The following is an 81,132-nucleotide window of genomic DNA, read 5'->3' on the forward strand; positions in this document are numbered from 1 at the left end:
GAATCCAACGGACCGGCTGGCGGAACGATGTGTCTGAGGCCCGGAGGGCCGGCAGAGTGTCTGCCGGTGGTGTCAGCCACCCGGGATGGATTCCTTGCAATGCTCAAGGCCCAGCGGGCCGACACAATAACCCGTGCTTCGATCGCTCCGGTGACCGCCAAGAGAATGATTGTGCCGGCCCTTCAGGCCTTGGTGGTCGATTACACTGGATCCCGGTGGTTGACACCACCGGCAAGCACTGTGCCAGCCCTCCGGGCTTCATCGTGTCTGTCCATTGAAGAACGCGGTGACAGAGAAGTGAAATCTCCCGCGGCCCATTCAATCGAGTACATTGGCCATCAGCGGCGATGGCTCAGGCCGTCGTCGTGCCGACTGCGCGAACCAGGTGGTGCACCGCAGTCGGCGAGTCGAGTTTGTTTTTGAGTTGCGGTCGATCGCGCCGACGCGGTGACCACAGGCCGTTACCCGATGATACAATACTCGAATGGATACCGTGTACATCGAAACGACCGTCGTTGGTAGCATCGCTGGTCGGATGCACCCAAATCCGCTGATCGCAGCGCGGCAGACAACGTCGCGTGTTTGGTGGTCGGACGCACGAACCAAATATCGGCTATTCGTGTCTCAACTCGTGATTGACGAATGTCTCGCTGGCGATCCCGATGCTGCAACAGAACGTGTTGATGAATTGACTGCGATTCCTCGGCTGCAAATCACGGACGCTGCAAGTAATTTGGCCGAGGCGTTGATGGATGGGAAAGCCATCCCAGAATCAGAACCGCGTGACGCGCTTCACATTGGAATTGCTGCCGTGCACGGGATACAATATTTGGTGACCTGGAACTTCAAGCACATTGCAAACGCGACGCTTCGCGACCGCATCAACAGTGTTTGCCGTGATTCCGGCCATGAGCCTCCTGTAATTTGCACTCCCGAAGAGATAGCGGGGATGAGCGATGACGCCCTTGACACCGACTGAAGACATACGTGCCGCTCGGCATAGACTCGCCGCAAAATTTGACAACGATCTTGATCGTATTGTTGCTGATCTCCGCTGCCAAGAAGCTGAATCAAGCGCGGAGTTTGTAACACTTGCCAGCCGTCAACCCAAACGTAGGGCGAACCATGCCGTGCACCGGAGCGGCGGTGGTGACGTTGTTGACAATGGTGGCTCTACTCCCGCCGCCAGGTGACGGCGGCCGTTCGCCGATAGAATTATTCACTGTTTGCCGATGGACGATCAAGCAGCACTACGTGACCGCCTTAGCGAATGCATCCCTGACGAACTGTATGAACTCTGGCGCAAGGGGCCATTACGACTCGCCAGCCGAGACGACCTTCCTATCGTCGAACTGACTGGACGACAATTGTCACTTCACTGGGGTTCAACCAGGATTGTCGCTGATGCCGCCGACTGTCACTTCCGGGTCGGGCGAAGTGCGCCCACCGGATTTCATCACAGCTCTGTTTCCTGTGATTCGCTCCTGATGTCTTCGTTCGATTGGTGCGCGGTCGACTCGGCTGAGGAACACAAACCGACGCCTGAAACGGTGACAGTATCTTGTTGCCGGATCCAACAAGACCGACGGATCGCATTTCGCTGGTCGGCCGACGTGTCTTAGGCCCGGAGGGTCGGTAGAGTGTCTGCCGGTGGTGTCAGCCACCGGGGATGGATTCGTAGCAAGGCTCAAGGCCCAGCGGTCCGACACAATCATCGGTTACCACCGCTTCCAGGGAGACCAGAGAACGCATCATTGGTGTCTCGTGGTCGACCACCGTGATGTTCTTGGGCAATTGACTTCCGGGGGGCACTCCCAAAGTCGCGATCAGATTGCCCCACGGAGGACGAGCTGCCAGGGATCTGTGGCGTCGCACGCTGCCATCGGTGGGTGTCGATTTTGAACCGCAGAGTCGTCGAGGACACAGACTGAGGCAATGGAGTGCCTCATCCTCTGCGCCTCTGTGTTTCCGTCCCCCCTGTTTCCGTCCCCCCTGTCTCCGTCCCCCCTGTCTCCGTCCACGGCGCGTTGATCTAAAGCCCCCTTTGCAGTGTGCCCCATTCAGTGCTTTGGTTGCGGCTTTGACGTCTCGAAACAACGTGAGTATTACTGCTTTTGATCACGCCCCGGGGTGTGCTGCGCGACCCGGGCTGTGTGGGGGCACCGCTCTGCGGTGTAGTGACAAACCGTCGTGGACAGGAGGGTTTTCAATTCAGGCGCAGTGGAAAACCGACGGTTGCGATATAGTTTGGCGATTCGAAATTGATCCCGTCGCCGAACCCTTTCACCGCCATGCGAATTCGTCCGCTTTCCTTTCATCGGGGCAACCTGACCGCCGTTGCCTATTTGTCCCTTTTCCTGTGCGCTGTGAGCTGTTTGTACGTCTCGGGCTGCTCACAGAGTGATCCCGACGCGGCGTCAAGCCCTCCGGCCGGGGGTGACGGGACGGAGAATGGCGGTCCGGTTGGCGGGACCGGTGAACATGTGCCCGTCGGCGGCGAAGGCACCGTCGGCGCCGACTCCGCTGCTGCCCAAACGACACCGCCGCCGGCCATGGCAGAACGTGAGGATTTGGCCGGCCCGCGGATCGCGACCGCCACCGAACGTCCAGGCCCCAGCTCAAACGCCCCCAAGGCCACTCCGCCCGGTTTCGAATTGGCCGATTCGAACACCATCCCCGCGGGGGGCCCCGAGATGATCGCAGCCGATGGCGCAACCGCTGTCGCAGCCGAACGTGAACTGCGCGGGGATTTGACGGCGGACGAGTTGATGACGTTTCTGGAAGAGTCCGACCGGGACATGGAATTGCTGGCCCGCCAACGCAATCAATTGCAAGCCCCCGATCAAGCCAGCGAGATGATGCAGCAGTTGGTCAAAGGCAAGCTGCAGGCCGCCATTCGGCTCCAGGAGCATCCCGATGCCAGCGATGAGCAGCGCATCGCGGGTCTGCGCGGTCATCTGCAGGCCCTGTCGCATCTGTCGGCGATGGGCGACATCCAGTCGGCCAAGGCGCTCGAAGCGTTGGCCCAACAGAACCTGTCTTCGCCTGTAACGACGATCGCCAGTGATAGCCGGATCGTGTTGATCGGATTCGCCATCGACGGTTTGCGGGCCGGTCGCGAATCGGCGGCCCAAGAAATCGTTTCGCTGATCCAAGGAATGACGGCCAGTGCCACCCCGGATATCCCGGCCGTGCTGATGATGGCCGAAGCCAGACAGGTGTTGGCCGATTACGGAATGGTGGACCAATCGGCCAAAGTGCGGGAAAAGATTTTGGAACTGTACGGCAACTCGCCCGACAAGATGATCGCACAAGTCGCCGCCGACGCCGCCGGGACGGCCAAATATGATTCGGCCACACGGTTGGTCGGTGAGATTTTGGAAAACGAGAACGTGGCGCTTGAGCGTTGGACCGAGGTCGTGACGACGTTGGCCAGTGACGCCCCCGACATGAACACCGTCGAGTTTTTGGGCACGTCGGCGCTGCAATTTGAAGCCGCCGGGCGTGACGCGTTTGTCCAGGAAACGTTTCGCATCCTGAGCGATCAATTCGCGGACGCCGACTCGGCGACCGCCGGCGAAATCGCGACCGCCAAAGCCGCGATGGAAGCCCGCCGCGACGTCATCGGGACCTCGCTGGACGCGCTGGCACACCTGCCCACCCTGGACGGAAACAGCATTGCGTCGACCGAGACCAAGGGCAAGGTTGTGCTGATGCCGTTTTGGGCCGTGTCGATCCCGCCTTCGCTGCAAATCATTCCGATGCTCAAAGAGATCCAATCCCGGCACCGAGACAAAATCGCGATCGTGGGGATGAACCTGGATGGCGAACAAGCACCGTTGGGAGAGTTCCTGGCGAAGAATGATCTGGGATTCCCCAGTTACCGCAGCGTTTCGTCGGCCACGTCGGACCAGGGCAACCCGATCGCGTCCAAGTTCGGTTTGGTGTCGTTACCGTTCGTCGCGATCTTCAACCAACAGGGGCGGGTCGAAGCGTTGGATTTCACCGGGATGCAACTCGAATCGGTCGTTGAATCGTTGATCGACACGGAAAGCGAATAGTCCAACGCAGCTGGTTTTCGCGTCGTCCACTACCCGTTACCGGACCTTAGGACGAGACGGAACACCGTGCTGCGTTCCAAACCGGAACACGTGGCGCGTTCCGCTACGGCACGAACCTTCAAATCTTGACCAGGCATAGCGCAAAGCACTGCGATGACGATCAACTTGAAACACAACCCCGCGACCGATCCCGCTCTGCTGTTGCGTTTTCGCGATCGGCAGTACGCGCCGGACATGCTTGCCGTAGCGATCGGCAAACTGAATCTGTTCACGTGGATCCACTCGCGGGGCGATGCCGAGACGGAGGCGATCGCCAACCACTTCTCGCTCGCATCGCGTCCCTTGGATGTGTTGCTGACGCTGTGTCGGGCCAGCGGGCTGATCGAAAGCGCCGGCGATCGACACAGTCTGACGGACCTGGGACGCGAACATCTGGTCGACACCTCGCCCTGGTTTCTCGGTCCCTACTACGCACCGATCGTCGATTCGCCGATTGCCCAGGGCTGCTTGCAAGTCTTACAGCACGATCGTCCGGCCAATTGGCAGGCCGACGAAGACGGCAGCGACTGGCACGCGTCGATGATGGACGAGGAGTTTGCCAAAGGCTTTACCGCGTTGATGAACTGTCGTGGCATCGCCATGGGGCAGGTGCTCGCCGACAAAGTGGGCAGCTTCGTCGCCGATTGCAACCATGTGTTGGATGTCGGCGGCGGATCGGCGATCTACTCGTCCACGCTTGTCGCCAAACACGATCACTTGCGGGCGACCGTGCTGGAACAATCACCGGTCGATCGGTTGGCACGCCAGGAGGTGCTGCGACACGGGCTGCAAGATCGGATCACGGTCGCCCAAGGCAACATGTTCACCGATCCTTGGCCGTCCGGAGCGGATTGCGTGTTGCTGTCCAACGTGCTGCACGATTGGGACTTTCCCGAGATCCGGACGCTGATTCAAAAGACGTGCCAGGCGTTGCCGTCCGGCGGTCGTGTGATCATCCACGAAGCGTTTTTAAACGACGACAAAACGGGCCCGTTGGCGGTCGCCGAGTACTCGGTGCTGTTGGTCAACATCACCCAAGGCAAGTGCTATTCGCCGGCCGAATACGGCGCGATCCTGTCGGATCACGGATTCGAGGTCGGTCCCTATCAAGACACGATCGCCGACCGCGGTTTCCTCACCGCGATCAAACGTTAGTGCATGCTTGTGGCGCGGTTTTCGGTGGGACCGGACAGTCGCCGTCCTCGCCGAGGTTGGCGCAGGCAAAGCTTCGCTTGGGTGGCCGCCGATTTCGGAGAACACGGCGACACTTGACGAGCCGGAAGCCTAACCCACGCCCAGTGTGATTGCTTTTCGGATCGCTTTGGACGTCGCCTGGCAGGCGGCGTCGTTGTCCATCTTGTTGAGTGCTTGGTTGAACGGTTCGGCGCGGACCGGGCCGTCGTAGCCGACATCAATCAGTGCCTGCAGGAAGGACTTCACGTCGATCACGCCTGTCGCCGCGGGGAGTTCGCGGCGGTTGTCGATCTGCTGGTCGACCGGGACGTCCTTGGGGGCGTCGTTCAAATCGCACCCGACGATTTGGTTCGCACTTAGGGAGCGGATGTCGTCGGCCGTTTCGCCGGCTGTGTACCAGTGCCAGGAATCGAGCACGAAGCCCATGTTGTCGACGCCGATGGCCGAATGCAGTTCGGCCGTCTCGCGCATCGTGTGAATGAACGGGAATCGTTTCGAATTGCGCAGGGTCGCCGTACCGACGTATTCCAGCCCCAAGCGGAGGTCATGGTCCTTCAAGATTTTGGCGCATTGCCGCAGCCGATCGGCATGTTGCTTGAAGTTGGCCACGTAAGTCAGTTCGTCGTGACAGGGCCGGATCCAGGTTCCCATTCGGTCCACACCGGCCCGGCGCAATGCGGCCGCTTGAGAGGGTAGCGCGGCCAGCCCCTGTTTGAAAGTCTCGGTGTCCTTGCGAAAATCGACGGGCAGGCCCGAGGAGCCCCAGACAAGGCCTTTCTCCTTCAGGCTCGCGACCAACGCCTGGCTTTGGGCATCGGACAGTTTGGCCAATTCCTGAGGCGATGCGGCGACCGACTCGAACCCGTGGCTGGCCGCCAATTCGATCGCTTCATTCTGATTCGCCTTGACACCGATGCTGCCCCAGCGGAGATCGATGGTGAATTTGCGTTTCGCTTCGGACGAAGCAAACGCGGCCGGACAGGCCGCCAACGAGAAAAGTCCGGCCGAAGCCGCCATGACGTCACGTCGAGAAAGTTTCATAAAGGTTCCGCGTGTGGGGGGCGTGCAAAAGCGATCGGCACCCAGTTTAACATCGATCGACCGGATGCGCGGGACGGGTACCGAATCGGTCGAGGGGGGCGAGTGCTTCGTCAGCCTTTTTTAGGTTGACGCTACGTTTCTGAACTAAGGTTTTTCCAATTGGCATTGTCTGCGATACTTCCCTGGAAGTCGCATTCGGGAGACTTTCAGACCGGTCTCATTCGGGCACTCCCAAATTGCGATGATGATCGTTGAATTCGTCCATTACAAATTTACCCGCTTCCTGTCGTGAACGCCCCCGCCCCACTCCATGGAGATGCGCCCATCCGGCCGGATGAAGAGTGGGCCAATGCGCTCACGCACGGCGTGGCGGCATTGTCATCGCTGGTGCTGGGCGGTTGGCTGGTGCTCGATGCATTGCCCGATCATCCGGGGTTGGCGTTGGCATGTGTGGCGTACATCGCATCGGTGTTTGCGACGTTTTCGTTTTCGGCGCTCTCGCACACAATTCTGCAACAACCGTTATTGGACACCTTGCGGGCGTGGGACCAGGCGATGATCTATGCGATGATTTCCGGCACGTACACGCCGATCATTTATCGCCATGCCCCGGACACGGTCCGAGTGCCGTTGTTGACCGCGATCTGGGTCGCCGCGTTTGCCGGGATCGCGGGCAAGCTGTTGCTGAGACATCGCGTCAACAACATCGCGACGGTCAGCTATCTGCTGCTGGGTTGGTTACCGGCGATTCCCTTGTATTCCAACGTCCCCTCTGGTCTGGGCTGGGGGATGTTACTCGGCGGCGTGCTGTACACCTTGGGCGTGATCGTGCTGCTGAACGATTCCAAGCTCAAGTACTTGCACGTCGTCTGGCACCTGTTTGTCATTTCGGCCGCCTTGTGTCACTTCATGGCGATCTGGTGGTATGTCGTGGGGTAGTGGAGCGCGGCCCGGGGTGTACTTCGCGACCCGGCGCTGTGTTGTGGCACCGCTGGGCGGTGTAGCACCGGAGCATCTCCCGACGACGCGACTCGAATTCGTCTGGGACGATGAATTCGCATTCGTTTTGCGGATCAAATGGTGGCGAAGTAACGGCATCGGTGTCATCGGCAATCGAGCATTCACATCTCGGAGCTTTCCGAATCAGTGCGTGATGCGGCCGGTTTTCGCGCATCGCGGACGACGGCGACGGCGAGTGTGATGGCGGTCGGTGGGATCACGAAGGTGAGCATGACGAATTCATACGTTCGATTGAACTGCGGCACGGTCGCCGCGGTGACCAAATACGCCGTGTAGGCGCCGTAGTAGGCCAGAAACAGAACGCCTTCCCAGCGCGCGATCAGGTGACCGGTGAAGAAGATCGGTAGGCAGGCGAAAGCGACGGCGACCATCACGGGGATGTCCAGCTGCAACGCGGTGTCCGTGACGGTGACCCCTTGGGCGGAAACCAGGCCCGAGAGGCCCAGCACGCCCATGATGTTGAATAGGTTGCTGCCGACCACGTTTCCCACTGCAATGTCACGTTCCCCGCGAATCGCCGCGAGGATCGACGTCGCGACTTCCGGAAGCGAAGTCCCGGCGGCGACAATCGTCAGCCCGATCACCAGCTCGGACATCCCCAATTGCCGGGCCAACACGATCGCCGCATCGACAAACCAACGTGCCCCGAGCACCAACAACGCCAGCCCGACGACCAAGAGGAGCAGGTTGAGCACCATCCCGCCGATCGAAATGGTTGACGTCGCTCCGTATTCGCTTTCATATTCCGCGTTGACCGCAGCTTGCTCTTTTCGACTCTTCCACACCGCCAACGTTAAATACCCGACTAGCCCGGTCACCAACAACGCTCCGTCGATGCGACCGAGACGCCCGTCCCAGGCAAAGCCCCAAACCAGGGCCGATAATCCGATCATCAGCGGGACATCAAAACGGATCAGTTGCTGAGAAACACGCAGCGGAATGATCAGTGCCGAGATTCCGAGAATCAACAACACGTTGAAGATGTTGCTGCCCACGACGTTGCCCATCGCCACGTCGGGTTGTCCACGCCAAGTCGATTGAACACTGACGACCAACTCCGGCGCGCTTGTTCCGATCGCGACCACCGTCAACCCGACCACCAATGGCGAAATCCCCGCCGCGACCGCCAACTTGGATGCACTCCGCACCAACAACTCCGCCCCAATCGTCAGGACGACCAACCCCAGAACGAGTGTGAGAATGACCAACCGCACGCCCTTTGCTTCGAACCGATCGGAAAACGAATCGACACTGATTTACAGAGAACAGAATCGGATCGTTCCTGCAAGCGGAAAGTGGCACGTGGGCGTGTCGATGTCGGGCCAGCGATCGACCACGTCATGAGCTGTCGGTTTGTGCACGCGGCCCCGCTTCGGGGAAAATGGCGTTAACTTAGCGGTACTCGGTTTTGATCGGCCCAACGTCGGCCCCGGATATCGTGCTTGGAAGGAGTGAATTGTGAAACGCTGCTGTCGATTCGGATCTCTGTTGGTCTTGGTGTGGTGCTCGTTCTACGGCGGGCACGTCGCGGCGCAGTCTCGCGACAAGTCGCCCCATCGCGATGCGGAAAGCCGAGACGGGATGGTCGTCGCCGTCTCGCCCGATGCGGCGGCGGTCGGAGCGAAGGTTCTTGGCCGGGGCGGCACGGCGGTCGATTCGGCGATCGCCACCGCGTTTGCGCTGGCGGTCACCCATCCGGCGGCCGGCAATATCGGTGGCGGCGGGTTCATGCTGGTTCACCCCGGTGACGGCAGCCCCGCGGTGGTGATCGATTATCGCGAAAAAGCCCCCTTGGCGGCCACGCGGACGATGTTCGTCGACAACAACGACGCGCGGACCCACCCGTATGTCGGCGTCCCCGGAACGGTCCGCGGATTGAAGCTGGCCCACGAGTTGTACGGTTCACTTGCTTGGAGCGACTTGGTCGAACCGGCCGTGGCACTCGCTCGGGACGGGTTCATCCTGCATGAAGGCTTGGCCGGCGACCTGAACCGTCAACTTTCCCGCTCCTCCAACGACGAATTTCGACGTGTCTACGGCAAGCCCGATGGCACGACATGGGTCGCGGGCGACCGCATCGTGCTCTCGGATTTGGCCGCGACACTCGGGCGGATTGCCGACAACGGACCTGCCGGATTCTATGCCGGTCGGACTGCCGAATTGATCACCGCCGAGATGCAAGCCGGCGGCGGTTTGATTTCGGCCGAGGACCTGCTTCGCTACCGCGCGCGAATCCGAGCACCGATTCGAAGTCACTTTCGTGGCTATGAAGTCCTCGGGCCCCCTCCGCCCAGCAGTGGCGGGATCACGCTGGCCCAGATGCTCGGCATCGCCGAACAGTTTGACCTTCGTCGCTGGGGGCGATGGTCGGTCCAGACCAACCACGTGATGATCGAAGCGATGCGCCGCGCGTATGCCAACCGTGCGATGTACCTGGGTGATCCCGACTTTGTCACCATCCCCAAACATTTAGCCAGCAGTGATTTTGCGAAGTACATGGCCGGCACCATCGACCTGGACCAGGCCACGCCCAGTGCACTGCTGGGACCGCCGATCACCGAACCGGCGGAAAGTCCCCAAACGACGCACTTTTCGGTGATCGACCGCAACGGGATGGCCGTCTCCAACACCTACACCCTGGAAGCCAGCTATGGCAGCGGCATCGTCGTCCGCGGCGCTGGATTTTTATTGAACAACGAAATGGGTGATTTCAACCGTCGACCGGGCGTGACCAACTCACAAGGATCGATCGGGACGGAGGCCAATGAAGTTCGTCCCGAAAAACGCATGCTCAGCTCGATGACGCCGACGATTGTGCTGAAAGACGATCAGCCGTACTTGATCACAGGCAGCCCCGGTGGGCGCACGATCATCAACACGGTGTTCTGCGTCACGCTGAACGTTCTTCAGTTCGACATGACCGCCCGCCAAGCCGTGGACGCTCCTCGCACCGACCACGAGTGGTTTCCCGATCGCGTTCGCTTTATGGGGGCCGACGATCCCGAGCACACCGAGATGGTCAAACAACTTCAACGGCTCGGTCACACCGTCGTCGACACCAACAGCCAAGGCGACGCCAACACGATCCTGGTCTCCGAAGGTGTGTTTATCGGAGCGGCCGACTCCCGGTTCGGGGCCGCCGTCGCAGCGACGGAAAGTGACCGGTAGGGATCAATCGTTCTGATCCGACCGATCGGGCAATCGGTGATCGGGCAATCGGTGATCGGCGGGGTGTACGACGTCCTTTCCAGGTCGTCGTGTAGAGCCCCACGGGCGACAGCCCGGAAGGGCCATCGGACAAAGAAAACCGGCCGACTTGAGCGGGGAAGTCCCTTGACGTGACGCTTGGTCACTGCCAGGGAATTTGCGCGTTAGACCAGACAGGCAACGGTGGTCATCGTCGCCGCCGGTGCGGGAACGGCCGGCTCGATGCTCTGCATCGGCATCGGCATGATGACTTCCGCCGCCGGGACCAGTCGCACGGCTTCGCATCGCGACAGATAGAACTGACGCGGTTCTTCGCGGCACAGGCACAGCGCCAGGAAACGGTCGTCGCCGACAAAACGAATCGGGCTGACGATCCGGCGGGTGCGGTTGCCTTTGGAATCCGAATAGACCATTTCGACGACGAAGGTTTCCGAGTCCAGCATGGCGCGGCGTAGTACGTTTTTCATGGCGTGTCCCCCTGAAGGATGGTAATCACTTCGGACGCGGCAATTTGGGTCGGCCGATTCGTCCGTTGCGGGCAGGTTTCTGCTTGCCTGGAGAAGTATCAGGGGGCCACGGACACATTCGGTCACGCCAACAGCGCCGCAATCGGATCGCCGTTGCCGCCGATCTTAAACGGCCGTCCGTTGGGGGCAAATTGCTCCTTTTCCAGCGGCAATCCGGCCGCCGCGGCGATGGTTTTGTTGAAATCACTGACCGACACATGGTCCTTGTCGACCGAGAACCCTCGTTTGTCGCTCGCCCCGTACACTTGGCCGCCCTTGATGCCGGCGCCCATCAACAGCGAGCAGAACGCGCCGGGGTGGTGGTCCCTTCCCCCGTTGGCATTGATCGACGGTTTGCGGCCGAATTCGGTCGTCAGCACGACCAGGGTTTCATCCAGCAATCCGGTGCGGTGCAGATCCTTGAGCAAGATCCCCAGTGCGGTATCCAGATGCCCGGCCCGGTCATTGAGCCGCGTGTAGATGTCTTGGTGCATGTCCCAGCCCCCGTAGGAGACTTCGACAAAGCGGGCGCCGCCTTGAACCAAACGCCGCGCCAACAAGCAACCCTGGCCCAGCGTGTTGTTGCCATAGGCATCGCGAACGGCTTGGGGTTCTTGCTTGATATCGAACACCTTCAATTGGTCACTGCCCATCAAATTGCGGGCTTCATGGTACAGCTGGTTGTAGGCTTCGATCTTGGTGTTGCCGCGGTGGGAGGTTTGGAACTTGGTGTCGAAGCGTTCGGCCAGCATCAGCCGGCGGGCGAACAATTCGTCCGGCAGGTACTTGGGCAGTTTGATGTTCTGGATGCCGGCGCTGGGGCTGGCGACGGGAACCGGTGACAGCGACGGTTCCAGGAATCCCGAACCGGGATGCCGATTGGCCGACCCGATCACGTAGTTGCCCGGCAGCTCACGATTCAGTCGACCCTGTTCGGCCAACATCCAGCCTCCCATCGCGGGGTGTTGGATACTATTGATTTTTTTGTAGGACGTCCGCATCAAGTACTGGCCTTTTTCGTGAGCGCCGGTCTCGGTGCTCAGCGATCGGACGACGGCGATTGCACCGGCCAGATAGGCGAGTTTCGGAAAACGGTCGCCAAAGGAGATGCCGGGAACGCGGGTTTGGATGGGTTTGGTTTCGCCCGCTTCGGGCACACCCGTCTTGGGGTCAAAGGTGTCCAGGTGCGTCATCGCACCTTCCATGAACAGATAGATGATGTGCTTGGCTTTGCCCGCCGGTGTGCCGGCCGCCCGGGCTTCACCGAGGGACGCCATCGCACCGGAACCGACGGCACCGGCAAACGAGACTCCCAAGCATTGATTGGCGACGCTGCGCATGAAGTCGCGGCGACACGGGTGGGTTACTTCTGGTGCAGGCATGATCGAGAGTAGGCCGAAACGGATAGGATTCAGGTGAAGGTCGACGTCGCGTCGAGCGATGGATGTGGGATCGGCTTCCAGCCTGTCGATTCCGGGATGACAGGCTGGAAGCCGATCCCACAGTCTCCGGACGGGTTATTGAACGAACAGGAATTCACGGGTGTTGAGCAACGCCCAGATGATGTTTCCATAGCCGACGTTGTCGTTGGGCGTGCGCGAGAGTTCTTTGGCGACAAACAGTCGATCTTTGGTAGCCGGGCGTCGTGCCAACACGCTCATGAAGATGGCGTCGATGCGGTCGCGGGTGTCGCGGATCGCCAGGACGTCGTCGACGATCGCGGATCCGCGTTCAAGCATGACGTGGGTGATCGGGCCGTTGAACATGGCCAGAATCTGCGGCACCGTGGCTTCCTTGGCCGCACCGTCGATCGTTTCTCGATCGCTTTGGCCGAATTGACGCAAGAAGTGATCGGCGCGTTGGGGCGACGGCAACTCACTGGCGCGGCACAGGATGTTTCCTTGATAAGCGTGCTTGTTCAGCTCGCGTTTGTAGGCGGAAAGAAAATACGTCTTGGCGAACCGTTCCGACTGGGCCTTGGCTTGTTGGAACGTCAAGTTGGAAAAGTCGACGTCGACATACGGTTTCAGCTCTTCGGCCCCCGGACGCTGAAATGGCATCGGATTGCGCACGGCCAACGTCAGCATCGAATCCCAAACCTGTTCGGCCGTCATCCGGCGAATTGTCGGACCGGGAAAGTAAAAGGCCTGGCCGCTGGTGACGTCATAGTCCGACGCGGCTCGTTGGTAGGTTCGCGAGTACAGAATGATGCGAACCAAATCCTTGAGGTCGAATCCCGAACGCACCAGTTCCTTGCCCAGGTACTCCATCGCCGGTTCGTTGACGCAGGGATGCTCATCGCGAAAATCGTCGATCGGTTCGACGAAGCCGACGCCCATGAACCGTTGCCACAGCCGATTGACGATCATGTTTTGGAATTGCTGGTTGTCCGGGCTGGTCACCCAAGCGGCGAATTGGTGTCGTGGCGAGGCGTTCTTGGCCTTGGAAGGGATTTCCCCCCACAGCACGGCCGGCTCCACGACCGACTTGGGTTTGGCGTCCAGGTAGGCGTAGTCGTGTGGCAATCGCAGCGTCGCTTTGACCTCGGACACGCTGTACGTGTTAGCGCGAATCATGCGTTGGAACGCACCGGGGACGCGCCCCTTGTCGTAGTGCTTGCGGGCTTCGCTGATCATCGCGTTGGCGGGATTCGTTTTTTCATAGCCCGGGTCGCCGCGTTTGATTCGCGTTCGAGTCCCGGCGGTCAACGCCGCCAATTCGTAAAACTGGTACTGGGTCCATTGATCGAAGGGGTGGTCGTGGCATTGGGCACAGCCGATTTGGGTGCCCAAGAAGACGCGAACCGTGTTGTCGATGTACGGCAACGGCATCCCGTCGTCACGCAACTGATAGCCGACCGCGGGGTTCTCCCACACCTTGCCGTCGGCGGTCAGCATTTCATAAACCCACTGGTCGTACGGCTTGTTGGTGCGGATCGCATCTTTGACATACGCCAAGAACGGTTCGGCGATGATGTTCGGCTGGGGGCGTTCGCGCAGCCGCAGCGTGTCGGCCCAGAAGTTGTACGTGTGACTGACGTAGTCGGGACTGCTGAGCAGCGTGTCGATCAATTCGATGCGTTTGTCCGGGTCGCTGGAATCCAGAAAGGCTTGGGCTTCGGCCAGCGTCGGAATTCGTCCGGCGACGTCCAAATAGATCCGTCGCAGAAACACTTCGTCTTCGACCGGCGGGTTCGGCGACAACCCCTGTTCGGTCAGCTTGTCTTCGATCAGCGAGTCGAGCTGGGAGGCGGCGAGTTCCAATTCCGTCCGACGCTCGCGCGAGGCCGGTTCGACGTCCATCAGATGCGACGGACGGGTGCGAACACTCTCGGGTAGCCGGATTTTTGGCGGTGCGGGTTTCTTCTTTGCCGGCGGCTTTTTCTGGGCCGTCGCGACGGCCGGGGACAGGGCCAACAGGGCGGGGGCCAGCAGAGCCCCAACCAGAACGGCCAGGGGGAGCGTACGGCCAAAAAGCGTGGAAAACAGGGCGGCAGGGGACATCGAGACTCGCGATCGCATGAAAAACAACACCTGGTATTCTGCCACAGCTTGGTTTTCCGTCTCCCCGAATTGTCAGGGCGGGACGGAATACGAAAGGTGTCGAGAAGGGGGATCCGTCAGCCGTTGAACGCGCCGACTGAGGTTTTGTACCCCAATTTTAACTTGCGATCTGGCAAATGCGGCATGCAATGTGCGGGATGTGCGACGTGCGGGATGTGCGGTCCAGAAACGCATCTTTCGACCGCTCCCCCCGCTGTGCTACAACCGATGTCATGTTGGGTGAAATCAAAGTTGGCCGATGTAGCCGCCAGTGCTACCGCGAAAAGCGACCGCTGAAAGAAGGCGAGTGGTACTACAGCGTCGTGCTTACCAATGACGACGACGAATACGAGCGCCGTGATTACAGTGCCGACGGGTGGGAAGGCCCACCGGAGGGGACACTGGGGCATTGGAAATGCCGGATGCCGGTCGCCGGCGAGAAGAAGTTGGTGCTGGCGCCGCGGGCCGTGCTGATCGGGCTGTTGCGGCAGATGGAGGACATGCCCGAGCAGGCGAAAACACGTTACCTGCTGGCGCTGATCCTGCTGCGTCGACGATTTGTCCGCGTCATCGCCAGCCCACACGCTGCGGCGAAGAATCCCAACCAAGCGGACGCGGCGACGTCCGGCCCCCCGATGATGCACTTGGAAGTCGTCGACGACGGATCGACGATCGACGTGGCCGAGTGCCAAATCGCCAAGAGCGAAGCGGAATCGTTGAGCGAGGCGCTGAGCGAGTTGCTATATTGCGAAGCGAGTGAAATTCAACAGGAATGATCGATGGTACGGTTTGACGCAAGGATGCGCGCCCTGACCTGGCTACTCGTGCTCGGGGTCGGTTTTGTTTCCGGCGGAGCGACGTGCGCGCGACGCGACACGACTTTCCAAATGCCTCCCCCACCACCCGTACTGCCCCAAAACCCGACGTTGGAGCAGGTCGCCGCGGCGGTCAATCGCACGTCCTCGATCGGGGAACTGTCCACCAACACCGCATCGGTCGATGTGCTGACCATGCCCGCGCTGGCCGAGTTGTCGGCGACGATCAATTTGCGCAAAGAGCGTGATTTTCGGCTCAAGGCCAGTTTGCCCGTCGTGATGGTATCGGGGTTGGACATGGGCAGCAACAATTCGCTGTTTTGGTTCGAAGTCCCCGAGGGGTTGAGCCGCACGTTGTACTTTGCCCGGCATGACCAATATCGCCGGCAACTCGACCGCGCGGTGCTGCCGGTCGACCCGACCTGGGTCAGCGACGCGCTCGGTCTGGTCCAAATCGACCCCAATCAAGTGGTCGCCGGTCCGGTCATGCGGCCCGACGGAAAGTTGGAAATCCGATCGGCTTTGCCGTTGCCCGCCGGAACCTTTCAGCGTGTTTGTTACATCGATGCCGCCGCGGGGCATGTCACCGACCAACTGTTGTACGCGCCCACCGGCGGCCCGCCGATCGCCGAAAGCCACGCTTCGAACCACCAATTCTACGTCGATCACAATTGTTCGCTGCCGCATACCGTCCAGCTGTCGCTGCGGCCGCGCGCGGGAGAACCGTTGGAGATGGTGATTGACGTGGGCGTTTACGCGGTCAACCAGATTCTAAGCGGTGATCCCAATCTGTTTGTGATGCCGCAAGGGGCCAGTCAGTCGATCGATTTGACCACGTTATCACCGGCCGGCGGCGGCATGGTCGCGCCGACCAGTTACCAGCTTCCCGCCAGCTATCAATCCGACTCGGTCGGTCCGATGCCCTACCGCGGCTTGGTCCGGTAGGAACCTGTTTGATGCTGCCCTATACTCTAGTTGGCGGCAATTGTGAGAGCCGCTTCCGCCGGGTATCACAGCAAACCATTCGAGACATCTGCATGTCGACACTCCATGTGCCGAACGACCGCGACATCGTGTTGGTCGATGACGACGAGCTCGAAATCAAATTGTTCGCCCGCTTCATGACGCTCTCCCTGCTGAACAATGCGTTGCAATCGTTCACCACGGGCGAGGAATTCCTGAGCTTCATGAACGAAGTCGACCAGGAGAAACGCCCCGTTCCGGCGATTGCGATGATCGACGTTCGGATGCCGGTGATGAACGGATTTGAAGTGGTTCAAGCCGTTCGCGCGAACCCGTCGTTCTCGGAAATCCCGATGGTCGTGATGTTTTCAAATTCCGATGCGCCGGTCGATGAGCAGAAGGCGCGTGACGCCGGAGCCGATGCCTACATCGTCAAACCGCAGGGATTTCAAGGTTACCTGCAGATCCTGAACATGCTGGCGACCGGTCAAGAAATCGAAGGTGATTCCCCGGTGACGTACTTCAAGTGATCTCGGTCCCATTGGGATCCGAAAGGGTGAATTTGATGTGTGTGAAATCGTCCCCTGATTCCGCGTAGATCACTCCGGAGTGCTTGTCCACGATCCGTTTGCACAGGCTGAGTCCGACGCCTGTTCCGGAGTGGGCTGATCCGCCTATTGTGCGGTACATTTTGAACACCTCGTCGAGCTGGTCCTGCGGGATGGAGGAACCGGTGTTTTTCACCCCGAAAATCCACGTGTCCCCGGGCTCATCGGCGGTGAAGTGCAGTGTGAAATCGTCACCGCTTGCGTGGGCCAGTGCATTGGACACCAAGTTGCGATAAAGCAACTCCAGGTACGATTGGTAACCCAACAGATCACGGGGGTGGACGTCCTTTTGCACGACCACCTGACGGGCAAAAAGGGTGGTTTCAAACTCTTGAAGCAGTGTGTCGATGATTCGATCAAAGTCGATCGGCTGGCGCTCGCCTTGCTCCTCGGAAACCCGCGTCAGCGTTCGAAAGTCTTGGACCATCGCCAACATTTGATCCGAGCAGCGTGATGCATCGGCAATCAATAAATGCAACTCGTCATCCTCAATTTCCCGCAAGTGGTGCGCGACGAGCCCCATCAAATTGGACTGCATCCGCGCCGGTTCACGTAAATCGTGTGCCGCCAGGTGCGTGAAGTGTTCCAGGTCGCTGTTGGTGATTTGCAGACGCCGGTTGGCGCCCACCAGTTCCGATTCTTTGTCCTTGATCGTGACGGCCATCTCCTCAAAGGCCGTGGCCAAAACGCCGATTTCGTCGGTCCTGTCCTTGGGCAATTCAATGACCGGACCGCCTTCTTTGATTCGGTTTGCCGCCTGAGTGATCGCGTAAAGCGGACGGGTCAATACCGAACTGGCCAGGTAGCCGGTGAACATCGCCAACAGGATCAAGGTAAATGTCACGGCCACGGCCCATCGCACGATGTCGTTTTGCGATTCGTGCAGATTCACGTTGGTCGCGATGACACCAATCCCGATCACATTTTCGTGGCGCGAGGAAAACATGTCCGACTTGCCGAACACAATTTGTCGTTTCCCGTCGGCGATCTCGCGCAACGAGGGTGACAGCGGTCCGGCCAAAAACGCGGCAAGCGATGGGTGGTCGGTGGCGATCGTACGCCCGTGCGGCAATTCGAATCCGAACGTGCGTTCCGGGTCATTGTGATAGAGATAGTAACCTTCTTGGTTCGTGGCGATGTACTGAAAACTCTCCGAATCCGGCAGCAACAGCGGACGAAAGAGCATGTCGAAGCGGACGTTCAGGACGACAATGCCGCACTGTTGACCGCGATCATCGTAAACGCCGGCGACAAAACGGACGGTCGGCTGGTAAGGAACTTGGATCTGACCGTTTTCTCGGTTCAGGTTGATTTTGGAAACGTAAACCTCGTGATTCTGCAGCTGCCGGGACGCGATGAAGTAGTCTCGGCCGGATTTTTGTTGCAGTCGATCATCGGGGATGACCGTTGTCTCGCCATCGAGTTGCTCGACACGCACCATTTCTTGACCGTTCTCGTCCAGCCGGATCAGCCGGACTTGGCTGTAGAATGGTTTTGACGATGCGATTTCGGTGAAAACTCGTTGCAGCTCCGTTTTGGCGAAGACAAAATCGTCCGTATCACGTTCACGCTCGGCCTGTGCGACGGTCCGCACGATAGGCAACTGCGCCAATAGCCGCACGTTGTGTTTGATGTTGTCGACTTCCTGTTCCAAACTGCGGATGTCCGAAACAAGGATTTGACGCAGAGAGTCGAATTGCTGCATCTGGGCGATCTGCACATAGCCGATGTAGACGGTCGATCCGATCAGGGCTGCGGTCACTAGGATCAAGGTCACTGACAGCCAGCGCAACTGGATCGCAATTCTCATGGGGCCTCTCGGGTGCGGTCGTCGTGAAGGTTGATGGTTATTATGTCGTGCTGCGGAGTGATCCGCATGCGCTGGTGTCCAACATGCACTTCTGCAGACGGAAAGATGATCGATCGAAACGGGCAATTGGGATTAACACAACTTACCTTGGTTGCGGCAATCAGTTTACTCGTTGCCAAACCGGACGGTTTCGCTCAAACGCCCGGGCGCGTCCAAGACCTCCGGACGCCGGCGGTGACCGCCGGAGAACCTGCGGCGGGCAAACGCGTCCGGCAGGTTCTGCCTGCCTACCAGGGATCCAATGTCTATCACCTGCTTTACCTTCCGACCGATTGGCAACCCGATCAAAAGTATCCGGTGATCGTCGAATACGCGGGCAACCAATACCAAACCAGCCCCGGCACGGTCGAGGGCAGCAACTTGGGATACGGCCTGTCCGGGGGCAAGGGGGCGATCTGGGTTTGCATGCCCTACGTCAATACCCAGCAGCAGCGAAATCAGCAGCGTTGGTGGGGCGATATCGATGCGACCGTGGCGTATTGCAAACAGACCGTAAGGACGGTTTGTCAGCGTTACGGCGGTGACCCCGAAAACCTGTTCATCGCCGGTTTTTCCCGTGGGGCGATCGCCTGCAATTTCATCGGACTCTACGACGATGAAATCGCGGCGCTTTGGCGCGGATTCATCTGCCACAGCCACTACGACGGGGTGAAACAATGGCCCTATGCCGGCAGTGACCGCCGGTCGGCCGCGAATCGATTGAGGCGACTTGGGGATCGGCCGCAATTCATCAGTCACGAAAAATCCGTCGCCGCAACGCGCGACTATTTGGCTGAAGTCATGCCGGATGGAAACTTCACCTTTCAAACCCTGGCGGGCTGGGACCATACCGACACTTGGGTTCTGTACGACATTCCCCAGCGGACCACACTGAGAGAATGGTTCAACGCCACGTGTCAGGAAACTCGCTGATCTGGATCCCCCAGACGATCGGCAGCACCCAATAAACAAACGCGGTCAGCAACAGGATCGAAATCACGTTTAACCAAATTCCTGCGCGCACCATATCCGGAATCCTCAAGTGCCCCGATCCGAACACCACGGCATTGGGCGGCGTCGCGACCGGCAGCATGAACGCGCAAGACGCCGCCACCGTCGCGCCGACCATCAACAGGAACGGGTGCACGTTCATCGCAACGGCCATGGAGGCCAGGATCGGCAACAGCATCGAGGTCGTGGCCAGATTCGACGTGATCTCGGTCAGGAAGTTGACCGCCGCGACCAGGATCAACACCAGCAGCAACATCGACACCGACTCCAGCAGCGTGGTTTGGGAACCGATCCAAACCGCCAACCCGCTGGACGTGAACCCCTCGGCGAGCGCCATCCCGCCGCCAAATAACAGCACGATCCCCCACGGCAGGTTTTTTGTGTCTTCCCAAACCAACAGCGGCAACCGTTTCCCGTCCTGGTTGAAATTGCCACTGGGGATCAAAAACAGGCATAGCCCACCGGTCATGGCGATGATTGTGTCGTCCAGTCGCGGGAACAATCCCAGTTGCTGCTGCAGAAACGATCGGCTGATCCATGCGGCTGCGGTCAACGAGAACACGCCGAGCAGCAGTTTTTCTTCCAGTGAAAACGCCTTTAACGCCTGGAGTTGTTTTTGAATCTCCTGACGCCCGCCGGGAAAACTCTTCTGTCGAAACTGAAACGCGAATCGCGTCAGGTAAACCCAACACAGGGCCAGCAAAATCAGCGAGATCGGCAGTCCAAACTTGAACCACTGCAGGAAGCTGATTTCCACACCGTAGACTTCTTGAACGACCCCGGCCAGCACCAGGTTGGGCGGCGTGCCGATCAGGGTGGCGATGCCGCCGATCGATGCGCTGTAGGCGATCGCCAGCATCAACGCCTTGCCAAACGTCTCATTCTCGCCGGCTTCGGTTTGCGGATTGTCGCGCAACTGGGTCACGATGGCCATCCCGATCGGCAGCATCATGACCGCGGTCGCGGTGTTGGAAATCCACATCGACAACCCCGCGGTGGCGACCATGAACCCGAGAATGATTCGGGTGATGTTGGTGCCGATCAGGTTGATGATGTTCAGCGCGATCCGCCGGTGCAGTCCCCATTTTTCGATCGCAATCGCGATCAAAAACCCCCCGATGTACAGAAAGATGTAGCGGTGGCCGTACTGGGATGTGGTCGCTTGCAAGTCGACGGCGCCGGTCAACGAAAACAGCACGATCGGCAACAGCGCCGTCGCGGCAATCGGGATCGCTTCGGTCACCCACCAGACGGCGATCCAAGCCGTCGACGCCAACACCGCGTTGGCCTCCGGGCTCAAACCGGGCGGATGAACGAACATCAAGATCAGGGCAAACAGGATCGGCCCGGCGATCCGTCCGACAAACTTGGCAGAGAAGGTCATGGTGTGCGTGGTCATTCAACGGGCGTCGTCCGTGGAAGAGGGGGGGGAGAAGATTTTGGAGGTAGGAAGATTTTGGAGGGAAGTGTCTGCGGAAAGGAAACGGAGTCAGAGTCGCCGGTCGGCACGCAATTTTCTTACCTCCTAAATCTTCCTACCCACACTTCAACGCTTACTGTTCCCGTCTCGATCAAGGGGACCGTTTTGACGATCGGCTGACCAATCTAGCAGATCTCATTCGCAGCGAGAGACGGCGGCGCGATCGTTCCCCCCTGCCAGGCGAACACGCGAAAACCGCCGCAGCCGATTGCCGCATTGGTGATCTTGACCGACTCGGATTCTCCATGATCGAGTATCCTATGGATTGACCGATCGGTCCGTTCCCTTCCCTCCTGCGACTTTCCCCACCTTTGATCCGCCGATGAATCCTTCCTGCTCCGCTCTGTGGCGCGCGTTCTTGTTCGTGTCTGTTTCCGTCTTGCTGCCGAGATTCCTGTCGGCCCAATCAGAGACGTCTCGATTCCAAAAAATCGTTCTCAGTGAATCGTTTCACAGCGAAGGGGCCGACGTGGCGGACATCGATGGTGACGGGCACAACGACATCGTTTCCGGGCCGTATTGGTACCAAGGGCCGGACTTCCGCACGCGACACACTTACGCCGAGGTCAAAAACTACTCGATCAAGGCCTACTCCGATCACTTCTTTTCCTTCGCACGCGACTTCAACGGCGATGGGCACATCGATGTGTTCTGCGTCCCGATGCCCGGCACGGCGGGCGTGTGGTACGAAAATCCCGGAACCGCGGATCGATCATCGACCTGGAACCGCCACACCGCGCTGTCGAGTGTCGACAACGAGTCGCCGACGTTTTCGGACATTGACGGAGACGGTGTGGAGGAACTGGTTTGCATCCACAAAGGATGCTACGGCTATGCCCGGCCCGATGCCACTGATCCAACCGCGCCGTGGTCATTCACCCCCATCAGCGACGACCGTGGCTACGGGCGATTCACGCACGGGTTGGGCGTCGGCGACGTGGACGGCGACGGGCGTGCCGATCTGCTAGAAAAAGACGGCTGGTGGAAACAGCCTGAAACGAGCGGCGAAACGTTTAAGTTTCACCCGGTGAAATTCGCCGCTTCGGGTGGATCCCAAATGTTCGCCTATGACTTTGACGGCGACGGCGACAACGACGTGCTATCGGTCAAAAATGCGCACGGGTATGGATTGAGCTGGTTCGAGCGACGCGGCAGCGGTGAGGAGTATCTGTTCGTCGAACGTCTGATCCTGGGCAGCAAGCCGTCGGACAATCCCTACGGACTGGCGATCTCCCAAATGCACGCGGTCGCACTGGCCGACATCGACGGCGATGGCATCAAAGACATCGTGACGGGAAAACGATTCTGGGCCCACGGCGGGAATGATCCGGGCGCGTCCGAGTTGCCGGTGTTGTACTGGCTGCGTACCGTCCGCTCCGAATACGGCGTCAATTTTCAGCCGCATCTGATCGACCAGCGTGTCGGCGTAGGAACTCAGTTGACCACCGCGGACGTCGACCGCAACGGACACGTCGATGTCATTGTCGGAAACAAGCTGGGGACCTATGTGTTGCTCAACAGCGGAAACGCTGAACCGGCCCCCGAACCGTCGTCCGACGCGGCACATCCCGTCGGCAGCGACGAATTTAAAACCGCCGTCAGGACCACCGAACCGCTGACGCCTGAACAGGAGCGTGAGTCGTTTGTTCTGCCGGCAGGGTTCAAAGTACAGCTCGTCGCCGCCGAACCCGAAATTGCCAAGCCGATGAACTTGGCCTTTGACGCCAAGGGGCGGTTGTGGGTCAGCAGCAGCGTCGAGTACCCGTTCCCCGCTGCCGAAGGCGAAGGACGCGATACGATCAAGATCCTCGAAGACACCGACGACGACGGTCGCGCCGATAAAATCACCACGTTCGCCGACGGGCTGAACATCCCGATCGGATTGTATCCCTATCGTGACGGCGTGATCTGTTACAGCATCCCCAACATCTGGTTCTTGCGTGACACCGACGGCGACGATCGATGCGACACACGCGAGATCCTGTACGGGCCCTTCGACTACTCACGCGACACCCACGGCATGTGCAACGGATTCACCCGTGGGTACGACGGCTGGCTGTACGCCTGCCATGGGTTCAACAATCAATCCTCGGTCACCGGCGGCGACGGTCACACGGTCACGATGCACTCGGGCAACACGTTCCGGATTCGCACCGACGGATCGCGGATCGAACATTTCACCGACGGCCAAGTCAATCCGTTCGGCATGGCGATCGATCCCGACGGAGACTTGTTTACCGCCGACTGTCACACCAAACCGGTCACCTTGCTGATGCGGGGTGGCGTGTATCAGGGGTTCGGTAAGCCTCACGATGGCTTGGGGTTTGTCCCCAATGTAATGGAACACTTGCACGGCAGCACGGCCATCGGCGGGATTGCTCTGTACCACGACAACGCGTTCCCGCCGGTCTATCACGGCAACTCCTTCGGTGGCAACGTGATGACCAGCCGGATCAATCGCAATTCGATTCAACGCAACGGATCGACGGTTTCGGCACGCGAAGAATCCGATTTCTTGATTTCCGGCGATCCCTGGTTTCGACCGGTCGATTTGCAGGTCGGTCCCGATGGCGCCTTGTACGTCGCCGACTTTTACAACCGCATCATCGGGCACTACGAAGTCGGGCTCGATCACCCCGGTCGCGATCGTCACCGCGGACGGATCTGGCGGATCGTCTTTGACGACCCGGCGGACGTGCGTCGGGACATGCCCGAGGTGACATCGAATCGAAGCTCGTTTGATGCGAACGATGACCAGATCTCTCGGGCGATCGGCCAGTTGGATTCAGCCAACCTGACCCGACGTGCCCTCGCGGCAGATCGGCTGGCCGATCAGTTCGGTGCCGCCGCGGTCGAACCGATTCGCGGGGCGTTTGCCGAAAGCCCCAGCGCCGACGCGAAAGTTCAGATGCTGTGGGTTCTGCACCGGTTGGGCGCGATCACCGATTCTGAGATCCAGGCCGCGGCGCAGGACGAATCTGCCAGGGTCCGCGTTCACGCGATGCAATTGATCGGAGCCAGAGACGGTGCCGATGAAGTGTTATCGGCGTTGTTGCTCGCGGGATTGCAGGATCCCGATGCGATGGTGCGGCGCTGTGCGGCGATCGCCGCGGCGACATCTCCTTCGATGCCGCTGACCGTCCAGTTGATGAAAACACTTCATCAAACTCCGGCGTCGGATGTCCACCTGATCCACGCGATCCGCATGTCACTGCGCGACCACCTTCGCGACGCCGATCGTTTTCGCGTCTTCACCGATTCCCTTACTACGCAAGACATGCGGGCTGTGATCGACCTCTGCTTGGGCATCCGGACCGCATTTGCCGGCGAGTTTCTGGCTGCCCACGTGTCACAGCTTCAGGATTTACAGCCGGAACAACTGTCGACCTATCTGGCTTTCGCCGCTCGCTATGCTTCACCGCAGCACTTGGATTCGATCGCCCGGATGGCCGAAGACCGTTTCGAAGACAACGTCGCATTTCAAGAAGACTTGCTGCGTTCGATCCGCAACGGACTCGGCCAACGCGGCATCGAAAACCCCACGGTAGTAACCGACTGGGCGACGCGTCTGGCACGTCGCTACCTTGGTCTGCGTGAGGGTGATGCGTTGTTGCCCGAGAGTCCGCGGCAAATCGGTTGGACCTACTTGCCGTACCCCGGCACGCCGGACCACGGTAATCCCTGGGTGTTGTCGACCAACCGCAATTCAGCTGACGGTCAACCGGCGTCCAGACTGCACAGCAGTTTCCCGCTCGGCGAGTCCCGGACCGGAATTTATCGCAGCGATTCATTCCCGTTGCCCGAGCAGCTGACGTTTTTTGTGGCCGGACACGACGGCTTTCCCGACAAACCGCTCCAGAATTTGAACGTGGTGCGTGTTCGCGACGCGGTGTCCCAAGCGGTGCTGCAGACCTGGAGCCCGCCGCGGAATGACACCGCACAAAAAGTGACTTGGCGATCCGGTGACGCGGCCGGTCGCGACGTGTTTGTCGAACTGGTCGACGGGGATACCGCCGGGGCGTTCGCGTGGATGGCGGTGGGACGTTTTTCGATCGAAGGATTGAATCCCAGCAACCAGGCGAGCGAATTTAGCAAGGCCGCTCGATTGATCGGCGACTTCGAACTGAACGGGCTCGCCGGCGTGGCGACGCAGGTGCTTCGTGACGGTGACATCGGCCGTCAACTTGCCGCCGACTTTGCGACGGCCATTGCGGCATTGAACTCCAGCTCGCATTCCTCGGCGCTCGCCCAGTCCATCGCCGTCGTTGGCGTTGATCCGGCATTGCGCGGCGAACTGACCGACCTGTTGTTGAACCCCGACAACGACCAGATCGTCCCCGTGATGGGCAAGGTCACCAAGCTGGCCACGGCGGCCGAACAGTTGCGGATCGCGGGAAAACTTTCGTCGGATCAATCCGGTGTGCAAACGCTGTTGGCACTCGTCGAAGCCGGCCAAGCGTCGCCGCGATTGTTGGTCGATCCGGCCATCAGCGGCAAACTGGACAGTTTGGCGACCGAGGAGCAGTCGCATCGGATCTCAAAACTGACCGGAGATCTGCCGAGCGAGGACCAAGCGTTGGTCGCGGCAATGAACGCGCGGAAAGCGGCCTATGTGCGTGACGGAGGCGACGCCGGCGCCGGGGCCGCGTTGTTTACCAAGCAGTGTGCCGTCTGCCATCAAATCGCCGGCAAGGGAGTGGCCGTCGGTCCGAACCTGGACGGGGTGGGCAATCGCGGACTGGAGCGGTTGATCGAAGACGTGCTGACCCCGAACCGCAACATCGACGCCGCGTTCCGTGCCAGCGTCGTGTTGACCGATGACGGTCAGGTGTACAGTGGTTTGATCAAGCGGACCGATGGCGAACAATTGGTGATCGTCGATCAGACGGGCAAAGAAATCAACGTCCCCGTTGACGAGATCGTGCGTCAAAAAATCGTGGGCAATTCCCCCATGCCGGCAAACTTTCATGAGACGCTGAGCGAGGAACAAACCAAAGACTTGTTGGCGTACCTGTTGTCGTTGGTGCACTAATGATTCGCAACGCGATGTTCCATCGGGTACGATGAACGATTGACGGACTCTTTCACAGGGACTTGGGAATCAGGGGAGCACGGTGATGATCAATCGGCCAGCAACAACAAGTGGTCGTCGGCGTTTCATGGGCGTTTGCGGAGGTGTCACGGCCGCCGTTGCCTTGGGGGAACTGGAGTTCATCAACCGATTGCCGCGGGTCAGTGCGGCCGAGGCGACGCTGGATCAACAGTCCGTCCGCTTCAGTGACGACATCGAGCCGCTGGTGCGATTGTTGGAAGACACCCCACGCAACCGCGTGGTGGAAGTGTTTGCCGACAAGGTGCGCAGCGGCACGTCCTATCGAGAAGTCCTGACCGCGCTGTTGTTGGCCGGCGTCCGCAACGTCCAGCCGCGGCCGAGTGTGGGATTCAAATTCCATGCGGTGTTGGTGGTCAATTCGGCGCATTTGGCCAGCCTTGCTTCACCGGACCAGGATCGTTGGCTGCCGATCTTTTGGGCGCTGGATTACTTTAAATCTTCTCAGGCCCGTGACGTCCGCGAGGGCAACTGGACGATGGCGGCGGTCGACGAAGCCTCCGTGCCCGCACCCCACTTGGCCCGCCAAGCGTTCATCGATGCGATGGACCGCTGGGATGTCGATGCTGCCGACGTCGCGATCGCGGGATTGGCCCGGTCGGCCGGTGTGAACGAGGTGTTTGAGCTGATGGCCCATTACGGATGTCGAGATTTCCGCAGCATCGGACACAAGGCGATCTTTGTGGCGAACAGCTTTCGAACCTTGCAATGCATCGGCTGGCGCTACTCCGAGCCGGTGCTGCGTTCGTTGACCTACGCACTGTTGAACCACAACGGCGAACCCAACCCTGCCGACAGCGACTTGACCCCCGATGCGGCTTGCCGAGTGACCGAGGAATTGATCGATGGATTCGACGACCGTTGGAACAGCGGCAACATGGATCCGGCAACGTCCTTGGCGCACCTGGATACACTCCGTGAAGCGTCACCACAGCAGGCCGTGCGTGAGACGGCCAAATTGATTCAATCTGGGATTCACCCCCAATCGATCGCCGATGCGTTATTCCTATCGGCCGGTGAAATGCTGATGCAACAACCGGGCATCATCTCGTTGCATTCCTCCACGACCACCAACGCGATGCAGTACGCCTATCGGACCGCCCGCGATCCCAAGACCCGGTTGCGTCTGTTGTTGCAAAACGCGGCCTTCATTCCCCACTTCCGGTCCTCCATGCAGTCGCGCGGCAAGGTGGCAAACAAACGGATTAACGAGTTGCAACAAATGGACGCCACCGCCACGACGATGGCGCCGACCAAAATCTTTGAAACCGCCGGTCAAGACCGATCCGGGGCGTCACAAGCCGCGATGCAATTCCTCTCCGGCGGCGGCCAGGCCGAGCAGATGATCCAGACCGCCCGCCAATTGGTATTTCTAAAAGGCAACGACTCGCACGACTACAAGTTCAGCTCGGCGGTGCTGGAAGATTTTTATGCCGTCTCACCGGATTTCCGCAACAGCTACCTGGCCGCATCAACCTACCTGTTGCCCGCAAGCGGAGACCGCGACAACGGACTGGTCGATCGAATTCGCTCGGCGATCGGGTAGCGGGCGAGTTTCAGGTTTCAAAGTTGCCTGAAATCTTCGCCTCCCCCCATTTTTCTGCCCCTAATTTTTCTGTCCCCTATTCTCACCCTACTGCCTACTGCCTACTGCCTACTGCCTACTGCGGCTCGCGTGATGGTTCGCGGTTGAGCAGTCGATTGACTTGTTCGGAGAACACTTGTAGATCGAGCGGTTTGACGAGCACACAGTCGGGGCCGTCGTCGGTTTGGTCACTGCGTTGGGCGTCGATGCTTCCGGTGATGACGATGACGGGGGTGTTCGGTGCGATGGTTTTGACTTCTTGGGTCAGTCGCAGCCCGTTCATGCCGGGCATGTTCATGTCGGTCAAAACCAGGTCAAATTTTTCTTGGCGGACCATTTCCAAGCCAGCCGTCGCGCTTTCGGCGGATTCGATTTGATAGCCCAAGGTTTGCATCAAAACCGTCAGCGACTTCAGTCCGAGGACATCGTCGTCGATGTACAGTAATTTGACCGCACCGTGTCGGTTCATCAATTCAGCCGAATTCGCCACCCCAACCTCCTGTATCGGATCGGTCCGTTCCAATTCGGTGAATCAACCGGACCACATACTAGTGCTGTCGATTCAACCCCACGCATTGAAAAGAGGGTCGCACCGATTGACCGATCATAACGGTTTCTTCGCACACGAGTGACAGATTTTAGGGTTTGGGAGAGGTGGCGTCGAGTTGCGGTATCGCTGTGAATCGATCCCCCGCGGCCGGCAATCGCTACCGATCGGCGTCCTTGTTCGTCCTTCTCGATTCCGAGTACGATGGATGCCGCAGGCCGGCCGACGCTTCGCCACCGGCAACTTTTTCGTCCCCCGTACTGTACGCGGTTGACCCGGTGCGATCATCGAATCAAGCAGGACAACGATGAGTGGAACTGAATCGTCCAACGGGTACTTCGTTTCCGATTTGCATCTTTTTTCCAGTCGTTCGACGGGGGATATGATTCTGCCGGAGTTGCGACAAAAAGCGCGTCAAACGCACACGGTGGTGCTGGGCGGTGACATTTTCGATTTCAAGTGGAGCACGCACGAGAGCGACGAGAAATCGGTGGAAAAGGCGATCGAGTGGATCGAGGATTTAGTGGAGCAAAATGAAAACTGCGAGTACCACTACATTTTGGGCAACCACGATTCGCGGCCGGAGTTTGTCGAACAGTTAGCTGCGTTGGCGTCGCGTCATCCCAGTTTCACCTGGCATCGCTACTTTGCCCGACTGGACAATTGTTTGTTTTTGCACGGCGATGTCGCCGACGGACCGCTCGATCACGCGCGGCTGGATTCACGGCGGCAGAAATTCGAGCGGAAGAAGAAAAAGACGGGGTTGTGGCACGTCGCCTATGACATGGCGATTCATGCTCGACTCCATCGTTTGGTGGTGTTGTCGATCCGCGAAATGGTGGTGCTGCGACGAGTCAAAGAGTACGTCGAAAGCATCGGACACGGTCTCTCCGAGGGCGTGACAGATGTTTACTTCGGACACACGCACGTCGAACTCGATGGCATCCAGTATCAAGGGCTGTGCTTTCACAACGGCGGCGCGGCCATCCGCGGCATGAAGTTTCGGATCGTGGAAACGACTCTCCGCGCGCCGGCCAGCTTCCGCGCATGAAATCACAACTCTTTCAGGCGTCCGAACAAAAGGTTCGCCAATGAACGCTTCGATCAGGTATAGAATAAAGGGGCATCCGATTCGCTGAAATCATTCCGCTGTCCCGTGAGCGTCCGATGGCTGCTGGCAATGCGATTGACTGTGACACGCGGTTTCACCCCAATCACGAACTCGCCGCCCAGGTGCTTGATTCGTTGACGGCCGAGGTGGCGGTGGTCAACACGACCGGGGCGATTCTGGCCACGAATCAGGCGTGGGAGGACTTCGCGGTCCAGAACGGAGGCTGCCCCTCGCTGACCGGCGTGGGCGCCAATTATTTTGACGTCTGTCGCTCAGCCCGCGGCGATGAACTGTACTATGCCGAACAAGCGTACCAGGGCATCAGCGACGTGCTCGCGGGCAAACGCCATGTGTTCACTTTGGAATACCCGTGCCACTGCGCGACCGAAAAGCGTTGGTTCCTGCTGCACGTCTCGCCCCTGAAAGGAGACGCGTCCAAAGCCGTGACCGCCCACGTGTCGATCACGGATCGAAAGATTATTGAACATCAATTGGTTGAAACCACGAGACTGGCGGCGATCGGCGATGCGATGCAAGGATTGAGCCACAAGGGGCGAAATTCGCTACAACAAGCCCAAGGCTTTATCGATTTGCTGCGCTATTGGATCGCTGATGACGCCGACGCGCGCAAGTTGCTCGATCGAATCGAGCTGGCGCAGCAACGGCTAGTTTGTCTGTACGAAGAAGTGTTGCACTATGCCGAACCGATGCACCTGAATTGCTCGGTCGGTCGCTTGGACGACGTCGTCGAGGAGGCCTGGGCGTCGGTGCTGCCCGTCGACGATCAATTGACGCTGCAACACCCCACGCAAGGAATGGACCTGTCGTGTGAAATGGACCGCGACGCGATCTGGCAGGTGATGAAGATCTTGTTTGACAATGCCGCCGAAACCGGATCCAAAACGACTCGGATCGATGTGTCCTATCAAACGGGAGTGCTGAATCATCGTCCCGCGATCACCATGGTCGTCAGCGACAACGGACCAGGAATCGCTGCGGCAGATCACGAACGTGTCTTCGAGCCCTTCTTTACGACCAAGACGATCGGCACCGGACTGGGGTTGGCCCGGGCACGGCGGATCGTCGAACTGCACGGCGGCCAAATGCAATTGGGGGCATCGGTGCTGGGCGGTGCATCGTTCTACCTGACCCTGCCACGTCAACCGATCGCGCGCTAGGGGCGGCTGTTTCGATTCGCTCACCACGCCGATGGTCAGAAATGTCGGTTTCGGGTCGCTGGTGCGCGGGCGTCGGCGGCGTGTAAACTAACTGCCGCGCAAACGTAGCTACCTTCGCCAGAAGGTGGATCCTCGGCGCCTACCATGCTGGAATCGTGCATTGCCACTTCGAAGTGGCGTTGTCCAGTTGCGCGCCGCGTTTGACGCATCATGATCCCCTCCCACCTCCCTTCCCCGATTGGCATCACGTTTATGAACTCTGGATTTCGACGCTGCGGTTTTCTCTTCGCTCTTCTTTTCGTCTCGGTTTCGGTTTGCCCAGCGGCGGAACCGACGACGATGCCGCTTTGGCCCGACCTGCCGCCCGGAACGACGCTCCGCGGTGAAGGCGATCTTCCTGAATTGATTGTCACACGTGTCGAATCCAAATCGCCGACCGCGGCGGTCGTGATTTTGCCGGGCGGCGGATATGGCGGCCACGCGATGGATCACGAAGGCCACCAATTTGCGGCTTGGTTCGAATCGCTGGGCGTGACCTCGGCGATTTGCACCTATCGTTTGCGGGGCAAAGGCAACGATGGGAAAGGCTACGGGCATCCGGCCCCGATGGTGGACGCCCAGCGCGCGATTCAAACGCTGCGCGCCCGAGCCGAACAATGGAACATCGATCCCGATCGGATCGGCGTGATCGGGTTCTCCGCCGGAGGCCACTTGTGCTCCACCGTCTCGACGCACTTTGTCGACGGCGACCCGGCGTCGGAGGATCCGATCGCACGCGTTTCCTCACGACCGGATTTCAGCATCCTGTGCTACCCCGTGATCGCATTCGGCCAGCCCCACACGCACAAGGGCAGCCAACGAAACCTGATCGGTGCGGACCCCGACGAGGCGCTGCTGCAATCGCTGTCCAATGAAAAGCAGGTCAGCGACAAGACACCGCCGGCGTTTCTGTTCCACACCGGCGCCGACACCGCCGTGCCCGTGCAAAACAGCATCGATTACTACCTGGCATGTGTGCGGCACGGCGTCGCCGCGGAGCTGCACGTGTTCCCCAAAGGACGGCATGGCCTGGGGCTCGCCCAAAGCCTGCCGGGCGCCAAGCAGTGGCCCGACCTGTGTGCCGATTGGCTGCGACGCCTGGGCGTTGTGACAACGCCGTAACCGTCGCGGTCTGTTGATTTCGTCAGCCTACACACAACATCATTCTGCCCCGAATCATTCTGCCAACCCTCTCCCGGCTCCGATGCCCGTGACAGGACACCGTCGTTGGCTGGAGGGGCAGGAAAATTTTGGAGGTAGGAAAATAAGCACCATCGAATGGATGGGATGCTTCAGAATTGTCTTGCCCCCGAAATCTTCTTACCCGAATTGCCCAAAAATGGAGTCGGCTTGCACAAGCCCACGGATCGCAGTTGTGCCGTCCCGCGCCTACGCCGACGCGGCGGTGGCAAACCCGAGTTCGGCCAGGTGATGTGCCGTGCGTTCCACGGCAAAACGGATTTGCTGTTCGGAATGTTCGCTGGTCAGAAAGAATCTCAGTCTGGCGGCGGATTCGTCCACGGCCGGATACAGGATCGGTTGGACGTTGATCCCGTCGCCCTTGAGTCGATTGGACAATCTCAAGGCGACCATCGAATTGCCGGTGATCACGGGGACCACGGGGGTGCCAGCGCTGGCACCGGTGTCCAATCCGGCGTCTTTGCAAAGCTGTAAGAACAGTTCGCTGCGTTGCCGAAGCCGCTCGACACGCTCGGGTTCTTTTTCCAGGGTTTCGATCGCCGCCAGTGCCGCGGCGACTTGGGCCGGCGGCATGCCGACACTGAAAACGAATCCCGGTGCGGTGTAACGCAGCAATTCCACCAGTGCATTGGAACCGGCGATGTAGCCGCCGCAGGAGGCCGCCGATTTGGAAAGCGTTCCCATCCAAATATCGACGTCGCGGGCATCGATGCCATAGTGCTCGGCCATGCCGCGGCCGTGTTTTCCCATGGTGCCGAAACTATGGGCTTCATCGACCATCAACATCGCACGGTGTCGCTTTTTGACGGCGATGAATTCGGGGACGTTGCAAAAGTCGCCGTCCATGCTGTAGACGCCTTCGACGATGATCAGCACCCGACGATAATTCGAACGGATTTCCGTCAGGGTTCGATCCAGGGCGGCGTAGTCGTTGTGCGGGAACGGTCTGCGGCGTGCGCCCGAGAGCAACGCACCTTGAACGATGCTGTTGTGGGCCAGCGCATCGTGCAAGATCAAGTCGCCTTCGCCGACCAAGTGGCCGATGGTGGTTTCGTTGGTTGCGTGACCGCCGACCATCAGAATCGAGTTGTCGACACCGATGAATTCGGCGAGTTTTCGTTCCAGTTGACCGTGGATCGGTTTTTCACCGGAGACCAGTCGGCTGGCCGAGACGCTGGTGCCGTAACGCTGGACCGCATCGGCGGCGGCCTTGGAAACGTCCGGATGGCCGCTCATCCCCAGGTAGTTGTAACTGGCAAAACTGATCAGTTCCTTTCCGTTGACGACGGTGGTGTCGGCGACGATGCTTTCGTGGACCGTGAAATAGGGATTGGGAACCCCGGTCATCTGCATCTGTTCCATCGTCGCTTTCAGCCGTCGGTACTCGGCGAACTGTTCGACCTGATCCTCCGGTTCCACGGCCGGCTCTTCGGCGACCGGTCGGGTGTCGGCGACCGTGCTGGCATCGGCGCTGACCGTGACGGTTTGATGGGCGGCGTCGGCGGTTCCGGTCAGCATCGCTTCGGCACGTGCGTCGGCCCCGGGCGGCAGATAGCGTTGGATGGCCAAGGCGGTTTGGCCGATCGTTTCGATTTCGTCGAGCACCTGTTCGGGGAACCGTCCGCCGAAGGTCCGTTCCAGGTTGCGGGCGATCTCCAGCCGTTCCAAGCTGTCCAGCCCCAGATCCAGGACGATGTTGGTGTCCAATCGCAGCGACGTGGCGCGCTCGCCGGCCACGGTTCGCACGTGGTACTGAACCGCGGCAACGACCAGCGGGTTGACGTCGGCCTCGTCGACGGATTCGCCGCGCCCGCTTGCCGCGGCGGCCTGCATCATCGGCATTGCATCGCCCACAGCGGTGGTTCCGGCGACTTCTTCCCAGCGGACCCATTTGGCGATCAACTTCAATTCGTTGTCGCGAACGGCGTGCAGGCAGGCGTGGCGTTGGATCTTTCCGCTGCTGGTTTTCGGGACGCTGCTGTTGCGAACCAGATAGACCGCATCGGGGGGCAGATCGTGTTCATCGGTGACGGCGCGTCGAATGGCTTGGATTTGGGCGTCCCAATCGACATCGCGGACGCGGGCCGCTTCGGCAACGACCGTCAATTGCTCGCGACCGTCGTGTTCCATCGCAAACGCCGCGACCGCACCGGCCTGGACGATCGAACTGGCGCGTTCGACCGTTTCTTCGACGTCCTGCGGATAGCGGTTGACCCCGCGGACGATGATCATGTCCTTCAAGCGGCCGGAAACATATAGTTGGCCTTCAAACAGAAACCCCAGGTCACCGGTCCGCAAGAACGGCCCGCGACCGTCCTCGGTCATCGCCTTGAACGTCCGCTCGGTCGCCTCCTTGCGTTGATAATAGCCCGCACCGACCGAGGGGCTGTCGACCCAGATCTCGCCGATCTGGTCGTCGGCCAAGACCCTGCGGGTTTCCGGATCGACGATCAACACCGTTTCGTTGGGAAGCACCGCGCCACAACCGACCAACTTGCGGGCCGCGGGATCGTCGTCCTCACGCGGGACGACGTGTTTCTTGTCCAGTTCAAAGCGGTCAAACGATTGCAGCACCGGACGCGTTTCGCTGGGGCCGCCGGTAACGATCAATGTTGTTTCGGCCATCCCGTAGCAGGGCAGACTGGCCGAGCCGCGAAATCCGTACGGTTCAAACTTTTGACGAAACGCTTCGAGCGTGTTGGCGCGAATCGGTTCGGCACCGTTAAACGCGATCGCCACGGTGCTCAGGTCCAGCCCTTCCATCTCGGATTCGGCGATCTTGTCGACACACAATTGATACGAAAAATTGGGGCCGCCGGTCACGGTCACGCCATACTTGGTGATCGCGCGCAACCATCGCACCGGACGCTGCAAGAACGTCATCGGGCTCATCAACACGTTCGTGCAGCCGACGAACAAGGGCATCAAGATCCCACCGACCAGCCCCATGTCGTGGTAGGTCGGCAACCAGGACAGTCCGATGGTTTGTGGACTCGGTTCGAACGCGTGCCAGATCAATTCGGCGTTGGCGACCAGATTCCGCTGAGTCAACATCACGCCCTTGGGCGATCCGGTCGACCCCGAGGTGTATTGCAGCACGCCCAGCGTGTCACCGTCGATCACCGGCTCGCGATAACGGTCGATGTCGCGGCAATTGGGACAATCGGTGCCCAACACCTGAACGCCGACCAAATCCTCATGCCACGTTTGACCGGTCAGTCGTTCGGCAACCGCCCGCGTGGTGAGGGCCCACTTGGCGTCGGCGTCGACGACGATCGAACGGATCCGCGACGCCTTTCGATTCGAACGCGGCGGGAACGCCGGGACCGCGATCGCTCCGGCGGCATGACAGGCAAAGAATCCGACGATGAAGTCCAGTCCGGGCGGATACAACAGCAAGACGCGATCCCCGGGCCGAATCCGACATTTGCCTTGCAGGTATCCCGCCAGCGCACGGACTTCCCGCCACAGCTCGTCATAGGTAAGCGATGTGTCGTGCGTCTCGACGTCTGTAAAGCGGAACGCCGCCGAATCGCCGCGATGCTCGGCCCAATGCCGCAGGATCGCAACGTAATGATCTCGGGGGGGAGCGACGTCGCCAAAAAATTGCTTAAAATCCACGAACCCAACCAACGCGTAATGACGTTTTGTCCTGCGGCCTCGGGTCTCCGTCCCGTTTCGCCGCCCCGGCAGCCGACTGGGCTGCCCGGTGGCGATCCCGATCCTTCGGGACGATCGATGAAACGATCGGTTGACCGTCGGCCTCCATCGGACTCCGGACCCCCGGTCGACCAGAATCAATGGGCAACACGCGGGATGCGGATGGCGGATGGATCCGAAAATGACAGTGAAACCGGTCCTAACACTCGCGCTACAGGATACCTTGTCCCCGCCACCCTTTACGACGCCCCAAATCCACTAAATCTGGTGTCCCAGGGCCGCTTTGCCACGTTCGCCGGCAAATATCGGGGGGCAAGCCCCATCAAACCGCCGTTTCAGCCCAGTCGGATGCGTGAAGTGGTGCATTCGCTCTGCCATCCGCAACGATTTCAGTGAGCCCGAGCGATGCAAAACCCTTTCCGACCACCGCGTTGGACGATCGGCACCCCTGCCGATGCCCCCCCAAGCAGCAGTGCTGGCCCCAACAGGACCGCGTTTTTTGCGTGGTACTTTGCCGCGTTCATCGTCGCGGAGGTGATGTGGCGATTGTCAGGATACGTTCGCGCCATCGACCTATTGGAATTGCCGTTGGCGTCGTTCCATTTTCCGCTTGCCGGATTCGTCGATCCACACGACTCAATGGTCCGAAGCGAAGGAACGTTTTTCTGCGCGATTGTCTTTTGGACCGCCGTCATTCCGGTCGCCTTTCGAATCGCGCCGCGGAAGGTCGGTCCGCTGCTGACCGCGCTGGCGATCATCGCCTTCTGTGCGGTTGCAGCAACCGTTTACACGTTCCTCTATCATTGGCTGGGACTGGGGCAGATTGCCGGTGTCGATTTCACAACTTGAACCACAACCTCTTCGCGATATGAAACCCTTTTTAATACTCGGCGTGTTCTTTGTTGCTTTCCCCGGTGCGGTGCGCGCCCAAGGGCAAACCGATGGACTGGACCAAAAAATGGGACAAGCCTGGGAGGTCGTCTGGGGACGCTTCTTTCATCCGGATTCGCAAACGTTCATGGACTACTTGAGCAGTTACGAACCCGGCAAGGAGTTGGCACACTTGCCGACCGCCGAGGAGGTCGGCCGGCAGTATCCCAATCCCTGCGGGTACAGCACCGGGATGGAAGACGGCATGATCCTGGGCGGTGCGATGCTGAGTACGCTTTGTGACCGATTTGCGGTCACCGGTGAAACGCAATTGCGAACCGATGCCGCGCGGGTGTTCGCCGGAATGCGACGCTGTGCGACCGTCCATGGGGTGCCAGGATTTATCGCCCGAAATGTCTGTGTCGAAGACGGCCAAAGCGTCTACATCAATTCCTCTCGAGACCAATACACGCACTTCGTCCACGGACTTTGGAAATACTATCGCAGTCCCCTGCCTGACGAAGCGACGAAAACGGAGATCGCCGGCATCCTGGCCGATGTCGCCGATCGGATGATCGAGTTCGTGACGCCGGAAAACAATTATGACTTTTGTCGCGCCGATGGCACACGTTGCCCGCTGGGGATCTGCCGGATGTGGAACGTCCAGGCACACGAAGCGGCGCGGTTGCCGATGATCTATGCGGCGGCCTGGGAAACGACCGGCCAGGATCGCTATCGACAACGGTGGCGCAAGTATGTCGCCCAGGCCGTCGCGCAGTCGGCGTCGCCTTCCAAACACAGCCCCGCCTATGCCTTGCTGCAGATGCAGTGTTCGCTGGAAGTGCTGTATGAACTGGAGACCGACGAAGAACTGAAAGACAAACTGTTGCAAACCATGCGGCACGTCAGTTCGCTCGCGGCACCTCGGCTGGAACACGTCTTGAAAGCCCTCGCCGGTAAGAGCGACGAACAATTGCAAATGCTGGGGCCCGACTGGCGAAAGGTCAACGATTGGATCAACCAGGCCGGCTACAAGAACCCCCAGTGGGGGCCGTATCGCGAGATCTGGCATCTGGTTCGTGAGGCAGGGGAATCGGCGTTGATCCCGATGATGGCCCAGGGGGCTGTGGTCGATGAGCGTCAAATGGCCCAACTGAACGACATCGCCTCACGAATCGATTACCGACGCAATTCCAGCTGCGGCATCGTGTATCACCTGGCCGCCTATTGGAAAGCACGCCGCTTGGTCCAACCTTAGCGGCTAAGGGCCCGGAATTGATAGGACCAATAGGACGGATGGGACCTATGAGTCCTAGATGTCCTATGGGGCCCATTGCACGATCGTTCCTCCACCGGAGGAGGGGCAAAACGATGGGGGCTGGCGGCCAGAGCGAAAGACGAAAACCTGACGCCTCCCGGTCCCGCGGCCGGCTGTGGGATTCGAGAACACGGTAGGCCGGTACAATGCATCGGTCGCCGCCGCTAAATTGCACCCCGTGCCCGCCTGCGCTGACAAATCCCTTTGCGGACGCCACATTTGGGTGTGATTCGGTGTTTTGCCGATTGACTCGTGTCCGATCATGGGCGGATTGATGGAACTTTGGACAATTCTTCGCGACATCGTGGTGCTGTTGGGAGCCTCGCTGTTGGTCGGCGGCGTGTTCTCGCGGTTCGGGCAAAGTCCGATCGTCGGCTATCTGTTTGCCGGCATGATTCTGGGCGGCCCGGGGAGCATCCACGCGGTCGGATCGGAACATGAGATCGAGGCGATTGCGGAGTTGGGCGTCGCATTGCTGCTGTTCAGCTTGGGGCTGGAGTTCTCGGTCCAGCGGTTGAAAAAGTTGGGCGCCAAGCCGCTGCTGGGCGGTGCGTTGCAAGTCGTCTTTACGATCATTTTGGCTTTCGCGGGTGCCAGTCTGTTCGGGTTGGGCGTCAAGGAATCCGTGGCCTTTGGCGCGATGGTCGCGCTCAGCAGTACCGCGGTGGTGTTGCGAATCTTGGCCGAACGCGGCGAAGTGGAAATGCCGCATGGTCGCAACAGTTTGGGGGTGCTGTTGACCCAGGACATCGCGGTGGTGCCGTTGGCGTTGTTGATGACCATTCTGGGTGGCGAAGGCAGTGCCGGCGAGATGCTTTGGAATGTCGGTCGGTTGCTGTTGATGGCGAGCGGTCTGATCCTGGGCTTGTTGCTGTTGACCAAGATCGCGGTGTTGACGTTGGGCACGTTGACATTGCATCGCAACCGCGAGTTGACGGTGATCTTTGCCGTGGTCACGGGCCTGGGCGCGGCCTGGGCCTCGCATGCGGTCGGGATCTCGCCGGCAATGGGGGCGTTCTTGGCGGGCATGCTGCTGGGCAGCTCGGCGTTCGCGACCCAGATCCGCGCCGACATCTCGCCCTTGCAAGTCGTCTTGCTGACCTTGTTCTTTGGCGCCGCGGGGATGGTGGCCGACCCGATTTGGATCATCAAACACGGCCACATCGTGGGGATCGTCGTCGCCGCGTTGATCGCCGGAAAGCTGTTGGTGATCTGGGTGATCTTTGCCATGCTCGGACAAACCACTCGGGTGTCGGTCGCGACCGGGTTGTGTTTGGCCCAGGTCGGCGAGTTCGCCTTTGTGCTCGGAAGCATCGGACGAACCAGCGGAGTGGTCAGTGAGAACACCTACGCATTGGTCGTCTCGGCGGCCATCGTGTCGTTTTTCCTGAGCGCCTTCCTGGTGCCCGCCGCACCGCGGCTGGGAAACTGGGTGGCCGCCCTGTCGGGAACGCAAGCAACGACGATCGACGACACCGACCCGCTCTCGCCGCCACCGGATGTCGCCATCATCGGATTCGGACCGGCCGGCCAGATCGCCGCGCGTCCCCTGGTCGACAAAGGACTACGCGTGACCATCATCGAACTCAATCAAGTCGGCGTCCGCAAAGCCAAACAGCTGGGCTTTCATGCGGAGATCGGGGACGCCACCCAGAGCGACGTGCTGGAGCATGCGCGGCTGAATGAATGCAAGGCGATCGTGATCACTGTGCCGCATCACCAGTCGGCGATGACCATTTTAAAGCATGTTCGTCGCAACGCCCCATACGTTCACACGATCGTCCGTTCCCGCTATGAACTCCACACCGACGATTTTGTTTCTGCCGGAGCCCATGTGGTGACCGGCGACGAACAACAAGTCGGTGAAAGCCTGGCCGACCATCTCAACGAGTGGCTGGACACGCAGGATTCCAACTACGAACAATCCAGCGGTGGTTCATTGTCTGCCTGATTGCAGTTGTCGATCGAACTGCACGCGAACACGTCGGCTGCCCGCCGGGATCGCTCCCGCAGCCTCGATCCGCTCGCGCAGCCGTGCGGCCAGTTGCTGTCGCTGCGCCGCATAGGCCGGATCGTCGGCCAGGTTGTGCATTTCCTCGGGGTCCTTGGACACATCGTACAACTCCACGCCCTCGCTGCCCTCGGTTCCCCAGCTGGTGTAGCGAAACCCCGGCGTCCGCAGGCTGTATCCCCGATCGTACTGGGTGAACGCGGAATCGCGCACGCTTGCGGAGGGATCTTTCAATGCGGGCACCAGACTGACGCCGGAAACCGACTGGGGAATCGGCAATCCGGCCAGCTGCGACAGCGTCGGGTAAAAGTCGACCATTTCCGCCATCGTCGCGGCGACTGAGCCGGCAGAAACTCCCGGGCCGGCGATCACCAACGGAACGTGGGTTGCGTTTTCGAACAGCGTTGTTTTCTGATAGTGACCATGCTCGCCCATGTGATAACCGTGGTCGGACGTGAACAGCACGATGGTGTTGTCGTCCAGTCCCGTTTGGCGAAGTGCGTCCAGGATGACGCCCAGTTGTGCGTCGGCAAACGAGATCGATGCGTAGTAGGCTTGGATGGCTCGCTTGGCCAATTCGGGATCCAAGTTGACCTGTTCTTTTTTACGAGTCAGCGATTTTGCCGCGGGTGGGGGGATCGTGTCCAGGTACCCCGTCGGCACGCTCGGCACCTTGATCCGATCGAGCGGATACAGATCGAAATACTTCTTCGGCGCGACGTAGGGAGTGTGGGGGCGATAGAGTCCGACGGCCAGAAAGAAGTTTTCGCCGGACTGCGAAAAACGCTTCAGTTGTTTGACGGTTTCCGCGGCGGCGATGCCATCGGTTTGTTCGGCGTCGGTTCCGTCGGCGGCCAGCCAACTGAGAGTCCCGCCGTATTGTCCGGCACGCAGCGTGAGCACCTGGTCTTGATCGATCACGTCGCGGCCGCGCGGGTTGAAGGTTTGATTCCAAGAATAGGGATCGTCGTGGCCGCCGGTTCCGATGTGCAGCGGGACGTTGTAGTGATAAATCTTTCCGATCCGCGAGGCGAAGTAGCCGGCGTCGCGAAAGTGTTGTGACAACGTGTTCACCTTCGGCGCCCGCTCGCGCAGATGGATGGCGTTGCGATGGATCAGCGTTTGATCCGGGTACCAGCCCGTCATGAACGAGGCTCGACTGGGCCCGCACAACGGATACTGGCAATGGGCGTTGGCAAAGCGGACGCCGCGCCCGGCCAACGCATCGATGTGGGGCGTTTTGACTTGTTCGTGACCGTAACATCCGATGTCACAATTCAAGTCATCGCAGATCAGGAACAAGACATTGGGACGCTCGGCCGCGGTGCAGGTTGCAGAAAACGCGATGCCGTATGTCAAGCAGGTGAGCGCCGTGATCAAGGCGACGGGGATCAGAACGCTGGGGAATCGTAATCGACGCATGGTGGGGTGGACTTAACGGGGAGGAAAGCTCGATGGGCGGGAAGCGAGGTGGCGAGTTCGCAAACCAATTATTGCAGAAGTCGTGCTATGATGCGGGCATCACTCCAACCTACAAAACCCTCCCTTACGGAGGTCGTGCGGTTTTTAACCTTTGAATCAACAGGCGTTTACGACTTCACACGCCCTCTGGGAGGGTCGCAGAGGGGTATACGACGACGCGGGGAGGGTTGATCCACGATTTAATGCGACCGGTGGACGAATGCTTGTCTGGCGATTCACCTTTCGACCTCCCCTCGCTGCGCTCGACCCTCCTGCCAGGAGGGTTGATTTGAAAAACCGCACGACCTCTAAAGCGAGGAGAGGGTTTGAAGGAGTTGGATGCGCTTCCCAAACCTCACTCAACAAGGAAAACACTCATGTGGAAACCTTCGCTCGTGATCCTGTGCGTGCTCGCGTCGCCGGCGTTTGCCGATCCGGTTCCGGAATTCGCTTGGAAAGCGGTGGAAGTCGACCAGATCCAGATCGGCTATGGCATTCAATTGGCCGACGTCGACGGTGATGGCAAAACCGACATCGTGCTGGCCGACAAGAGCACGATCCAGTGGTATCAAAACCCGAGTTGGACCAAACATGTGATCGCCCGTGACCTGACGCAGCGCGACAACGTCTGTGTGACGGCGCGCGACATTGACGGCGACGGCACGTGCGAGATCGCGGTCGGCGGCCAATGGAACTATCGCGAAAGTGTCAAAGACGGAGCGGTTTTCTACCTCGATCCGCCGGCGGACCGTACCAAACCGTGGCGGGCGATCCGGCTGTACAACGAACCGAGCACGCACCGCATGCACTGGGTCCGTGTGGGCCAGGACGACTATCAATTGGTGGTCAAACCCTTGCGTGGCAAAGGCAGCGTGGACGGCGACGGACCGGGGTTGAAGGTGCTGGCGTATTCCAAGCCCGACGATCCCGAACAACCCTGGCCCTACGACGTCGTCTGCGATTTTCTGCACCTTTCACACAACTTTCACCCGGTCAATTGGGACGAGGATGTGGAAGAGGAATTGATCATCGCGGCCAAAGAAGGCGTTTGGCACTTCGACCGGCAACGCGACGGTTGGAAATCGACTCAGTTGACCCAGCCCTTTGCCGGCGAGATCCGCGACGGCCGACTGCCCGGCGGTAAACGCTTCATCGCCACGGTCGAACCCAAACACGGCCAACGCTGTGCCGCCTATCGCGAGGGAGATCAAAAAGGCGAACTCTGGACGCCACTGCCCGTGCTGAGCGACGCCCTGAAGGACGGACATGCGCTGGCCGTCGCCGACTTTCTGGGCGTCGGATCCGATCAGATCATCGTCGGCTGGCGCGCGATGAACGAACCGGGCGTTCCAGGGATCACCATGTTTACGCCGATGGACGATGAGGGCACCGAGTGGCGGGAAACACGGATCTCCGGAGAACGGGTCGCGGTGGAGGATCTAAAAGCCGGTGATTTGAACGGCGACGGCAAAGTCGATCTGGTCGCCGCCGCCCGTCAGACCAAGAACCTGGTGATCTTTTTTAACGATACGGAATGAAGTTGTGACGAATCCGACCTTTCCGCGTGCTCCGAAGTAGCTACGCTCGCCAGAGCGTGGACAACATTCCGGAAACCACCTTCTGGCGAAGGTAGCTACGACGGACTGAGAATTCCCGACACTGGGTTTGCGAAGTCACGCCGCCCGACCGCCTGGGTGGACCGTTTGCCGTAAAGGGTTTGGAAACTTCCCAGGAAACGGATATGCTTGCCACACATCCTTCCGCCGACAGAATCGAAACATCGGTCGGAGGAAGCCTACTCTAAAATCACGGCGGCAATCCGCGGCACGCCTGTGTCCGCTCGATGCCGCGAAATTGGCCTCGCAGACGGATGACCGCAGTGGTGAAGTATCGTATCGGGATTGATGTTGGCGGAACGACCACGACGATCGCTATCGGAAACGACGCGCGCGAAGTCGTCCAGGTTTCCGAGCAGTTTGAATCACGGACGGCCGATGGTCCCCAAAGCACCGCCCAGGCCATTCTGGACCAAATCGAAACACATCTCGGCGCCCTGCGCGGATCGACCGACCAGATCGTCGATGTGGGGTTGGCGACGCCCGGGCCGGCGACGCTGGACGGTGTGCTGCTGAACACGCCAAACCTGCCGGCGGCGCTGTGGGACAATTTCCCCTTTCGCGCCACCCTGGAAGAAAAAATTCGCTCCTGGTCGCCGCGGGCCTCGGTCCATTACATCGGCGATGGCCAAGCGGCTGCGTACGGCGAGTATTCGATTCGCAGCGGCGCGGTCACTTGGGATCGCGTCGGACCGATGGCGTCCGGCCCCAAGCAGCTTTCGTCGCTGTTCATGCTGATCGTCGGCACCGGACTCGGTGGCGGACAAGTCCAAGACGGCCGCGTGGTGCGTGGAAAAGAGGGGCGTGCCGGACATGCCGGACACCTGCTGCTGCCCCCGTATGCGTTTCGCTACGAACATGACCAACAACTGCGCGTGGGCAACGCGATGTGCACCGCCGAGTCGGCGATCTCGTTGACCGGACTGACGCACCAATTGGAATATCGGTTGACGTTGCCGCAATGGAGTGACCATCCGTTGAACGCGACCGAAGGTTCCACCCGCGACAAAGCCAAGACGCTGCGTGGGCTGGCGGCCAAAGGCGACCCGTTGGCACTGGAGCTGTTTGATGACCAAGCCCGCGCGCTGGGGATCACGCTGTTGGACCTCAACTACATCGGCGACTTCGATCTGCTGATCATCGGCGGCGGCGTCTGCGACCTGTCCGCCGATGTGAAAGCGCGTTACAAGCGGATCGTTGAAGAGGCGTATCGCGAGCACGCACTCGACGGATTCCGGAATCTCGATTGCCTTGAATTTTCAAGCTGCGGTGACGAGTCCCCCGTGATCGGTGCGCTCGCGTTCGCTTACACGTCGGCGCTGTGATGTCGCTGAATAACGCATCGTTTTCCTCAACTTCCGGCCCCGCAGGCTAACGCCAGACGGCTGATCTCCGTTGACATCAGCCGGTTCGCGCGAGCGTCCGGGCACCTCCACTGAGCTTGGCGATTACTCAAGTTTGTCTTCCGGGACGATCTTCTTGTTTTCCCAGTAGAACCCGTCGGCGCGCTTTTCAAGGATGCGTGCCGCGCTGTTGGGGGCCAACGGGGCTTCTTCCTTCGGCAGATAAGCACTCAGGCGGTCGATCACTTTGCGATACTGCGCCGATTGCTGATCGCTGATGTCGTCTTGAGCCAATAGGTTCGTGTGTTCGAACGGGTCGGCCACGGTATCGTACAACTCTTCGGCACCGTCGGCGTAGACCACGTAGCGCCAGCGGGTGTCGCAAACGGAGTGGTTGCCGGCGTTGTGCGTGCAGATCGCGGGACGTTCGCGAGGTTGCTCGGGATCGACCAGTTGTGGCACCAAGCTGAGCCCCTGTTGGCCTTCCGGGATCGGCAATCCGGTCAATTGCGAAAGCGTCGCGTACAGGTCCAACAGTTCGGCGGGCTGATTGCACTTGGCCGCTGCCGGGACCTTAAACTCCGTCAGCCCCTCGGGGACGGAGATGATCAGCGGAACACGGGTGCTGTGCCGCCATAGGCTGTTCTTGCCGGAGATCGCCTTTTCGCCCATGTGATAGCCGTGGTCGCTCCACAGGACAACGATCGTGTTGTCGGCCAAACCCGATGCGTCCAACTGGTCCAAGATGCGCCCGACTTGGCTGTCGACGAAACTGACCGACGCCAAATAGGACCGCGTCAGGTTCTTCAGTTGGTTGTTCTCTCGCAACCAGCTCGTTCGTGGTTCGGGCAGGTACCAGTGGATGTACCAGGACGATTCCGAGGTGTCGTCACGATCGCCTTCCAAGATCGGTGGCATGATCAGTGTTTCTTCCGGGTACATGTCGTACCACTTTTGCGTCACGTAACAGGGCACGTGGGGCAAGAAGAAACCGGCGGCCAGGAAGAAAGGTTGGTCGGGGCTTTTGGACAGCTCTGCGAGTTGATCGACCGCCCAGCTGGCGACCTCCCAATCGCCCTTGTCTTGATCCTTGTGCGGGAATGTTCCCCAGTCCATCAGCGGGTTGTTACCGCCGGGGGTCGGCCCGATCAACTTTTGCTTTGGCCGGGCGCCCACCCGCGCCGGAGGCCCCCACACGTCGGCTTCCTGGGCCGGTTTGTGGCGACGCCCGTTGGCACCGTGGTGGATCTTGCCCCCGATCAGGCTTTTGTATCCATGGGCGCTAAAGTGTTGAGGCATTGTGACCAGGTCGGACAGTGCGTCCACGTTACGAATCCATGGCTGCAATCCATAGACTCCGGTCGTGGTCGGGCGGCGCGCGGTCATGATCGCCGTCCGGCTAGGGTTGCACAGCGGCGCCTGACAGTGAGCGTTGGTGAACGTCATGCCGCGAGAAGCCAGACGAGCCATCGCGGGCGTTTTAACTTGGGGATGACCGCCGAGCGGTTCGACCCAATCGTTCAAGTCGTCGATGGCGATCATCAACACGTTGGGACGCTTGGAGGCAGTGTCGTCGCCGACGGCGGTGGCTGAAAAGAAAACGCCGATGCCGATCAAAGCGATGCAGGCCAACGGCAATGACTTAGCAAATTGCGATCGAGAAAAATTCACGGTGGATCGGGAGGGGCTGGTTGGGGGAAGCGTACTGGATGGGAACAGGGGACGACGAAACGTTCCCGGTGGCTCATATTGTACAAGCTGGACGAAGGCACTGGTTTCCTGGCGTCTGTTTTCTAAATCATCTGCCCACCCGTTTGACTCACCACTGTAGGGGATGCCCCGGCCTTGGATACTCCACTGATCGAAATCGACGACGTGTCTGTCTTTCGAGAACAAACGCAAATTCTGCGAGAGGTTTCGGTGCGGATCCCCCGCAAACGTCACACCGCAGTTCTGGGGCCGAACGGGTCGGGCAAGAGTTCGTTGCTGAAATTGTTGACGCGTGACTTCTACCCTTCGGTGGAAAAACGCGGTCACCAGGGCACGGTCAAAATCTTAGGGGAATCCGAGTGGGAGGTCAGCAAGCTGCGTCGCCAGATGGGGATCGTGACACCGGCATTGGACTACGAATTCAGCTTCGGTCGAACCGGTCGCATGGCCGTGTCCGAGGCGGTCGCCAGTGGATTCACGGCCACACGTTTGAAAGAATTCGGCCCCAGCGTGGATCAGGCCATGGCCGATGCCATCGATCATGCCATCGAAACGGTGCAAATGTCCGATATGAGGCAACGGACGCTCGACACACTGTCCACCGGTGAACGGCGGCGTGTGATGATCGCACGTGCCATCGTGCACCAGCCCAAGATCTTTGTGCTCGACGAGCCGACCAACGGATTGGACATGACCGCCCGGGCCATGTTTTTAAAGATCCTGGAATCGATCACGCGGCAGGACGCCATGACGATGGTCTTGGTCACTCATCACCTGGACGAGATCCCGCCGGCGATGAATCACGTCGTCCTGCTGGACAGTGGTCGGATCGCGTTCGACGGGCCGAAGTCAGAGGGATTGACAGCGACAAGAATCTCGTCGTTGTTTCGTGCCCGCGCCGAGGTGGAGAGGCGAGCCGACGGCTGGTACCGCGCGGAGGTGGCAAGGGGGTAGCCGCGCAGGTGTCCAGGCTTTAGCTGTCCAGCCGCGTTTCAAGGCTCGGAACGTGAAATGTATTTCTGATTCATAGCGATGTGCTCCCTCTCCCAAATGGCTCCCCTCTCCCCAAAACAGATCGCGCAAATAATAGTGATGAAAGAGTGATATTGACCGCGATCTGTTTTGGGGAGAGGGGCTGGGGGTGAGGGGAGCCAGAATCATCAATACCGTCATGCGAAGAGACGAGCCTACCAACCTTTGTCTGGCAACATTGCCTTGCTCGCACGAGTATTGGTCAGCGTAAAATTTCACGTCCCCCGCCTTGAAACGCATTGCCGATGTGGCTCCCGCCACACCGAGTCGCACAACGGGAGGCGGAGCCTCCAGAAATCCCCGTTCCCAGGTGGAGCCCGGGAACGAGGCGAACGCGGCGAACCGCTGGCGGCACTACAGCGACTTGATCTTCAAATTGCGCCAGCGGACCTCATAGGTTTCTTTCTTCTTGCCGATGCCGTGGACTTGCAACCCGATCATGCCTTTGGGGTGCGTCTTGTAGATCTCTTCGTCGGTCAAATCGGCAATCATCTCGCCGTTGATCCAGACCTTGATGTTCGGACCTTTGGCGACGACGCGGTATTGATTCCACTGGCCGTTTTTGAAGTGGTCGTGTTGGTTGACCGACTTATCTTTCGACTGGGGTTCGGGCGACAACCATCCGCGTCCGGTCGCTTCGCCGTAAATGTAACCGGCTTGTCCCGGTCCCGATTCGATTTCGACTTGGGGACCATACAGACGTCCGCCGTGGGAGTTTTCGGCATCGACGTTTTTCAGCAGCGATCGGATTTGGACCCCGGAGTTCAGTCCGTCGTCGACTTTGACTTCGAACATCAATTCGAAATCACCGAACTGTTGGTCGCTGGTCAAGAACGTGTTGGGGCTGCCGGCGGCCGTTTTTCCGGCGATCACGCCGCCGTCTTCGACCTTGTAGGTCGCGAATCCGCTTTTGACGGACCAGCCGTCCAGCGTTTGACCATCGAACAGGGGTGTCCAGCCGTCAGCGGCACCGGAAACACTGATCGAAAGGACCGAGAAAGAAAGAACAGTCAGCAACGTTGCGAAAGATCTGCGGAGCATGGAGGGGTCTCAAAAAAGGTGGGTAAATGGGGAGCGACAGATTATAGATCAATTGGTCGCGGCGGGGTCAAAACTTTCGGGTCAATGAGATGCGTTTTCGTGCGACGTCGACCTCCAACACCTTGACCTTGACGACGTCGCCGACCGAGACGATGGCGTTGGGATCGGAAACAAATTGATCGGAAAGCTGGGAGATGTGAATCAAGCCGTCCTGGTGCACGCCCAAGTCGACGAACGCGCCGAAATGGGTCACATTGGTGACCACGCCTTCGAGCACCATGTTGGGTTTCACGTCACCGATTTCGTTGATGGCGTCATCGAACTTCACCGCCCGAAACTCGCTGCGTGGATCCCGCCCCGGTTTGGCAAGCTCCGCCAGGATGTCCTGGACCGTGACGACGCCGAAGGTTTGATCGGCAAAGTCCTCGGGGCGGACTTTCTGGCAGAGTTGTGGATTCCCGATGATCGCCGACACATCGGATTTCAGGTGCTTGGCGATCCGCCGGACCAACGGATAGCTTTCCGGGTGCACGGCGGATTGGTCCAACGGTTGGTCACCGCCGCGGATCCGTAAGAACCCCGCCGCCTGCTGGAATGCTTTTTTCCCCAATTTGGGAACCGCGGTCAGCTCACTTCGGTTGGCGAATCGCCCGTGGTTGTCGCGGTAATCCACGATCCGCTCGGCCAATTTGGGGCCGATCCCGGCGACATGCGACAACAGCGAGACGCTGGCCATGTTCAAATCGACGCCGACTTGATTGACACAGGATTCGACCGTGCGGTCCAGGCACTTGCGGAGCTGGGTTTGATTGACGTCATGCTGGTACTGGCCGACGCCGATGGATTTCGGATCGGTTTTCACAAGCTCCGCCAGCGGGTCCTGCAACCGTCGGGCGATGCTGATCGCGCCGCGGACGGTGATGTCCAAATCCGGAAATTCTTTGATGGCCACGTCGCTGGCGGAATAAATCGATGCGCCCGATTCGCTGACGGTCGCCTTGGTGATGTTCAACTTGTGATCGCGGATCAAGGCGGAAACGAAGGCGTCGGTTTCGCGCGACGCCGTCCCGTTGCCGATCGCGATCAGTTCGACATTGTGCTTTCGGATCAACGCCAGCAAGGTGTCCGCGGCCGCCTTGGTGTCGCTTTTGGGCGGGGTGGGATAAACCGTCGCGTGCTGCAGAAACTTCCCCGTGCCGTCGACCACCGCGACCTTGCATCCGGTTCGGAATCCGGGGTCGATTCCGATCGTGACCCGCGGTCCGGCCGGCGGTGCCATCAACAATTCGTGCAGGTTTTTGCCGAACACTTCGATCGCCTCCGCGTCGGCGCGTTCTTTCAGTTCCGCCAACACGGACGATTCGGTCGCCGGCATCAACAGCCGTTGGTAGCAGTCTTCGACACAACCTTCCAGTTCGCCAGCGAATTCAAAGTCTCGGTTGTGCAACAGTTTGCGTTTCAGATCCCGCAACTCACGATCCCCTTCGATCTCCACTCCCAGACGCAGCACGCCTTCGGCCGACCCCCGCAACATCGCCAACAACCGGTGTCCGGGAATCCGCTTGACCGATTCTTGCCGCTCAAAGTACTGGTCGAACTTCTCCGCACCTTCGACGTTCTTCTTGCCGCGTTTGACGACCGAGATGACCTTGCCGAACTTGGTGGCTTGGTCGGCCAGCCAGGTGCGTGTCTGGGGATCTTCCGACCACTGTTCGGCGACGATGTCCAATGCTCCGGCGAGTGCGGATTGGCCGTCGGGGACTTCTTTATCGGCGTCAATGAACGCGGCCAGGACGTCCTGTTTGGATCGCCCGAGTTTGCGTTGGCTGGTGATCAAATCCGCCAGCGGTTGCAGTCCGCGCTGGCGGGCGATCGTGGCCCGGGTGCGACGTTTTGGTTTGTAGGGCAAGTAGATCGCTTCGAGGGTTCGCAGGTCCGCACACTGTTGGATCTCCTTGCGCAGTGCATCGGTCAGCTGGCCTTGTTCGCCGATGGTTTTCAACACCGTTTCTTTGCGTGCGGCCAAGGCGGCGGCGCGTTCCAAGGCGTCTTCGATCGCCCGCAACTGGGTTTCATCAAGTGTTCCGGTCGCTTCTTTTCGGTAACGTGCGATGAAGGGGATGGTGTTCCCCTCTTCCAACAATTCGACCGCCTTGCGGACCTTTCCCAGCGGCAGCCCCAGATCCTCGGCGATTTGTTTCAACGTCGGTTCGTCCATCGCGGTTCGACCTCGTCCGTGTTCGTGTTTGGCGGTTTTCGAAGCGTTTTTGACCGGCGGAAAGTTATAGCGAATCTTCTGTCGATGGAAGAGTAGCGGGGCAGCAGTGGGATCGCAGCACTCGTCTTCCGTCTCAGCTTCGTTTTCGGCCGGGCTGGACAGTCGCCGTCCTCTCCGAGGTCGGCGTGGAGCGAAGCTTCGCTTTCGGTGCGCCGAGTTCGGAGAACACGGCGACTATCCGAACGCATCGACAAGTGCAAAAATCAAGCTGTGGCGAAATACTCGTTTTTTACCTCATCAATTGCCAAACCCGAACAAATACAATCATGAAGCTGGTCTCTTGGAACGTGAATGGAATCCGTGCGGCGATGGACAAAGGGTTTCGCCAGTTCGTCCTAGACCAGCAGCCCGACATCCTGTGTTTGCAGGAAACCAAAGCCGAGCCGCAACAGGTGGATTTGGCGTGGGCCGACGATCTGGGCTACCACCAGACCTGGAATTGCGCCACCAAGAAGGGCTACAGCGGCACCACGATCTGGAGCAAGGTTGCGCCCAAGAAGACCACCCTTGGGATCGGCAGCGAGGAGCATGACCAAGAGGGCCGGGTGGTGACGGCGACGTATCAGGATTTTCACGTCGTCAATGTCTACACCCCCAATTCCCAACGCGGACTGGTGCGGCTGGAATACCGTCAACGCTGGGACGCCGACTTTTTGGCTTACATCAAAAAGCTCAATCGACGCAAACCGGTCATCTTTTGCGGCGATGTGAATTGCGCCCACCAAGAGATCGATCTGGCCAACCCCAAATCCAACCGCAAGAACGCCGGATTCACCGACGAAGAACGCTCCGGGCTGGACAACATCGCCAAGGCCGGGTTCATCGATTCGTTTCGCCAGTTCGATCAGGGGCCGGGCAACTACACCTGGTGGACGTACCGGATGAACGCCCGCGAGAAGAATATTGGTTGGCGTTTGGATTATTTTTGGGTGTCGAAACGGTTTTGGAATCGTGTGGCCGGTGCCAAAATCTATCACGATGTGTATGGATCGGATCACTGCCCGGTCGAATTGAGGCTGGTGGAGTGACGCAGGCGCGCTCACCCGATCGTCGCAGGGGTGATCCCGGTTAGACTGAACGTCGCTTGCCGCGCGAAACGCCGGAATCTGCTGGGGAAACGTAGCTACCTTCGCCAGAAGGTGGGGCTGCTGTGCTTTCGACGCGGTAAGCTGACCACGCTCTGGCGAGCGTAGCTACGGCGCGTTGGGCTTTCCACGCTCTGGCGAGCGTAGCTACGGCGCGTTGGGCTTTCCACGCTCTGGCGAGCGTAGCTACGACGAACGAATCCTTTAGCTTCGAGACGATCCAAACCATGAGTCGACTGTTTTGTTTTATCATCGCCACCCTTGGCGTGTTTCCCATGATCGCCACCGCGGCGGAACCCGCGATGGACGACCAGGTCCGTTGGTGGAAAGGCAACCTGCACACCCACTCGCTGTGGAGCGACGGCGACGAGTTTCCGGAAATGATCGCGGACTGGTATCGCCAGCGGGGGTACCAGTTTCTCGCCCTGACCGACCACAACGTGCTCAGCGAAGGCATGCGTTGGATGAGTGTCACCAAGATCGTTGCCCGCAGCGATGACGGTGTCGTCGACCGCTATCGCGATCGGTTCGGCGAACACTGGGTCGAATCGCGAAAAAATCCAGACAGCGGCGATCAAGAGATTCGCTTGAAACCGTTGGATGAGTTCCGACACCTGCTGGAAGAACGCGGGCGATTCATCATGATCCCCGCCGAAGAGATCAGTGATCGGTCGGAAGGAAAACCGGTGCACATCAACGCCACCAATTTGGCCGAAGTGATCGCGCCGGCCGGTGGTGCGACGGTCCGCGAAGCGATGCAGAACAACCTGCGGATCATTCTGGAACACGAAAAGGCACACGGCCGTGAAGTGCTGCCGCACATCAATCACCCCAATTTCGGCTGGGCGATGACCGCCGAAGACTTGGCCGCGGTGGCGTCAGAACGGTTCTTTGAAGTCTACAACGGCCACCCGGGCGTCAATCATCTTGGTGACAAAGATCACCCCGGCATCGAACAGATGTGGGACCAGATCAACGCGATCCGCTGTGGCGCCGCCGGCATCGCGCCGATCATGGGGCTGGCCACCGATGACTCGCACGAATATCACGGCAAACCGGGGTCACGTCCGGGCCGCGGTTGGGTGATGGTTCGCAGCCGTTTCTTGACGCCCGAACACCTGATCCAAGCGATGAAACGTGGCGACTTTTATGCGTCCAGTGGCGTGTCGCTGGCCGATGTCAGCTTTGATGAATCGACACGAACCTTGTCGGTTGAGATTCAAGCGGAAATCGGGGCACGCTATCGCACCGATTTCATTGCCACGCTGAAGGACGATTCCGCCGAAGACGGCGCCGCGGACCTGCACAAGATCGGCGTCGTGGTTGATTCCCAAGAGGGGGCGAGTGCGAAGTACCAGATGACCGGCAACGAATTGTATGTGCGTGCGGTGGTCACCAGCGACCGGCCGCACGTCGATCCGTCGTTCCCCGATCAACTGCAACAGGCGTGGACTCAGCCGGTCGGCTGGAAGTAGTGATCAGCGTTTCTTCTTTTTCGGCGGACGCTTCCGTTTACTCGGCGGCGTCGTCGGGGGCTCGGGCGTTTTCTGGTTGACCTGCTCGAGAAGTTTCTCGGTTAGGGTTTTCTTTCCATCGCCGTTTTTCTTGGTGGCGACGGCATCGATCACATCGCCGTCGCCGTCCAGGTCGAAATGCTTGCCCTTGGGCAACGTTTTCTTGACCAGCAGACGCTCGCCGATGCCCCACAAGCTGCTGGCGATGAAGTAGATGCACAGACCGGCGGGGACGCGGAAGAAGAACAGCCCCATGAACAAGGTCATGATCGTCATGACCTTTTGCGTCATCGCGGTCTGTTCGTCCGTTGCCGGCGGCATGAACAGTTTTTGCTGGGTGATGAACAACACGACGACGAAGATCGGCAGGATGTTCAAGTAAGGCCCCAACCATCCGGTGCCACGACCGGCGATGAAGTCCGGCATCCAGTCGCCCCAGTACATGAATTGGTCCGGGGCGGCCAAGTTGGACGCCCAGCCGTTGGGCGACCAGAGCGGTTTTTGCCGCAGGTCGATGTCGACCGACAGGGCACGGTACAGCCCCATGAAAATCGGCAGCTGCAAGAACATCGGCAAGCAACCGGCCAACGGATTGAAACCGACGCGTTTTTGAAGTGCTTGCTGGGCCTTCAAGCGGCCTTCCATGTCGTCCTTGTACTTCTCGGCGATCTTCTTCATCTCCGGCGCCAGCTCTTGCATCCGCTGGGCGTTGACGGCCGCGTTTCGGCTGAGCGGGAACATGCAACCGCGGACGATCACGGTCAGCAGGACGATCGCGACGGCATAGTTGCCGACGATGCTTTGCAGGATGTGCAGCAGCCCCGAAAGCAGGCTGGAAAAGAACGAGAACCAGCCGTAATAGACGAAGTCACCGATCCCGTGTTGATTCAACAATTCAGGTTCTTTCGGGCCGGCAAACATTTGAATCGATTGGCCGAACCCCTTGCCCGGCGGCACCTCGATCGTCTTGCCGTTCAGGAAAAACGAAACGTTGACCGCCCTTTCCTTGTGTTTTTCGATGTCGGACGCGTCGGCGACGATCGTGGCACTGGCGCGGTCATAGGAGCCCACCGTGGCCTGTTCGGACGGCGGCATGAACGCGACGGCAAAGTATTGGGCATCGACGCCGATGTATTTCAAATCGCGAGCCGCTTCGCTGCTGTCGGATGCGAAGATGGCATAGTTGGGGTCTTCGGGGGTCTTGCGTGCTTCTTTCAGCAGCGTCATCCCGCTGATCAATTCATGCCCATCGGCCGTCGTGCGATAGACCGCGTCACGGGCGGCCGCACCACTAAAGTTGGGGCTGATCTTGTTGCTGTACCACCAGCCTTCGGGCGTGATCCCGTTGGGGCCTTCCAATCGCAGCGCCAGGTTTTGAGCCGCTTCGCCCAGATTGATCACTTCGACGTCCATGTCGACGACGTAGCTGCCCGGCCGGATCGTGAAGGAGCGCGTCATCCGCACCGGTTCTCCGCCGACCTCTTCCAAAGCCTTGGAACCGATCGTGGTTTCAAACCGGATCGTCTCGCTGCCGTCATCGCCGGTCTGTTGGCTGGCGGTCCACATCAGCGACTCGGGGGCGGCCATCGATTGCAACGATCGCTGGCCGATCGGGATCGCCTTGCGGCCGACTTGGGCCAGCGTGACCAGACAGGACAGCCGCGACAGGTTGCCTTTGATTTCATCGTCACCGCCGTAGGTCGCCAGCCGGATCAGATCCAACGGGTGCTCGGAGAGTTCGGCTTCGAACAACAACGTCTTGGACGAATCACCGCCGCGGACGACTTCCACGGTGACCGTGTTGCCGGGTTTGGTGGTGACAAGCGATTCTTGAATGTCGCTGACCGACGCGATCGGGGTTTCGCCGATCGCCACGATCACATCACCGACCCGGATCCCTTTTTCGCCGCTGTTTGCCACGGCCAGGGCGGCGGGCGTCCCGGGGCCGACGACATTGACGGTGACGCCGTCGATCTTGGCGTTGGGTTGACCGGCAAAGTAGCCCAGATAGCCGCTGCGAGTATCGACGCGGCGATAGGCAAACCGCCCCTCTTCGTTGCGGGTGGTGATTTCGATCCGCTCAATGCCCGCACCGCGATTGCGGAACGTGATCAGCAGGTTGTGCTTTTCGGCCGGATCCATCGATCCGATCGTGAACCACTCGGTTTCCCCTTGGGTTGATGCGATTCCCGCGGTTTCCCCGTCTTCGGTTTCAGCGTCCTGGTCGCCTGCCCCCAGAACCTCCTCGCTGGTCGGGGCGTTCGTTTCAGCCTCGGCGATGTCCTCCTGGTCCTGCTGGGCAACCTCGGCGGCTTGATCGGCCGGCGGCGCTTGTTCGGGCTGCGGGGGTGCGACGACAGCACGCAGGGAGAGGTAAAAGAACAGGAATGCCGCCGATGCGACGACAAACGTGTAAGTGCGGCGATCCACGATCGATCCGGTTTGGTTGGATGTTGGGGAAAGTCCACCGGCGGTGATTCGACGTGGTTTGGCACGCCTGGAAGTCGAACGGGAACGCCTGGGAGTGGTCTGCGGTGGGGGTAAAGGGCTGAAAAATGGGCGTTCCGGGCGCGTATTCTGGCCCCCAGGGAGGATCTTGGGAAGGCGAAGAGGGGAAGAAGCCGCTCAGCGACCGATTTTTTCCAATCGGACGTCGTCGAAGTCCGCCTGGCCGGTCGCCCCGAACAGGCCGACCCGCAGAATCGCCTCGCGCGTCTTGATCGGCACCCGGATCAGCCGACTGTGCTGGCGCCAGTCTCGACTGCCGCGAAATGGGCCCAAATAATACGTCCCCAGGTCGCTCCGCAGTTCGTCATACAGCGAGATCGCGATCATCGGCATCGCATCACTGCCCGGCCCCTTTTGAATGTCTTCGGTCCGAACGGTTCCACTCAAGCGAATCTGGGACACCTCGCGGCCGTCGATCGCGATCCCTTGCAGCAGGTGCGAATTGCGGCCGGGGGTTTCGTTGCGAAACCGGGCGTAGCGTTTGCCCTGGGGCGCTCGGTCGTCGGCCGACGATTCCACTTGGGTGACTTGGCGACCGTAATACCAACCGGGGACAAATTCCAGCAAGGAGGCTTCATCGCCCGAGGGGGCCGCTTCGAAGTCTCCGTTGACGGCCTCCGGATTGGCCGGATCCGGCAGGGTGGTGCGATTCTCTTCCGCTTCGCCGGTCATCGGCACAAACAGCGTCGGACGCAACGCTTCACGCTTCAATTTGCCATCGGTTTTGATCAGCCGATACAGGGTCTGTTGATAACGTTCCCCGACCGGGATGATCATCACCCCGCCTTCGCGCAGTTGTTCCACCAAAGGCGTGGGCACCGATTCGGGGCTGCAGGTGACGATGATCTTGTCAAAGGGTGCCGCATCGGGCCAACCCAGAAACCCGTCGCCGATCTTGGTGGACACGTTTCCATAATCGAGTCGGGCCAGCGTTTCGGCGGCGCGCTCACCGAGCTCCCGCACGATCTCGATCGTGTAGACATGCTCCACCAGCGGACTCAACACGGCCGCCTGGTATCCGCTGCCGGTTCCGATCTCCAGCACCTTGTCGGTCGATTGTGGCTGCAAGGCTTCGGTCATCGAGGCGACGATGAACGGGCTGCTGATCGTTTGCGAGTGACCGATCGGCAGCGCCATGTCGTAATACGCCCGCGGCCACTGGCTCTTGGGCACAAACTCATGACGGGGCGTGCGACGGATCGAATCCAACACCCGCGTGTCGGTCACACCGGCGGTCGCCACACGCTGGTCGACCAGCCGATCACGAGCGGCCTGGAAACGATCGGCCGAGATGGCCGTGACGGTCCAGGCGAGTAGCATCACGATGGCGAGCGGTCGTCTCATGGCAGCATAGGGTTTTGAAGGGTTGGAGTGGACAGGCTTCTGGTATTCCGCCTTGCCTTAAAAATTCGGGTCGGCGTCGTAGCGAAAGCCGCCAAGGCTTTCGGTCCCCGATGCGGCGCCACCGCGCCAGTGCGAAACTCTTGGCGAGTTCCGCTACCAGAAAAATAATTTGCGGCGGAATCCTCAAAGCCCATCCGACCGGCGTCACATTCGTTTGACCGCGCGGGTGGCGATGAAGGTCGCGATGTGGTCGGACAACACATCGTCGCCTCCCCAGACGTCTTCCATTATATCGGTCAGCATCAATCCGGCGTCGAGTTGGCCGCCGATCAAATCGGCGAGCGAGTGTCCGAAATCGATGGGGCGTTCCGGTCCGATGGTTTGTTCGCGTTCCTCGGGCGGAAGATCCAGATCGCTGTAGGGGATTTTGAACCGCACCTTCAGCTTTCCGCGATCCCGTTTGACGGCATCGAACAGAAAATTCACCGGCTGCATCATCCCGCTGATCAACGCCCCGTCCGGCCGCAGCACCCGCGCCGCTTCCCGCCAAACCGGACGGACGTCGCGGACGAAGTTGACCGAACAGGGATTGATGACAATGTCAAACTGTTCGCTGGCGATCGAGTTCAAATCGGCCATGTCGGCTTGGACCGTCTGGATCGTCAGCTGGTGTTCTTGAGCCAGCTTCTCATCGATCGCCAACTGACCGGCGCTGAAATCGACCACGGTCACGCGGCCGCCGGCGGCGGCCAGCAGGGGGCCTTGGTGCCCGCCCCCCGCTGCCAATGCCAGGATTGCTTTGTCGCGGACGTCTCCGATCCACGCCGCGGGGACCGGCTTGGTCGCGGTCAGGCGGATCGAAAATTTGCCGCGGCGAGCCGCTTGGATCTCGGATGCGGCCGCCGGCGTGAACCACTTTCGTCGGCTGGTCGCGATGTTGTCCCAGGCTCGACGATTGAATTGAGTCGCGTCCAAGAAAATCCCTCGCTGTGAATTGAAATCGGAATTCGGTTCTGCGTTTGATCGTTGAATCTAATAGAATGGATCGCCCCTCGGCGGCGGAACCCAACGCTGCGGCACTCCCCTCCCCCTTTCTATCGCGTCCTCGCAATCGTCATGTTGAACCTGACCGCTCGCGGAACGTCCCACACGTGTAACGGCACGACCCGAAGAGATTTTTTGCAAATCGGAACCTTGGGAGCGTTGGGGCTGGGGTTGCCCCAGTACCTGGCCGCCGCCGAGGGTGGCGTCGTGGATCCCCACAAGGACAATCGATCTTGCATCATGATCTTTAATCTGGGGGCGCCAAGTCAGTTGGACACGTTCGACATGAAGCCGGAGGCGCCCGCGGAAGTCCGTGGTCCCTTCCAAGCGATCTCGACCAAGGGCGATTTCCAACTCTCCGAAATCCTGCCGCGACACGCCGAGATTGCCGACAAGTTTTCGATCATCCGTTCCTGCTATCACACCGCCGCGGCCGTGCACGATGCCGGTTGGCAGATGCTGCAAACCGGACGCCAATTCACCGGCGGTGTGAATTATCCGCACGCCGGAGCGGTGTTGCAGTACATGCGAGGACGCCGCAGTGATTTGCCGGCCCACGTGGTGCTGCCGGAAACGATGGGCCGTGGCGGAGGCAACTTGCCCAACGGTCAAGCCGGCGGCTTTTTGGGCAAGACCTACGATCCCTTTGCGTTGATGGCCGACCCGAGCAAACCGAATTTCAAAGTCCCCGACCTGTTGCCGCCGCCGACCTTGGGCGATGTGCGGATCGATCGTCGACGAAGGATGCGGGCCGCGATCGAAGGCCGTATGAAGGAACTCGAAGCGACCGAGTCGGCCAAGATGCTGGACAAGAATTTTGAAGCCGCCTACCGGCTGATGAATAGCACGCAGGCGCGCGAAGCCTTCGATTTGACGAAAGAGCCGACGAAGGTGCGGGAGCGTTACGGCATGAACCGGTTCGGCCAGTGTTGCCTGTTGTCGCGACGCTTGATCGAAGCCGGCGTGCGTTTCGTCACCATCAACACGTTCCTGACCGTGTTCAACGAAGTCACCTGGGACATCCACGGCAGCAAGCCGTTTACGACCATCGAGGGCATGAAGAACATTGTCGCGCCGATGTACGACCAAGGTTACTCGGCGTTGCTGACCGACTTGGCCGACCGAGGAATGCTCGATGACACGCTGGTGTGTGGCTTGGCCGAATTCGGACGAACGCCCAAGGTCAATCCCGCCGGCGGCAGGGACCACTGGCCGCAATGTTTTTCGACCACGTTCGCCGGCGGCGGCGTGCAAGGCGGACGCGCGATCGGGGCGAGCGACCCGATCGGCGCCGTGCCCGCCGACCGACCGACGCAACCCGGCGAGTTGATCGCCACGGTCTTCCATTCACTTGGACTGGACCTGGAAGCCGAGATCCCCGGCCCCGGCGGCCGCCCGTTCCCGCTGGTCGATTTCGGAATGCGCGAGGTCAAAGAGTTGTTCGTGTGAACGTCCCGCCGCTTAGGAATGCCGTGCGCAGCGAGCGGCATGCGGATCAACTTTTAAAAAAATACTTCTTAGCGGGGAAGTGTTAAAGCCCTTTCCAATCAACGACTCAAAATCCGTGCGGCCTCCTCCTGCGAGGATTTCGTCACGGCTTGGATGAAGCCGCCGTTTAACTTGGTGCATATTCTCGCATTCCTTTTCCTACCTCCCCAACGCGTCTGATGAGACCATTATCGAAGTTGTAGCTACCTTCGCCAGAAGGTGGATTCCCCGGGCTTCCCACGCTCTGGCGAGCGTAGCTACTGAACGATCGTCTTTCCTGCCCCCATCCCTCCCCAGAACCTCATCATGCGACAACGTTTGAATTCGTTTTGTTTGTTGTTCCTCGCGGCCGCACTCTCGCTCGTTTGCCCGAATCCTGTGTCGGCCGACGGTGCGGGTTTCGCCGTGCTGCCGCGGACGGTTCAACTTTTCGGCAGCGAAGGCCGACAACGGGTTTCGATCGTCTCGGTTCGTGATCAATTGCCGTCGTCGGTGCTCGATCCGCGGCGGTACAGCATCACGATCACCGACCCAGCGGTTGCGACGATTCGTGACGGTATCGTGACGGCGGTGTCCGACGGCGAAACGACGCTGGAGTGCAAGGTCGGCGACGACGTCACGCGTGTCCCCGTGGTCGTCACGGGCACCGGGGCGGAGCACCGTTGGAGTTTCCGAAATGATGTCCAATCGGTGCTGGCCAAGGCGGGCTGTAACATGGGCGCGTGTCACGGCGCGCTGGCCGGAAAAGGCGGTTTTCGACTTTCGCTGCGCGGCTACGACTGCCAACAGGACTTTTTGTCGATCACGCGCGAGGCTCGGGGACGACGCATTGAGATGGCGGACCCGGGACGCAGTTTGGTGTTGGCCAAACCGACCGGCGCCCTGCCGCACAAAGGCGGGCTGCGACTGGATGTCGATTCGCGCGACTATCGGGTGATCAGTGAATGGATCGCCGACGGCGCCGCCCCGCCCGCCGCAGATGATCCGTCGCTGCAAAAGATCACGGTGGTGCCGGAAAACGCGATGCTGTCGCCGGGCGATACGTCTCAGGTCTTGGTCAGTGCCCACTACGACGACGGACGTGTCGTCGATGTCACCCACTGGGCGAAATTCACCGCGACCGACGAAGCCGTCGCCGGGATCGATGACAACGGCCGGGCCGTCGTGCGGGGAAGCGGTGAAGCCGCCGTCTTGGTCTGGTTCGGCAGCAAGGTCGTGTTGGCGCGGATGACCGTGCCCTTTGATCACGACGCACCGGCCAACCGCTACGACAACGCACCGCGACGAAATTTCATCGACCAAGAAAACCTGGCGCAGCTGAAAACACTGCGGTTGCTGCCCTCACCACGCTCGAGCGATGAAACCTTCTTGCGACGTTCGACGCTGGACACGATCGGACGCTTGCCGACGCCGGAAGAGCGACGGCTGTACCTGGAATCCGACCCACGAGATCGTCGCGACGCTTGGATCGAACGCTTGCTCGCCAGCGACGATTTCGTGTCCTATTGGGCGTACAAGTGGTCCGACATGCTGTTGATTAATGGCACACGTTTGCGACCGATCGCGGTGAAGACGTATTACGCTTGGGTCAGAGACCGCGTGCAAGCGAACCAGCCCTGGGACGAATTTGTCCGCGAGATTTTGACCGCTACGGGGCGCAGCGACGAAAACGGCGCCACCAATTTTTACGCGTTGCATCAATCGCCCGAGGACATGACCGAAAACGCATGCCAGGCGTTTATGGGGCTCTCGATCGGATGCGCCAAATGCCACAACCACCCGCTGGAAAAATGGACCAACGACCAATACTACGCGATGGCCAACCTGTTCGCCCGCGTCCGCGCCAAAGGCTGGGGCGGGGACGGCCGCAACGGCGACGGATTGCGAACGCTGTACGTTTCCACGACCGGCGAATTGATCCAGCCCAATCGCGGCAAACCCCAACCGCCGGCCCCGCTGGACGCCGATCCGATCGCGTTGGATGATCCCGGCGATCGACGGCAAGTGCTGGCCCGCTGGATGACCGATCCGGACAATCCGTACTTTGCCCGTTCGATCAGCAACCGAATCTGGGCCAACTTCTTCGGCCGCGGCTTGGTCGAGCAAGTCGACGATCTGCGGCTCAGCAACCCGGCATCCAACGAATCCCTGCTGACCGCACTCAGTGCTCACTTGATCGACGTCGACTTTGATCTGAAACAATTGATGCGGACGATCCTGCAAAGCGAAACCTACCAACGCAGCAGCGTCCCGTTGGCCGAAAACCAAAGCGAATCGAAATACCACAGCCGGTACTATCCGCGACGATTGATGGCCGAGGTCCTGCTGGATTCGATCGACCAGGTACTCGGCACATCGACGACGTTCAACGAGTTGGCGTTTCCGGGCGCAGATCGCCAAAAGACAGACTTCTATGAAACCGGAACCCGCGCGATCGAACTGTTCGACGCCTCGGTCAACTCGTACTTCCTGAAAACGTTCGGCCGCAACCCACGCGAGATCACGTGTGAATGCGAACGCAGCGACCAGCCCAGCATGGTTCAGGTGCTGCACCTGTCAAACGGCGACACGCTGAACCCGAAGCTGGCCGCAAAGCAAAACGTGTTGACCGAAGCGGTCGGCAAGGGGCTGGATGATGAAGCGATCATCCGCGAATTGTTCCTGCGCGGATTGGCCCGCGAGCCCCAGGCCGAGGAGATGAAGACGTTGTTGGGTGTGCTGGGCGAGTACGGTGATGACGATCGGATGACGGGGCTACAGGATGTCGCCTGGAGCGTGCTGACCAGCACCGAGTTTACATTCAATCACTGAAACGCAACTCGCCGCCGACGATCGTGTGCCGGACCCGGCCGATCAATTCCATGCCGGCAAACGGCGTGCTGATGCAAGTCGACCGAAACTGACTCGGATCCACCTTCCATCCCGCGTTGGGATCGATCACGGTGACGTCGGCCGGACGACCGTTGCCGAGCGTGCCGGCATCCAACCCGGCGATCTGAGCCGGGCGCGTCGACATGCGGTCGATCAATTCGATCCAATCCAACGTTCCGGTCCGCACCAGTGCCGTCGCCGCCGTGGCCAACGCGGTTTCCAGCGACGAGATCCCGAACGGTGATTGATCCAGGTCGTTCATCATCTTTTCGCGACTGCGCGGCATGTGCCCCGATTGAATCGCATCGATCGTCTTGTCCTTGACCGCCTGGCAAAGCGTCGCGACGTGACTGGGGCTGCGGAGCGGCGGATGAACTTTGAATCGCGATTCATAGGATCGCATCGTCGCGTCGCTGAGCATCAAGTTGTGCGGGCAAGCCGAGGCGGTCACCACGACGCCGCGTGATTTCACACGGCGCAGCATGTCGACCGCACCCATGGTGCTGACCGGTCCGACGTGCAAACGCCCGTCGGTCGCTTCGGCCAGACGCACATCGCGGGCAACCGCCAAGTCCTCCGCTTCGGTCGGCAGTCCTTTCAAACCCAACACCAGCGATACCTGCCCGTCATGCATCACCCCGCCCAGTGCCATCTCGGGAACCTCGGGCGAATCGATCACCGGACGACCGAGCATGCGGCAATACTCCAAGGCACGTTTCAGCAGCGCGTCGCTGGGGGCGGCGCGTGGGGCATCGCTGAACGCCACCGCGCCGGCTTCGGCCAACAACCCCAACTCGGCCATCTGTTTTCCCTTGCGGCCCTTGCTGAGACAGCCGACGACGTGGACGCGTGCGCCGCGAGCCTGGGTGGCTTTCTGGCGGACGAACTCCACTGCACCGTGCGAATCGATCACCGGGTCGGTGCTCGATGCTGCCAAGATCGACGTGTAACCGCCGGCCAGCGCCGCATGCGAACCGCTGTGCACCGTTTCGTCTTCCTCGAAGCCCGGCTCCCGCAACTCGACTCCCAGATCGACCAACCCCGGCGCGACCAGACAGCCGCCGGCGTCGATCACGTCACAGTCCTGGGGCAGGTCGCCGTCGCTGGGATCGATCGCCGCGATCACTCCGTCGGCCAGCAGGATCCGGCCGCCACGGTTCAAGTTTTGACTCGGGTCGATCAACGTCCCGTTTTCGATCAGCAGTGGCTTTTTCATCAGTCGCTTTTGTTTCCTTCGTTTGCCTTCACTTCAAACGATCCGCTGCTCCGACCGGCATGCCGGTCATCGGCGACCGACAGCAAGTACAGGGCGGACATGCGAACGGCGATTCCGTTGGTGACTTGTTCCAGGATGACCGAATGCGGACCGTCGGCGACTTCTGGAGTGATCTCCACGCCGCGATTGATCGGGCCGGGCGCCATGATCAGGATGTTGTCCTTGGCGTGACGCATTCGGGTCGCGTTCATGGCGTACAGCGCCGCGTATTCGCGGACGCTGGGGAATGGCCGTGCGTCTTGCCGTTCAAATTGAATCCGCAGCAGGTTCAAGACGTCGCAGCGGGGCAGGATTTCGTCCAAGTGGTGGGCCACTTCAAAACCCAGTTCCTGCCAGCGCGGGCTGACCAGGGTCGGCGGCCCGCAGATGATCACGTGGGCACCCAACTTTTTCAGTCCCCAAATGTTACTCCGCGCGGTGCGGCTGTGGGCGATGTCGCCGACCAGTGCAACCGTCAATCCGTCCAAGTTGCCGCGGTGTTGGCGGATCGTCAGCAGGTCCAGCAAACCTTGGGTGGGATGTTCGTGCGGACCATCCCCGGCGTTCAAAACGCAGCACCCAAGTTCTCGAGCCAGCAGGTTCGCCGTCCCGGGGGTGGAATGACGGGTGACCACCCAGTCCACCCCCATCGCTTCGATCGTCTTGGCCGTGTCGGCAAACGTTTCGCCCTTGGCCGTGCTGGAACCGGTCGACCCGAATTCGACCGTGTCGGCGCCCAGGCGTTTGGCCGCCAGTGAAAAACTGTTGCGGGTCCGCGTGCTGTTCTCGAAAAACAAATTCGCACACGTCTTGCCGCTCAGCAGCGCCAATTTGCGGCGACACCCCTCGGTCGCCTCCTTCAGCCGTTGGGCGACGTCCAGCAACAGGGTGATTTCTTCGGCAGACAGGGATTCCAAATCCAACAAGTGCCGGCGATCCCAACGCTCCGTATACGATGTCAAATCAGGCACGCTCATCAACCACCTCGCTCCGTGACCAGCCGTTTCAACAATCCAAAGGCCATACGGACCGTAAGATTAATGAATTGATGGCAAATCCGCGAGCGGGCGATGATCCAAGTGTGGGATCGTCTTCCAGCCTGTCGTCTCTCGATCCGAACGCCTCCCCCGTAGCGGAACTCGCCAAGGGTTTCGCTCCCGCACGAACCGCGGCGAAAGCCTTCGCGGCTTCCGCTACGGGGCGTTCCGACGGGGCACACAAAACGCCAACAACACCCAAGCGATGATCCAGGCGACGCCGCCGAGCGGTGTGATCGCGCCCAGCCATGGGGTTCCGGTCAACACCAGCACGTACAGGCTGCCGCTAAAAAGAGCGATGCCGGCCAGGAACAGCCCGCCGACGCGACGGACCATCGAACCGCCGTGGCTGGGCAAACCGCTCAGGGCCAACAAGACGACTGCGTGGACCAGATGGTATCGCGATCCCGTTTCGAATTGATCGACACGTTTAGCGATCAAGTCCGGCTCCAGCCCTTGGGATTGCAGGAACCCGTCCAGTCCGTGCGCGGCAAACGCACCGAGCGCGACGCCCGTGGCACCGGTGATCGCGGCGGCAACGAGCAGGAATCGGTCGGGCGGGTTCATGCCGATGTCAGCTGGGTATCAACGGCCCGCAGCAGTTTGTCCATTTGAAACGGCTTGCGGATGTACTCGCTGACGCCCAACAGTTCCGCATACGCTTTGTGGCGACTGCCTTCGTTGCCGGTGATCATGATCACCGGGACCATTTCTTCAGACATTCGTCGCAGTTTTTCCAGGACCAGAAACCCGCTGCGTTTGGGCATCATCATGTCCAGGATAATCAGGTTGGGCGACTCGCGTTCGGCCAGCGCCAACCCTTGGTTGCCGTCGCGTGCGATCACCACTTCGTAACCGGCGTCTTCGAGCGCGTAACGCACCGACTCGATGATTTCCGCGTCATCGTCGACGATCAGAATCTTTGCGCCGCGATCGCTTTGATCCACTTCGGGGAGATCGTCAGAGTCTTCGTCGGCCATGCGGGGGAACCTGGAGGGGGAAACGGGTGGGCTAATTATCCGAGAACGAGGTCGGGCTCGTATCCCAGGGGCTTAGTTTAGCAACTGGAGCACCGTTCACCACATGGTTCATGATCCATCGGTCCAGATCCGACAAAACGGCGGTGTTCATTTCGTCGTCGTTGCGATATTGACGGATCTCCAATTGCGCCCCGATCGAGCTGGCGGCTTGGATTTCCGAGACCAGGCGTGTCTGGTCGTAAAATTCGCTTTCGATCGACCGCTGCCACAACATCGGCAATCGGCGGTCCTTCAGTCGCTGGCGATCCAGCTCGGAGCTTGCGGGCAATTGAAAGGCTCCGCCGAGCGAAATCGCCGCGGCGAACCGTTCCGGATGACGCATCGCGATCCGCGCAGCCATCGTTCCGCCGTTCTGATAACCGGCCAAGATGATTCGCTGGGCGTGGACGCTGTATTGTGCTGCGGTTCGGTCGATCGCTTCCAGTACACTTCGCTCGGCCCACTGCATGGCGGCCGCCGAGTTGCTCCACGCGAAACGATGCCCGGACGGATCAGACGCCGACGGTGCGCGGACACCCGTCGCGACATAGTTCCGCGAACTGACATGCGGCATCACGTGGCAGACTTGATTCTCATTGAATCCGTCGCTGTGCAGCCACACGATCAATGGGTAACGGTAATTCGATTCGTAGTGCAGCGGCACAAAAAAGGTCTGGGCGCCGATCGCCTCGGACCAGTCGGCCGCTGCTCCATCGGACTGCTCCCGTGCAGCTTCTTCCGCATCGAGCGCGTCGACAGGGGATGGGGTGCTGTCACCTCCGTCGGCATGTTCTTCGCTAACGGACTTCCAGATCGTGGTCGCATCAAATCGGTTCATAGCAAACCGGAACTCAGCAAGTGGAAAGGCATCAACACGCTGCTGACGGCTTGCTACAAACGTACGAACCTCAACGAGGATGTGTCAACGCTGAAGCGAAAATGCCGAAGCCAAAACGGCAAAATTAGAAACGCTGTCAAAACAATCCTTTCGGGTCGTGGACCAGGCGACAAATCCACGCAGGTTCCGCGCGGCGTAGACTTCTCGCGTCGTCCACTACCTTTCCACCCGAATCGTAAGCCGAAATGGCAACTCGGAGCAAAACGCTAACGCTTCAAAACGTCCGCCAATTCGACCAGGTGACGCAGACTGTCGCAGTGCGCCGTGTATCGCAATTTCGGGCGAAGCTGGTCGTCCAACGCACGGCCGCCCACGATCAAGCTGACATTTTCTGCCACCGAATCGGCAAGCTTGTTTTGCTCGCGCACAAACCGGACCGGATCATCCACCGACGTCACGCTCAACCACGCCAGCTTGGGCTGGTAATCCTGAACCGCCTGGATCATCGAATCCAGAGGCAGGTCGTTCCCCAGATTGATCGCATTCCATCCGCTCTCACGCAATGCAAGTTCGACCAACGCGGTCGGCAACTGATACGGATCCGACTCGGGGGCCGCGCCGATCGCCACGGGGGCCTCCTTGGGGACGGCCCTGACCCCCTCGCGAAGGCTGTGGATTAGCCGCGTGCAAATCGTGCAGCTTCGCCGTTCTTGGTAAACGTCCAGCTCGCCGCAATCCCAGGCGTCGCCCAGTCCCCGCATCGCGTCGGTGATCAGGTCCTCGGCCGCCTCGGCTCGAGACCACCCCAGTGCGATCCGCTCCTCCAGCAGCGCCATGCAACGTGCTTCGTCGCCCGCGGCCAACGCCGCCCGGAACTCCTGCTGCGCCGGCTCGGTGCCCTCGCCGCGGACGGCGGGGCGGCGGGGGGGGCGATTGGCCGCGACTTCCAGTTCTCTGGCGTCGATGCCCAAGGCCCTGGCGTCAACGATCGTCCGTTCGGTCGTCCGCAGAAACTCGCGGAGGGCGGAAAGCGTGATCCGGCGATGGCCGCCGACGGTCCGCACCGTCGGGATCATGCCGCGGTCGCACCAACGCTTCACCGACGACTCGCTGACGTGCAGCGAGCTGGCGATCTGCTTTGGGGAAAACTGGGGCAGCGAATCAGTCACAGCAGCTGGAGGTAATGGATGGAGGTGAATCGGGGTGAACGTTTTGGACGATAAACGGTCGCCGTGGTCGATTTGGAATCGTACCGGAAAGCTTCACCACGCCAACCTCGTTTTAAAAAACTTTTGCAAAACGGCGTGGTTTTCAAGGTTTCTCAGACGGGCGGGGCTGGTTTTTCGACATTTTTTAGTTTCGGGCATTGTCGTTGCAATCTTAGCCCACTATACCGTAGTGAACGTTTTGGACGTTTTAATCGTTCATCCAGCCCACCCCCCAGGAACCGAACCCATGCCCGCCGACCAAACCCTCGCCTGTGCGTCCGACACGATCGAAACGTCGCCCCGACCTCGGGCGGGCAAACTGCGGGCCCGTCCGCCCGCCTGGCTCGCGATGGACGAATTAAAGGAAGCGAATCGCGCCGCCGACACTCTCGTCGAACCGCTGGGCGAGGCCGGCCACGACGAATTGAAGCGACGGACGCGAATCCGGCTGCGAGAAGAGATCGATTTCATCTCCAACCCCGAGTTCGGCAAACGGGATCTGGGAAAAAAACTGTTCGCCGAATCGCTGGGCCTCGCCCCCCGCAAGGCGGAGCTCGGCGTCGCCGCGATCCGCCGCAGCGGGATCGACATGCCGATCCACCTGGGGCGACTCTGCGAGGCTCCCCTGCTGACCCCCGAGCAGGAGCAGATGCTTTTCCAGCGAATGAATTACTTGCTTCAGCAAGCGGCGGTTCATCGTAGCCTGCTCGACCCGGCCCGCCCGTCCCGCGTTCGACTGCAGTTGATCGATCGCTTGATCGCCCTCGCCTCCTGGCACCGGGATCGAATCGTCGAAGCCAACTTGCGGCTGGTGTTTTCGATCGTCAAGAAATTTGTGAACGCCAGCAACCGATTCGACGACTTGTTGAGCGATGGCATTGTGGCACTGATCCGAGCGGTCGAAAAATTCGACTTCGATCGTGGCTTCCGATTCAGCACCTACGCCACCCAAGTCATTCGTCGTAATTCCTATCGCACTGTCGTCGTCAACCAGCAGGAACGACAGAAGACGGTCGGCGGGCTGCAGGACATGGATTTGGATGTGACGGACGAAGGCCGCGAGTCGGCGATCAGCGAAAAACGTTGGCATGAACTGCGTAGTCGCTTGAGCGTGATGTTGGATGAATTGGATCGTCGTGAGAAATTCATCATCCGGGCGCGATTTTCGCTCGGGGCGCATCGCAAAGTGCATACACTGCAATCACTCGCCAACCGGCTGGGCGTTTCCAAGGAACGCGTCCGCCAGCTCGAGCGTCGGGCGATGGACAAGTTGCGTGCGATGGCGGGTGACGTCAAACTTGAAGAACTAGAGACTCAGTGAAAAAGTACTTGGCATCGACAACGCTTCCCGTCGGCATTGAAGAAGCATTTGCATATCACGAGCGCCGTGGGGCGCTGGACCGATTGATTCCACCCTGGAAAAACGTGACGGTGGAATCGTCCGACGGAAGTTTGAAACCCGAGAGTGTCGTTGTCCTTCGGTTGAAAACCGGACCGGTTTCGGTGCGTTGGGTGGCTCAGCATACCGAATACGATCCGCCCAATTGCTTTGCCGACGTCCAACGCAGTGGGCCGTTTGCACATTGGGAACATCGGCACCTGTTCGACCCAGCGTCATCGGACGGGTGTGTCCTTCGTGATTCGATTTCTTACGAGTTACCGCTGGGCGGTCTCGTCGGTGCATCGCTCGCCCGCAAGGAGCTGGAGACGATGTTTGCCTATCGACATCGGGTCACTCGCGATGATTTGGAATTGGCGGCCAAGTATCAAACCGATCCGATGCAGATCGCGGTTTCGGGCACGTCCGGCTTGGTCGGCAAGAAACTTTGCTCCCTACTGACACTGTTGGGGCATCGCGTCATCCGGCTCGAACGTTCCCTGGATCGAATTGAAGAAGGTGATGACGCGCTCGCGCCATGGGATTCATCGTCGGAGGCGGAAAAGCTTTCCGGCATCGATGCCGTCGTTCACTTGGCGGGCAAACCGATCGCCGCGGGGCGATGGAGCGAGTCGGTCAAACAACAGATTCGAGACAGCCGCGTCGAACTGACCGGCCGACTGGCGTCGTTGCTCGGTCAATTGCCCGAGCCACCCAAGGTCATGATCTGTGCGTCGGCGGTCGGCATCTATGGCGATCGCGGCGATGAGGTGCTGAGCGAATCGAGTGCCCCGGGCGAGACATTCCTGGCAGACGTTGCATCCCAGTGGGAACGTGCGTGCCGGCCGGCCGAGCAGGCGGGCATCCGCGTCGCCAACGCACGTCTGGGCATGGTGCTGGACGCGAGTGGCGGAGCCCTTGAGAAAATGCTGCTTCCGGCAAAGTTCTTCGGCGGCGCGCTGGGGGACGGAAGCCAGTGGTGGAGTTGGATCTCGGCCGACGACGTGGTCGGAGCGATCTATCACGCCATTTGCGACCAGCGGGTCTCGGGGCCTTTCAACCTGACCGCGCCCGAGCCGCTGACCAATCGTGATTTTGCCCGAACACTGGGGCAGGTCATTTCCCGCCCGGCATTGATTCCGGCACCCGCTTTCGGGCTGCGATTGGCGCTCGGTGAGATGGCCGACGCGTTGCTACTGGCCAGCACCCGCGTGGTCCCGTCGGTCTTGCAAGACACCGGCTATGAGTACCGCTTCACCAACCTTGACGAAGCCTTGCGATACCATCTGGGCGTCAATCGGCTGGAGTCGATCGAATGAATGCCGGCGTGATCTTCCTGGTCAATCTGGTGACCACGTGGTACCTGGTCGGATTGATTTGGATGGTCCAGTGCGTTCACTACAAGCTGTTCGATCGCGTCGGCGGGGAGCAATTCATCGAGTATGAAACCGACCACGCCAATCTGATCACTCCGATCGTCGGTCCGCCGATGCTGGTTGAAATCGCAACGGCCGGATTGCTGCTCGTCTTCGCTCCGCCGCTGATCCCACGCTGGGTGCTGGTCGCCGCCTTTGTCGCCGTGGTTGGCATTTGGCTGTCGACCGCCTTTATCCAAGTGCCCTGCCACAATCGCTTGACGAATGACGGATTCACCCGAGCCGATTATCAATTGCTTGTCGGCAGTAATTGGATCCGCACGATCCTATGGACCGCCCGCGGTTTGGTTCTAGCCTACTTCGCGTCGAAGCTGATGACGTAGCAGACCGCACTCTCTAGACGTAGCTACGCTCGCCAGAGCGTGGTTCAAGTATCGTCTCTCTAGACGTAGCTACGCTCGCCAGAGCGTGGTTCAAGTATCGTCGAATGCCCATTCGGACATCGCAGTTATGCCTCAGAAAACCTGGGTGCTGTACGATCAATCATTAACTTCCGCGAAGAACGCACATACTTCATGGTTGCGATCGGTGAACTTTCACCACCGCATATCAACTCGCTCGCCCCTCAGCGACTGATGCGGAACACCTTGATTTTCCCAAGGTCACGCACCACCAGATAATCATCAGTCACGGCAACGTGCGCCCACGAATCCTCTGCCACCACCATCTCGTCGATCAGTCGGTATTGCGGTGTGGTGCCATCGAGCAGCATCAGCTTTCCTTGTTCGGTCAGCGCGAGGATTCGAGTTCCGTCAGAAATTAAACTCGCGTATTTGCCGATCGGTCGGGTGGTGAAAGTGGCTTCGCCGGTCGTCGCGTCCAACGCCGTCATCCGCTCGTTTTTCAGATGCATGTAAATTCGCCCGTCGACCAGCACGGGAGATGACATGTAGGCCTGCTGTTTCCGGTTCCAGACCTCGTTTGCCGACCACTGATCACCCGACCGAGAGATTTCCAGCAGCTGCGCGGTACCGCTGTGTGCCGACGTAAAAACGCGATCGCCGATCGGCAGCGGCGTCAGGATATTCATGCCGCGAAAGGCCTGGATCGGCTGCTTCCAGAGTGGTTGCCCCGTTTCCAAGTCCACGCCGCAAAGCTCCAAGCGGGTTTGCACCAGCAACTGTCGCTTGCCCGCGATCGTTGCGATGACTGGACTGGAAAACGCCCCGGGGGAACTTGACGTCGCGTTTTCAAGGGTCTGCCAGATCAGGGAACCATCCGCCATCGATAGCTTGACCGTCGCGCCGCCGGTCTGCATGTAGACCGCACCGCGGTCGATCAGCGGGGAGCAATTTGCACCGAACATTGGCAGCGGCGATCCCAGGGTCTTGGGGAAATCCACCCTCCACTTTTCCGTTCCTGTTTTCGGATCCAAGCAAACGATCACGTCGCGCATTCCGACGACGACCAGCCCGTCTTTGTTGCACGCCGGCGTCGCGCGGATCCAATCGCCGTTGGATGCGGCAAAAAAGGGAACTGCCATCGATCCTTCCCACTGCGCCGTCCACGCAACCGTGCCATCGCTCAGGTCATACGCGGTGACTTTTTCGTCCTTCTTGGCGACCGTCTCGGTCGTGTACAGCATCCCGTCAAAAATGACCGGCCCGCTGTAGCTGGGGGCGTGCGGTTTCTCCCACGCCAGTGTCACGTTGCCTTTCAGCGACGGTGGCAGCGACGTGGAGACTAGCTGGCCATCGCGATTGTCCCCTCGCCATTGGCTCCAGTCACCCAGAGCAGAGGAATTCAATTGGGCGAGACAACAGCACAACAAACACGGCAAAAAGAAAGACCGAACGTTCATGGCGGCAGCGATAGATGGCGGATGTGACAAGAAACCCGCTGGATCATAGCGCCCCGGCTAGACCATCAACCAACGGGACCGCCCCGCCGGTCCTCCGAAGGGAGACTGGACCTGCCTTGACGTAGGGCGTTTTTGTATGGAGGTCGGAAGTGAATTGAGTTAACCCACCGATGGCAGCGCGAACCCACGGATGTTGTACGGTCGGGAATCCGTGGGGACGCGCTGCCATCCGTGGGCAGTCGTTAAATTTTCTGCGACGCCCGGAACGGCATCGCGCGGGGTTCTGCACACGACAGCCCGGAAACGCTGTCGCACTTTGAAAAAGCTCCCGCCTACGCGGCGACCTTGATGAATGAGGCGAGTCGGTCGGCGCGGCTGGGGCTTTGCAGCTTGGCGACCGCCTTGGCTTCGATTTGCCGAACGCGTTCGCGGGTGACTTTGAAGATCCGTCCACATTCTTCCAGCGTGTAGCTGTAGCCGTCGACCAAGCCATACCGCAAACGGATGATCTCACGTTCGCGATAGGTCAACGTCTTCAGCAGTTCGTCGATCTTGCCACGCAGGATGCCGCCGGAAGCCATCTTCACGGGGTTCAAACTGTCGTTGTCTTCAACGAATTCGCCGAAGCTGCTGTCTTCGCCTTCTCCGACCGGGCGGTCCAGGCTGACCGGATGCCGGCCGATGTCCATCACGCGCTGAACCTCTTCCAACGGCACGTCGGTCATCTCGGCGATCTCTTCGTAGGACGGTTCCCGCTTCAGCTGTTGCGTCAATTTCTTTTGTGCCTGACGCAACTTGCTCAGCACGTCGATCATGTGAACCGGGATACGAATCGTTCGCGCCTGATCGGCGATAGCTCGCGTGATTGCTTGACGGATCCACCAGGTCGCGTAAGTGCTGAATTTAAATCCGCGACGGTATTCATACTTGTCGACCGCACGCATCAGCCCCGTGTTGCCTTCTTGGATCAGATCCAAAAACGACAGTCCACGGTTGCGGTACTTCTTGGCGATCGAAACGACCAGTCGCAGATTGCCGCTGCTGAGTTCTCGTTTGGTGGCCTCGAATCGCTCGAAGTGCTCGCGTGCTTTGGTGACGCGTTTGTGCAGACTTTCGGGCGTCTCCTGTGTCAGGATCATCAACTCGCGAAGCTCTTGTCGCAAGTCCGCCGCTTCGTCTCGGCTGACCGCGTCGTTGCCCAGTTGTGCCAGTCGGGCGCGGATGTAGTTCATCCGTTTGGAGAACTCTTCCAGCCGAGCCAGCATCGGGGTGACGCGTCGGCTCCGCAGACTCAGCTCCTCGACCAACTCCAGTGCCTTGCGGCGGCGTGCGATGAAGCGGCGACGGACTTCGGCCTTCAGACGCGGCGGGGTGCTCTTGCGTGCCAAGGCTTCGAAATCTTCGCGGTTTTGCACGATCAGGCGGTCCAGCGTGCGAAGGTTGTGGGGCATCCGCGCGGAGATTTGTTCTTTCGTCAGATGCTCGGTCAACGAGACCTTGATGGTGCGGTCGAAGGGCAGTTCGCCCTCGTGCACGCGGTGCAACACTTCGACGGTGTGGCGCAACGCGTAGTCGGACTCCAGCAGGCAGCGTCGGAATTGACGCCGGGTGACTTCGATCTTTTTGGCCAGCGAGATTTCCTGGTCGCGGCTCAGCAACGGGATTTCCGCCATTTGGCTCAGGTACATGCGAATCGGATCGTCGCTCGCCCGAGGCATTTCAACGCTGGCCAGTTCTTCGGCGACAGCGGCGCCGGGCATTTGATCATCGTCGTCATCGTCGGCCGCCGGTGCGTCATCGCCGACGCCACGCATCGCTCGCACATTCGGCTCGGGGCGGCGGTTCGTGGCGGTCGCGGCGCCGTGTCCGTCGACCAGCTTGATCCCGAATCGCTCGATCACTTCGATCAACTTGTTCAGCTTCTTCGGGCTGCCGTCTTCATCGGGAAGGTAGGCGTTGATTTCATCGTAGGTCAGGCATCCTTGCTCGTGACTACGCTCTACCAATTCGACAAGTTCTCGATCCATCAAAAGCATTGTTCAAAACCTCATGTTTGAGTTGCCCATCATGGGCGTGCGGGTCGTTCCTTTTCACCACACCGGTGCTTTCATCCGGGTGCGGTGTTCATTTTGTGCTTGACGTTGCGGGCGTCATTCGGTCGTGTTCGTTCAGCCCTCCCTAGTGGTCGATTTGCTGACGATTTTTTTCCGAATCGAAAAGCTGCTTTAGTAGATCCAGCTCTTCGGATTCGTCCAAGGCCAATGATTCAAGTTTTGCGATTTGTCGATGTTTTTCGGCAATGTTTTCTCGTCGATGAAATTGCTCCAACAACGATTGGAATCGCTGCTCGGGGCTTTGCGAGAGTTTGCCTTCGCGTTGCGCCAGGCGAAATTGCATCGTGACGATTTCATTTTTCAAAAAATCGTTTTCGATCAATGCCAGCAACGTTTCGACGGTCAGGTCGCGGCCTTGCAAATCCAATTCTTGATAGGCCGCCAAGATCATCTTTGCCGACAGTGTGTCCAGCCAATCGGGGTCGATCGTTTCAACCGCGCGGCCGGCCAACTCGGGTGACTCGATCATCGTTTCGAACAGCTCGCGATCGAAACTGGTCAGCGGGACCTCGCCGTCTTGAGCCGGATCTGCGGGGCGCGTTGCGGAACTCGATGCCGTCGAACTGGACGCCGGCGAACTCGACATCGCCGGAGCCTGGTCGGGAAACCAGGCCTCGTCGGGATCGACATCGGCGGCTTCGGCCAATAGCAAGTTCGGATCGATCGGCCCGGTGGCGGCTCCCGGTGAAATTCCCGGCGCGACCCGCGGCACCGATCCGGTCGGGGCCGCTGGTGATTGACGCTGCGGGCCGTCCTCGGGTGACGATTTGGATGATGCCGCCTTGTCGGCCGCCGCGGCACGGAACTTGGCCGCCCGGCGTTGTTTCGCTTTCTCTTCGCCGCGTTTCTTTTCCAGCCGGTCTTCCAATCGCGCCTGGGAAATCTCGAAGGTTCGCGACAGACGCAGGATCATCTGGTCTTGTTTCAGCGGGTCCATCCGCGGCGCCTTGGCCAGGATTCCCGTCATCGTGTCGATCGCCTGCATCACCGCGTGGGTGTCGTGCGTGACGTCGACGCCCGCGGTCAATGAGTTCAGTTTGTGCTCAAGCGCGTCCGGGGATTGCTCGACCAGTTGCTCCAGCGATTCGCGTCCGTGCCGGTCCAAGTAGTCGGCCGGGTCCAACGCATCGGGCAGCGTCAGGACGCGCAAGTCCGCATCGGCCTTGATGAACAATTCCAGCACTTCGTCGGCGCGTCGCTGTCCGGCCGCATCACCGTCCAGCACCAACACGACGCGGCTGGCCAATCGCTTCAGCGTGCGGACGTGGGCCTCGCCGAGTGCGGTGCCCAGGACCGCGACGACCGGTTCGATGCCCGCTTGCCGTGCCGCGATGACATCGGTGTAGCCTTCCATCACCAGGGCTTGGCCGCCCTTGCGAATCGATTCCCTGGCGAGTTGCAGTCCGTACAGCTGTTCGGATTTTCGGAACAGCTTCGTCTCGGGACCGTTGATGTACTTGCCGCCCGCGTTCTCGCCGTGACGCGCCGCGATTTCCGGGATCACACGACCGCCCATCGAAATCGGCCGGTTTTGCATGTCGTGAATCGGGAACATCAAACGGCCGCGGAACAGGTCGTAGCTGCCGTTACCGCCACGCCGATTCAGCGCCACTCCGGCCGCGGCGGCGATTTCGGGACGGAACGTTTCCCGTTTCAACAGCCCGGTGGCAAAGTCCCAGCTGTCCGGTGCGAACCCGATGCGAAACAGTTGTCGGTGCTGATCGTCGATGCCGCGGCTGGCCAAGTAGTCACGGGCGATCTTGGCGTCGTCGCTTTGGGGCGAATCGAGCTGATCAAAGTAGGCGTCACAGATCAGTTTGACGGCGGCAAGCAGCGTCGTCTTGTCGTTCTTGGATCCCGGTTCGACTTTGGGGCCGGCTTGAAATTCGATGCCGGCTTGCTCGGCCAGCGTCCGTAGTGCGGTGACAAAGTCGACGCCGTCGCGGCGCATCACATAGCTGAAAACATCGCCGCCGATGTTGCACACCCAGCACTTCCAGGTCTGCCGTTCCTGGTTGACCGTCAGCGAAGGCGAGCGGTCGTCGTGCCAGGGGCAATGGGTCGCCAGCATGCGTCCCTTGGGGACCAGCGTCAACGACGCACCGACCACGTCAACAATGTCGACGGCGGCACGCACTCGCTCTTTGAGGTCCAGGTCCATCATCGCGGACAAAGCCACTCGCTGAAATTCTTCCCACGCTGTTTTTCGACCGCTGTTGCTCTACAGCCGTTGTTCGACATTCGCGCAGGACTGGCGAAACCATCCGGATCGGTCGACTCGTGCCTGTTTCAGCCTGGCTGAGCCCCGCTTCTTGTCGGGCGCCCTCAACGCGGCAAGGCAAAGGCTTTCTCCTGAAAGCCGTTCGAGCAAATTTCGATCACACGCACTCCGTTGCAGCGTAACAAATTTCGCGGCCCAAAGGACTCCAGCGACAGTCACATCCCCTCTGAAGGGAGAGGATGTCGCCGGACGCGGTGGGCCACGATTGATGTTTCGCGTACGAGCCGAGGGAGTTTCACGATCGGCCGATTTCACGTCAAGATCAGTTTCACGCAATTTTCACGGCGTTTCGCTGGGCACGATCTCGCCGCGGTGGCGTTGAAAAAAAGATCGTCGGGCTATGGCTGGTGTCTAGCCTTCAGGCGATCCTCGTAGGCTGCTTCGCTGTGACCGGGGGCGGCAATCGCTGGACGGGTCAGGAACCGTGCCGTCCAGTGCGGAGCCGTGACGCGAACGGCCCCAACGATTGGGCCCGAACAATTCAGCGAACTTTACCGAGTCGATTGACGAACAATGGGTTTCCCATCGGTATAATTAGTCGGAATCTGTCTCCCCCCCCCTCCCCGCAGCGTCTGTCTCGCCAGTCCGGATCCATGCCCGCATTCGATGTCGATTCGCAGAGCCCGGGCGGCTCGTTCGAACCCCAGCCGGCGGACAATTGGTCGATGCCGCTGGGGGCGATCGCGGGCATTCGGCTGTACATCTCGTACTCGGTGTTCGTCGCCCTGGCGATCCTGACGGGGCTGGTCGCGATGGTCCAAGGCCGTGAAGGCAACGGCGACCTGCCACTGGTGACCCTGACCGCGGTGACAATTTGGTTCTTCGGCTGGGGCGTCCAATTTCTGGTGCACCTGTGCCTGCACTACTGGACCGATGCCAAAAGCGAATCGATCACCATCGGCGTGCTGGGGATCGAAGCAGCCAATCCGCTCTATCGCCGCTACCCCTGGTCCGCGGTCGCCAACCTGATGGCCGCGTGTTTCTCGCTGACCGCGCTGGTGATTTTTGGCGCCGCGTGCTTGGCCGTCCACATGCTGACACGGACCGACGGTTATGCCGACGCGTCGCTTTGGTTACGCGCGTTGGCGACGCCGGGACTGGGATTGGACGCGGTGGCGAATTGTTACCTGACCGCCGCGTGGTTGTTCTGGATCCAAGCCGCCTGCCAAGCCTATCCGCTGCCGAAGAGCCTTGGCCGCGGCGCGATCGCGTCGGTCGTCGTCCTGTTGGCCGCCGACGCCGACGACGATCTGCAGCTGAAACTGCTGCGACGCTCGCTGCAATTCGTTTCTCTGATCACCGTCGTCATCGCCATGGCCACGCTGATCGCCGACGGCGACATGAATCTGCCACGATGGCCGATCCTGTTGCTCCTGGCGGTCGCCTTATGGGTATCGACGCGAAAGTCGGACCTCTACGACTGGATCACGTCCATTCACATCGCCGGCGCCGACCCGATCTCGGCGCACTTCGACGTCACCGAGCTGCGTGAAAGCGACCTGGGCGAACCGACCAGCCGCCCGGCCGAGGTGTCACCGAAACGCACGCCCTGGATCAGTGAGATGATCGACTCGGTGCGGATGCGTCAAAAACGCAAACGCGTCCGCGCGGCGATGCGACGTGAACACGAAGAAGCCAGCGACGCGGCGCGACTGGACCACGTCCTGCAAATCGTCAGCGAGCGCGGCACCGAAGGCCTGAGTGCCGAAGACCGAGCCCTGCTGATGCGGGTCAGCAAGAACCTGCAACGCCACCGCCAGACGCACACCGACGACGCAACGCAAAAAGGGGACGGGGGTTGATTCCGGCACCCAGCGCCCCATGCCAATGTAGAACCGTTGTCCCCAACTGTTCCCCCGTGACCGCTTCGCGGCCCCCCCCCCAAATCTGCCGCCGACGAACGTGTCGAAGGACACCCCAGCGTCGAAACCACGTTCATCGAGCGGCATCAAGCAGCACCGGCCCGGCCGGCAACTGCCACAACGCACAGTCTGGCATCTGGTCCACTGGCCAAGCGATCGGAGGCCCCAGCGATAGCCGGGACAAATTAACGGAGAACAAGAGCACTCAAACGCAAGCCCAAGGTGACGCCGATGAAGTCAAAAGAAACATGACGGCGATCCCGGCGTTCCTCCGCCCCGGCAGCGATCCGCTGACGTCCACATGGGGCGTCGACCATCGCTCGGATTCGGCCGATGCAGACAACGACAGCACCGGCGACGTGTTCCACCTGGGGGACGCACTCGTTCGCCGCCTCCCACACGACGATGGCACAACGGTCAGCATCACTATCCAAAATGCCTTGCTAACCGTCGCCGACTCCACGTCAGCAACCGCGGCGACCACCCCCACCGACAAGGCCAGCTACATCGACGCCCCCGTCGTACGTGACGGCCCCGGCGGACTGCGTGACTACCATCGCACCCAACAGTACAGCATCACCGCACTGACCGATTCGAGTGGGGCGATCAAGGAAAGGTACGCTTATGATGCGTATGGCAACCTGTCGATCTTCGATGGTAATGGGACGGCGCGGACATCGACGGCAGAGGGAAACCGCTACATGTATACTGGCCGCGAGTACGACGACGTCCTTGACCTCTACCACTATCGCGCCCGCATGTACGACTCGATCTCGGGTCGGTTCTGCTCCAGAGATCCGATCGGGTACGCGGATGGTGTGAACCTCTTGCAATTCGTTTCATCAATGCCGTGTAACGCGATCGATCCGTTAGGTTATGAGACTGGCGTTGCTCCTGGAGGTCCCCCAAAGACGCCTATTTCATTCCCACACCAAGGGTTTGAGCCGAAGATTCAGCCGAAGATTCCGCCAACGGTCACACCAGTCGTAAAACCAGTCGCTGAGACGACCTGCAGATTGGTTGTTCGCCGTATACCGCATGTTGTGGCATTTGGAGGCGGGGTTCATGCTGGTGATTGTATGGCCCGAAAGTTCAAGCACCAGGTTACATGGACTAGATGGTTTTACTATATCTGCAGTTCAAATCGTGGACCGCTTCCTATGCCGGATTTAGGTGGCCCGAAGGTCCCGCCCAATAAACCAGGAAAAAAGCATGGCGACGATGAATGCATGTGCTGCGAGGCAAAGTCGGTGGATGTCGGTGGGCACATGCGTGAATTCACAAACTGCCAAATTATGAAAATCGTGGAATGCAATTCAGAATGGGATCGAACGTGTGTGCCTGATGGCTTTGGCGATGGCTCGCCTGTCGACAGGATGCCGGCGGACTATGATCATCCGAATCCTGACTTCCCATTTTGAGGAGTTAGGACACCACTCGACGCGTTCTGCAACACGTCTTTCGCGTTTTCGAAGGTCATTTGGAGGGCGAGTTCAGTGGATGATGACTTAACCAAATTGCGCACCGTTATCGACACCACGAAGGTAGATTGCGTCGAACCGTATTTGGTTCGTCCAACACGGTATGGTGAGACCCCTGATTTCCAAGTGGGGCCGAAGCATAAGGTCTACATGATCTACCGTCGTGGAACGATTTCAGCTGATGTGGCGATTGCTCACTGGCTAAAGCTTGAAAATTGCGTGGCAACGCGGAAACCGCTAGTGCATCACCATCGAGCGTGTGTGCTACTGCGGTTCTCGGAATGCGGTCAAACACTTGGGTTGGCGACAATCGACTGGGGTTTTGGGAGTGTGATAGTTTGCTCAAACGGGCTTTTCGGGATACGAGATTTCGATGCATTAGATTCAGAGGCTCTCAGTACCAGGCGAATTTTTGAAGATGCACTTCGCAATGGTGAAAATATTCGATCAGGTGGCGGACATGGGGGCAGGCCTGAGGGCGAATAAGCCAAGAAAACTGGGCAGGAGCCGAATCGGCAGGATAGGTAGTCCGACGTTTTCTGCCTCTTGGCTCGCGGCGGACGGCGGACTTAAACGCAGGACCGAGTCGATTTCCGCCGCAATGCATGGTCGCGAAGCCTTCCCAGTTGACCTGTCGGTCACATCTCCAGTCAAATCAAAGGGGGCGGGGGTTGGATCCTGCAAATGCAGCGGCGGACGATTGATGTGATCGCAAGACCAAGTCGACTTCCGCCGCAATGGGAGGCCACTTGGCCTTGCCACAAGACCGACCGCGCACCCGGACGCGCAAAGAACGCCGTAGGCACGGCGGGTAGGATGCCCGTCGATTGAAACCCGTCGGGGACAGGATGTCCGTCGGAGAACGATGGCAGGAAGCGGCGGAAAGAGCGGGAATTGGGAGTGGAGGAGAGAGGGAGAACGAGAGTGATGATGGTCGTGGAGTAATCGAGCGGGCCATCGTTCGGCGACCGGAGGGAGGGAGGGATCGACCGAGCGGAGCCGGCGGTTGACGGAGGTGGTGACAGCGACCGAAGGATGAGGGTAGCGCCGAGCGCGAGCGAGCAGCACCGACGCCGAGGGCGGAGCCCGATAAGGACAGTGCGAGGCAGGATGCCGAGCTCG

At 59.8% G+C, this 81,132-nt stretch carries 55 protein-coding genes; 29 read left to right on the plus strand and 26 right to left on the minus strand.

Translation table 11 applies throughout. The features are described from left to right. Window positions 1-484: 484 nt before the first annotated feature. A complete protein-coding gene (locus tag H1B37_RS23445) occupies window positions 485-979 on the plus strand; it encodes a type II toxin-antitoxin system VapC family toxin (RefSeq protein WP_182869383.1) in 495 nt (164 codons plus the stop codon). Between the two features lie 677 nt (window positions 980-1,656). On the opposite strand, the gene H1B37_RS23450 is transcribed toward H1B37_RS23445, so the two are convergent. Continuing rightward, on the minus strand, window positions 1,657-1,794 hold the full coding sequence (locus tag H1B37_RS23450; RefSeq protein WP_182869385.1) for a hypothetical protein: 138 nt from the start codon (window positions 1,792-1,794) through the stop codon (window positions 1,657-1,659). Between the two features lie 497 nt (window positions 1,795-2,291). Between H1B37_RS23450 and H1B37_RS23455 the strand changes: the two genes are divergently transcribed. Together H1B37_RS23455 and H1B37_RS23460 are read left to right on the plus strand one after the other, a co-directional pair. Further along, window positions 2,292-4,061, plus strand: a complete 1,770-nt coding sequence (locus tag H1B37_RS23455) for a TlpA family protein disulfide reductase (protein WP_182869387.1) — start codon at window positions 2,292-2,294, stop codon at window positions 4,059-4,061. Between the two features lie 153 nt (window positions 4,062-4,214). Continuing rightward, window positions 4,215-5,255, plus strand: a complete 1,041-nt coding sequence (locus tag H1B37_RS23460; protein WP_182869389.1) for a methyltransferase — start codon at window positions 4,215-4,217, stop codon at window positions 5,253-5,255. A 129-nt stretch (window positions 5,256-5,384) separates the two neighbouring features. Here the strand turns inward: H1B37_RS23460 and H1B37_RS23465 are convergent, their stop codons facing one another. Then, entirely contained in the window at window positions 5,385-6,335 is a 951-nt protein-coding gene (locus H1B37_RS23465) for a sugar phosphate isomerase/epimerase family protein (protein WP_182869391.1), read from the minus strand. A 288-nt stretch (window positions 6,336-6,623) separates the two neighbouring features. Here H1B37_RS23465 and trhA point away from each other — a divergent pair, with 288 nt between their 5' ends. Then, window positions 6,624-7,274: a PAQR family membrane homeostasis protein TrhA gene (gene trhA, locus H1B37_RS23470; RefSeq protein WP_182869393.1), complete on the plus strand. Its 651-nt coding sequence runs from the start codon at window positions 6,624-6,626 to the stop codon at window positions 7,272-7,274. 182 nt (window positions 7,275-7,456) lie between these two features. Here the strand turns inward: trhA and H1B37_RS23475 are convergent, their stop codons facing one another. Further along, complete coding sequence (locus tag H1B37_RS23475) at window positions 7,457-8,569, minus strand: calcium/sodium antiporter (RefSeq protein WP_182869395.1); 1,113 nt, start codon at window positions 8,567-8,569, stop codon at window positions 7,457-7,459. 244 nt (window positions 8,570-8,813) lie between these two features. On the opposite strand from H1B37_RS23475, the gene ggt reads away from it, so the two are divergent. Next, a complete protein-coding gene (ggt, locus tag H1B37_RS23480) occupies window positions 8,814-10,523 on the plus strand; it encodes a gamma-glutamyltransferase (protein WP_220498338.1) in 1,710 nt (569 codons plus the stop codon). 203 nt (window positions 10,524-10,726) lie between these two features. On the opposite strand, the gene H1B37_RS23485 is transcribed toward ggt, so the two are convergent. The 3 genes from H1B37_RS23485 to H1B37_RS23495 all read right to left on the minus strand — a co-directional run bounded on the left by H1B37_RS23485 (window position 10,727) and on the right by H1B37_RS23495 (window position 14,571). Beyond that, window positions 10,727-11,029, minus strand: coding sequence for a WYL domain-containing protein (locus H1B37_RS23485; RefSeq protein ID WP_286178082.1), 303 nt, complete (start codon window positions 11,027-11,029; stop codon window positions 10,727-10,729). A 122-nt stretch (window positions 11,030-11,151) separates the two neighbouring features. Next, complete coding sequence (locus tag H1B37_RS23490; RefSeq protein WP_182869397.1) at window positions 11,152-12,450, minus strand: DUF1501 domain-containing protein; 1,299 nt, start codon at window positions 12,448-12,450, stop codon at window positions 11,152-11,154. Window positions 12,451-12,585: 135 nt separating this feature from the next. Further along, the gene (locus tag H1B37_RS23495) at window positions 12,586-14,571 is read right to left on the minus strand and encodes a DUF1549 and DUF1553 domain-containing protein (protein WP_182869400.1); all 1,986 of its coding nucleotides are present in this window, start codon (window positions 14,569-14,571) and stop codon (window positions 12,586-12,588) included. A 272-nt stretch (window positions 14,572-14,843) separates the two neighbouring features. Between H1B37_RS23495 and H1B37_RS23500 the strand changes: the two genes are divergently transcribed. The 3 genes from H1B37_RS23500 (at window position 14,844) to H1B37_RS23510 (ending at window position 16,918) form a co-directional block, all read left to right on the plus strand. After that, a complete protein-coding gene (locus tag H1B37_RS23500; protein ID WP_182869402.1) occupies window positions 14,844-15,386 on the plus strand; it encodes a hypothetical protein in 543 nt (180 codons plus the stop codon). A gap of 111 nt (window positions 15,387-15,497) precedes the next feature. Beyond that, the gene (locus H1B37_RS23505) at window positions 15,498-16,370 is read left to right on the plus strand and encodes a hypothetical protein (protein WP_182869405.1); all 873 of its coding nucleotides are present in this window, start codon (window positions 15,498-15,500) and stop codon (window positions 16,368-16,370) included. 92 nt (window positions 16,371-16,462) lie between these two features. After that, a complete protein-coding gene (locus H1B37_RS23510) occupies window positions 16,463-16,918 on the plus strand; it encodes a response regulator (protein ID WP_182869407.1) in 456 nt (151 codons plus the stop codon). Here H1B37_RS23510 and H1B37_RS23515 read toward each other — a convergent pair. After that, window positions 16,911-18,806, minus strand: a complete 1,896-nt coding sequence (locus H1B37_RS23515) for a sensor histidine kinase (RefSeq protein ID WP_182869410.1) — start codon at window positions 18,804-18,806, stop codon at window positions 16,911-16,913. The two genes, H1B37_RS23510 and H1B37_RS23515, sit on opposite strands and share 8 nt — an antisense overlap. A gap of 105 nt (window positions 18,807-18,911) precedes the next feature. Between H1B37_RS23515 and H1B37_RS23520 the strand changes: the two genes are divergently transcribed. Continuing rightward, entirely contained in the window at window positions 18,912-19,778 is an 867-nt protein-coding gene (locus tag H1B37_RS23520; RefSeq protein ID WP_182869412.1) for an alpha/beta hydrolase family protein, read from the plus strand. Here the strand turns inward: H1B37_RS23520 and H1B37_RS23525 are convergent. After that, on the minus strand, window positions 19,750-21,255 hold the full coding sequence (locus H1B37_RS23525) for an SLC13 family permease (RefSeq protein ID WP_220498339.1): 1,506 nt from the start codon (window positions 21,253-21,255) through the stop codon (window positions 19,750-19,752). The two genes, H1B37_RS23520 and H1B37_RS23525, sit on opposite strands and share 29 nt — an antisense overlap. Window positions 21,256-21,658: 403 nt before the next feature. On the opposite strand from H1B37_RS23525, the gene H1B37_RS23530 reads away from it, so the two are divergent. Both H1B37_RS23530 and H1B37_RS23535 read left to right on the plus strand, forming a co-directional pair. Then, window positions 21,659-26,368 (plus strand): PVC-type heme-binding CxxCH protein, encoded by a 4,710-nt coding sequence (locus H1B37_RS23530; RefSeq protein WP_182869415.1) that lies wholly within the window; start codon window positions 21,659-21,661, stop codon window positions 26,366-26,368. Window positions 26,369-26,453: 85 nt separating this feature from the next. After that, window positions 26,454-27,992 (plus strand): hypothetical protein, encoded by a 1,539-nt coding sequence (locus H1B37_RS23535; RefSeq protein ID WP_182869417.1) that lies wholly within the window; start codon window positions 26,454-26,456, stop codon window positions 27,990-27,992. A gap of 115 nt (window positions 27,993-28,107) precedes the next feature. Here H1B37_RS23535 and H1B37_RS23540 read toward each other — a convergent pair whose 3' ends face one another. Next, on the minus strand, window positions 28,108-28,500 hold the full coding sequence (locus tag H1B37_RS23540; RefSeq protein ID WP_182869420.1) for a response regulator: 393 nt from the start codon (window positions 28,498-28,500) through the stop codon (window positions 28,108-28,110). Between the two features lie 385 nt (window positions 28,501-28,885). Between H1B37_RS23540 and H1B37_RS23545 the strand changes: the two genes are divergently transcribed. From H1B37_RS23545 to H1B37_RS23555, 3 genes are all read left to right on the plus strand, one after another. Continuing rightward, window positions 28,886-29,629 carry a metallophosphoesterase gene (locus H1B37_RS23545; RefSeq protein WP_182869422.1) on the plus strand — a complete coding sequence of 248 codons (744 nt, stop codon included), beginning with the start codon at window positions 28,886-28,888 and terminating at the stop codon, window positions 29,627-29,629. Between the two features lie 116 nt (window positions 29,630-29,745). Next, complete coding sequence (locus tag H1B37_RS23550) at window positions 29,746-30,867, plus strand: ATP-binding protein (RefSeq protein WP_182869424.1); 1,122 nt, start codon at window positions 29,746-29,748, stop codon at window positions 30,865-30,867. 339 nt (window positions 30,868-31,206) lie between these two features. After that, window positions 31,207-32,028, plus strand: coding sequence for an alpha/beta hydrolase (locus H1B37_RS23555; protein WP_286178084.1), 822 nt, complete (start codon window positions 31,207-31,209; stop codon window positions 32,026-32,028). Between the two features lie 267 nt (window positions 32,029-32,295). Here the strand turns inward: H1B37_RS23555 and H1B37_RS23560 are convergent, their stop codons facing one another. Then, window positions 32,296-35,727, minus strand: a complete 3,432-nt coding sequence (locus H1B37_RS23560) for an aminotransferase class I/II-fold pyridoxal phosphate-dependent enzyme (RefSeq protein ID WP_182869428.1) — start codon at window positions 35,725-35,727, stop codon at window positions 32,296-32,298. A gap of 444 nt (window positions 35,728-36,171) precedes the next feature. On the opposite strand from H1B37_RS23560, the gene H1B37_RS23565 reads away from it, so the two are divergent. From H1B37_RS23565 to H1B37_RS23575, 3 genes are all read left to right on the plus strand, one after another. Continuing rightward, window positions 36,172-36,615: a hypothetical protein gene (locus H1B37_RS23565; RefSeq protein WP_182869430.1), complete on the plus strand. Its 444-nt coding sequence runs from the start codon at window positions 36,172-36,174 to the stop codon at window positions 36,613-36,615. 19 nt (window positions 36,616-36,634) lie between these two features. Further along, entirely contained in the window at window positions 36,635-37,894 is a 1,260-nt protein-coding gene (locus tag H1B37_RS23570; RefSeq protein WP_286178087.1) for a hypothetical protein, read from the plus strand. 334 nt (window positions 37,895-38,228) lie between these two features. Beyond that, window positions 38,229-39,905 (plus strand): cation:proton antiporter, encoded by a 1,677-nt coding sequence (locus H1B37_RS23575; protein WP_182869432.1) that lies wholly within the window; start codon window positions 38,229-38,231, stop codon window positions 39,903-39,905. Here the strand turns inward: H1B37_RS23575 and H1B37_RS23580 are convergent. Continuing rightward, complete coding sequence (locus tag H1B37_RS23580; protein ID WP_182869435.1) at window positions 39,891-41,387, minus strand: sulfatase; 1,497 nt, start codon at window positions 41,385-41,387, stop codon at window positions 39,891-39,893. The two genes, H1B37_RS23575 and H1B37_RS23580, sit on opposite strands and share 15 nt — an antisense overlap. 416 nt (window positions 41,388-41,803) lie before the next feature. On the opposite strand from H1B37_RS23580, the gene H1B37_RS23585 reads away from it, so the two are divergent. Both H1B37_RS23585 and H1B37_RS23590 read left to right on the plus strand, forming a co-directional pair. Continuing rightward, window positions 41,804-42,964, plus strand: a complete 1,161-nt coding sequence (locus H1B37_RS23585) for an FG-GAP repeat domain-containing protein (RefSeq protein ID WP_182869437.1) — start codon at window positions 41,804-41,806, stop codon at window positions 42,962-42,964. Window positions 42,965-43,308: 344 nt separating this feature from the next. Next, entirely contained in the window at window positions 43,309-44,367 is a 1,059-nt protein-coding gene (locus tag H1B37_RS23590; RefSeq protein WP_182869439.1) for an ROK family protein, read from the plus strand. A gap of 123 nt (window positions 44,368-44,490) precedes the next feature. On the opposite strand, the gene H1B37_RS23595 is transcribed toward H1B37_RS23590, so the two are convergent. Continuing rightward, window positions 44,491-46,056: a sulfatase gene (locus tag H1B37_RS23595; protein ID WP_220498341.1), complete on the minus strand. Its 1,566-nt coding sequence runs from the start codon at window positions 46,054-46,056 to the stop codon at window positions 44,491-44,493. Window positions 46,057-46,230: 174 nt separating this feature from the next. Between H1B37_RS23595 and H1B37_RS23600 the strand changes: the two genes are divergently transcribed. Beyond that, window positions 46,231-47,049 (plus strand): ABC transporter ATP-binding protein, encoded by an 819-nt coding sequence (locus tag H1B37_RS23600; protein WP_182869442.1) that lies wholly within the window; start codon window positions 46,231-46,233, stop codon window positions 47,047-47,049. Between the two features lie 432 nt (window positions 47,050-47,481). Here H1B37_RS23600 and H1B37_RS23605 read toward each other — a convergent pair whose 3' ends face one another. Both H1B37_RS23605 and H1B37_RS23610 read right to left on the minus strand, forming a co-directional pair. Beyond that, window positions 47,482-48,168, minus strand: a complete 687-nt coding sequence (locus tag H1B37_RS23605) for a 3-keto-disaccharide hydrolase (RefSeq protein WP_182869444.1) — start codon at window positions 48,166-48,168, stop codon at window positions 47,482-47,484. Between the two features lie 67 nt (window positions 48,169-48,235). Further along, a complete protein-coding gene (locus tag H1B37_RS23610; protein ID WP_286178089.1) occupies window positions 48,236-50,386 on the minus strand; it encodes a Tex family protein in 2,151 nt (716 codons plus the stop codon). A gap of 326 nt (window positions 50,387-50,712) precedes the next feature. Here H1B37_RS23610 and H1B37_RS23615 point away from each other — a divergent pair, with 326 nt between their 5' ends. Beyond that, window positions 50,713-51,474, plus strand: a complete 762-nt coding sequence (locus tag H1B37_RS23615) for an exodeoxyribonuclease III (RefSeq protein ID WP_182869447.1) — start codon at window positions 50,713-50,715, stop codon at window positions 51,472-51,474. A gap of 284 nt (window positions 51,475-51,758) precedes the next feature. Then, window positions 51,759-53,006 carry a CehA/McbA family metallohydrolase domain-containing protein gene (locus tag H1B37_RS23620; protein WP_286178090.1) on the plus strand — a complete coding sequence of 416 codons (1,248 nt, stop codon included), beginning with the start codon at window positions 51,759-51,761 and terminating at the stop codon, window positions 53,004-53,006. Window positions 53,007-53,009: 3 nt separating this feature from the next. Here H1B37_RS23620 and H1B37_RS23625 read toward each other — a convergent pair whose 3' ends face one another. The 3 genes from H1B37_RS23625 to H1B37_RS23635 form a co-directional block, all read right to left on the minus strand. Next, window positions 53,010-55,475 carry a YidC/Oxa1 family insertase periplasmic-domain containing protein gene (locus H1B37_RS23625; protein ID WP_182869449.1) on the minus strand — a complete coding sequence of 822 codons (2,466 nt, stop codon included), beginning with the start codon at window positions 55,473-55,475 and terminating at the stop codon, window positions 53,010-53,012. A gap of 195 nt (window positions 55,476-55,670) precedes the next feature. Continuing rightward, entirely contained in the window at window positions 55,671-56,897 is a 1,227-nt protein-coding gene (locus H1B37_RS23630; RefSeq protein ID WP_182869452.1) for a protein-L-isoaspartate(D-aspartate) O-methyltransferase, read from the minus strand. Window positions 56,898-57,101: 204 nt separating this feature from the next. Next, a complete protein-coding gene (locus tag H1B37_RS23635; protein ID WP_182869454.1) occupies window positions 57,102-57,872 on the minus strand; it encodes a class I SAM-dependent methyltransferase in 771 nt (256 codons plus the stop codon). 141 nt (window positions 57,873-58,013) lie between these two features. Between H1B37_RS23635 and H1B37_RS23640 the strand changes: the two genes are divergently transcribed. Both H1B37_RS23640 and H1B37_RS23645 read left to right on the plus strand, forming a co-directional pair. Continuing rightward, window positions 58,014-59,390, plus strand: coding sequence for a DUF1501 domain-containing protein (locus tag H1B37_RS23640; protein ID WP_182869457.1), 1,377 nt, complete (start codon window positions 58,014-58,016; stop codon window positions 59,388-59,390). Between the two features lie 345 nt (window positions 59,391-59,735). After that, window positions 59,736-62,240 (plus strand): DUF1549 and DUF1553 domain-containing protein, encoded by a 2,505-nt coding sequence (locus H1B37_RS23645; protein WP_182869460.1) that lies wholly within the window; start codon window positions 59,736-59,738, stop codon window positions 62,238-62,240. Here H1B37_RS23645 and H1B37_RS23650 read toward each other — a convergent pair. The 6 genes from H1B37_RS23650 to H1B37_RS23675 form a co-directional block, all read right to left on the minus strand. After that, window positions 62,230-63,516 (minus strand): dihydroorotase, encoded by a 1,287-nt coding sequence (locus H1B37_RS23650; RefSeq protein WP_182869462.1) that lies wholly within the window; start codon window positions 63,514-63,516, stop codon window positions 62,230-62,232. The two genes, H1B37_RS23645 and H1B37_RS23650, sit on opposite strands and share 11 nt — an antisense overlap. After that, window positions 63,516-64,532, minus strand: coding sequence for an aspartate carbamoyltransferase catalytic subunit (locus H1B37_RS23655; RefSeq protein ID WP_182869464.1), 1,017 nt, complete (start codon window positions 64,530-64,532; stop codon window positions 63,516-63,518). Before H1B37_RS23655 ends, H1B37_RS23650 begins: the two co-directional genes overlap by 1 nt. A gap of 216 nt (window positions 64,533-64,748) precedes the next feature. Beyond that, the gene (locus H1B37_RS23660; RefSeq protein ID WP_182869467.1) at window positions 64,749-65,159 is read right to left on the minus strand and encodes a DUF423 domain-containing protein; all 411 of its coding nucleotides are present in this window, start codon (window positions 65,157-65,159) and stop codon (window positions 64,749-64,751) included. Continuing rightward, entirely contained in the window at window positions 65,156-65,572 is a 417-nt protein-coding gene (locus H1B37_RS23665) for a response regulator transcription factor (RefSeq protein ID WP_182869469.1), read from the minus strand. Before H1B37_RS23665 ends, H1B37_RS23660 begins: the two co-directional genes overlap by 4 nt. A 31-nt stretch (window positions 65,573-65,603) precedes the next feature. After that, a complete protein-coding gene (locus H1B37_RS23670; RefSeq protein ID WP_182869470.1) occupies window positions 65,604-66,449 on the minus strand; it encodes an alpha/beta hydrolase in 846 nt (281 codons plus the stop codon). 266 nt (window positions 66,450-66,715) lie between these two features. After that, the gene (locus H1B37_RS23675; RefSeq protein WP_353620907.1) at window positions 66,716-67,618 is read right to left on the minus strand and encodes a B12-binding domain-containing protein; all 903 of its coding nucleotides are present in this window, start codon (window positions 67,616-67,618) and stop codon (window positions 66,716-66,718) included. 286 nt (window positions 67,619-67,904) lie between these two features. On the opposite strand from H1B37_RS23675, the gene H1B37_RS23680 reads away from it, so the two are divergent. From H1B37_RS23680 to H1B37_RS23690, 3 genes are read left to right on the plus strand one after another with little or no spacing between them, the layout of a single operon-like run. After that, entirely contained in the window at window positions 67,905-68,978 is a 1,074-nt protein-coding gene (locus tag H1B37_RS23680; RefSeq protein ID WP_182869473.1) for a sigma-70 family RNA polymerase sigma factor, read from the plus strand. After that, on the plus strand, window positions 68,975-70,354 hold the full coding sequence (locus tag H1B37_RS23685; protein ID WP_182869475.1) for a TIGR01777 family oxidoreductase: 1,380 nt from the start codon (window positions 68,975-68,977) through the stop codon (window positions 70,352-70,354). Before H1B37_RS23680 ends, H1B37_RS23685 begins: the two co-directional genes overlap by 4 nt. Beyond that, window positions 70,351-70,794, plus strand: a complete 444-nt coding sequence (locus H1B37_RS23690; protein ID WP_182869477.1) for a hypothetical protein — start codon at window positions 70,351-70,353, stop codon at window positions 70,792-70,794. The genes H1B37_RS23685 and H1B37_RS23690 overlap by 4 nt, the downstream gene beginning before the upstream one ends. Window positions 70,795-71,036: 242 nt before the next feature. Here the strand turns inward: H1B37_RS23690 and H1B37_RS23695 are convergent, their stop codons facing one another. The 3 genes from H1B37_RS23695 to dnaG form a co-directional block, all read right to left on the minus strand. After that, complete coding sequence (locus tag H1B37_RS23695) at window positions 71,037-72,272, minus strand: PQQ-binding-like beta-propeller repeat protein (RefSeq protein ID WP_182869480.1); 1,236 nt, start codon at window positions 72,270-72,272, stop codon at window positions 71,037-71,039. A gap of 332 nt (window positions 72,273-72,604) precedes the next feature. After that, entirely contained in the window at window positions 72,605-74,308 is a 1,704-nt protein-coding gene (locus H1B37_RS23700) for a sigma-70 family RNA polymerase sigma factor (RefSeq protein WP_182869482.1), read from the minus strand. Between the two features lie 142 nt (window positions 74,309-74,450). Next, on the minus strand, window positions 74,451-76,565 hold the full coding sequence (gene dnaG / locus H1B37_RS23705; protein WP_353620908.1) for a DNA primase: 2,115 nt from the start codon (window positions 76,563-76,565) through the stop codon (window positions 74,451-74,453). A gap of 695 nt (window positions 76,566-77,260) precedes the next feature. On the opposite strand from dnaG, the gene H1B37_RS23710 reads away from it, so the two are divergent. Together H1B37_RS23710 and H1B37_RS23715 are read left to right on the plus strand one after the other, a co-directional pair. After that, window positions 77,261-78,469, plus strand: a complete 1,209-nt coding sequence (locus H1B37_RS23710; RefSeq protein ID WP_182869484.1) for a hypothetical protein — start codon at window positions 77,261-77,263, stop codon at window positions 78,467-78,469. A 308-nt stretch (window positions 78,470-78,777) separates the two neighbouring features. Then, a complete protein-coding gene (locus tag H1B37_RS23715) occupies window positions 78,778-79,950 on the plus strand; it encodes an RHS repeat domain-containing protein (RefSeq protein WP_182869486.1) in 1,173 nt (390 codons plus the stop codon). Window positions 79,951-81,132: the final 1,182 nt, after the last annotated feature.

Source organism: Stieleria mannarensis (genome assembly GCF_014154935.1).
Lineage (GTDB): Bacteria > Planctomycetota > Planctomycetia > Pirellulales > Pirellulaceae > Stieleria > Stieleria mannarensis.

Bases quoted from the DNA above. Each gene is read 5' to 3' on its own strand.
- H1B37_RS23445 (WP_182869383.1), top strand. From the start codon at position 485: ATGGATACCGTGTACATCGAAACGACCGTCGTTGGTAGCATCGCTGGT.
- H1B37_RS23455 (WP_182869387.1), top strand. From the start codon at position 2,292: ATGCGAATTCGTCCGCTTTCCTTTCATCGGGGCAACCTGACCGCCGTT.
- H1B37_RS23460 (WP_182869389.1), top strand. From the start codon at position 4,215: ATGACGATCAACTTGAAACACAACCCCGCGACCGATCCCGCTCTGCTG.
- H1B37_RS23465 (WP_182869391.1), bottom strand. From the start codon at position 6,335: ATGAAACTTTCTCGACGTGACGTCATGGCGGCTTCGGCCGGACTTTTC.
- H1B37_RS23485 (WP_286178082.1), bottom strand. From the start codon at position 11,029: ATGAAAAACGTACTACGCCGCGCCATGCTGGACTCGGAAACCTTCGTC.
- H1B37_RS23490 (WP_182869397.1), bottom strand. From the start codon at position 12,450: ATGCCTGCACCAGAAGTAACCCACCCGTGTCGCCGCGACTTCATGCGC.
- H1B37_RS23495 (WP_182869400.1), bottom strand. From the start codon at position 14,571: ATGTCCCCTGCCGCCCTGTTTTCCACGCTTTTTGGCCGTACGCTCCCC.
- H1B37_RS23500 (WP_182869402.1), top strand. From the start codon at position 14,844: ATGTTGGGTGAAATCAAAGTTGGCCGATGTAGCCGCCAGTGCTACCGC.
- H1B37_RS23505 (WP_182869405.1), top strand. From the start codon at position 15,498: ATGCCTCCCCCACCACCCGTACTGCCCCAAAACCCGACGTTGGAGCAG.
- H1B37_RS23510 (WP_182869407.1), top strand. From the start codon at position 16,463: ATGTCGACACTCCATGTGCCGAACGACCGCGACATCGTGTTGGTCGAT.
- H1B37_RS23515 (WP_182869410.1), bottom strand. From the start codon at position 18,806: ATGAGAATTGCGATCCAGTTGCGCTGGCTGTCAGTGACCTTGATCCTA.
- H1B37_RS23520 (WP_182869412.1), top strand. From the start codon at position 18,912: ATGATCGATCGAAACGGGCAATTGGGATTAACACAACTTACCTTGGTT.
- H1B37_RS23525 (WP_220498339.1), bottom strand. From the start codon at position 21,255: ATGACCACGCACACCATGACCTTCTCTGCCAAGTTTGTCGGACGGATC.
- H1B37_RS23530 (WP_182869415.1), top strand. From the start codon at position 21,659: ATGAATCCTTCCTGCTCCGCTCTGTGGCGCGCGTTCTTGTTCGTGTCT.
- H1B37_RS23535 (WP_182869417.1), top strand. From the start codon at position 26,454: ATGATCAATCGGCCAGCAACAACAAGTGGTCGTCGGCGTTTCATGGGC.
- H1B37_RS23540 (WP_182869420.1), bottom strand. From the start codon at position 28,500: ATGAACCGACACGGTGCGGTCAAATTACTGTACATCGACGACGATGTC.
- H1B37_RS23545 (WP_182869422.1), top strand. From the start codon at position 28,886: ATGAGTGGAACTGAATCGTCCAACGGGTACTTCGTTTCCGATTTGCAT.
- H1B37_RS23550 (WP_182869424.1), top strand. From the start codon at position 29,746: ATGGCTGCTGGCAATGCGATTGACTGTGACACGCGGTTTCACCCCAAT.
- H1B37_RS23555 (WP_286178084.1), top strand. From the start codon at position 31,207: ATGCCGCTTTGGCCCGACCTGCCGCCCGGAACGACGCTCCGCGGTGAA.
- H1B37_RS23565 (WP_182869430.1), top strand. From the start codon at position 36,172: ATGCAAAACCCTTTCCGACCACCGCGTTGGACGATCGGCACCCCTGCC.
- H1B37_RS23570 (WP_286178087.1), top strand. From the start codon at position 36,635: ATGAAACCCTTTTTAATACTCGGCGTGTTCTTTGTTGCTTTCCCCGGT.
- H1B37_RS23575 (WP_182869432.1), top strand. From the start codon at position 38,229: ATGGAACTTTGGACAATTCTTCGCGACATCGTGGTGCTGTTGGGAGCC.
- H1B37_RS23580 (WP_182869435.1), bottom strand. From the start codon at position 41,387: ATGCGTCGATTACGATTCCCCAGCGTTCTGATCCCCGTCGCCTTGATC.
- H1B37_RS23585 (WP_182869437.1), top strand. From the start codon at position 41,804: ATGTGGAAACCTTCGCTCGTGATCCTGTGCGTGCTCGCGTCGCCGGCG.
- H1B37_RS23605 (WP_182869444.1), bottom strand. From the start codon at position 48,168: ATGCTCCGCAGATCTTTCGCAACGTTGCTGACTGTTCTTTCTTTCTCG.
- H1B37_RS23610 (WP_286178089.1), bottom strand. From the start codon at position 50,386: ATGGACGAACCGACGTTGAAACAAATCGCCGAGGATCTGGGGCTGCCG.
- H1B37_RS23615 (WP_182869447.1), top strand. From the start codon at position 50,713: ATGAAGCTGGTCTCTTGGAACGTGAATGGAATCCGTGCGGCGATGGAC.
- H1B37_RS23620 (WP_286178090.1), top strand. From the start codon at position 51,759: ATGAGTCGACTGTTTTGTTTTATCATCGCCACCCTTGGCGTGTTTCCC.
- H1B37_RS23630 (WP_182869452.1), bottom strand. From the start codon at position 56,897: ATGAGACGACCGCTCGCCATCGTGATGCTACTCGCCTGGACCGTCACG.
- H1B37_RS23640 (WP_182869457.1), top strand. From the start codon at position 58,014: ATGTTGAACCTGACCGCTCGCGGAACGTCCCACACGTGTAACGGCACG.
- H1B37_RS23645 (WP_182869460.1), top strand. From the start codon at position 59,736: ATGCGACAACGTTTGAATTCGTTTTGTTTGTTGTTCCTCGCGGCCGCA.
- H1B37_RS23650 (WP_182869462.1), bottom strand. From the start codon at position 63,516: ATGAAAAAGCCACTGCTGATCGAAAACGGGACGTTGATCGACCCGAGT.
- H1B37_RS23655 (WP_182869464.1), bottom strand. From the start codon at position 64,532: ATGAGCGTGCCTGATTTGACATCGTATACGGAGCGTTGGGATCGCCGG.
- H1B37_RS23660 (WP_182869467.1), bottom strand. From the start codon at position 65,159: ATGAACCCGCCCGACCGATTCCTGCTCGTTGCCGCCGCGATCACCGGT.
- H1B37_RS23665 (WP_182869469.1), bottom strand. From the start codon at position 65,572: ATGGCCGACGAAGACTCTGACGATCTCCCCGAAGTGGATCAAAGCGAT.
- H1B37_RS23670 (WP_182869470.1), bottom strand. From the start codon at position 66,449: ATGAACCGATTTGATGCGACCACGATCTGGAAGTCCGTTAGCGAAGAA.
- H1B37_RS23680 (WP_182869473.1), top strand. From the start codon at position 67,905: ATGCCCGCCGACCAAACCCTCGCCTGTGCGTCCGACACGATCGAAACG.
- H1B37_RS23690 (WP_182869477.1), top strand. From the start codon at position 70,351: ATGAATGCCGGCGTGATCTTCCTGGTCAATCTGGTGACCACGTGGTAC.
- H1B37_RS23695 (WP_182869480.1), bottom strand. From the start codon at position 72,272: ATGAACGTTCGGTCTTTCTTTTTGCCGTGTTTGTTGTGCTGTTGTCTC.
- H1B37_RS23700 (WP_182869482.1), bottom strand. From the start codon at position 74,308: ATGCTTTTGATGGATCGAGAACTTGTCGAATTGGTAGAGCGTAGTCAC.
- H1B37_RS23710 (WP_182869484.1), top strand. From the start codon at position 77,261: ATGCCCGCATTCGATGTCGATTCGCAGAGCCCGGGCGGCTCGTTCGAA.
- H1B37_RS23715 (WP_182869486.1), top strand. From the start codon at position 78,778: ATGACGGCGATCCCGGCGTTCCTCCGCCCCGGCAGCGATCCGCTGACG.